121 protein-coding genes, 13 tRNA genes, 1 pseudogene and 6 riboswitches are annotated in these 113273 nt (G+C 35.9%); of the genes and pseudogenes, 95 read left to right on the top strand and 40 right to left on the bottom strand.

Going from position 1 to position 113273, the window contains the following annotated elements; genetic code table 11:
- The first annotated feature begins 77 nt into the window (after positions 1-77).
- From AC1DKZ_RS21720 to AC1DKZ_RS21790, 15 genes are all read left to right on the top strand, one after another.
- Positions 78-151 (top strand) — tRNA-Arg (locus AC1DKZ_RS21720).
- A 10-nt stretch (positions 152-161) separates the two neighbouring features.
- Positions 162-235 (top strand) — tRNA-Pro (locus AC1DKZ_RS21725).
- A 15-nt stretch (positions 236-250) separates the two neighbouring features.
- Positions 251-323 (top strand) — tRNA-Ala (locus tag AC1DKZ_RS21730).
- A gap of 18 nt (positions 324-341) precedes the next feature.
- Positions 342-434: transfer RNA gene (locus AC1DKZ_RS21735), tRNA-Ser, on the top strand.
- A gap of 61 nt (positions 435-495) precedes the next feature.
- Positions 496-588, top strand: a tRNA-Ser gene (locus tag AC1DKZ_RS21740).
- A gap of 24 nt (positions 589-612) precedes the next feature.
- A tRNA-Met gene (locus AC1DKZ_RS21745) sits at positions 613-689 on the top strand.
- A 2-nt stretch (positions 690-691) separates the two neighbouring features.
- Positions 692-767 (top strand) — tRNA-Asp (locus AC1DKZ_RS21750).
- A 9-nt stretch (positions 768-776) separates the two neighbouring features.
- Positions 777-852 (top strand) — tRNA-Phe (locus tag AC1DKZ_RS21755).
- Between the two features lie 19 nt (positions 853-871).
- Positions 872-947, top strand: a tRNA-Thr gene (locus tag AC1DKZ_RS21760).
- Positions 948-950: 3 nt separating this feature from the next.
- Positions 951-1021: transfer RNA gene (locus AC1DKZ_RS21765), tRNA-Trp, on the top strand.
- A gap of 10 nt (positions 1022-1031) precedes the next feature.
- Positions 1032-1108: transfer RNA gene (locus AC1DKZ_RS21770), tRNA-Ile, on the top strand.
- Positions 1109-1115: 7 nt separating this feature from the next.
- Positions 1116-1190: transfer RNA gene (locus AC1DKZ_RS21775), tRNA-Asn, on the top strand.
- Position 1191: 1 nt separating this feature from the next.
- A tRNA-Glu gene (locus AC1DKZ_RS21780) sits at positions 1192-1263 on the top strand.
- A 131-nt stretch (positions 1264-1394) separates the two neighbouring features.
- Positions 1395-1814, top strand: coding sequence for a CBS domain-containing protein (locus AC1DKZ_RS21785; RefSeq protein WP_002010634.1), 420 nt, complete (start codon positions 1395-1397; stop codon positions 1812-1814).
- Between the two features lie 423 nt (positions 1815-2237).
- Positions 2238-3389, top strand: a complete 1152-nt coding sequence (locus AC1DKZ_RS21790) for a DUF3965 domain-containing protein (RefSeq protein ID WP_113936776.1) — start codon at positions 2238-2240, stop codon at positions 3387-3389.
- A gap of 240 nt (positions 3390-3629) precedes the next feature.
- On the opposite strand, the gene AC1DKZ_RS21795 is transcribed toward AC1DKZ_RS21790, so the two are convergent.
- Both AC1DKZ_RS21795 and AC1DKZ_RS21800 read right to left on the bottom strand, forming a co-directional pair.
- The gene (locus AC1DKZ_RS21795; RefSeq protein ID WP_002010638.1) at positions 3630-3962 is read right to left on the bottom strand and encodes a hypothetical protein; all 333 of its coding nucleotides are present in this window, start codon (positions 3960-3962) and stop codon (positions 3630-3632) included.
- Positions 3963-3967: 5 nt separating this feature from the next.
- Complete coding sequence (locus AC1DKZ_RS21800; RefSeq protein ID WP_404445995.1) at positions 3968-5125, bottom strand: SH3 domain-containing protein; 1158 nt, start codon at positions 5123-5125, stop codon at positions 3968-3970.
- 259 nt (positions 5126-5384) lie between these two features.
- Positions 5385-5497: riboswitch (TPP riboswitch) on the top strand.
- Positions 5498-5557: 60 nt separating this feature from the next.
- Positions 5558-5661: riboswitch (TPP riboswitch) on the top strand.
- An 89-nt stretch (positions 5662-5750) separates the two neighbouring features.
- Here AC1DKZ_RS21800 and tenA point away from each other — a divergent pair.
- The 18 genes from tenA to kdpDN all read left to right on the top strand — a co-directional run bounded on the left by tenA (position 5751) and on the right by kdpDN (position 21197).
- The gene (gene tenA, locus AC1DKZ_RS21805; protein WP_002140424.1) at positions 5751-6446 is read left to right on the top strand and encodes a thiaminase II; all 696 of its coding nucleotides are present in this window, start codon (positions 5751-5753) and stop codon (positions 6444-6446) included.
- Positions 6415-7164: an ABC transporter ATP-binding protein gene (locus AC1DKZ_RS21810; protein ID WP_476997017.1), complete on the top strand. Its 750-nt coding sequence runs from the start codon at positions 6415-6417 to the stop codon at positions 7162-7164. The genes tenA and AC1DKZ_RS21810 overlap by 32 nt, the downstream gene beginning before the upstream one ends.
- Entirely contained in the window at positions 7164-7916 is a 753-nt protein-coding gene (locus tag AC1DKZ_RS21815) for an ABC transporter permease (protein ID WP_113936784.1), read from the top strand. Before AC1DKZ_RS21810 ends, AC1DKZ_RS21815 begins: the two co-directional genes overlap by 1 nt.
- Positions 7913-8914 carry an ABC transporter substrate-binding protein gene (locus tag AC1DKZ_RS21820; protein ID WP_404446004.1) on the top strand — a complete coding sequence of 334 codons (1002 nt, stop codon included), beginning with the start codon at positions 7913-7915 and terminating at the stop codon, positions 8912-8914. The genes AC1DKZ_RS21815 and AC1DKZ_RS21820 overlap by 4 nt, the downstream gene beginning before the upstream one ends.
- A 10-nt stretch (positions 8915-8924) precedes the next feature.
- On the top strand, positions 8925-9545 hold the full coding sequence (gene tenI / locus AC1DKZ_RS21825) for a thiazole tautomerase TenI (protein WP_113936771.1): 621 nt from the start codon (positions 8925-8927) through the stop codon (positions 9543-9545).
- Complete coding sequence (gene thiO, locus AC1DKZ_RS21830) at positions 9538-10647, top strand: glycine oxidase ThiO (RefSeq protein WP_476997018.1); 1110 nt, start codon at positions 9538-9540, stop codon at positions 10645-10647. The genes tenI and thiO overlap by 8 nt, the downstream gene beginning before the upstream one ends.
- 15 nt (positions 10648-10662) lie before the next feature.
- Positions 10663-10866: a sulfur carrier protein ThiS gene (thiS, locus tag AC1DKZ_RS21835; RefSeq protein ID WP_001049509.1), complete on the top strand. Its 204-nt coding sequence runs from the start codon at positions 10663-10665 to the stop codon at positions 10864-10866.
- Between the two features lie 2 nt (positions 10867-10868).
- Positions 10869-11639 carry a thiazole synthase gene (thiG, locus tag AC1DKZ_RS21840; RefSeq protein ID WP_476997019.1) on the top strand — a complete coding sequence of 257 codons (771 nt, stop codon included), beginning with the start codon at positions 10869-10871 and terminating at the stop codon, positions 11637-11639.
- Entirely contained in the window at positions 11632-12651 is a 1020-nt protein-coding gene (gene thiF / locus AC1DKZ_RS21845; RefSeq protein WP_431181350.1) for a thiazole biosynthesis adenylyltransferase ThiF, read from the top strand. The genes thiG and thiF overlap by 8 nt, the downstream gene beginning before the upstream one ends.
- A 6-nt stretch (positions 12652-12657) precedes the next feature.
- Entirely contained in the window at positions 12658-13479 is an 822-nt protein-coding gene (gene thiD / locus AC1DKZ_RS21850) for a bifunctional hydroxymethylpyrimidine kinase/phosphomethylpyrimidine kinase (RefSeq protein WP_476997020.1), read from the top strand.
- A 557-nt stretch (positions 13480-14036) separates the two neighbouring features.
- Positions 14037-14184, top strand: a riboswitch (cyclic di-AMP (ydaO/yuaA leader).
- A gap of 93 nt (positions 14185-14277) precedes the next feature.
- Positions 14278-14664: a hypothetical protein gene (locus AC1DKZ_RS21855; RefSeq protein WP_002010661.1), complete on the top strand. Its 387-nt coding sequence runs from the start codon at positions 14278-14280 to the stop codon at positions 14662-14664.
- 16 nt (positions 14665-14680) lie between these two features.
- Entirely contained in the window at positions 14681-14911 is a 231-nt protein-coding gene (locus AC1DKZ_RS21860; RefSeq protein ID WP_016101779.1) for a hypothetical protein, read from the top strand.
- Between the two features lie 262 nt (positions 14912-15173).
- Positions 15174-15319, top strand: a riboswitch (cyclic di-AMP (ydaO/yuaA leader).
- Positions 15320-15414: 95 nt separating this feature from the next.
- A complete protein-coding gene (locus AC1DKZ_RS21865) occupies positions 15415-15519 on the top strand; it encodes a SipW-dependent-type signal peptide-containing protein (protein WP_000887888.1) in 105 nt (34 codons plus the stop codon).
- Complete coding sequence (gene kdpF / locus AC1DKZ_RS21870; RefSeq protein WP_000972378.1) at positions 15516-15596, top strand: K(+)-transporting ATPase subunit F; 81 nt, start codon at positions 15516-15518, stop codon at positions 15594-15596. Before AC1DKZ_RS21865 ends, kdpF begins: the two co-directional genes overlap by 4 nt.
- A 19-nt stretch (positions 15597-15615) precedes the next feature.
- Positions 15616-17283, top strand: a complete 1668-nt coding sequence (gene kdpA, locus AC1DKZ_RS21875; protein ID WP_431181353.1) for a potassium-transporting ATPase subunit KdpA — start codon at positions 15616-15618, stop codon at positions 17281-17283.
- 13 nt (positions 17284-17296) lie between these two features.
- Complete coding sequence (kdpB, locus tag AC1DKZ_RS21880) at positions 17297-19387, top strand: potassium-transporting ATPase subunit KdpB (protein ID WP_219300003.1); 2091 nt, start codon at positions 17297-17299, stop codon at positions 19385-19387.
- 17 nt (positions 19388-19404) lie between these two features.
- Positions 19405-19986 (top strand): K(+)-transporting ATPase subunit C, encoded by a 582-nt coding sequence (gene kdpC, locus AC1DKZ_RS21885; protein ID WP_476997021.1) that lies wholly within the window; start codon positions 19405-19407, stop codon positions 19984-19986.
- 56 nt (positions 19987-20042) lie between these two features.
- Positions 20043-21197 carry a KdpD-like non-kinase potassium sensor gene (kdpDN, locus tag AC1DKZ_RS21890; RefSeq protein WP_476997022.1) on the top strand — a complete coding sequence of 385 codons (1155 nt, stop codon included), beginning with the start codon at positions 20043-20045 and terminating at the stop codon, positions 21195-21197.
- A gap of 18 nt (positions 21198-21215) precedes the next feature.
- Here the strand turns inward: kdpDN and AC1DKZ_RS21895 are convergent, their stop codons facing one another.
- Positions 21216-22397, bottom strand: a complete 1182-nt coding sequence (locus AC1DKZ_RS21895; RefSeq protein ID WP_476997023.1) for an MFS transporter — start codon at positions 22395-22397, stop codon at positions 21216-21218.
- A gap of 161 nt (positions 22398-22558) precedes the next feature.
- On the opposite strand from AC1DKZ_RS21895, the gene AC1DKZ_RS21900 reads away from it, so the two are divergent.
- The 4 genes from AC1DKZ_RS21900 to AC1DKZ_RS21915 all read left to right on the top strand — a co-directional run bounded on the left by AC1DKZ_RS21900 (position 22559) and on the right by AC1DKZ_RS21915 (position 24594).
- The gene (locus AC1DKZ_RS21900) at positions 22559-22999 is read left to right on the top strand and encodes a MarR family transcriptional regulator (protein ID WP_372585447.1); all 441 of its coding nucleotides are present in this window, start codon (positions 22559-22561) and stop codon (positions 22997-22999) included.
- 130 nt (positions 23000-23129) lie between these two features.
- A complete protein-coding gene (locus AC1DKZ_RS21905; RefSeq protein WP_427327650.1) occupies positions 23130-23984 on the top strand; it encodes a patatin-like phospholipase family protein in 855 nt (284 codons plus the stop codon).
- A gap of 69 nt (positions 23985-24053) precedes the next feature.
- Positions 24054-24257 (top strand): hypothetical protein, encoded by a 204-nt coding sequence (locus AC1DKZ_RS21910; RefSeq protein WP_404493393.1) that lies wholly within the window; start codon positions 24054-24056, stop codon positions 24255-24257.
- 64 nt (positions 24258-24321) lie between these two features.
- On the top strand, positions 24322-24594 hold the full coding sequence (locus AC1DKZ_RS21915) for a sugar ABC transporter ATPase (RefSeq protein WP_476997024.1): 273 nt from the start codon (positions 24322-24324) through the stop codon (positions 24592-24594).
- A gap of 26 nt (positions 24595-24620) precedes the next feature.
- Here AC1DKZ_RS21915 and AC1DKZ_RS21920 read toward each other — a convergent pair whose 3' ends face one another.
- From AC1DKZ_RS21920 to AC1DKZ_RS21935, 4 genes are all read right to left on the bottom strand, one after another.
- Positions 24621-25610, bottom strand: coding sequence for an ABC transporter permease (locus AC1DKZ_RS21920; protein ID WP_476997025.1), 990 nt, complete (start codon positions 25608-25610; stop codon positions 24621-24623).
- Positions 25594-27081: a sugar ABC transporter ATP-binding protein gene (locus AC1DKZ_RS21925; RefSeq protein WP_476997026.1), complete on the bottom strand. Its 1488-nt coding sequence runs from the start codon at positions 27079-27081 to the stop codon at positions 25594-25596. The genes AC1DKZ_RS21920 and AC1DKZ_RS21925 overlap by 17 nt, the downstream gene beginning before the upstream one ends.
- Positions 27078-28190 (bottom strand): sugar ABC transporter substrate-binding protein, encoded by a 1113-nt coding sequence (locus AC1DKZ_RS21930; protein WP_002134502.1) that lies wholly within the window; start codon positions 28188-28190, stop codon positions 27078-27080. The genes AC1DKZ_RS21925 and AC1DKZ_RS21930 overlap by 4 nt, the downstream gene beginning before the upstream one ends.
- A gap of 87 nt (positions 28191-28277) precedes the next feature.
- A riboswitch (SAM riboswitch) is annotated at positions 28278-28383 on the bottom strand.
- A 92-nt stretch (positions 28384-28475) separates the two neighbouring features.
- Complete coding sequence (locus AC1DKZ_RS21935; protein WP_476997027.1) at positions 28476-29777, bottom strand: NCS2 family permease; 1302 nt, start codon at positions 29775-29777, stop codon at positions 28476-28478.
- 224 nt (positions 29778-30001) lie between these two features.
- Here AC1DKZ_RS21935 and AC1DKZ_RS21940 point away from each other — a divergent pair, with 224 nt between their 5' ends.
- The 3 genes from AC1DKZ_RS21940 to AC1DKZ_RS21950 all read left to right on the top strand — a co-directional run bounded on the left by AC1DKZ_RS21940 (position 30002) and on the right by AC1DKZ_RS21950 (position 32267).
- Positions 30002-30868 carry an SDR family oxidoreductase gene (locus tag AC1DKZ_RS21940; protein WP_476997071.1) on the top strand — a complete coding sequence of 289 codons (867 nt, stop codon included), beginning with the start codon at positions 30002-30004 and terminating at the stop codon, positions 30866-30868.
- 222 nt (positions 30869-31090) lie between these two features.
- Positions 31091-31852 (top strand): L,D-transpeptidase, encoded by a 762-nt coding sequence (locus tag AC1DKZ_RS21945; protein ID WP_476997028.1) that lies wholly within the window; start codon positions 31091-31093, stop codon positions 31850-31852.
- A 163-nt stretch (positions 31853-32015) separates the two neighbouring features.
- Positions 32016-32267 (top strand): hypothetical protein, encoded by a 252-nt coding sequence (locus AC1DKZ_RS21950; protein WP_002029881.1) that lies wholly within the window; start codon positions 32016-32018, stop codon positions 32265-32267.
- Positions 32268-32299: 32 nt separating this feature from the next.
- On the opposite strand, the gene AC1DKZ_RS21955 is transcribed toward AC1DKZ_RS21950, so the two are convergent.
- From AC1DKZ_RS21955 to AC1DKZ_RS21995, 9 genes are all read right to left on the bottom strand, one after another.
- Positions 32300-32515 carry a DUF1540 domain-containing protein gene (locus AC1DKZ_RS21955; RefSeq protein ID WP_002029883.1) on the bottom strand — a complete coding sequence of 72 codons (216 nt, stop codon included), beginning with the start codon at positions 32513-32515 and terminating at the stop codon, positions 32300-32302.
- Positions 32516-32587: 72 nt separating this feature from the next.
- Positions 32588-33043, bottom strand: coding sequence for a thioredoxin family protein (locus AC1DKZ_RS21960; RefSeq protein WP_016093295.1), 456 nt, complete (start codon positions 33041-33043; stop codon positions 32588-32590).
- Between the two features lie 12 nt (positions 33044-33055).
- A complete protein-coding gene (locus AC1DKZ_RS21965) occupies positions 33056-33475 on the bottom strand; it encodes a disulfide formation protein C (protein ID WP_000532269.1) in 420 nt (139 codons plus the stop codon).
- Between the two features lie 164 nt (positions 33476-33639).
- Positions 33640-33888, bottom strand: coding sequence for a YhdB family protein (locus AC1DKZ_RS21970; RefSeq protein ID WP_001195459.1), 249 nt, complete (start codon positions 33886-33888; stop codon positions 33640-33642).
- A gap of 121 nt (positions 33889-34009) precedes the next feature.
- Positions 34010-34519: a PCYCGC domain-containing protein gene (locus AC1DKZ_RS21975; RefSeq protein ID WP_002134510.1), complete on the bottom strand. Its 510-nt coding sequence runs from the start codon at positions 34517-34519 to the stop codon at positions 34010-34012.
- 45 nt (positions 34520-34564) lie between these two features.
- Positions 34565-35674 (bottom strand): GerAB/ArcD/ProY family transporter, encoded by a 1110-nt coding sequence (locus AC1DKZ_RS21980; protein WP_476997029.1) that lies wholly within the window; start codon positions 35672-35674, stop codon positions 34565-34567.
- A gap of 12 nt (positions 35675-35686) precedes the next feature.
- Positions 35687-36769 carry a spore germination protein GerYC gene (gene gerYC, locus AC1DKZ_RS21985; protein WP_242248996.1) on the bottom strand — a complete coding sequence of 361 codons (1083 nt, stop codon included), beginning with the start codon at positions 36767-36769 and terminating at the stop codon, positions 35687-35689.
- The gene (locus AC1DKZ_RS21990; RefSeq protein WP_242248997.1) at positions 36766-38271 is read right to left on the bottom strand and encodes a spore germination protein; all 1506 of its coding nucleotides are present in this window, start codon (positions 38269-38271) and stop codon (positions 36766-36768) included. The genes gerYC and AC1DKZ_RS21990 overlap by 4 nt, the downstream gene beginning before the upstream one ends.
- A gap of 278 nt (positions 38272-38549) precedes the next feature.
- The gene (locus AC1DKZ_RS21995; RefSeq protein WP_476997030.1) at positions 38550-39173 is read right to left on the bottom strand and encodes a hypothetical protein; all 624 of its coding nucleotides are present in this window, start codon (positions 39171-39173) and stop codon (positions 38550-38552) included.
- A 231-nt stretch (positions 39174-39404) separates the two neighbouring features.
- Here AC1DKZ_RS21995 and AC1DKZ_RS22000 point away from each other — a divergent pair, with 231 nt between their 5' ends.
- From AC1DKZ_RS22000 to AC1DKZ_RS22010, 3 genes are all read left to right on the top strand, one after another.
- Complete coding sequence (locus AC1DKZ_RS22000; protein ID WP_002134515.1) at positions 39405-39965, top strand: nitroreductase family protein; 561 nt, start codon at positions 39405-39407, stop codon at positions 39963-39965.
- A gap of 117 nt (positions 39966-40082) precedes the next feature.
- Positions 40083-41498 carry a stage V sporulation protein SpoVR gene (gene spoVR / locus AC1DKZ_RS22005; protein WP_012260354.1) on the top strand — a complete coding sequence of 472 codons (1416 nt, stop codon included), beginning with the start codon at positions 40083-40085 and terminating at the stop codon, positions 41496-41498.
- Positions 41499-41604: 106 nt separating this feature from the next.
- Positions 41605-42867 (top strand): neutral/alkaline non-lysosomal ceramidase N-terminal domain-containing protein, encoded by a 1263-nt coding sequence (locus tag AC1DKZ_RS22010; protein ID WP_476997031.1) that lies wholly within the window; start codon positions 41605-41607, stop codon positions 42865-42867.
- 128 nt (positions 42868-42995) lie between these two features.
- On the opposite strand, the gene AC1DKZ_RS22015 is transcribed toward AC1DKZ_RS22010, so the two are convergent.
- A complete protein-coding gene (locus tag AC1DKZ_RS22015) occupies positions 42996-43469 on the bottom strand; it encodes a MarR family winged helix-turn-helix transcriptional regulator (RefSeq protein WP_429689722.1) in 474 nt (157 codons plus the stop codon).
- 152 nt (positions 43470-43621) lie between these two features.
- Between AC1DKZ_RS22015 and AC1DKZ_RS22020 the strand changes: the two genes are divergently transcribed.
- The 13 genes from AC1DKZ_RS22020 (at position 43622) to AC1DKZ_RS22080 (ending at position 52086) form a co-directional block, all read left to right on the top strand.
- Positions 43622-44212: a DUF3238 domain-containing protein gene (locus tag AC1DKZ_RS22020; RefSeq protein ID WP_476997032.1), complete on the top strand. Its 591-nt coding sequence runs from the start codon at positions 43622-43624 to the stop codon at positions 44210-44212.
- A gap of 133 nt (positions 44213-44345) precedes the next feature.
- Positions 44346-44930: a DUF3238 domain-containing protein gene (locus AC1DKZ_RS22025; protein WP_476997033.1), complete on the top strand. Its 585-nt coding sequence runs from the start codon at positions 44346-44348 to the stop codon at positions 44928-44930.
- A gap of 265 nt (positions 44931-45195) precedes the next feature.
- Positions 45196-46860: a CoA-disulfide reductase gene (gene cdr / locus AC1DKZ_RS22030; RefSeq protein WP_476997034.1), complete on the top strand. Its 1665-nt coding sequence runs from the start codon at positions 45196-45198 to the stop codon at positions 46858-46860.
- A gap of 185 nt (positions 46861-47045) precedes the next feature.
- On the top strand, positions 47046-47309 hold the full coding sequence (locus AC1DKZ_RS22035) for a metal-sensitive transcriptional regulator (RefSeq protein ID WP_000456201.1): 264 nt from the start codon (positions 47046-47048) through the stop codon (positions 47307-47309).
- An 88-nt stretch (positions 47310-47397) separates the two neighbouring features.
- Entirely contained in the window at positions 47398-47958 is a 561-nt protein-coding gene (locus tag AC1DKZ_RS22040) for a sulfurtransferase TusA family protein (RefSeq protein WP_044444623.1), read from the top strand.
- A gap of 38 nt (positions 47959-47996) precedes the next feature.
- Entirely contained in the window at positions 47997-49127 is a 1131-nt protein-coding gene (locus AC1DKZ_RS22045) for an MBL fold metallo-hydrolase (RefSeq protein ID WP_002087465.1), read from the top strand.
- Between the two features lie 27 nt (positions 49128-49154).
- On the top strand, positions 49155-49385 hold the full coding sequence (locus AC1DKZ_RS22050) for a sulfurtransferase TusA family protein (RefSeq protein ID WP_002087464.1): 231 nt from the start codon (positions 49155-49157) through the stop codon (positions 49383-49385).
- A gap of 24 nt (positions 49386-49409) precedes the next feature.
- A complete protein-coding gene (locus tag AC1DKZ_RS22055) occupies positions 49410-49637 on the top strand; it encodes a sulfurtransferase TusA family protein (RefSeq protein WP_002087463.1) in 228 nt (75 codons plus the stop codon).
- 66 nt (positions 49638-49703) lie between these two features.
- Complete coding sequence (locus AC1DKZ_RS22060; RefSeq protein ID WP_431181362.1) at positions 49704-50042, top strand: sulfurtransferase; 339 nt, start codon at positions 49704-49706, stop codon at positions 50040-50042.
- A gap of 8 nt (positions 50043-50050) precedes the next feature.
- On the top strand, positions 50051-50416 hold the full coding sequence (locus AC1DKZ_RS22065) for a rhodanese-like domain-containing protein (RefSeq protein WP_002087461.1): 366 nt from the start codon (positions 50051-50053) through the stop codon (positions 50414-50416).
- A 14-nt stretch (positions 50417-50430) separates the two neighbouring features.
- Positions 50431-50727 carry a rhodanese-like domain-containing protein gene (locus AC1DKZ_RS22070; RefSeq protein WP_002087460.1) on the top strand — a complete coding sequence of 99 codons (297 nt, stop codon included), beginning with the start codon at positions 50431-50433 and terminating at the stop codon, positions 50725-50727.
- 72 nt (positions 50728-50799) lie between these two features.
- On the top strand, positions 50800-51279 hold the full coding sequence (locus tag AC1DKZ_RS22075) for a DsrE/DsrF/DrsH-like family protein (RefSeq protein WP_002087459.1): 480 nt from the start codon (positions 50800-50802) through the stop codon (positions 51277-51279).
- Positions 51280-51312: 33 nt separating this feature from the next.
- Positions 51313-52086, top strand: a complete 774-nt coding sequence (locus tag AC1DKZ_RS22080) for a sulfite exporter TauE/SafE family protein (RefSeq protein ID WP_431181363.1) — start codon at positions 51313-51315, stop codon at positions 52084-52086.
- Positions 52087-52120: 34 nt separating this feature from the next.
- Here the strand turns inward: AC1DKZ_RS22080 and AC1DKZ_RS22085 are convergent, their stop codons facing one another.
- The gene (locus AC1DKZ_RS22085) at positions 52121-52561 is read right to left on the bottom strand and encodes a hypothetical protein (protein WP_002029912.1); all 441 of its coding nucleotides are present in this window, start codon (positions 52559-52561) and stop codon (positions 52121-52123) included.
- A 148-nt stretch (positions 52562-52709) separates the two neighbouring features.
- Positions 52710-53912, bottom strand: a complete 1203-nt coding sequence (locus AC1DKZ_RS22090; RefSeq protein ID WP_476997035.1) for an LCP family protein — start codon at positions 53910-53912, stop codon at positions 52710-52712.
- Between the two features lie 314 nt (positions 53913-54226).
- On the opposite strand from AC1DKZ_RS22090, the gene AC1DKZ_RS22095 reads away from it, so the two are divergent.
- Positions 54227-55225, top strand: a complete 999-nt coding sequence (locus AC1DKZ_RS22095; RefSeq protein WP_476997036.1) for a YhdH/YhfP family quinone oxidoreductase — start codon at positions 54227-54229, stop codon at positions 55223-55225.
- 34 nt (positions 55226-55259) lie between these two features.
- On the opposite strand, the gene AC1DKZ_RS22100 is transcribed toward AC1DKZ_RS22095, so the two are convergent.
- Positions 55260-56915, bottom strand: coding sequence for a Na/Pi cotransporter family protein (locus tag AC1DKZ_RS22100; RefSeq protein ID WP_016093278.1), 1656 nt, complete (start codon positions 56913-56915; stop codon positions 55260-55262).
- Between the two features lie 455 nt (positions 56916-57370).
- A complete protein-coding gene (locus tag AC1DKZ_RS22105) occupies positions 57371-58573 on the bottom strand; it encodes an MFS transporter (RefSeq protein WP_002029919.1) in 1203 nt (400 codons plus the stop codon).
- Positions 58574-59046: 473 nt separating this feature from the next.
- Here AC1DKZ_RS22105 and AC1DKZ_RS22110 point away from each other — a divergent pair, with 473 nt between their 5' ends.
- The 8 genes from AC1DKZ_RS22110 (at position 59047) to AC1DKZ_RS22145 (ending at position 66641) form a co-directional block, all read left to right on the top strand.
- Positions 59047-60135, top strand: coding sequence for a DUF871 domain-containing protein (locus AC1DKZ_RS22110; RefSeq protein WP_002029923.1), 1089 nt, complete (start codon positions 59047-59049; stop codon positions 60133-60135).
- 78 nt (positions 60136-60213) lie between these two features.
- The gene (locus AC1DKZ_RS22115; RefSeq protein ID WP_476997037.1) at positions 60214-62154 is read left to right on the top strand and encodes a BglG family transcription antiterminator; all 1941 of its coding nucleotides are present in this window, start codon (positions 60214-60216) and stop codon (positions 62152-62154) included.
- A 110-nt stretch (positions 62155-62264) separates the two neighbouring features.
- On the top strand, positions 62265-62585 hold the full coding sequence (locus tag AC1DKZ_RS22120; RefSeq protein ID WP_002087442.1) for a PTS lactose/cellobiose transporter subunit IIA: 321 nt from the start codon (positions 62265-62267) through the stop codon (positions 62583-62585).
- A gap of 1 nt (position 62586) precedes the next feature.
- Positions 62587-62892, top strand: a complete 306-nt coding sequence (locus tag AC1DKZ_RS22125) for a PTS sugar transporter subunit IIB (RefSeq protein ID WP_476997038.1) — start codon at positions 62587-62589, stop codon at positions 62890-62892.
- 77 nt (positions 62893-62969) lie between these two features.
- Positions 62970-64280: a PTS sugar transporter subunit IIC gene (locus tag AC1DKZ_RS22130; RefSeq protein WP_001013048.1), complete on the top strand. Its 1311-nt coding sequence runs from the start codon at positions 62970-62972 to the stop codon at positions 64278-64280.
- Complete coding sequence (locus AC1DKZ_RS22135) at positions 64256-64534, top strand: hypothetical protein (RefSeq protein ID WP_002087437.1); 279 nt, start codon at positions 64256-64258, stop codon at positions 64532-64534. The genes AC1DKZ_RS22130 and AC1DKZ_RS22135 overlap by 25 nt, the downstream gene beginning before the upstream one ends.
- Entirely contained in the window at positions 64524-65609 is a 1086-nt protein-coding gene (locus AC1DKZ_RS22140) for a DUF871 domain-containing protein (RefSeq protein ID WP_476997039.1), read from the top strand. The genes AC1DKZ_RS22135 and AC1DKZ_RS22140 overlap by 11 nt, the downstream gene beginning before the upstream one ends.
- A 108-nt stretch (positions 65610-65717) precedes the next feature.
- A complete protein-coding gene (locus AC1DKZ_RS22145) occupies positions 65718-66641 on the top strand; it encodes a HEAT repeat domain-containing protein (protein WP_476997040.1) in 924 nt (307 codons plus the stop codon).
- A 53-nt stretch (positions 66642-66694) separates the two neighbouring features.
- Here AC1DKZ_RS22145 and entC read toward each other — a convergent pair whose 3' ends face one another.
- The 4 genes from entC to AC1DKZ_RS22165 all read right to left on the bottom strand — a co-directional run bounded on the left by entC (position 66695) and on the right by AC1DKZ_RS22165 (position 71759).
- The gene (entC, locus tag AC1DKZ_RS22150) at positions 66695-68191 is read right to left on the bottom strand and encodes a cell wall-binding protein EntC (protein ID WP_476997041.1); all 1497 of its coding nucleotides are present in this window, start codon (positions 68189-68191) and stop codon (positions 66695-66697) included.
- Positions 68192-68806: 615 nt separating this feature from the next.
- Positions 68807-69958 (bottom strand): ABC transporter permease, encoded by a 1152-nt coding sequence (locus tag AC1DKZ_RS22155; RefSeq protein ID WP_002029935.1) that lies wholly within the window; start codon positions 69956-69958, stop codon positions 68807-68809.
- A gap of 26 nt (positions 69959-69984) precedes the next feature.
- On the bottom strand, positions 69985-70659 hold the full coding sequence (locus AC1DKZ_RS22160) for an ABC transporter ATP-binding protein (RefSeq protein WP_002087431.1): 675 nt from the start codon (positions 70657-70659) through the stop codon (positions 69985-69987).
- Positions 70656-71759 (bottom strand): efflux RND transporter periplasmic adaptor subunit, encoded by a 1104-nt coding sequence (locus tag AC1DKZ_RS22165; RefSeq protein ID WP_088038535.1) that lies wholly within the window; start codon positions 71757-71759, stop codon positions 70656-70658. The genes AC1DKZ_RS22160 and AC1DKZ_RS22165 overlap by 4 nt, the downstream gene beginning before the upstream one ends.
- A gap of 212 nt (positions 71760-71971) precedes the next feature.
- Between AC1DKZ_RS22165 and AC1DKZ_RS22170 the strand changes: the two genes are divergently transcribed.
- The 4 genes and pseudogenes from AC1DKZ_RS22170 to AC1DKZ_RS22185 all read left to right on the top strand — a co-directional run bounded on the left by AC1DKZ_RS22170 (position 71972) and on the right by AC1DKZ_RS22185 (position 76732).
- On the top strand, positions 71972-72706 hold the full coding sequence (locus AC1DKZ_RS22170) for a YwaF family protein (protein ID WP_404446110.1): 735 nt from the start codon (positions 71972-71974) through the stop codon (positions 72704-72706).
- Positions 72707-72798: 92 nt separating this feature from the next.
- A pseudogene (locus AC1DKZ_RS22175) lies at positions 72799-73664 on the top strand (ABC transporter permease subunit).
- 1 nt (position 73665) lies between these two features.
- On the top strand, positions 73666-74670 hold the full coding sequence (locus AC1DKZ_RS22180; protein WP_046956711.1) for an ABC transporter permease: 1005 nt from the start codon (positions 73666-73668) through the stop codon (positions 74668-74670).
- A gap of 139 nt (positions 74671-74809) precedes the next feature.
- Positions 74810-76732: an FtsX-like permease family protein gene (locus tag AC1DKZ_RS22185; RefSeq protein ID WP_476997042.1), complete on the top strand. Its 1923-nt coding sequence runs from the start codon at positions 74810-74812 to the stop codon at positions 76730-76732.
- Positions 76733-76770: 38 nt separating this feature from the next.
- Here AC1DKZ_RS22185 and brnQ2 read toward each other — a convergent pair whose 3' ends face one another.
- The 4 genes from brnQ2 to AC1DKZ_RS22205 form a co-directional block, all read right to left on the bottom strand.
- Positions 76771-78087: a branched-chain amino acid transport system II carrier protein BrnQ2 gene (gene brnQ2, locus AC1DKZ_RS22190; protein ID WP_001260916.1), complete on the bottom strand. Its 1317-nt coding sequence runs from the start codon at positions 78085-78087 to the stop codon at positions 76771-76773.
- A gap of 217 nt (positions 78088-78304) precedes the next feature.
- Positions 78305-78874: a spore coat protein CotJC gene (gene cotJC, locus AC1DKZ_RS22195; protein WP_002010774.1), complete on the bottom strand. Its 570-nt coding sequence runs from the start codon at positions 78872-78874 to the stop codon at positions 78305-78307.
- 61 nt (positions 78875-78935) lie between these two features.
- A complete protein-coding gene (locus AC1DKZ_RS22200; protein ID WP_000194953.1) occupies positions 78936-79199 on the bottom strand; it encodes a spore coat protein CotJB in 264 nt (87 codons plus the stop codon).
- An 8-nt stretch (positions 79200-79207) separates the two neighbouring features.
- Positions 79208-79423, bottom strand: coding sequence for a spore coat associated protein CotJA (locus AC1DKZ_RS22205; RefSeq protein ID WP_377866751.1), 216 nt, complete (start codon positions 79421-79423; stop codon positions 79208-79210).
- A 108-nt stretch (positions 79424-79531) separates the two neighbouring features.
- On the opposite strand from AC1DKZ_RS22205, the gene AC1DKZ_RS22210 reads away from it, so the two are divergent.
- The 5 genes from AC1DKZ_RS22210 to AC1DKZ_RS22230 all read left to right on the top strand — a co-directional run bounded on the left by AC1DKZ_RS22210 (position 79532) and on the right by AC1DKZ_RS22230 (position 81926).
- Positions 79532-79942, top strand: a complete 411-nt coding sequence (locus tag AC1DKZ_RS22210; RefSeq protein ID WP_476997043.1) for a VOC family protein — start codon at positions 79532-79534, stop codon at positions 79940-79942.
- 241 nt (positions 79943-80183) lie between these two features.
- Entirely contained in the window at positions 80184-80465 is a 282-nt protein-coding gene (locus AC1DKZ_RS22215) for a YkvA family protein (RefSeq protein WP_049114280.1), read from the top strand.
- An 11-nt stretch (positions 80466-80476) separates the two neighbouring features.
- Entirely contained in the window at positions 80477-81082 is a 606-nt protein-coding gene (locus tag AC1DKZ_RS22220) for a DedA family protein (protein ID WP_002134575.1), read from the top strand.
- Positions 81083-81192: 110 nt separating this feature from the next.
- Positions 81193-81561, top strand: coding sequence for a DUF3992 domain-containing protein (locus AC1DKZ_RS22225; RefSeq protein ID WP_002087413.1), 369 nt, complete (start codon positions 81193-81195; stop codon positions 81559-81561).
- 20 nt (positions 81562-81581) lie between these two features.
- Positions 81582-81926 (top strand): DUF3992 domain-containing protein, encoded by a 345-nt coding sequence (locus AC1DKZ_RS22230; protein WP_000525803.1) that lies wholly within the window; start codon positions 81582-81584, stop codon positions 81924-81926.
- A gap of 60 nt (positions 81927-81986) precedes the next feature.
- Here the strand turns inward: AC1DKZ_RS22230 and AC1DKZ_RS22235 are convergent, their stop codons facing one another.
- The gene (locus tag AC1DKZ_RS22235; RefSeq protein ID WP_476997044.1) at positions 81987-82412 is read right to left on the bottom strand and encodes an S-Ena type endospore appendage; all 426 of its coding nucleotides are present in this window, start codon (positions 82410-82412) and stop codon (positions 81987-81989) included.
- Between the two features lie 353 nt (positions 82413-82765).
- Here AC1DKZ_RS22235 and AC1DKZ_RS22240 point away from each other — a divergent pair, with 353 nt between their 5' ends.
- Both AC1DKZ_RS22240 and AC1DKZ_RS22245 read left to right on the top strand, forming a co-directional pair.
- Complete coding sequence (locus tag AC1DKZ_RS22240; RefSeq protein WP_476997045.1) at positions 82766-85228, top strand: LamG-like jellyroll fold domain-containing protein; 2463 nt, start codon at positions 82766-82768, stop codon at positions 85226-85228.
- An 80-nt stretch (positions 85229-85308) separates the two neighbouring features.
- The gene (locus AC1DKZ_RS22245; protein WP_000391506.1) at positions 85309-85512 is read left to right on the top strand and encodes a hypothetical protein; all 204 of its coding nucleotides are present in this window, start codon (positions 85309-85311) and stop codon (positions 85510-85512) included.
- A 143-nt stretch (positions 85513-85655) separates the two neighbouring features.
- Here the strand turns inward: AC1DKZ_RS22245 and AC1DKZ_RS22250 are convergent, their stop codons facing one another.
- Entirely contained in the window at positions 85656-87059 is a 1404-nt protein-coding gene (locus AC1DKZ_RS22250; RefSeq protein WP_476997046.1) for an amino acid permease, read from the bottom strand.
- A 288-nt stretch (positions 87060-87347) separates the two neighbouring features.
- On the opposite strand from AC1DKZ_RS22250, the gene AC1DKZ_RS22255 reads away from it, so the two are divergent.
- From AC1DKZ_RS22255 to AC1DKZ_RS22295, 9 genes are all read left to right on the top strand, one after another.
- On the top strand, positions 87348-88475 hold the full coding sequence (locus AC1DKZ_RS22255) for a cation:proton antiporter (protein WP_000899801.1): 1128 nt from the start codon (positions 87348-87350) through the stop codon (positions 88473-88475).
- A 126-nt stretch (positions 88476-88601) separates the two neighbouring features.
- A complete protein-coding gene (locus tag AC1DKZ_RS22260; protein ID WP_476997047.1) occupies positions 88602-88931 on the top strand; it encodes an outer surface protein in 330 nt (109 codons plus the stop codon).
- Between the two features lie 17 nt (positions 88932-88948).
- Positions 88949-89812 (top strand): MurR/RpiR family transcriptional regulator, encoded by an 864-nt coding sequence (locus AC1DKZ_RS22265; RefSeq protein WP_002029960.1) that lies wholly within the window; start codon positions 88949-88951, stop codon positions 89810-89812.
- Between the two features lie 155 nt (positions 89813-89967).
- Positions 89968-90852, top strand: a complete 885-nt coding sequence (gene murQ / locus AC1DKZ_RS22270; protein WP_431181375.1) for an N-acetylmuramic acid 6-phosphate etherase — start codon at positions 89968-89970, stop codon at positions 90850-90852.
- Between the two features lie 23 nt (positions 90853-90875).
- Positions 90876-92240: a PTS transporter subunit EIIC gene (locus AC1DKZ_RS22275; RefSeq protein ID WP_431181376.1), complete on the top strand. Its 1365-nt coding sequence runs from the start codon at positions 90876-90878 to the stop codon at positions 92238-92240.
- 50 nt (positions 92241-92290) lie between these two features.
- Complete coding sequence (locus AC1DKZ_RS22280; RefSeq protein WP_476997048.1) at positions 92291-93364, top strand: DUF871 domain-containing protein; 1074 nt, start codon at positions 92291-92293, stop codon at positions 93362-93364.
- A 153-nt stretch (positions 93365-93517) separates the two neighbouring features.
- Positions 93518-93922, top strand: a complete 405-nt coding sequence (locus AC1DKZ_RS22285; protein WP_001077751.1) for a DoxX family protein — start codon at positions 93518-93520, stop codon at positions 93920-93922.
- A gap of 158 nt (positions 93923-94080) precedes the next feature.
- Positions 94081-94482 (top strand): nuclear transport factor 2 family protein, encoded by a 402-nt coding sequence (locus tag AC1DKZ_RS22290; RefSeq protein WP_476997049.1) that lies wholly within the window; start codon positions 94081-94083, stop codon positions 94480-94482.
- Positions 94483-94569: 87 nt separating this feature from the next.
- The gene (locus tag AC1DKZ_RS22295) at positions 94570-95052 is read left to right on the top strand and encodes a PRK06770 family protein (protein WP_476997050.1); all 483 of its coding nucleotides are present in this window, start codon (positions 94570-94572) and stop codon (positions 95050-95052) included.
- Positions 95053-95085: 33 nt separating this feature from the next.
- Here the strand turns inward: AC1DKZ_RS22295 and AC1DKZ_RS22300 are convergent, their stop codons facing one another.
- Positions 95086-95997, bottom strand: coding sequence for a DMT family transporter (locus AC1DKZ_RS22300; RefSeq protein ID WP_088035224.1), 912 nt, complete (start codon positions 95995-95997; stop codon positions 95086-95088).
- Between the two features lie 205 nt (positions 95998-96202).
- Here AC1DKZ_RS22300 and AC1DKZ_RS22305 point away from each other — a divergent pair, with 205 nt between their 5' ends.
- On the top strand, positions 96203-96697 hold the full coding sequence (locus AC1DKZ_RS22305; RefSeq protein WP_063219320.1) for an Lrp/AsnC family transcriptional regulator: 495 nt from the start codon (positions 96203-96205) through the stop codon (positions 96695-96697).
- A gap of 291 nt (positions 96698-96988) precedes the next feature.
- Positions 96989-97444: an N-acetyltransferase gene (locus AC1DKZ_RS22310; protein ID WP_219299907.1), complete on the top strand. Its 456-nt coding sequence runs from the start codon at positions 96989-96991 to the stop codon at positions 97442-97444.
- A 78-nt stretch (positions 97445-97522) separates the two neighbouring features.
- Here AC1DKZ_RS22310 and AC1DKZ_RS22315 read toward each other — a convergent pair whose 3' ends face one another.
- On the bottom strand, positions 97523-98293 hold the full coding sequence (locus AC1DKZ_RS22315) for an SDR family NAD(P)-dependent oxidoreductase (protein ID WP_431181381.1): 771 nt from the start codon (positions 98291-98293) through the stop codon (positions 97523-97525).
- Between the two features lie 140 nt (positions 98294-98433).
- Between AC1DKZ_RS22315 and AC1DKZ_RS22320 the strand changes: the two genes are divergently transcribed.
- From AC1DKZ_RS22320 to AC1DKZ_RS22340, 5 genes are all read left to right on the top strand, one after another.
- Positions 98434-98793 carry a MerR family transcriptional regulator gene (locus tag AC1DKZ_RS22320; protein WP_002188427.1) on the top strand — a complete coding sequence of 120 codons (360 nt, stop codon included), beginning with the start codon at positions 98434-98436 and terminating at the stop codon, positions 98791-98793.
- A gap of 491 nt (positions 98794-99284) precedes the next feature.
- On the top strand, positions 99285-99641 hold the full coding sequence (locus AC1DKZ_RS22325) for a DMT family transporter (RefSeq protein WP_002134594.1): 357 nt from the start codon (positions 99285-99287) through the stop codon (positions 99639-99641).
- Between the two features lie 2 nt (positions 99642-99643).
- Positions 99644-99958 (top strand): DMT family transporter, encoded by a 315-nt coding sequence (locus AC1DKZ_RS22330; protein WP_000539672.1) that lies wholly within the window; start codon positions 99644-99646, stop codon positions 99956-99958.
- A 138-nt stretch (positions 99959-100096) separates the two neighbouring features.
- Positions 100097-100675: a TetR/AcrR family transcriptional regulator gene (locus tag AC1DKZ_RS22335; protein ID WP_476997051.1), complete on the top strand. Its 579-nt coding sequence runs from the start codon at positions 100097-100099 to the stop codon at positions 100673-100675.
- 210 nt (positions 100676-100885) lie between these two features.
- Positions 100886-102088, top strand: a complete 1203-nt coding sequence (locus AC1DKZ_RS22340; RefSeq protein ID WP_002140503.1) for an MFS transporter — start codon at positions 100886-100888, stop codon at positions 102086-102088.
- Between the two features lie 53 nt (positions 102089-102141).
- Here AC1DKZ_RS22340 and AC1DKZ_RS22345 read toward each other — a convergent pair whose 3' ends face one another.
- Positions 102142-102480, bottom strand: coding sequence for a winged helix-turn-helix transcriptional regulator (locus AC1DKZ_RS22345; RefSeq protein ID WP_476997052.1), 339 nt, complete (start codon positions 102478-102480; stop codon positions 102142-102144).
- Between the two features lie 169 nt (positions 102481-102649).
- Here AC1DKZ_RS22345 and AC1DKZ_RS22350 point away from each other — a divergent pair, with 169 nt between their 5' ends.
- Together AC1DKZ_RS22350 and AC1DKZ_RS22355 are read left to right on the top strand one after the other, a co-directional pair.
- Complete coding sequence (locus tag AC1DKZ_RS22350) at positions 102650-103189, top strand: ester cyclase (protein ID WP_476997053.1); 540 nt, start codon at positions 102650-102652, stop codon at positions 103187-103189.
- 23 nt (positions 103190-103212) lie between these two features.
- Positions 103213-103761 (top strand): NAD(P)H-dependent oxidoreductase, encoded by a 549-nt coding sequence (locus AC1DKZ_RS22355; protein WP_431181384.1) that lies wholly within the window; start codon positions 103213-103215, stop codon positions 103759-103761.
- Positions 103762-103815: 54 nt separating this feature from the next.
- Here AC1DKZ_RS22355 and AC1DKZ_RS22360 read toward each other — a convergent pair whose 3' ends face one another.
- Both AC1DKZ_RS22360 and AC1DKZ_RS22365 read right to left on the bottom strand, forming a co-directional pair.
- On the bottom strand, positions 103816-104334 hold the full coding sequence (locus AC1DKZ_RS22360) for a general stress protein (RefSeq protein ID WP_476997054.1): 519 nt from the start codon (positions 104332-104334) through the stop codon (positions 103816-103818).
- A 181-nt stretch (positions 104335-104515) separates the two neighbouring features.
- Entirely contained in the window at positions 104516-106255 is a 1740-nt protein-coding gene (locus AC1DKZ_RS22365) for an ABC transporter substrate-binding protein (RefSeq protein WP_476997055.1), read from the bottom strand.
- A 249-nt stretch (positions 106256-106504) separates the two neighbouring features.
- Between AC1DKZ_RS22365 and AC1DKZ_RS22370 the strand changes: the two genes are divergently transcribed.
- Positions 106505-107767: an MDR family MFS transporter gene (locus AC1DKZ_RS22370; RefSeq protein WP_256485630.1), complete on the top strand. Its 1263-nt coding sequence runs from the start codon at positions 106505-106507 to the stop codon at positions 107765-107767.
- A gap of 51 nt (positions 107768-107818) precedes the next feature.
- On the opposite strand, the gene AC1DKZ_RS22375 is transcribed toward AC1DKZ_RS22370, so the two are convergent.
- The 4 genes from AC1DKZ_RS22375 to gapN form a co-directional block, all read right to left on the bottom strand.
- Positions 107819-108022, bottom strand: coding sequence for a hypothetical protein (locus AC1DKZ_RS22375; protein WP_002010828.1), 204 nt, complete (start codon positions 108020-108022; stop codon positions 107819-107821).
- A gap of 158 nt (positions 108023-108180) precedes the next feature.
- Positions 108181-109380 carry an ABC transporter permease gene (locus tag AC1DKZ_RS22380; RefSeq protein WP_476997056.1) on the bottom strand — a complete coding sequence of 400 codons (1200 nt, stop codon included), beginning with the start codon at positions 109378-109380 and terminating at the stop codon, positions 108181-108183.
- Positions 109381-109440: 60 nt separating this feature from the next.
- The gene (locus AC1DKZ_RS22385; RefSeq protein ID WP_219301324.1) at positions 109441-110865 is read right to left on the bottom strand and encodes an amino acid permease; all 1425 of its coding nucleotides are present in this window, start codon (positions 110863-110865) and stop codon (positions 109441-109443) included.
- 146 nt (positions 110866-111011) lie between these two features.
- Positions 111012-111193: riboswitch (Lysine riboswitch) on the bottom strand.
- A 177-nt stretch (positions 111194-111370) separates the two neighbouring features.
- Positions 111371-112810, bottom strand: a complete 1440-nt coding sequence (gapN, locus tag AC1DKZ_RS22390; protein ID WP_002010835.1) for an NADP-dependent glyceraldehyde-3-phosphate dehydrogenase — start codon at positions 112808-112810, stop codon at positions 111371-111373.
- Positions 112811-113273: the final 463 nt, after the last annotated feature.

Genomic DNA, 113273 nt, shown 5'->3' on the forward strand with positions numbered 1-113273 from the left:
GGGGCAGACGCACAGGACTTAAAATCCTGCGGTGGGTGACCACCGTGCGGGTTCGACCCCCGCCCTCGGCACCATATGCGCCCGTAGCTCAATTGGATAGAGCGTTTGACTACGGATCAAGAGGTTAGGGGTTCGACTCCTCTCGGGCGCGCTTTTATTAACGGGAAGTGGCTCAGCTTGGTAGAGCACCTGGTTTGGGACCAGGGGGTCGCAGGTTCAAATCCTGTCTTCCCGATTTTCCCAAAAACATGGGGCCTTAGCTCAGCTGGGAGAGCGCCTGCCTTGCACGCAGGAGGTCAGCGGTTCGATCCCGCTAGGCTCCACTTTATTTTTTATATGTCGGAGGTATACCCAAGTTCGGCTGAAGGGATCGGTCTTGAAAACCGACAGGCGGCGAGAGTCGCGCGGGGGTTCGAATCCCTCTACCTCCTCCATTTTTTAAAAAAGTGGTTTAGTTACATATAAAAATGAATAAGATATTAATTTTTCCTTCATGGAGGTATACCCAAGTTCGGCTGAAGGGATCGGTCTTGAAAACCGACAGGCGGCGAGAGTCGCGCGGGGGTTCGAATCCCTCTACCTCCTCCATTTATTTTTAAAACATAATATCGTCGCGGGGTGGAGCAGTACGGTAGCTCGTCGGGCTCATAATCCGAAGGTCGCAGGTTCAAATCCTGTCCCCGCAACCAATGGTCCCGTGGTGTAGTGGTTAACATGCCTGCCTGTCACGCAGGAGATCGCCGGTTCGACCCCGGTCGGGACCGCCATTTTATGTTGGCTCGGTAGCTCAGTCGGTAGAGCAGAGGACTGAAAATCCTCGTGTCGGCGGTTCGATTCCGTCCCGAGCCACCATTTTTTTGTTTTTTTTTATGCCGGCTTAGCTCAATTGGTAGAGCAACTGACTTGTAATCAGTAGGTTGGGGGTTCAAGTCCTCTAGCCGGCACCATTTAGGGGCATAGTTTAAAGGTAGAACTGAGGTCTCCAAAACCTCCAGTGTGGGTTCAATTCCTACTGCCCCTGTAAAGTATATGGGCCTATAGCTCAGCTGGTTAGAGCGCACGCCTGATAAGCGTGAGGTCGATGGTTCGAGTCCATTTAGGCCCACCATATATATTCCGCAGTAGCTCAGTGGTAGAGCTATCGGCTGTTAACCGATCGGTCGTAGGTTCGAGTCCTACCTGCGGAGCCATGGCCCGTTGGTCAAGTGGTTAAGACACCGCCCTTTCACGGCGGTAACACGGGTTCGAATCCCGTACGGGTCATAAAAAAAGAGTCAGCATATTGCTGACTCTTTTTTATTATGTATAAGCCTCTTTTTATCACCTTATTTTCCCGAAATAAATAAAGGGATTTAGGAAAAGCTATGGTATGTATTAAAAGGAGGAGATGAAAAATGACGCAAGTTAGAGAACTTATGAGTACTCATATCGTACATTGTACACCATTAGACAATGTATATGAGGCAGCTGTAAAAATGAAGGAAGAATCGGTTGGATTGATTCCTGTTATTGAAAATAAACAAGTTGTTGGGCTTGTTACTGATCGAGACTTAGTTGTTCGTGGGATTGCTGAAAAACATCCTGGATCTAATCAAATTACAAATGTAATGACAACAAACATTGTTTCAGTTTCTCCAGATGATTCTATTGAAAAAGCTACAGAATTAATGGCACAATATCAAATTAGACGGTTACCGGTAGTTGAGAGCGGTCAACTTGTTGGGATGCTAGCACTAGGTGATTTAGCTATAAGAAAATCAGCAGATGATCAAGCAGGGTTTGCTTTAAGTGAAATCTCAGAGCATATGGAATAAATTATGTATAAAAATCAGATACATTATTCTAGTATATGCGGATTAAACTAATATGTTAGCGTGATGTATCTGAGACATTATATAATAAGTATAGAGTCAATATTTTTGACAGTTTTTTTAAATTTGTCATTCCTAATTTTTAATAAGAGAAAAAATGATATACTGAGAGATATAAGTATTATGATAGATTTTGAATATAACAATATTTATTGTTAATGATGTAATAATGAATTAATATTTCCTACGTAGATAAAGTGAAACTTTAATTATTGGGGGGTGTCCATCCCCCAATAATTATTAGTTGAACCAATCGGGCTTTTATAGGCAGTTTTATCTCCCACCTAACTTCCTCGTATTCGCAGAATTTTGAGGTGGGAGTCTTACTGCCCGCAAATAGCGGGATAAAAAGGGAAGGGGAATTATATGAGGGCTGTACAGGGCGATCCAAATTGGAATTTGGTTACAGATACATATATAGAACCAAATAATTTCGCTGAGTTATTTTCTTTGCTTGTACCTTGTCATCCAAAAGGTGAAGGGAAAGAGCGAACTATATTAGTATGGAAAGAAAAAGAATTTTATAAAGAAGAGAATTTAGCGCCATTTATCGTATATGGCATGAATAAAGTAAAGAATTTACCGCAGTTTCATAAAGATGAAATTCCAACTCTAGTACGTATTCTTCGTTTATGTCAAGAGATTGGTTGGTATGAAGAGGCAAATGCTTTTATGATAACCCAAGGGCTAGATGAATTTGTCCGAACTTCATTGGAGTATGAAACATGGGATCTTTTGACGAAAGCAGTTGCTTTAAACTATTTAATTATTAAATATCGTATTGGTGAATTAACAGCTGAGGATGTAGAAATTTGGGAGCGAGTTAAATTTAATGAGAAATGTATAACAGATTGCAAACATCTATTATCTCATAAAGAAGTATTGGAATTTACATTCTTTTATATGTGTAAGCGAGCTAAGCTACTGTCAAAAGAGCAATTAAATAGTGATATGATGAGTCTGGCAATGTATTGTAATACTTTTGTGTATGATTTATATACACATGACTTATTACGAAAGTATCGTAAGTGTACAGACTTCCTATCATATTATGGACCTAGTCAAGCAGTTTTAGCTTGTCAAAGAGCTGTACTTTCACAAATTTCCGATCGATTAGACCCTTTAAAGACAACTCATGTAGATGATTATTTATATGTGATGAAAGAAATGATGGAGCATATGACGATAGGGGTAATGGATCGGTATGGTCATTTTATTGGAAAGCTACTATCATATGTACCATTTTTCGAAATGATCCAAGTTCCACAGCATGCATATTATTGTGAAGAATTACTGTATATTTGTAAGGGAATTGAATACAAAGAAGAAATACTACGCAATTATATATTTATACAATTACATGATTGTTTACCATCATTCTTTAAACTATTTCTTAAAAATAAGCGTTATGCAACGATTCATGATATTCTTTTCTATTGGTGCGACGATGAACAAAGAATGAGCTTAGAGAAAAAATATAATCTTAGTTTTATTTATGAAAAATATGCTTGCGGATAAACCTTATTTTACATATTAAAAATTAATATAAATTAAAAAGGATCTCAAGTTTATGTGAGATCCTTTTTTGTTAGTAAAGCAAGGAGAAAGTAACTAAGATAAGAAATAACATTCCATAAAGGAGAAATTGTGCAGTATAACTTCTTTGTATACCAAAAAAAGTATTCATTTTTTCATATAAATTCAATATATATTTCATTGGATTATCTTTGAAAGATTGGTACACAGTGTCTCCTCTTTCTAAGCTTCTTGTTCATGTTTTTGGTTATTAGGAACATGAACGTATCTAGCTATGAATAATAAAACACCTATAAAGAATACAGGAAGTACGGTAGATAAATAAAAACCATTACTAATTATATTTGTTATAAGAGCACTTAAAAGAAAAATCACATTATAAATATGGGCAATTTTTTGTTTTAGCCGCATTTGTAATGCTTCCATAATGATTTCTAAAGCAACAAAAGCAATAATAATAGATAAAAATACAGTGTTCGTATTATAAATGATTAAGCAACAGATTAAACCTAAAAAGGCCAGGTATTCAATAAAGAGAGGTATATTGCGTGGCATATAATTTACCTAACTAAATATGGCAGTGGGTTTACTGCATTTGTTTTTTCAAAATTCCATTCCCCATTATGTAATTCAAAATGGAGATGTTGCCCGTATGAATGACCTGTGTTTCCCATATGACCTACTAATTGTCCAGTTTGTACTTGATCACCAGCTTGTACAGTGCGATCCTTCATATGAGCATAAACTGTTGTATATAATTTCCCATTTATTTGATGGGCGATGAACACGACATTGCCGTAGCTAGCCGAATAATAAGATTTCACAACCTTACCTGCAGCAGCAGCTTGGATAGAGACATTTCCTTGTGCTGCTATATCTATACCATAATGCATTTGCTCCCAGCGCATATCAAAAGTGGAGCTGATTTTCCCTTGAGTAGGGAATTTGAAAACTGCTGGAATTGATGCAGGTGGAGCTGTTTCAGCGTGTGCTTGATTTTGATTTTGCACTACATAGTGTTTTGCTACATATCCGTATCCTGTGCCAAAACGAATTTTATACCAAGTACCTACCGTTTCTACTACTTGTACTTGTGTACCATTTTGTAATGAGCCAAGTAGAGTGCCACTTGTGCTAGCATTGCTACGTACATTTAATTTTGGTGTTGCAACAGTATACGAAGGAGAACCTTGTACTGTTACACCTTTTACTAGAGGTGTGGATCCATTAGATACAAATGTTTTTTGTACGTAACCAATTTGACCGTTATGTAATATTTTGTACCAATCCCCTTGTTCACCTTGAATGGTAATGAATTGACCATTTGGTAATATATCTAGAATAGAAGACTCTGTATTAGGTTCAGAACGAACGTTTAATGCGTTTGCATTTACGATATATTGAGACTTTGGTTGAACATTTTTTTTGAATAGAATTGCATCTTTTTTCATATAGCCTGTTTTGTTGTTAACAGATACTTTATACCAATCTTGAGTTGTCTCAAGAATAGTAACCGGGCTATTAAATCGAATGTTATCAATTATTGCACTGTCTGTATGGCTATTTTGATGTAGTGCAACGTTGTCAATTTTTACATATCCAGTTTTTACTGTAGATGGTTGCTTAGCAGCCGCTGTTTGTATATCGGATTCTCCCATAGAAGGAAGTAAAGAAGCAATTGCGATAGTAGTTGCTGTTAAAGCTGTAGCTTTATTCATGTAATAAAGACCTCCTCTAGTTGTATAGTTGTAATTTTATTATAGTATAAAGATATAATATATTGGTCGTATTCACATAAATGTAATATGAAATCAATAAAAATAATGTCAGAAGAGAGATTCGTATATAAATATTGTATATATCATTTGTGAGGTCGCATTTATATTTGTTTAACACGTTAAGAATTAATTCTTAATTAAGAAAATTAAAACAGTTGATGATGTCTTATGGCGGTGTTATACTGACAGTGATAATTTTATAGTTTGCTAGGAGGGCTGGTGTTGCCAGCTGAGAGTAGGGCCGTAAGCCTTTGATCCTTTTTATTACCTGATCTAGATTATGCTAGCGTAGGGAAGCAATTCGGACATTAACAATGAGTCCCCGTTTCTTTGCGTATAGAAACGGGGCTTTTTTATTTGAAAATTTCATATTAACACCACTAGGGGTGCTTTTCGTGCTGAGAGAGGAATAATCCTTAACCCTTACAACACCTGATCTAGATAATACTAGCGAAGGGAAGTGGAACAACGAATAAATTATAATTTTATTTGCTGTAACCACTTCTTATATACAGAAGTGGTTTTTTTATTGAGATAAATAGATATACAGGAAGGGGAATTATTAATGAAATTTTGTGAAAGATTATTTGATACGGTGCAGCCTGTTTGGGAGAAAAGTCATAATCATCCGTTTGTAGTAGGTATGGGGGATGGTACGTTGGAAAAAGACAAATTCCAGTACTATATTATTCAAGATTATTTATATTTGTTAGATTATGCAAAGCTATATGCAATTGGAGTTGTAAAGGCAACGAATCCACAAGTTATGGCAAAATTTGCAGAGCAAATTGATGGGATTTTAAATGGAGAAATGACGATCCATAAACAGTATGCAAACAAACTTGGCATTACTGTAGAGGAGATAGAATCTGCGAAACCATCTGCTAAAAATTTAGCCTATACAAATTACATGATGTCTGTATCTCAAAATGGCACACTTGCAGAATTAATATCAGCTTTACTTCCATGTATGTGGAGTTATTGGGAGATTGGAAAGCGTTTAAATGATATTCCTGGAGCAAGAGATCATGAGTTCTTTGGAGAGTGGATTCAAGGATATAGTTCTGAAGAATACGGTAACCTTTGTATTTGGTTAATAGATTTATTAAATGAAATGGCAGTTGGAAAGTCAGAGAAAGAGCTAGACCGATTAGAGGAGATTTTCTTATATTCCAGCCGATTTGAATATTTATTCTGGGATATGGCTTATCGTAAGGAGATGTGGGGTTTTGAGGAGCAAGAACATACTACAGTTTCATAATGTTTCCTTTCATTATGATGAGAAACCAATCATCGATGAATTAAATGCTTCTATACAAGATAAAGAGTTTGTAAGTATTATCGGACCGAGTGGATGCGGGAAAAGTACTTTATTTCGCCTTATTACAGGCTTAGAAGAGGCAAGTACTGGACAGATAGAGCTGACAAAAACAAAGAGTCATCCTGTAGGGTATATGCCCCAAAAAGATATGCTCTTGCCGTGGAGGACGATTATTGAGAATGCGGCCCTGCCGCTAGAGTGCCAAGGTGTGCAGAAGAAAGAAGCGCAAGTAAAAGCGAAAGAACTGTTACATAAATTTGGTTTACAAGGGTACGAGAAAAAATATCCGAAAGATTTATCTGGTGGTATGAGGCAACGCGTATCTTTTATCCGAACTTTATTAACAGGCGGGGAGATATTATTGTTAGATGAACCTTTTAGTGCATTGGACGCTTTAACGAAGGCATCTTTGCAAGAATGGTTGTTTGAACAATGGAAAGAGTGGGAAAAAACAATTTTATTTATCACTCATGATGTTGAAGAAGCATTGTTTCTTTCTAATCGAATTTTGGTTGTAGAAAATCAACCGATAGCAACTTTAACTGAGCGAATTGTGCCGCTTGATCGTAACCGAACAAGAAAAGATTTATATAAGCCTGAAGTGTTAGCGCTTAAAGAAGAGCTCCTTAGTATGTTACAAAGGCAGGTACTTATATGATGAATCGCTTGAAGGAGTTATTACCTGCCCTTATATTAAGTGGAATTCTACTTGCTCTATGGGAAGTAGGAGCAAGAATTGTAGATGAGATGTACATTTTGCCATCACCTTCTGCAATTGTAATGAAGATATGGGTGCTGAAAGATATATTATTCACGGTTCATTTACCTGCAACGTTGTACGTCGTTTTAATAGGCATTGTTATTTCTATCGTACTGGGCGTAGGGCTAGCAATGTTAATGAATGCGAGTACGTGGATGGAAAGAGCATTTTATCCGTTATTAGTTGCTTCACAAACAATCCCGATTACTGCGCTTGCGCCGCTCTTCGTTTTATGGTTTGGATATACCATCTGGAGCAAGGTTGTTGTTACCGTTTTAATTACGTTTTTCCCAATTGCGGTCAATACGTATGATGGACTGCGTAGTACGAAAAAAGAATGGGAGGAGCTCTTAGTCACGTATGGTGCAACAAAAAAAGATATTTTTCTAAAGCTAAAGTTGCCATCTGCTCTTCCTTACTTTTTCTCAGCGTTAAAAATTGCAGTTCCGCTTAGTGTGATCGGGGCAGCAATTGGAGAATGGCTCGGTGCACAAGCTGGGCTTGGATATTTCAGTAAAAGAATGATGACACAGTTAGACGGAGCTGGTGTATTTGCACCAATTGTATTGTTATCATTATTAGCTATTTTCTTCGTCATACTTATTTCCACATTAGAAAAGAAATTCATTAGTTGGAGGAAACATTCATGAAATTATTAAAACGCATCTTTGTGTTTACATTATTAGTTGCAATGATTGCAGGATGTTCGAGTAACTCGGCATCAGATAAGAATAAATCAGAAAAAGAAATAACAGTAATGCTTGATTGGTACCCGAATGCGGTACATAGCTTTATTTATACGGCAATTGAAAAAGGATACTTTAAAGAAGAAGGAGTCAAGGTGAATATTAAATTCCCTTCTAATCCGACTGATCCATTAACGCTAGCGGCAGCAGGGAAAGTGACCGTTGGCTTGTATTATCAACCAGATGTTGTCATGGCAAAAGCAAATGAACAAATTCCAGTGAAATCAATTGGAGCTGTCGTACGTTCGCCGTTAAATCATGTTGTATCGCTGAAATCAGCAGGTATTAAGTCACCTAAAGACTTAGAAGGAAAAACAGTTGGATATTCTGGGACCCCTTTAAGTGAAGCATATTTAAAAACGATGGTAAAAGAAGATGGTGGTAATCCAGATACAGTAAAAGTAGTCGATGTTGGATTTGATTTAGTACCAGCGTTAATTACGAAAAAAGTGGATGCTGTAACAGGAGCATACATTAACCATGAAGTACCTGTTATGCGTCATGAGGGCCATGAACCAGCGTACTTTAATCCAGCTGATTACGGTGTGCCGAATTATCATGAGCTTGTGTTTGTAACAGGTGATAAAACTTTGAAAAAGGATAAAGAAGCATTACAGGCCTTTTTACGTGGTGCGAAAAAGGGATATGATTTCATGAAGAAAAATCCGGATGAAGCATTAAATATTTTATTAGATCATCAAGAAAAAGAAAACTTCCCACTTGTACCAGAAGTTGAAAAAGAAAGTATGAAAATTTTATTAGAGAAGATGGAAACGAAAGATGAGCCATTCTTATCGGATTCAAAAGAGTCATGGGAGAAACAAAATAAATGGTTGAAAGACAAAGGAATGGCGAAAGAAATTGTTCCAGCCGATGAATTATTCGAAAACATTTTAAAGTAGGCGAATGAATATGAAAAATGAGCTTCATGTAATCTCAAATGGCCATATGCCATTTGAAGAATTAGTGAATGTAGCGATGCAAATTGAGAGTGAGATTGATTATTTGCATATTCGTGAGCGTGAGAAGAGCACGAAGGAATTGTATGAAGGTGTGGAAAGTCTTTTGGGGAAAGGCTTTCCGGCATCGAAGATAGTGATAAATGATCGAATTGATATTGCTATTCTATTAAATATTCCGCGTGTGCAGCTAGGATATCGAAGCGCAGATGTAAGGTCGGTGAAAGAAAAGTTTTCTTATTTGCATGTTGGCTATTCAGTACATTCTTTAGATGAAGCGATAGTGGCATTTAAAAATGGAGCGGATTCACTCGTTTACGGTCATGTATTTCCAACGGCTTGTAAAAAGGATGTGCCAGCAAGAGGATTAGAAGAAATTGCTCATATGGCAAGATGCTTATCCATACCAATAACTGCAATTGGTGGGATTACCCCTGAAAATACAGGTGATGTTCTTGCAAATGGTGTAAGTGGCATTGCTGTTATGTCTGGGATTATAAGCAGTAGTAATCCGTATAGCAGGGCGAAATCTTATAAGGAATCAATAAGAAAGTGGGCGGAAAAACATGTGTAAGAAGTATGATGTAGCGATTATTGGCGGAGGTGTAATTGGTAGCTCAGTTGCACACTTTCTAGCAGAAAGAGGGCATAAAGTAGCGATTATAGAGAAACAAAGAATCGCATCTGAAGCTTCGAAAGCAGCTGCTGGTTTGCTCGGTGTTCAGGCAGAATGGGATGCATATGATCCGCTGTTTGAGCTTGCTAGAGAAAGCCGTGCTATATTTCTACAACTTGCAGCAGTTTTACGTGAAAAAACAGGCATCGATATTGGGTATGAAGAAAAGGGCATTTATCGCATCGCTCAAAATGAAGATGAGAAGGAAAGAATTCTTCATATTATGGATTGGCAACAGAAAACAGGTGAAGATTCCTATTTTCTAACGGGGGACCATTTACGGGAAAAAGAGCCATTTCTATCCGAGTCAATTATAGGAGCGGTATATTATCCGAAAGATGGTCACGTTATTGCGCCAGAGCTTACGAAAGCATTCGCACATTCTGCAGCAATTTCCGGAGCTGATATATATGAACAAACAGAAGTGTTTGATATTCGTATTGAAAATAATAAAGTGACTGGAATTGTGACAAGCGAAGGTGTAATCACATGTGAAAAGGTCGTTATCGCCGGAGGATCATGGAGTACGAAATTGCTACATTATTTTCAGAGTGATTGGGGTACATATCCTGTTAAGGGGGAGGTTGTTGCAGTAAGAAGCAGGAAACCTCTGTTGAAAGCTCCTATTTTCCAGGAGAGGTTTTATATTACGCCGAAGCGCGGTGGCCGTTATGTGATTGGGGCAACGATGAAGCCTCATACATTTAATAAATCTGTACAACCAGAAAGTATTACTTCCATATTAGAGCGTGCCTACACAATATTGCCTGCTTTAAAAGAAGCAGAATGGGAAAGTACGTGGGCTGGGTTAAGACCGCAGTCTAATCATGAAGCTCCTTATATGGGAGAGCATGAAGAAATAAAAGGTTTATATGCTTGTACGGGCCATTATCGAAACGGCATTTTATTAAGTCCTGTTTCTGGTCAGTATATGGCTGATTTAATAGAAGGAAAGCAGGAGAATCACTTGCTAGATTTATTGCTTTCTAAAATGGTTTAGAAAGGGGATGGAAGTTTGAATTTAAAAATTAATGGTAACCAAATTGAAGTACCAGAGAGTGTAAAAACAGTAGCTGGGCTACTTACACATTTAGAGTTAGATAACAGAATTGTTGTAGTAGAACGTAATAAAGATATTTTACAAAAAGATGATCATAACGATACATCTGTTTTTGATGGGGACCAAATTGAGATTGTAACTTTCGTAGGAGGCGGTTGATTATGTTAAACATTGGACAATTTTCATTTCATTCTAGACTTTTATTAGGAACAGGGAAATTCCCTGATTTTGATGTGCAGCAAAAGGCAATTGATGTTTCTGAGGCTGAGATTTTAACATTCGCAGTACGTCGTATGGATATATTTGATGCGAAGCAGCCTAATTTATTAGAGAAACTTGATGTAAAAAAATATACGTTATTACCGAATACAGCAGGAGCAAAAAATGCTGAAGAAGCTGTTCGTATTGCAAAATTAGCAAAAGCTTCTGGACTTTGTGACATGATAAAAGTAGAAGTTATTGGTGATGATAGAACGTTATTACCTGATCCAGTAGAAACGTTAAAGGCATCTGAAGTGTTACTAGAAGAAGGATTTATCGTTCTTCCTTACACATCTGATGATGTTGTATTAGCACGCAAACTACAAGAACTTGGTGTACACGCGATTATGCCAGGAGCATCACCGATTGGCTCAGGGCTTGGTATTGTAAATCCATTAAATTTAAGTTTCATTATTGAACAAGCGACAGTACCAGTTATCGTTGACGCTGGTATTGGTAGTCCAGCTGATGCAGCATTTGCAATGGAATTAGGAGCAGATGGTGTGTTATTAAATACTGCAGTATCTGGAGCGAACGATCCTATTAAAATGGCATACGCAATGAAATTAAGTATTGAGGCAGGACGATTAGGGTTTGAAGCAGGTCGTATTGCACGCAAGCGCTGTGCGACAGCAAGTAGTCCTTTAGAAGGAATGAGCGTAGTTGAATAATCGATATTCTCGCCAAGAACTATTTTCTCCAATTGGGGAAGAAGGGCAACAAAAGCTAGGGGAAAAGCATGTACTTATTATCGGTGCGGGTGCATTAGGTAGTGCAAATGCAGAGATGTTTGTAAGGGCAGGCGTTGGTAAGGTAACAATTGTTGACCGCGATTATGTAGATTGGAGTAATTTACAAAGGCAGCAATTGTATGCAGAGCGTGATGTAGAGAATAACCTTCCGAAGGCTGTGGCGGCAAAAAAACGTCTAGAAGAGATTAATAGTGAAGTAAGAGTAGAAGCTCTCGTTCAAGATGTAACGGCTGAAGAATTAGAAGAACACGTTACAAATGTTGATGTAATCATCGATGCGACTGATAATTTCGAAACGCGTTTCATTGTGAATGATGTAGCGCAAAAATATTCTATTCCATGGGTTTACGGGGCATGTGTAGGAAGTTACGGTCTTTCTTATACTATTCTTCCAGGCAAAACGCCATGTTTATCTTGTTTATTACAATCGATTCCACTTGGCGGAGCGACATGTGACACAGCGGGGATTATATCACCTGCTGTATCTCTCGTCGTTTCTCATCAAGTAACGGAAACACTTAAACTGCTAGTAGAAGATTATGACTCGCTTCGAGATGGGCTGGTGTCATTTGATGTATGGAAAAATGAATATTCATGTATGAATGTGCAAAAGATTCGTAAACATAATTGTCTATCGTGTGGTGAACGGGCAGTATATCCATATTTAAATAAGGAAAACACTTCAAAAACAGCAGTGTTATGCGGGAGAAATACAGTTCAAATTAGACCACCTCATAAAGAGGAAATGGATTTTGAACAATATAAAAAATTGCTGAATGATCGTGTGAATGATTTAAATGTAAATCCATATTTATTATCATTTTCGGTTGAAGAAAAGAGATTAGTTGCTTTTAAAGATGGCCGTGTACTTGTACATGGAACGAAAGATATAAGCGAAGCGAAAACAATTTATCATCGCTATTTTGGGTAGAAAAGGATGAGTGGAATGAAAGTGAATAAAGCTTTAACAATTGCAGGGTCTGATAGCGGAGGCGGCGCTGGGATTCAGGCGGATTTAAAAACATTCCAAGAGCTTGGTGTGTATGGAATGACGGCTATTACAGCAATTACTGCTCAAAATACGCTTGGCGTTCAAGGGGTATATCCTGTTTCTTTAGAAGGAATTACGGAACAGCTGAATTCAATTGGTACGGATTTAACGCCAGATGCTGTAAAACTAGGAATGTTATTTAGCAGTGAAATTATTCAAATTGTTGCAGAACATATTAAAAAATTCGGCTGGAATAATATTGTGCTAGATCCTGTTATGATTGCAAAAGGCGGGGCATCATTATTACAACAAGAAGCAGTACAAGCATTAAAAGAATATTTATTGCCAGTAGCAACTGTTGTAACACCGAATGTTCCTGAAGCAGAAGTGTTAACTGGAATGGAGATTCATAATGTAGAAGATAGTAAGGAAGCTGCAAAAGTATTGCATGAATTAGGAGCTAAATATGTTCTTATGAAGGGCGGACATGCAGAATATCAAGGTAATGAAGTAATTGATTTACTCTTTGATGGAGAAGAGTTTATTGAATTTAGAAGCGAGCGAATTCCTTCGAAGCAAACGCACGGAAGCGGGTGTACATTTGCTTCAGCGGTTACAGCAGGACTTGCGAAAGGCTACTTGATGGAAGATGCGGTTCAAGAAGCAAAACGATTTATTAGTATAGCGATTGAAGAGCCGTTGAATATTGGAAGTGGTCATGGGCCGACGAATCATTTTGCGTATAAATTGAATAAAGCGCGTGCATAAGTGAAAATTCAACCAGTGGGGCTATATCCTCACTGGTTATTAAGGTTAATGATTAATAGAAGTTTAATATATGGTAGTGAATTTGATTTAGTTATCTTGTTTAAATGCGTCCTTTTAGATAAATAAAATATATAAAAGGTGTGATGATATTAATATGAAAAATATAAGGTATGGAATCATAGCTTTCTTATTATTACTTAAGTATTTACTATAAATTAATAACAAACAAGAAATTAAAAAAATGATTTCTAGTGTAGTACGGAATTCAGTATAACTAGTAATAGTAACTAAAATCGCTAGAATTAAAAGTAACGAATTACCTAGAATGTTTATTATTTTAATAAAATTATTCTTTTTATCCTCGGTCATATAGCATCCTCGTTTCACGTTTAATTTTTAATCATTTCTTTATTTAGTATTATTACAATACGACTCATGAAAATTCCTATTGAATATAAATATTTATAATGTCTAGCAACAATGAAAAATCCACCTTAAGGATTTTTCATTGTTTACTTTTTCCAAATACAGGAGTAATATATCAGCCAGAATACATTTTTTGTAATACGCTGAGTCCAAATGTATGGAGCGGAGGAACCAATTTGTGCGTCGTCACTAGGGGTGAATCTTTCAATGTTGAAAGTAGGGCTACTCTCAAAGTCCGAATCCGACAGCTAACTTCGTAAGCGTCTTGAGAGAGGGCGGTGCCATGATGGATATATCACTTCGTCGGTCTGATTAGTATAGGAGAATATCAATCTATGTTTGAGTTCTTTTATGCTAAGGAGGATGAGGTACATGGAATTAACGCTTATTTGCGTTGGAGAAAAAAACAAGGTAAAGAGTTTAAGAGAGCTAGTAGCATTTCAGCATGAGTTAATTATTTTTACAGCCAATGAAGAGATAGCGGCTGAAGTTAGAGAGTATGGGTTTGAATCAGCTTATAGCTGTAATAAGGAGAAGGATTTTACTAGTATTTGCACACGTATTAAGAAGGTGATTTTACTAGGGGATGAGCTTCCGATAGTTAGTTTCTTCACAGAACACATTCGTTTTTCTTTTCAAGCGCCTATTACTGTTGTTACAAAGAATAAACGATATCCGGCCAGGCTCTATGAAACAATTGGAGCTAAATTTGTAGTGTTTACGAACTGTGATAATATTTCTTTTTTATTTTTTGAATAAGGTGGGGGAAATGAAGATGAAAGTGTTGTTACTAGGAGATATAGCGAATCGTTGGGCGATATCGGTAGAGCGAGTTCACGAATTGGTAGTGCTCGATCCTCTTTTTCCAGGGCCATATATTATATTACCATCAAAAGATGTTTTGTATTTAGAGGCGGATATTACCGAATATGAGCAGTTACATGCAGAATTATCACAAGTTTATATTCGAGGGAGAAATTTGCGTGCTTTTTTGCGTGGAGAATAAAGGTTGAATGAAAAAAGAGCGAATGCTGAGTGCAACAAGCTATGCACTTCACGTCATTCGCTCTTTTTATTTCATATTTAAAAGATCATTTCTATGAAAAAAAAAGAAAACACAAGAAAATAGATGAAAGAATATTAATAATAAGCAATGTAAGCGTTTAAATGGCGGAATTTTTTCTTATTTTAAGTAATTTGCCTCTTTACAAGTTAAATTTAGAGGAGTATATTTACTCTCATAAATCATTCATGAAATTTCCAAAAAAAACCTAAAATCGCTGAGTTCCAGAAATGGAGCGGGGGAACCAATTTTGTGCATCGTCACTTGGGGTGAATCTTTCAGTTTTGAAAGTAGGGCTACTCTTTAGGCCCGAATCCGACAGCTAACCTCGTAAGCGTTTAGAGAGGAGGTTTACTTTGTGTTGTTCGTTTCGAACACTAAGTAGAGCTTAGTGTTCTTTTTTTGATAACTATATGGTAAAATTTAACAAAAAGTGAGGGGTAGTTATGTTAGATGTCGTAATGATCGGTATTTTTGTTGGGTTAGTCGCATCGATGGCAAGTCTTGCAAGTTGGTCAGATAAAGTTGTGAAAGAAGGGAAGCAATCATGATGATTGCCTTATCGGTTATTGTTGCAGCGATTACGGTGTACTTAGTGTACGCATTATTAAATCCAGAAAAGTTTTAATTAGGGGGAATCATTCATTATGATTTGGGTTGCAGTCGTTATTACAATGCTCTTGTTTATTCTAGTAGCAAAGCCAACGGGGATTTATTTAGAAAAAGCTTTTCAAGGTAGCAAAACGCTAGATAAAGTATTTGGGCCTTTTGAAAAACTTATTTTTAAAATTACGGGTGTAAAAGCATACAATCAAACGTGGAAACAGTACGCATTATCATTAGTTTTACTCAATGGATTTATGATTGTTGTCGTATATTTCATTTTCAGATTACAAGGTGTGCTGCCGCTAAATCCAGCGCATATTGAAGGAATGGAGCCTACACTCGCTTTTAATACGGCAATTAGTTTTATGGCTGATACAAACTTACAGCATTATAGCGGTGAAAATGGTTTATCTTATTTATCACAATTAGTCGGAATTACATTTTTAATGTTTGCGGCACCAGCAACGACGTTAGCGCTCGTTATGGCTTTTATAAGAGGACTCGCTGGAAAAGAACTCGGTAACTTTTTCGTTGATTTTACGAGAGCATTAACGAGAGTTTTTCTTCCTATCGCATTTATTGCGGCGTTAGTCTTTGTCGCACTTGGTGTACCACAAACGTTAGATGGAGCAGTTACAGCACAAACAATTGATGGTGCGAAGCAAAGTATTTTACGTGGTCCAGTTGCATCATTCGTTTCAATTAAGGAACTTGGAAATAACGGCGGTGGATTTTTCGGGGCAAACTCTACACATCCTTTTGAAAATCCAGGGCAAATGAGTAATATTTTGCAAATGATGCTTATGATGTTATTGCCAACAGCACTTCCATTTACGTACGGACGAATGGTAGGAAATAAAAAACAAGGTCGTATCCTTTTCGTTTCACTATTCATGGTATTTTTACTAGGATTTATAACGATTACAACATCTGAATTACATGGAAATCCAGTATTGAACCAAACGGGTATCCAGCATGTGCAAGGAAGCACAGAAGGAAAAGAAGTACGATTTGGAACAGTATTTTCTTCACTATACGCAACAGTAACGACAGCCGCTGAAACAGGGGCCGTGAATACGATGCATGATACGTTAACACCGATTGGCGGGCTAGTACCACTCGTAAATATGATGTTAAATACAGTATACGGCGGTGTTGGAGCAGGCTTTGTTAACATTATCATGTATGCAATTATTGCAGTCTTTATATCTGGGTTAATGGTTGGACGGACACCAGAGTTTTTAGGTAAGAAAATTGAAGGGAAGGAAATGAAATTAATTGCGGTAACGATATTATTTCATCCATTGCTTATTTTAGGATTTTCGGCATTAGCTCTTTCAACAAGTTTAGGAACGGATGCAATTTCTCATTCCGGTTTCCACGGTTTAACGCAAGTTGTTTATGAGTATACATCATCAGCTGCGAATAACGGATCTGGATTTGAAGGATTGAGGGATAATACACCGTTTTGGAATATTACGACTGGTTTAGTTATGTTTTTAGGACGCTATTTCAGTTTAATTACGATGCTAGCTGTTGCAGCTTCACTGAAAGAGAAGACGGTAGTACCAGAAACAGTCGGAACGTTCCGTACAGATAATGGTTTATTTGGAGGGATATTTATCGGAACAATTGTAATTGTTGGTGCGTTAACATTCTTCCCGATGTTAGTACTCGGCCCAATTGCAGAATTTCTTACATTGAAGTAATGGAGGGTAAATGATGAGACCGGTAGTAGTAAAAGAAAAACAAGTAGATCAGTCACAAATACATGCTGTAGAAGATGAGGTTAGACAAGCGAAAACGATGGATCGTGATATCGTGACACATGCGATGAAACAATCCTTTGCGAAATTGAATCCGAAAGTAATGATAAAGAATCCGATTATGTTCGTTGTGGAAATTGGATTTATCATTACGTTAATTTTATCCTTTCTTCCAAGTAGTTCTAGTAGTGTACCAGGGTGGTTTAATATAACAGTTTCTCTCATTCTATTATTTACAGTTTTATTTGCTAACTTTGCAGAAGCTTTAGCTGAAGGGCGTGGTAAAGCGCAAGCTGATTCTTTAAAACAATCGAAGAAAGATGTGTTTGCAAATGTTGTAAAAGAAAATGGAGACATTGTTCAAGTTTCAGCAACTGAGCTGAGAAAAGGTGACGTTGTTATTGTAAAACAAGGGGAAATGATTCCGAATGATGGTGAAGTAATTAAAGGATTAGCGTCTGTAGATGAATCAGCAATTACAGGGGAATCAGCTCCTGTTATAAAAGAAGCAGGTGGCGATTTTTGTTCAGTAACAGGCGGAACGATGGTCGTAAGTGATGAGATTACGATTGTGATTACGAGTAATCCTGGTGAATCATTTATTGATAAAATGATTTCTTTAGTAGAAGGAGCTGCTCGTCAAAAAACGCCGAATGAGATTGCTTTAAATACAGTATTAACGAGCTTAACTCTTATTTTCTTAATCGTTGTTGTGACGTTGCCGATTTTTACAAATTATTTAGGGTTTCAAATTGATACAGCTGTACTTGTTGCATTGTTAGTTTGTCTAATTCCAACGACAATTGGTGGGTTATTATCGGCAATTGGTATTGCTGGGATGGACCGCGTAACAAAGTTCAATGTATTAGCAATGTCAGGGAAAGCAGTAGAAGCTGCGGGTGATATTAATACAATTATTTTAGATAAAACAGGTACGATCACTTTCGGGAACCGGATGGCACATACACTACTCCCTGTAGGAAATGAAACGATTGAGCAAGTAGGAAAATGGGCTGCGATTAGCTCAGTTTTAGACGAAACACCAGAAGGTCGATCAGTTATAGAATATGTACAAACGAAATCTATATCATATAATAGAGAACTTGCAGAACAAGGTGAATTTGTTCCGTTTAAAGCAGAAACGAGAATGAGTGGTGTTGATTTACAGGATGGAACGAAAGTAAGAAAAGGTGCTGTTGGTGCCGTTATTGAATGGGTACAATCAAAAGGCGGAACGATTCCGAAAGATGTGAATCAAAAAGCAGATTTAATTTCAAAAGAGGGCGGAACACCACTTGTAGTTGCGGTGGATGATCGTATTTACGGTTTAATTTATTTAAAGGATACAGTAAAACCTGGTATGCGTGAGCGTTTTGAACAATTGCGCCAAATGGGAATTAAAACGGTTATGTGTACAGGGGATAACCCATTAACAGCAGCAACAATTGCAAAAGAAGCAGGGGTAGATGAATTCGTTGCCGAGTGTAAACCAGAAGATAAAATTGCAGTTATTAAAGCAGAGCAAGATAAAGGTAAACTTGTAGCGATGACAGGTGATGGTACAAATGATGCCCCGGCATTAGCGCAAGCTGACGTTGGGTTAGCGATGAATAGTGGTACGACAGCTGCGAAAGAAGCAGCAAATATGATCGATTTAGATTCGAATCCAACTAAAATTATTGAGGTTGTAGGAATCGGTAAGCAATTGTTAATGACACGAGGTGCGTTAACGACGTTTAGTATTGCGAATGATATTGCAAAATATTTTGCAATCATTCCAGCAATGTTTACACTTGCGATTCCGCAAATGGAAGCATTAAACATTATGAAATTAACATCACCGCTTTCAGCAATCTTATCAGCATTAATATTTAATGCGGTTATTATTCCGTTACTTATTCCGCTAGCGATGAAAGGTATCGCATATAAACCAATGAGTTCTAATGCATTGCTTAGCAGAAACTTACTCATTTACGGGCTTGGCGGAGTGATCGTTCCATTCATTGGAATTAAAGTAATTGATATGATTGTCGGCTTGTTCATATAAGGAAGAGGGGAAAAAAGATGGCGGAAAAACAAAGTATACTTTCACCAATTATTCGTATTACTTTTACGTTCTTAGTCTTGTGCGGCCTTGTATACCCGCTTATTGTAACTGGTATTGCGCAAGCGGTAATGAAGGATAATGCGGATGGAAGTCTTATATATAATGATAAGGATGAAGTAGTTGGTTCAAAATTAATCGGTCAAAATTTCACAGATCCACGTTATTTTCATGGACGTGTTTCTAGTATAGAATATAAAGCAGAAGCATCTGGCTCAAATAACTATGCGCCGTCTGATCCAGATTTAGCAAAACGAGTTGAGAAAAGTATTGAAGACTGGAAGAAACAAAACCGGGCCATTCCAGTTACAGAAGTACCGATAGATTTAGTGACGAATTCGGGTTCAGGGCTTGATCCTGACATTAGTCCAAAAGCGGCTTCTGTGCAGGTAGATCGCATCTCGAAATTAACGAATATTCCGAAAGAAAAGCTAGATCAACTGATTAAGGATCAAACGGAAGGTGCTGCACTCGGCTTGTTTGGAGAAGATCGCGTGAACGTCTTAAAGTTAAATTTAGAATTACAGAAATTAATGAAATAGTAACAGTGCTACCTCAATCTAACGGATTGGGGTAGTGTTGTTTCGAAAGAAAGGTTGTGAGTGTTTTGTATGCGGATGACTATAAACCGACGTTTCAAAGGCGAACACCAGAAGAGTATTTAGAATATATTCGTCAACAAAATCGAGGGAAGTTAAAGCTATATGTAGGAGCGGCTCCAGGAGTAGGGAAAAGTTATAAAATGCTCTATGATGCTAGGGAAATGAAAAAAGACGGTATTGATATTGTAGTTGGTTTAATTGAAACACACGGTAGAAAAGAGACGGAAGAAGCAATTGCTGATTTAGAAAAAGTTCCTTTAAAAGAAATAGATTATAAAGGGAAAGTATTTTATGAACTTGATGTAGAAGGAATTATAAAGCGGGCACCACAAATTGTTGTTGTGGATGAACTTGCGCATAGTAATATTCCCGGGTCGAAAAATAAGAAACGTTACATGGATGTGCAGGAATTGTTAGATGCCGGTATATCTGTATTATCAGCATTTAATATTCAACATTTAGAAAGCGTTCATGATATTGTAGCTCAAATTACGAATGTCAAAGTACGAGAGCGTATTCCAGACTTTATTTTACAAAAAGCAAATGAAATTCAGCTTGTTGATGCAACACCTGAGGTACTCCGGAAGAGATTAATAGATGGAAAGATATATAAGGAAGAAAAAATTCAACAAAGCTTACAAAACTTCTTTACGATAAATAATTTAGGGGCATTAAGAGAGTTATCACTTCGAGAAGTTGCAGATGATATGGATGAGAAAATTAGCCAAACAGTAATAGAACCGATCGGTGTGAAAGAAAAAATTCTCGTTTGTGTACAATACAGTTCAACAGCAGAGAAATTAATACGGAGAGGTTGGCGCATGGCTGATCGGCTAAATGCTGAATTGTATGTGTTAAACGTTGAAAGAGAAAATATAGATTCTATTTCAGCTGGCAAAAAGCAAACGATTGAAGAATGGAAATCGCTAACGAATCAATTTGATGCGAGCTTTGTATTAGAAGAAGCAAAGGGAAGAAAGCCCGCTGATGTTATTATTGAAGTTGCAAAAAGACTACAGGTGACACAAGTTTTACTCGGGCAATCGGCGAGAACACGGTGGGAAGAAATACGAAAAGGTTCTATTGTAAATGAAATTATGAGACAAACGAAGTATATTGATATTCATATCGTTGCTGATCAAAGAGCTTAAGAGACCATCTATAGGTCTCTATTTTGCTTTTTGTGCAGCATGGGAATGTAACATTTTCATTGCGTATAAAACTATAAGTAGAAATGTAACTGCTCCTATAAAGAAAATCCAAAAGTAATTTTGATTAAATAAAAGAAACCCAGCTACAATAGGTCCTGTACCCATGCCAAAATAGCGAATGAAGTTGTACATACCGATAGCTGTTGCGCGTTCTTGTACGAATTCTTCCGTTAATAAAGTAGTGTGAGTTGGCATAGAGAGTCCCATGCTAAAACCGTATAAAGAGGTAACGATAATGATGATTGGGATATTGATGCTATATGTGAAAGAGAATAAAGTGATACATATAATATTGAAGAAGCTAGTGATGAATAAAGCTTGCTTTGTTGTGAACCGTTCTTGCAAAAATTTGTAGCAATAACTTCCTAACATAATAGAAAGGGACATTGGTACAAACATAAGACCAATTTCACTTGCGTGTAGATGATATATATTTGTTAATATGCTAGGCAAAAAAACGAGGAAACAGAAATACATACAAAATTGAATAAAGCCAATAAGTGTAATAGAAAATCCAGTTTTATTTTTTAAGATAAGCCAGTAATTCTTTTTTGCTTTAGGTTGCTCAATTACATTTGGTTTTGTTTCTGGAAGTAGTGAAATGTTTATAATTAATAAGATGATGCCAATTGTAGATAAAAACAGAAATACAGATAAGTGGCCATTTATACTGCCGAGATAACCACCTATGAGAGGGCCGATCGCAGGTGCGAGAGCAAGTAACATTTGATAAAGGCTCATCGCTTCTCCGCGTTCTTTTCCTTCAAATAAATCACCGATAATAGTTGCTGCAACTATAGGTATAGCCGCTATTCCTAAAGCTTGAACAGCTCTAAAGAATAGAAATAAGTAAATGTTAGGTGAGAAAGCACAACCAATTGAGCCGATTGTACTAATAATTAAACTAGGGATAAGGACAGATTTTCTGCCCTTTGTATCAATTAAAGGTCCGTATATGAGCTGCATAACCGCAAGAACGAATGTGAAAAGTGAAACGGTTAAATTTACAAGATAAAGAGAAGTATGAAACGAATTTTGAATCATCGGCAAGATAGGTGTATAAATATTTTGAGCGAAGGAACCGAGTAAGGCACTCATACAGACAACATATAAAATGAAATTCAGTTTGGTTTTTTCCATAATGTTAACCTCCTTGTCATTTAGTTTCCTTGGAAACTAAATTAATTTTAACATGATTTTCTAACTTGTAAAGATGGAGAAATGATTTTAAAATGGTATATAGTTAAATTGTTTCTTTGGAAACTTAGGAGGCGAACGGATTGGAACGTACAGCGAAACAAATGGAAATACTTTCGGATATTCGTACACTTTTTCATAAAAAAGAAGAGCAGTTGAAAGGAAATAATGAGAAGTTTCTTCGTGAGACAGGTGTAAGCGGTATGTCTTTATCTGAGTTACATGTTATCGAGTGTATCGGAAAAAAGGGTCTTATGAATGTAACGGCTATTACGACAGAAATGGGAATGACGAAGGGTGCAATCTCTAAAATTTGTACAAAGTTGTTTCAAAAGCAATTCGTTGAGAAAATGCAAATGTTAGATAATCAAAAAGAAATTTTCTTCCGCTTAACGGAAAGAGGAAATGAAATATATAAAGCTCATGAAAAATTGCATAAACAAGCTGAAGAAAAGTGGCTGTTACTTTTAGATGGATATACGAAAGAAGAGCAAGATTTTATTCAAAGGTTTATAAAGGATGTCTCTGGTCATTTGGAAATATAATTGGAGGAAAAAATCCCTCCATTTCAAGCCTTTTAAATATAATTTCTGAAAGAACTCATATATAATAGAAAAAGATACTTAACATAGTGAATAATTAAAGAGTCAATATATATAAAGAGGAGAGAATAACATGCTTGAAAATACGGGATTAGTATTAGAAGGCGGCGGTATGCGTGGTGTATATACGGGCGGGATACTAGAATACTTTATGGAACAAGATGTATATTTTCCATATGTAATCGGTGTATCAGCTGGTGCTTGTCATGCAGCGTCGTATCTTTCCAGACAAAGAAATAGAAATAAAACGGTCAATATTGATTATGTATCACACCCACAATATTTATCTTATAAAAACTTATGGAGAAAACGTCAGTTATTTGATATGGATTTCATTTTTCATGAAATACCAGAAAAGCATGTGCCGTTTGATTTTGAAACATACTTTAATAGTCCCGAACGCTTCCTTGTAGGAACGACGGATTGTGAAACAGGGCAGTCTGTTTATTTTGAAAAAGAGGGAACGAATGATGATGCGCTAAATTTATTACAAGCGTCTAGTTCATTACCTTTTATTGCACCAGTAGTAAATTACCGTGGTAAGCAATTGTTAGATGGCGGGATTTCTGATCCGATTCCAGTCCGTAAAGCACAGGAGGATGGATTTAAAAAATCAGTCGTTATTTTGACGAGAAATCATGGTTACGCAAAGAAAAAATCAAAGTTTGGATGGGTTGCAGCGAAAGCTTATAAAAAGTATCCAAACCTTGTTAATACGATGCTAACTCGTTATGAAGTGTATAATGAAACACTTCACTACATTGAAAAAGAAGAGCAAGCGGGTAATTTATTTGTTATTCGCCCGGAAGTGCCTCTTCAAGTAGATCGTATGGAAAAAGATGCGGCAAAACTACAAAGTTTATATGAGCAAGGCTATGAAGATGCAAAGAGACAATTTGCAGATTTACAGGCGTTTTTGCAAAGTTAAAAACCTCTATATAGAGGTTTTTTTATTTATGGTATAATATGGATAAAAATATGTGGAGAGGTGATACATATGGAAAATGTATATAAAGGGGTTAGACATACTGGATTTACTGCAATGCTTATTTTTGGTGGTGTATTTCTACTTCGTTGGTTCATCCATGATGAAATGCTACTGGATCAGCTTATTGGGTTTAGTGTAGGAATGATGATGGTTATTTCATCAGTTTTCATTCAAAAGTATAGTAAAGAATTACAGGTAAACGAAAAATATTAAAGGTTTCTAACCTCTTTTATATTTTTTCATAGTTAAGTAGTTTCGTCTTAGAGGAGGCTTTCATATGATTTTTTTATTTGCGGTATATTTTGTTTTTATTATGACATTGTTAATGACGTTTTTTCTTTCTAAAAGATCATATGAGAAGCCGTTTATTAAATATATACCAGCGTTCATATTGCTTATTTTGGCTTTCATTTCTTCTATTACGTTTGTATTTAATAACGGAATGGGAGAACTTATGATAGCAATCTTCTTAGGCGTTACAGTAATAGCGAACTTTCTCTTACTTCTTGCATTGAAAGTAGTTCGTGTAATTGTTACAAAAGGAAAGTAGCGCATCGGAATTCGACGCGCTACTTTTTATCTACGCTTCTTTTTAATAAATGAAAAGGCTAAAGCTGTAATTAAAATACTGCCTTTAATGATATCTTGTGCATAATAAGGAACGTTCATCATTGTGAGGCCATTTAATATGATCCCAATTAATACGGAACCAAGAAATGTTCCGATGACATTTGGTTTCTTGGCACCGAACATTGCGTAACCGATATAGGCAGCTGCAACTGCATCCATTAACAATGGGGCGCCAGCTGAAACTTGTCCTGTTCCAACACGGCTACATAAAATAATACCACCAATAGAGGCAAGTAAACCGCTAATCATATAAGCATATACACGGTAACGATCAGTAGGGATACCGGCTAGTCTAGCAGCTTCTCGATTCCCACCTGTCATATAAAAGAAACGACCGTACGTTGTTTTTTCTAAAAATAAATATGCAATCAAAACGACGCTAAGCATGATAATGACAGGGACTGGGATTCCTAAAACAGAGCCCTGACCGATAAATAAAAAGGATGGAATAAAATGTCCTGTGGCACCAGACATTCCTTCATAAATAGAAGATCCTTTTGAGAATGTTAAGTGTAGTCCATTCACGATATACATGATACTTAATGTAGCTAGTAAATCTGGTAGCTTAATTCGGATAACGAGTAGTGCATTTAATAATCCAACTAATAGTCCACAAAGAATAGGAATAAGGAGTGTGACTATTAGTTCTTGTCGATATAAAACGAGACAAGAAGCCGCGGTAATTGTGGCTAAACTAGCGGTAGAGCCGACTGATAAATCAAATCCATCTACAATTAATGTAAAGGTAACGCCAATTGCGAGTAACGTTACAATAGAAATAGAACGTAAAATATCACTAATATTGTTGTAGGTTAAAAAAGAATCGTTGGCGATAGAGAAAAAAATTGTAACACCTATAATGATAGCAATCGTGCTAAATTGATAAAAAAGATGGGTAGGTAAATATAACTTCTTAGTTTTATGAATGAGATTCAATGGAAAAGCTCCCTTCAGATAAATGTAAAAGCTGTTCAGGAGATAGGTCATTCGGCAAGTACTCACCTACAAATTCGCCGTTTGCTAGTATGAGAATACGATCGGCGATATGTAGCGCTTCATCTTGTTCTCCTGTGAAATAAATTACGGAATTTCCGCCATCTGTAATGTTGCGAATGGATTGAAAAATGTCTTGTTTCGCAGCGACGTCTACACCTTTAGTTGGCTCGTCCAAAAGAAATAGATTAGGTTTGAATCCATTCCACTTTGCAATCGAGACTTTTTGCTGGTTTCCACCGCTAAGTGAATGAATAAAGGCTTTTGGATCATTTGGTGAGATGCCGAAAGTAGTAATTGCCGCAGTAGCATTATTTAATTCGGTTTGTTTTCGTCTCCAACCTGATTGGTGTAAATTTGTGTGACTTATAATGTCTTCCGAAAGAAATACGCCTTGTTTTCTTCTTTCTTCTGGTACAAGTGCAATTTTCGCTTTAATCGCATCCCGCGGTGTTTTAATCGCTATATTTTGACCGTCGATTTCTGCTTGATAAGTATGACGGGCACCAAATAAAGTTTCAGCAAGTGTTGTTTTTCCGCTTCCAATTAATCCGTATATCACAACAGTTTCTCCTTTTCGTACTGTAAGAGAAAGCGGAGGATGGTCTTTATGTAATTGAAGTTCTTGTACTTTCAATATTTCTTCGCTCCCGAGTTTTGGTGTTGTATTAATAGGAAGTGTAAGTTGTTTTCCAGTCATTGCTTCAACAATTTGTTGATCCGTAATCGTTGTAATGGCTTTAGAAAGTGCAACTTTACCTTTATATAAAACAGTTACTTCATCCGCAAATTTTCGAATCTCTGATAAACGATGAGAAATCAGGATGATGCCAATTCCTTTTGATGTTAAATCTTTTAATAGTTTCCCAAAGGTTTCGACTTCTTTTGGTCCAAGAGAAGAAGTTGGCTCATCTAATAAAAGATAATTTGTATTGTTAGATAGAGCTCTTGCGATGAGAAGTAATTGTTTTTCATGTAATGAGCAGTTTGAAACATCTTCAAGAATATTTAAGTCGGCCTGTACAGCTTGCAAGTATTGTTTAGCGAGTGCCACTAATTTTGATTTTGAAAATAGTGCTTTATTTTGCATTGCTAAATGATCGATTAGTACATTTTCTAATACAGATAATCCAGGAATAAGTCCGTGATCCACTTCTTGTGTTACGAAAGAAATACCATGCTTTTTTGCATCGCGTGGTGAAGTAAAGGAAATAGACTGATTATCAATTTTTATATTCCCAGCAACTGGTTGAATTTCACCAGTTGCTATTTTTAGTAAAGTACTTTTTCCTGCACCATTCATTCCTAGTAAAGCGTGAACTTTTCCTTTTTGTATGTTAATAGAAACATTTTCTAGTACAGGGGTAGAGATGTGATAAGAATATGTAATGTTTTGAAGAGAGAATGTCATCATTTTTTCTCCTTCTCTAATTTTTTCATCCAAGGTGAATATGCATCTTTCGAGTCTCCCCAACCGTTTATATGTTTTGATAATTGATCCATCGTTATATTTTCTTGTGGCAAACTATTTTTCTTTACTAAATAAGGTTCTAGTGAATAAATATCGGGCGTTTGTTCACCAGCGATTTTCTTGTATAAGAAACGCACTTGAACTTTACCGACTTCAGCTGGATCGGTTGCAGCCGTAGCAGTCCAAGGTGAATTTTCTTTTTGCATGAGTTGTAAATCTTCATTACTTAAGTCAATGCTGTATACTTTTATATCTGTACGACCAGCTTGTTCGAGTGCTTTGACGGCCCCCTTAGCAAACTCATCCCACGAAGCGAAAATAGCTTGTAAATCACCTTTTTTCGGATATTTTTTTAGTAAAGCCTCTACTTGTGTTTGCGTATCAAGTGGTGTGTTATTACTAGCGGTACCAAAGCGTGCAACTTCTTTTATATTTGGATAACGTTTATAAAAAGCATCAATGATAACATTGCGACGTTCCATTGGAGCAAATCCGCCAACCCATACGACGGCGATATTCCCTTGTCCATTCAGATCTTCCGCTAACGTTTTTAATGATTTCCATGCAAGACTATAGTCATCTTGATCAATAATCGTTACGCCTGGTAAGCGTAGGTCGTTATCAAATGCAACTACAGGAATATTCGCTTGTAATGCTTTTTCTACTCCGGGTTTTAGTGCTTCAGAGCGACCGTGATCAATTAAAATACCATCAACTTTTGAATTAATAGCAGTATCTAGATTTGCTGCCATTTTTGCTAAATCATTATCAGAATTGTAGACTTGCACACTGCCGCCGAATAGCTCGACTTGTTTTTTGACACCCTCAATATATTGAGAGGAAAAAGTTCCGATGGACATTTGCATAATTAATGCGATTTTTAATGGGTTTTTTACTTGGCTTGGAATTTCTGTTTGTAAATGATTTGCTGCTGTAGTAGCTTCTTTCTTCACCGTTTGTTGCTTTTGTGAAGAGATAGCATCTTGTTCATTTGTGCAAGCTGTTAATGCGAGTAAGAGAATAATGAGTACGGTGGAACATAATTTTTTCATAAAAAAATCCCTCCTAAATTAAGAAAAGAGAGGAGGGAGTGAAAATAAAAACGTCTTTTCATATAGAAAAGACGTCTTATCATATTACTCTTATCTTTCAACACAATGTGTTGTAAGAATTAGCACCGTGCCCATAAATGGGTCGGTTGCCGGGCTTCGTAGGGCTCATCCCTCCACCTGCTCTTGATAAGACATCGAATATTTAACTATTTCGAATTATTCCATAAGTGTATGCTGTTGTCAAATGTTTTTTTGTAAATAAAAAATCCCTCACAACGAGGGATTTTAATGTGGTAAGAAAACTAATTGATAAGCGAACAAGATCCCGAATAAATACACAAGTGGGTGAACAGCACGGAATTGTCCTTTTGCCACTTTCATAAGTGGGTATGAAATAAATCCAAGTGCAATACCTGTTGAGATACTTGATGTAAGTGGCATGCTTAAGATTACTAAAAATGCTGGGAATGCTTCATCGAATGTATCCCAATCGATGTGGCGAACTGAGCCCATCATAAGACTACCAACGATAATTAGTGATGGTGCTGTAATAGCTGAAACGCCAGAAACAGCGCTCACTAACGGTCCGAAGAATGCTGCTAATGCAAATAGAACAGCTACTGTAACAGTTGTTAAACCAGTACGGCCACCAGCTGCAACACCAGCAGATGATTCAATGTAAGCTGTTGATGGTGTTGTTCCGAACATAGCTCCAATTGTTGCTGAGAATGAGTCAGATAGAAGAGCTCGTCCTGCTTTTGGAAGCTTTCCATCTTTCATAAATCCACCTTGTTGTGCAACGCCAAGTAGTGTACCTGTTGTATCGAATAGTGTAACAAGGAAGAATGAGAACACAACGCCGTATAATCCGTAGTTAATTACATCAGATACAGCAGTAATTGGATTTGAAACGATAATTCCTTCTGGTAATCCAGGCATTGATGTAACGCCGCTTGAAAATATTAATTGACCTGTGAAGTAAGCAATAATACCAGTTAATAACATTCCGATAAATAGTGCCCCGTTTATATTTAAAGACATAAGGATAATTGTAATTCCAAGGCCAGCTAATGCTAGTAGAACTGGAGCAGAGTGAAGATCGCCAAGCCCAACTAAGTTTGCATCATTTTTTGTAACAATTCCCGTTAAGCGCAAACCGATAAAAGCAATAAAAAGACCGATACCAGCAGTAAGTGCATGTTTTAAGTTCTCAGGAATTACTTCCATTAATTTCGTACGGAAAGATGTGAATGATAACAAAATTAAAATCATACCTGCTACGAATACAGCAGAAAATGCAATTGCGAAAGTCATGCCTTCATGGGCTTTTACAACAGAATAAGAGAAGTAAGCATTTAATCCCATACCTGGTGCAATTGCGATTGGTAAATTAGTAAAGATCGCCATAAATAATGTTCCGACAACAGCAGCGATAATTGTAGCTGTAAATGCTTGTTCAAACGGAACACCTGCATCCCCAAGGATGACAGGGTTTACGACAATGATATATGCCATTGTTAAAAAGGTAATAATACCTGCCATAATTTCAGTTTTAATAGAAGTTTTATGTTTTGAAAGGTTAAACATATAAACATCCTTTCTTTTTACGAATAATTTTCACAACAGTTATATATAATATTCGTTTTTTAACTATTTTGCAATAGTTTTGCATAAAAACTTTAGAACAACTCATATTTTATGTCGTAAATTCGAATATTAATCGTAAAACTGTGTGTGAATTGCGGTTCTTTAATGTGTAAGTAGTTTTTTTTATTGTGCGCATTATAAGGAGAAAGGAGTTGAAGGAAGTTATGCCGCAGCAAAAAAACTTTTTAACAATGCCAGCACAACATCAAAATAAACAACCTGGTATTGAATCGTTAATGAATCCTCTTCCAAAGTTCGAAGATCCAAGTTATAAAGGAAGTGAAAAGTTAAAAGGAAAGAATGTATTAATTACAGGAGGAGATAGCGGGATTGGAAGAGCTGTTTCTATCGCTTTTGCAAAAGAGGGAGCAAATATTGCGATTGCTTATTTAGATGAGGACGAAGATGCAACTGAGACGAAACAACTTGTGGAAAAAGAAGGCGTGAATTGTGTATTATTGCCGGGAGATTTGAGTAATGAACAACATTGTAAAGAGATTGTAGAAGAGACCGCCCGGCAGCTAGGGGGGCTAAATGTTCTTGTGAATAACGTCGCACAGCAATATCCGCAGCAAGGACTAGAGTATATTACAGCGGAACAGCTAGAAAAAACGTTCCGTATTAATATTTTTTCTTATTTTCATGTTGCAAAAGCAGCCCTCTCTCATTTAAAGCAAGGGGATGTAATTATAAACACGGCATCTATCGTTGCGTATGAAGGAAATGAAACGTTGATCGACTATTCTGCAACGAAAGGAGCAATTGTCGCTTTTACAAGATCGTTATCTCAGTCGTTAGTACAAAAAGGAATTCGTGTAAATGGTGTTGCACCAGGCCCAATTTGGACACCGCTTATTCCATCCAGTTTTGATGAGAAAAAAGTATCACAGTTTGGGAGCAATGTTCCTATGCAAAGGCCTGGTCAGCCGTATGAATTAGCGCCTGCATATGTATATTTAGCGTCTAGTGATTCGGCATATGTAACGGGACAGATGATGCATGTAAATGGTGGAGTAATTGTGAATGGATAGTTTTCATTTATAAGAGCAAAGTAAAGCTAATTGCATTTATCCCGCTATTTGCGGGCAGTAAGATTCCTACCTCAAAATTCGGCGAATGCAAGGAAGTTAGGTGGGAGATACCTGCCCGTAAATGCCCGATTGGTGAAGGCTAATATTCAGTAGGGGATGGACAAACCCTCCCACCGAGTAAAGTTTCACTTTATTATGATGTTAGTGCTAGGGAGGATTTAGATGAAGAAAGTATGGTTTATCGTAATCCTATTTTTCTGCCTGCCAGCTAGCGTTTTTGCTAATACAGATCATTTAATATTAGTTAACCTTACGACGAATCAGCTGTCTTTTTTTGAAGATGGAAACTATACTAGAACATTTCCGATAACGACAGGAAGAGATAGCACCCCGACGCCTGAAGGGAATTTTTGTATTATAACTAAATATAAAAATAAAGAATACCATCGTAAAAAAATAGCTGGAGGTGCTCCGAATAACCCTCTCGGTACGAGGTGGCTAGGTCTAGATAAAAAGGAATATGCAATTCACGGGACAAATCGGGAAGGAACGATTGGAAGCCGGGAGTCGAATGGTTGTATTCGCATGCACGATCGGGACATACAATGGTTATACGACCGGGTACAATTACAGACGAAAGTAATTATTTCTCGTTTTCATACGAGTCCCGAATATGAAGCATATAAGCTAGGTTATCGTGTTGTGAGCTGGAATGGTCGTAAAGTAGAAGAAGAACAAATTGGAATGCTTACGTTAGTAGATCGTGTAAATATATATTGGCAAGAACCAAATGGACAATTGACGAAAGTAAAAACAGTATTGCCAAATGAAAGATACACAGTGTATTCCAAACGAAAAGATGGAACCTATTATATAGGAAACAATTTGTATATTGTAGATGAAACAGGAGAAAAAATTCGTTATGAACAATTACCTTATTCGATTTTAAGTAACCTATATAAACGGAAATATAATGTCCCGTAATAGCTACCGTAAATAGACGGTAGCTTATTTGTGATGAAGTTTAGTTGGTTTTAATGATTTCATACCAATTGCGCGCCTGTAAATAGTGAGATGAAAAAATTGAAACAGCAACTATTATGTTTTGCTGAATATAATACAGTACAGACTGGGGGGCGGTCACATTATGAAAAGTGAATTTGCATTTAAAATTTTCTTAATCACGACTTGTTTATTTATCGTGTATTTATATGCGTTACTCGTCTTTTCCTTTTATGTTCCATATATTGATTTAATATTGTTCGTCGGATTTATTTGGGCATTTGTTAAAGCGAGGGAAGGGGAGAAGAGTGTATATCGACGCATTACTTTATGCGGGACGGTCCTTCTCGTTATTTTGTACTTTTTTATGATGCATGATGTTTGGAGAGGAATGTAAAAAAGCATACGACTAATCGTATGCTTTTACGTTTAATATTTCGGTTTAAATGTATGACAACACGTTTCTACACTCGTTGTTACAGAACTTTCAAGCGTCTCGTTTGTTAAAGTAGCGTTTGTATATGAACTGTTTTCAATTTGACCTGCTTCTTGTGCATCAGGTTGAACAACGATTGCACTTGCTTGACAAAGGTTACCTTGTCCCCAAAATGAGCAATTGGAAACAGAGCATTTCACTTCTGGCATAAAACCCCCTCCTTATACATTAGTGTGGGAGTTTACACGCATTTCATGTATAGAAGGAGTTTCCTTTTCTTATTATTTTTTCGTTTGCTCAAGCCACTCTTTTAATTTGTCTTCCGGTTGTTCGCCGCTAATACGGCTCACTTCTTTACCATCTTTAAAATGAATGATTGTTGGAGTTCCTTTAATTTTATATTCATCCCAAGGAGCATCTAATTTTTCAATATCCATAACTTTCATATCAACATTCAAGTCTTTAGCCATTGGTACTACGATAGGAGATAGCTTTTGACAATGAACGCAAGATGTTTGATAAAAGTATACTGTTTCTTCTTTTTTCTCTTTTAAATTCTTTTGGAGATCTGAAAGAGAGATTTTATTTGTATAGTAGTCAGGGCCATTTGTCTTACTATCAGTAGCATTATCAATTTTTTGGCTTGTTGAAGCATTTTTTTCTTCCATTTGTGTTACAGCGAAAATTGCTGCAAACAAGGCGATAATAATACCGCCAAATATAAGCATTTTTTTCATTCTTTCATCTCCTTATTTGTTTTTAATTACGATGAAGCTACAAACAGCGATTGTGATAAAGCCGATAAGTGCTAAAAACGGGATTGTCACAAAGCCGAACCAGTTTATGTATTCTCCCGTACAAGGTACGCGGCCGCAAGCTGCCCCAGCAGCTGAAAATGCTGCGATTTTTTGAATTGCATAGTGATATAAAGAAATACAAGCACCAATACTTGCGATTGGTAAAGAATAACTTGCAATGCGATAGTCTTTCTTTACTACAGCGATACCGAGCCATAAAACAAATGGATACATAAAAATACGTTGATACCAACAAAGGACACAAGGCTCAAATTTCATAATTTCGGAAAAGTATAGACTTCCTAATGTAGCAATAAACGAAGCTCCCCATGCAGTAAGTAAAGCATATTCTTGCTTTTTTTCTCGTCCCATATTTTATACCTCACTTATAATAGTTACATACTAAATTATAGTATGAAGTAGTAGGGAAAAGAAAGAAAAAATATGTTTATCAATAAAAGTTTTATGAGGAGAAACATTTATTGATATGAACATTTTAAAAAGCGCCATTCTCATAAAGAGAATAGCGCTATATTTTACATTTGAATTTGCTCTACTTCTTCTACATGTGACTTTTGGGATGCGTGGTCAATATATTGAAATAGGAGCTGCAATTGTTTATCAACTTCTGGTAGTTCTTTACTGTATTGATAAGCGTGTAAAAAATGCTCAATACGCTTAGAAAATAATTGATCGTTCGTTTGAACCATGAGAACGAGTAATTTATCCCAATTACAGCAATACGTGTAATAGAGAGCTTTATCATAGTCGTTATATGTTTGCACTGTGTACCCTCCTTACCGAGGAGTTATATATAGTGTGTGACAAGTAAGGAGAAATACACTTGAAAGAATTTGTTAAGAAAAAAGGTGAATGAAAAGAGAAAAATGAGGGATTTCCTCGTTTTTATGCTTTTGGCATTGGCGTAGGTGTTGGCTTGCCATAGCCTTCTTTGTATTTATTGTCGATATAGTTACGAATTTCGAGCGTTGATTTTCCTTTTTGTTTCATAGAAGCCGATTCAACCGCGATTTCTAGGCAGTTGACACAAGTTGTTGCGTGGGAATCCCAAACAACTTCACCATTCTTTTTAATTTCACGAATAAAGCAGTTTTTATTGTTTTTATGTCCTACACTCTCACCGCAACCGCAGTAACATGGAATCCAATCTAATAGCTCTGCATTTTGTCCAGCGACAGTGTAGATATCTTTCATTTGCGGATCAAGCTTGTCTAGAAAGGTAGGGAGTGTGTCGACTCCTTTTGTTTTTTCTTGAATATCAGCTTGCTGAGTGTGCGTGGCATGATCATGTTCTTCTTTTGATTCAGAAGATTTTTTGTCATTTGTACTAGTACTCCCGCATCCAGCAAGAATTAGGCTCAGTACTGCAAGTAAAGAAAATACATACTTTTTCATTCGCTTGTCCCCTTTACAAATGTATTAACCAAATTGTATCAAATATCATGGTGTGTCGGGTGAAGATTTTTTCGACTGATATTTGAAGCGCCATCGTAGTGAATGGAATAGAAATAAAATTGGGATATAAGCGTATACAATATATAAACCAGCTTGAGACAGTACTGTATTTAATGTATTAATACTTTCACGGTTTGTGAAAAATAAGGATGAAATAAATATAGCTGCAATAAAAAATGGAAGTGTAATTTTAAATGGTACATGAAAAGACCTTTTACTAATGCAACAAGAAGACCAAATTGTTAAACAAAGATTAGGTAAAATAATAAGATACCATATGAAAATAATGATGTACTCAAACCTTTGGATAAAAGGAATCTTTATAATTTTTAGCATTGTTAATGTTGGCCAAATTGTATGATGTAGTTGTCCTTGGCTATAGTACATAAGGGAAACGATGGCTAGTATTACGTATAGAATTGTTGTAAAAGCAATACCACCATGCGCCCATTTATTTAATGATTTTTCTTTTTTTATAAATGGATAAAAAACAAGAATTGCTTCAAATCCAAGAAATTCTAATGCAGATGATTTCGCTGCAGTTAGAATTTCTAAAGGTGAATGAGTTAGAATTGGGAGAATGTTACGGACATGCGCGTATTTCATTGGGAAAACTAAGAAAAATAGGACGAAAATCGGTATTACGACGCCCCAAAAACACATTCCTGTTACAGAGCGAAAACCACCTTTAATTACGTAGTAAGTCACAAGTAAAAATAATAAAGTTAATTTCCACGGTTTAATTGTAGGGAAGACCCAAACTTGAATGACTTCAATATATGTACGAAGGACAGTAAGGCAAAATAATAGAAGGTATGCAGCAAAGCATACGGACAAAAATGTTCCAGTCCACTTTCCGAAACATGTCGTATGAATATTCATTAAATCATTATCTTTTTCTAACATTTTAAGCATGCAAAATAGCACGATATGAGTTGCAATGCCCGCAACAATAAGAGAAATCCAAGAATCATAACCGGCATATTGTGCAATAATCCTTTGGTAACCTAACACACCTACTCCAATTTGAAGGGAGTGTAATAGAAGAAATGTGAAATAAGGGGAAACAGTATGTGTTTTATCTTGTCCAGCCATTACAGCACCTCACTATTCTCCGATACCAGATTGTACGACATTAATTTTCACATTAACTGCAACGTCTACGCTAGGATACATTTCTTGAATTTGTTTCATGCTCCATTTTCTTGAGTGACTACGAATTTCTTCACGTATACCGATTGGATCGATTTCTTTTTCTTGGAATTGTTTTATTAATTCGTTTAAATGTTTTTCAAGTGTCTTTTCTACATGTTTTTTTACGTAAGTTACATTTTCGCTCTTTGATAAATCAAGCCAGTCAGGGGCATTTTTTATAAGTCCATTTAATTTCAGTCGAATGTGAACTTTCGGAATGTCACCGGCTTCGGAAAGGGAACAAACACTATTTCCAGATAAGTTTTGGGTTGCGATTAAGCCTTTATGTTTACCTTGACGTATCGGAACTTCGTAACGTCCATTGTTAGTTGGATTAATGAGTAATTTAAATAAAAAAGATCCTGTTTTATCTGTATACATAGCTACTTTATCCTTTTTTAAAAAAGCGAGTCCTTTAATGGAAGCAGACTTGTCTTCTGCAACTTGAATGTAAGGAAGAAATGGATCGCAGCCAGATGAATAAAAATCATATAGAAAAATATTTAAGGCCATCCGAGGGATTGTCTCCGTTTCTATATTTTGCTCCAATAAATCAGATAGATATAGCGATCCATTTGTTTTGACATGTTTAAGTAATTCTTCTGTTGAACCGTCTACAAGCGCTAGCTGCACATCTCGGCCAATGTTAGGGTCACGTTGTAAGTTGTTAATAATATCTCCGATTCCACGTTCACCGAATGATTTTCCAAATAGGACAACGCGCATTTGACCTACAGCAATCGTATGTGGTGATTTTGCGTTTAGAAGTGAAGAGATTGTTTCAATGGTACCAGCGGTAGTGGATTGAGTTTCTGGTTTTGATTGCACTCCTTTTGTGTAATCTGGATAGAGAATCGTCCCACGAAATTTCTTCTCTTTCGTTATATCGAATCCACCCACATGAATAATCCGCTGTGTATCTACTATGTTAGATTGTGTACAGCCGGATAGAAAAATTAAAATGATAATGGAAGAGCGTAATAAAATATTTTTCATTTTTCCTCACCGTCGCGTTTTTCTTTCGCTTGGTTTGGATCATAGCGCCATTTCTTCTTTGGTCTTAGAAAAGAAGCCCGTCCTGCAGTTTGACTAAATGGAAGACGAAGGAGCCCTTCAGCTGTACCTAACCCGCGAAATGGATATAAAGGTAATAAATAAGGTGATCCAAGTGATTTTAAGCGAATTAAATGAGCTAATATGAATACAAATCCGACGATTAGCCCTACACCTCCAAATGCTCCAGCTAAAATGATGAGGGGAAATCGTAATATCCGGATAGTGGAAGACATTTTTACTGTTGGTGTTGTAAAAGAAGCAAGCGCAGATAACGCAACCGCAATTAATAAAATAGTACTCGTTAAAGCAGCCTCAACAGATGCTTGGCCAATGACAATCCCCCCAACAATACCAATCGTTTGACCAACTTTAGTCGGTAAACGAGCTCCAGCCTCGCGCAGTAATTCGATTGTAATTTCTAAAAAAAGTGCCTCTAAAACAGGTGGGAATGGTACATTGGCTCGGGAATAAATAATTGGTCCAAGTAAATCTGCGGGAATCATTTGATAGTGATACGTTAATACAGCTGTATAAATAGCTGATGAAAATAGAGAGAATGCTGCTCCGAAAAAACGAACCAATCTAAGAAATGAGCCTGCTATCCATGGTAAATAATAATCTTCTGGAGATACGAAAAAATCGAGTAATGTCGCCGGTCCAGCTAATGCATAGGGTGAACCATCTGTTAAAATGACAACACCACCATTAATGAGTGCATAAACAGAACGATCTAAGCGCTCTGTAGGTAGTAAAACAGGGAAGGGAGAGTTACTATTATCGCTAATAAATTGTTCGATCATAGTCGCATCGAAAGGAACATCAAAGTCAATGCCTTGTAGGCGCTGCATCGCAGTATTGACGTGCTGATCATTTGTAATGCCTTCGATGTAAGCAACTATGACCTTTGTTTTTGATATAGAGCCAACTACAACTTCTTTGAAAACTAATTGCTCCGTTACAATACTTCGGCGAAGTAAGTGTGTATTTGTATCAATATTTTCAACGAATCCGACTTTGGGACCGATTACACTATATTCATTTTCTGTATCGTTATATAATCTTGTACCTAAAGCTAAACTTTCAGCGCGAAGAAGTGCATATTCGGCTGCTTTGGAATTAACTTTTAGCTGCAAAAGTACATATCCACCTAACAGTTTTTCACGGATATCATCAATAGAAGGATTGGTGATAATCTCCTCAAGTGTGACGATATTTGCTATGTCACTTATATTTTGAATGTGATCTAATTCTTTTTTGATAGGTGTTAAAATGAATCGATTAATAATAAGTGATTCTACTGTAGATTTATAATAAAACAAACATAATGTCCCATCGTCTACTACGTTATAAGAAACGAAATCACTAGATTCTTTCATCGTGTGGATAAACTCGGGAATGGAACAGATTGTTTTTTTATTCTTTTTAGATGTTGAACGAAACATTTTCTCACCCCTGACATGCACCATTTACTTGTGTTAGTTTTTGGGAAAGACGGGAATTTATACTTGAAAACTGAAAGTTCATAAAGTGAAACTTTAATCAGTGGGATTTTGTTCATTCCCCACTGATTATTAGCCCGCACCAATCGGGCTTTTACGGGCAGCCCGACTCCCACCTAACCTCTTTGCTCCAGCAGAATTTTGAGGTGGGAGTTTTACTGCCCAGAAATAGCGGGATAAAGAAAAGGAAGAGTAATGAATATCTCTTCCTTTTTGGCAGGCTAATTTGTTTTCTTTTCTTTAATAGATTGTACTAATTTAATCATCTCTGCTCGTATATCTTCTTTTTTAACATTTAATTTTTCCGCAATTTGTTTAATATCCATGCCATCTTTTTTCATTTTTAGTACATCATCGAGAGGGGTATTACTTTTTTGAGCGATGATTGTTAACACCGCGAGCTGACGTAAGCCGATGTTATACTCTTTCATTTTTTGTTTTAGCTGATCAGGTGTAGATTTGTGCATGTTTGCTAATTCTTGCAGTAGTGCTTTTTTCGTTTCTTTATTCATATGATGTTTTTTCAATTTACTTGGGTCTACACCGAAATGCTCGGCTGTTTTCTCCCAAGATTTATTTTGCTTATAGTAAGCTAAAACGTCCTTAATTTCTTTTTTACTTATTCTTGCAATGTGGGCAGCTTTCCAAATTTCATGTTTATTATAGCCGAGTTTTTCGAGCGACTGCATTTCTTCTGAAATAGGCTTATGATGGTGCATTGTTACTTCTTTTGGCGTGGCAGCGGAAGCAGAAGCAGAAGCAGAAGCAGAAGCAGAAGCAGGAAAGGCAGATATCCCGCACAATAATGCTGCCATAGTCATACTTACTGCGATTTTCTTATACATGTAAACTCCTCCTAGATGGGTAATGTGGAAAACTTACACATATCATTTCCATAAAATGTGAAAAACTTGTGAACAAGTTAAGTTTTTTTATTCACAGTATAAAAAGAAGTTTTTCATGGTTTTCCAACATAAAACATTGATTAATAGTGAAAAACTAGGTTATAATCGAAATTGAAAATCAATATCAATGACGGATTTATACATATAGATAAAAATAAGGGAGAGAAAAATATGACTACATATACTTCCATCGCAAATGTTATTAAAGAAAGACGTTCTGTTCGTACATTTACAAATAAAGCAGTAGAAAAAGAGCTATTAATTGAACTATTAAACGACGCAACATGGGCACCGAATCATAAACATCGTGAGCCATGGAATTGTAAATTATATATTGGAGAAGGCCGTCAGAAATTAGTAGACGCAGTATTAAACTCTTTCACAGAAGAAGAAAGAGCAAAACGCGGCAAAATTTTATCTGATCGTTTCTTAAGCACACCTGCACAAATCGTTGTTTACATTAATGAAGATCCGCGTCAAATTCCACGTGACGAAGATTACGCTGCAACATGTGCATTTATGCAAAACTTCCAATTACTTGCTTGGGAACGCGGCTTAGGCTGTGTTTGGAAATCAGGTGGATTAAACTACAATCCACTATTTATAGAAGGAATCGGTTTAACAAGAGGTCAACGCATCATTGGAATTCTTCATATCGGCTATTTCGATAAAGCACCAGAAGGAAAAGCTCGTACACCGATTACGGAGAAGATGGAGATCATTGAAGGTTAATTAGAAAGAGGCATTCTCGTTTTTTAAGAGGGTGTCTTTTTATTATGCAATCAATCCTCATGAAAGCTTGTTCCTCATCATACACTTTCTTAAGGGAAAGTGTAAGGAGGGAAAATAATGAGAGCAAGTGATGATAAAGCACTACAATATGCGATTGCTGAAATTACGGAAATTGCGACTGGATTTGGTCTTGATTTTTATCCGATGCGCTATGAAGTATGTCCAGCGGAAATTATCTATACATTTGGTGCATATGGGATGCCGACGAGGTTTTCGCATTGGAGTTTTGGAAAGCAATTTTTCAGAATGAAATTACAATACGATTTAGGACTTAGTAAAATTTATGAACTCGTTATTAACTCTAATCCATGTTACGCCTTTTTATTAGATACGAATTCTTTAATTCAAAATAAATTAATCGTGGCGCACGTTTTAGCACATTGTGATTTCTTCAAAAATAATATTCGTTTTTCTAATACGAAACGCGATATGGTGGAGAGTATGGCAGCGACAGCAGATCGTGTGAAGGCGTATGAACATAAGTATGGAAGAGAAGAGGTAGAAACATTTTTAGATGCCGTACTTGCCATTCAAGAACATATTGATCCATCGCTTATGCGTCCGAAACTTGCATGGAGTATTGAAGATTTAGAAGAGGATGTAGAAAAGAAAAAGATATCACAGTACGATGATTTATGGAATTTAGATGATCGAAACAAAAAGAGAGAACGACCTAATATGCATAAAAAGAAGAAAATCCCACCGCAGCCAGAAAAAGATTTACTCCTCTTTATTGAAGAATATAGCCGTGAGCTAGAAGAGTGGCAGCGCGACATATTAACGATGATGCGTGAAGAAATGTTATACTTCTGGCCACAGCTTGAAACGAAGATTATGAATGAAGGTTGGGCTTCCTTCTGGCATCAACGCATACTTCGTGAAATGGACTTAACATCTGGTGAAGCAATTGAATTTGCGAAATTAAATGCAGGTGTCGTACAGCCATCAAAAACAAGTATTAATCCATACTACCTCGGTATTAAAATGTTCGAAGATATTGAAGAGCGCTATAACAACCCGACAGAAGAAATGAAACGACGCGGTGTGAAACCTGGTTCTGGTCGTGACAAAATCTTTGAAGTACGGGAAATTGAATGGGATGTATCGTTCCTAAGAAACTATTTAAATAAAAAACTTGTAATGAGAGAAGATATGTACTTATTCCAGCGCCAAGGAAAAGAATATAAAGTAATTGATAAAGAATGGGAGCATGTACGCGATCAACTTGTAAATATGCGTACTAATGGAGGTTTCCCATACTTAGTAGTAGAAGATGGAGACTACTTAAAGAATGGGGAATTGTACATTAAACATAGCTATGAAGGAATTGAGTTAGATTTAAAATACTTAGAAAAAGTATTACCGTATCTTCATCAGCTATGGGGAAGAACAGTGCATATGGAGTCGATGGTGGAGAGTAAGGGTGTTGTATTTTCTTATGATGGGAAGATGGTGCATCGGAAGTATGTGTGATGAAAAGAACGGACATAGAATTTCTTGTCCGTTCTTTTTATTTTGAAAATGGTAAATATGCTATTCTTGAAGAAAGGGAGTTACATATAGAAATGGAGCGATTCAAGTGAGCAAAGTAGGGGTATGTCAGGTGGATATTACGCCGCCTTTAGGTATTGATTTTATTGGATACCATAGAGATACAGGAATTAATAATATTGAAGAGCACATTTACGGGACAATCTTTGTATTTGAAAAAGATGAAGTGAAGACTGTATTTATAAGTATTGATAACATTGGAATGTTAGTAGAAGATACGAATATTATTCGTGAACGAGTAGCTAGTGAGCTTCATGTACCATTTGAGCAAATAACTGTCGTTTATACACATACTCATTCTGGTCCGGAAACAGTCGGTGATCATCCTTTAATAAAGTCGTATAAAACGATTTTACTAAATAATGTAGTGCAGGGTGCTATTACTGCGAATAATAATATGCGGTCATGTGAAGTTGGGTGGGATGTTACGACAGGTGATATTGGAGTAAACCGAAGAGAGAGGACACCTGATGGAAAAGCAAAGATGGGCATAAATATAGAGGGTATTGTAGATAAAAGAATTGGTGTTTTAGCAATGAGAAATGCTGAGTCAAAGGAGTTAGCTGGGGTCATTGTATTTTGTACTGCTCATCCGAATGTTTTAAAAGGGGATAGCGATGTATTATCAGCAGATTATCCTGGAATGACGCGAGAGATTCTGGAGAAAATAGTAAACTGTCCTGTTATTATTGTTCAAGGTGCCACTGGAAATGTGAATGCGAAGTATCGTGGTTCACAGGAAGCATTAAAACAAATGGCTTACGTACTCAGTGGACATGTGTTAACGATATTACCAACAGTTACATATAGACCAATTGTAAATCTAAGAACTATTTCGAGTACGATGCAAATGAAATTAAAGGATATTCCAGAAATTGAAGAGATAAAAAGAATGGCCCAATTAGCTGAGAAGCAGTGGGGTGTGAATACTGAAGAATGGCTTACTATCGTTTTAGAAAAGCATAGGAGAAACATTCAGCAAGTAAGTATTGATTTAGAAATTCAATTGTTTCAAATTAATGATGGGATATTCTCTGGAATACCGATGGAACCTTTTTCAGAAACCGCTTTAGAAATGAAAGAGAGTGTTCAAAATGAATTAGCTTTCTTTGGTGGCTATACGAATGGATATATTGGTTACTTACCGACAAAAGAGGAGTATGCATATGGTGGATATGAAGTGGAATTAAATCCTGTTGTGTATGGGCCGGTTACAAAGTTGTTGATGCCGCCAGAGGAGAATACGGCAGAGCTGATCGTGCAGAGAGTTACGGAATTATATAATGTATAAAATATGGGTATCCCATATATTTAAAACAAAATTTAAAGGAATCAATGATTTTAATAAAGCTGTAAAAAACGAATCCATTTTGAAAAAGAATAATCAAAGTGGATTCGTTTTTTATATGGAGTTTTTGTTTACCAAACAGGTCGTATGCTCGATGATAATTTTCCTGTATTTTCTTTAGTAACGAATGTTGTTAAATCCTCTTTAAGCATTTGCATTCGTTCTGCACCTATGTTTGCAATCCATCGTTGTTCTATTTCAGCTACTATTTCTTCTTTTGCTTTCATTACTGCTAAACCACGCTCGGTTAAAACAATAATTTTACCTCTTTTATCAGTAGGATGCGTTTGGCGCGTGACATAACCACTGTTCTCAAGAGAATCTACCATTTTACTTATGGCTTGTTTTGAAACCCCTAAAGATTCAGCTAGTTCTATACCGGTTGCTCCATTAGGAAGGATGCGTTTGAACATAAAACCGTGCGCTGGCCTAATATCTTCAAATCCTAATTCACTTAATTTGTCATGTAGTTCAGTAATTAATGTGCTGAAAGATAGTGATAAAAGTGATGTAAGATCTAGTTCGTTAAGTGTTTGATAAGTCATGTATATAACCTCCTTACTTATAGTCAATTTAATTGACTATAAGTAGAATCTATTGTACTATACAGGATATAGTCAATCAAATTGACTATATAATAGTAATAGAACAAATAATGATTTATCTAAATAATATCAATGAATTATGGGGGTTTCACATGGTTAATATCGTTAAAATTAGAGGGAGTGTATTTGCACCGTATGCTTTGCTGAAACCTATTCAGGATCCTGCGACGGGAAGAGTGTTTGAATATGCCGGAGATGCACGTGAATTTACACCATACGCTGTGAACACAAAGCGTTCAAGATTAGAACAAGAAGTGGTTGTTGATTTTTATAAAAGAGAAATTTTTACATATGCAGATGCTTGTATCGTTACTGTGAAAATTACAAATCCAGATGGCTCAATTGAGTATCAAAAAGGAGAAACAAGTACAGAAAACATTGCATGTACAAATATTGTATGGAGTGAAGATGAAGTTTCATTTGAAATGAGAGCAAGTGCAAGTGCAAGTAATCCGTTAAACGCGGCAGCACCTGCAGCTGATTATTTTTTGACTATACGAGTTAATGAAAGTGGTACTGTGCATGTTGAAGGTTTACATGATGGTTTTCCTTGCTATGAATTTTATAAACAAATAGACTTTGGTTCATTTGAATTAATATACACACATGATTTCAGAGAAACGGATGATACCCCAGCAGCACTAGCTGGAGAAATGGAATATAGTTTTAAAGCGACAATCTAATAAATATAGCGCTATTTTTCAGAAGGAAGTAGCAAACGTAAAAGAGAAAGCTATTGGTTCTAGGATTGAAATTGTGGTCTATTTTATTCAATAGTATGCAGTATATAAAATTAGAATTATAGGGGTGTTTCTTATGACGAATATCGTTAAAATTAGAGCCAGTGTATTTATTCCAATGTCTTGGACAGAACCGCGGAAGGATGTACAAACAGGGAAAGTAATCCAGTTTGAAGGTGATTCACGTGAATTTACACCACATGCGGTAAATACTATGCGCTCTAGAGTTGAGCAAGAGGTAGTAGTGGACTTTTATAAAGAAGAAGTGTTTTCATATGCAAACACGGGTGTTACGACAGAGAAGGTCACAAATCCAGATGGTTCTGTGAATAAAAGAACAGGAAAAGCGAGTACTGAAAATATTGTGTGTACGGATATTTCATGGAATTCTGATGGTGTGCAATTCAAAATGAGTGCAAGCGCTAGTAATCCGTTAAATGTGTATGCCCCTCCTGTGGACTATTTATTAACTGTATGTGTGAACAAGGATGGTAGTATCGATATTCAAGGAGAACATGATGGATTCCCTTGTTTCGAATTTTATAAGCAAGTAGATTTCGGTTCATTTGAACAAATTTATACACATGATTTTAGAGAAACTGGTGATACACCTGAAGCGTTAGGTGGAGAAATGGATTATAGTTTTACAAAGAGCTTATAGGAAGTATGACAAATTACTTCATTCGTAAATGAATTCAGCCGTCAAAAATAAGTATTACTCTATAACGCCGCCTTTAGGCATGGATTTAATCATACAGAAAGGAACCTGGAGATATCTAGGTTCTTTTTTGTTTCGAATTTGTGAACAAAAGATATATATATTGAAAATGATTTTTGTATATTTTATTATATACCCATACGGGTATGAGTTTTTTGTTTGTAATACATGGAGAAATTAAATAATAAACAACATGGAGGTTTAAAATATGTCTAGAAAAATTGTTGTAGTAGGTGGAGTTGCTGGTGGAGCATCAGTAGCTGCAAGGCTTCGTCGCTTAAGTGAAGAAGATGAAATTATTATGGTTGAACGCGGTGAATATATTTCATTTGCAAACTGTGGATTACCATACTATATTGGCGGTGTAATTACAGAAAGACAAAAACTATTAGTGCAGACAGTTGAAAAGATGTCAAAGCGCTTTAATTTAGATATACGTGTATTGAGTGAAGTAGTAAAAATTAATAAAGAAGAGAAAACAATTATTATAAAGAATGTAACTACAAATGAAACATATAACGAGGAATATGATGTTTTAATTCTTTCACCAGGGGCGAAACCAATTGTTCCACCTATTCCGGGTATTGAAGAAGCGAAGGCGTTGTTTACTTTACGAAATGTACCTGATACAGATCGTATTAAAGCGTACATTGATGAGAAGAAACCACATCATGCGACGGTTATTGGTGGTGGATTTATTGGAGTAGAAATGGTTGAAAACTTAAGAGAACGAGGAATTGATGTTACTCTCGTAGAGATGGCCAATCAAGTGATGCCACCGATTGATTATGAAATGGCGGCATATGTACACGAGCATATGAAAAAGCACAATGTTGAGCTTATTTTTGAAGACGGTGTAGATGCATTAGAGGAGAATGGGAGTATTGTACGTCTAAAGAGTGGGTCAATTATAAAGACAGATATGCTTATTTTAGCAATTGGTGTACAACCAGAGAGTAGTTTAGCGAAGGGTGCAGGATTAGAGCTAGGAGTTAGAGGAACGATAAAAGTAAATGAGAAATTTCAAACATCGGACCAACATATATATGCAATTGGTGATGCGATTGAGGTGAAAGATTTTGTTACAGAAACAGAAACAATGATTCCTTTAGCGTGGCCGGCTAATCGTCAAGGCCGCATGTTAGCAGATATTATTCATGGTCATACGGATTCTTTATATAAAGGTACGATGGGAACTTCAGTGGCTAAAGTTTTTGATTTAACAGTTGCTTCGACTGGAGTAAATGAAAAAATATTAAAACGATTAAATATACCCTATGAGCTAGTACATGTACAGGCCAATTCTCATGCTGGATACTATCCAAATGCTACGCCAGTACTAATAAAATTAATTTTTAATAAAGAGAGTGGAAAAATTTATGGGGCACAGGCTTTAGGACGTGACGGGGTAGAGAAGCGTATCGATGTTATTGCAACGGCAATGAAGGCGAATTTAACTGTAATTGATTTACCGGATTTAGAATTATCATATGCACCACCGTATTCTTCCGCAAAAGATCCAGTAAACATGGTAGGGTATGCGGCAAGTAATATAGTAGATGGTTTTGTTGATACAGTACAATGGCATGAAATTGATCGTATTGTTGAAAATGATGGATATCTGATTGATGTTCGAGATCCTAATGAATTAAAGCAAGGAATGATCAAAGGTTCTATTAATATTCCATTAGATGAATTACGTGATCGCTTGGATGAAGTGCCATTAGATAAAGAAATATATATTACTTGTCAGCTTGGTATGAGGGGATATGTTGCAGCACGTATGTTAATGGAAAAAGGATATAGGGTAAAAAATGTAGATGGTGGCTTTAAATTATACGGAACAGTATTACCAGACCGGATTGTATATTGATATTTGTTCATCTTTCACTTCAAAATTTGGTGGAGGATGAACCCCCATGGATTAAGGTTTCACTTTTTGTTTTGCGAACATGTAAGATGAAAAATAAAAATAGGGGTTTACAATATACCCTGCAGGGTATATTATATTGTCATAAGTTATAAATGGTGACATAATGGTAATGAGGTGATTATAGAATGGAATATAATCAAGATATGAAAAATAGATTGAAACGTATTGAAGGTCAAGTTCGTGGTGTGCTTCGCATGATGGAAGAGGGAAAAGATTGCCGAGATGTTATTACACAGTTAACTGCATCCCGTTCTGCACTTGATCGTACAATTGGACTCGTTGTTGGAACAAATTTAGAGCAATGTTTGCGCGAGCAGTTTGAGACAGGTAATGGCTCAAATGAGGAGTTAATTAAAGAAGCTGTTCAATTACTTGTAAAAAGCCGATAATCTGTCAAACGTATGTGTTGACAGATTTTTAAAAACATTTTATCATACCCCTACAGGTATATGTATAATGATTAGGGAGGAAATGATTATGAGTATAAAAGTGGATATGAGTTTAGATTGTAAAGGTTTGGCCTGTCCGATGCCGATTGTGAAGACGAAGAAGGCGATGGAAAGTCTCGCATCAGGGCAAGTGATTGAAGTTCAGGCAACAGATAAAGGGTCTACTGTAGATATACAAAGTTGGGCGAGTAAAGTAGGTCATCAATATATCGGTACGAAACACGAAGGCGATTTATTGATGCATTACGTTAGAAAAGCACATGAACATGAAATGAATGAAATAGTGAAATATCCTCATACAATTACGAATTCGGAATTGGAAGAGATATTATTAAGTGGTGAAGAGTGTATTATATTAGATGTTCGTGAAGCGGCGGAATTCGCTTTTGGTCATATTCCATCGGCTATTTCAGTTCCATTAGGCGAACTGGGCAGTGCAGCGTTAGATCAGACGAAGCAAATTTATGTTGTTTGTCGAACTGGTAACCGTAGTGATGTAGCTTGCCACATGTTGAAAGAGAAAGGTTATGCAAATGTGAAAAATGTCATTCCAGGCATGTTAGAGTGGCAAGGGAATGTGGAAAAATAAAATTTTTTAAACAAAAACATACCTATGGGGGTAATAAGATGAATGTTAAACCGTTACAAGCAAAAGATGTTGCAGAGAAAGTTTTATTCGGAGAGTTATTTATTTTAGATGTTCGTAATGAGGCGGATTATGAAGATTGGAAAATTGAAGGAAAAGAAGTTACTTCAATGAATGTGCCGTACTTTGATTTATTAGAGGGTGTAGATCATATTGTTAGCGAACTACCTAAAGATAAAGATGTTTTAGTAGTATGTGCAAAAGAAGGGTCTTCTATATTTGTGGCAGAGCAATTAACAGAGGCTGGATTAGAAAATATTTATTATTTATCTGGTGGTATGAAGGCTTGGAGTGAATATGTAAAGCCTATAAAGGTTGGAGATTTAAAAGATGGCGGAAGTATGTATCAGTTTAACCGTCTTGGAAAAGGTTGCTTATCATATATGGTCATTTCTAAAGGACAAGCTGCTGTTATTGATGCAGTACGAACAGTTGAGGCATATGAGGAATTTGCAAAAGAACAAGGTGCTGTAATTACAAATGTAATGGATACACACTTACATGCGGATCATATTTCAGGAGGTCGTAAGCTAGCTGAGAAAGTAAACGGGACGTATTGGTTACCGCCGAAAGATGCGGAAGAAGTTGTATTTTCTTATGAGCCACTTGTAGAGGGTGCTGTAATTACTGTTGGACAAACAAAGATTGATATTGAGGCAATCTATTCGCCTGGACATACAATTGGTAGTACTTCATTTATTGTAGATGATGAGTATTTATTATCAGGCGATATTTTATTTGTGGATTCAATTGGGCGTCCAGATCTTGCTGGAAAGGCTGAAGATTGGGTAAGTGATTTACGTAATACTTTATATAGCCGATATAAAGAGCTATCTCAAAGTTTAATTGTGTTACCGGCTCATTATTCAAAAATAAGTGAAATGGATGAAAATGGTGTTGTGAGCGCAAAGTTAAAAGATTTATTTGCGTATAATGCAGGGCTAAATATTGAGGATAAGGAAGAGTTTCGTAAAGTTGTAACGGAGAATTTACCACCTCAGCCAAATGCTTACGAAGAAATTCGTCAAACGAATATGGGTAAAATTCATCCGAGTGCAGATGAAGAGCGTGAAATGGAGATTGGTCCAAATCGTTGTGCAGTTCATGAATAATAAAATAAATGAAACATGGAGGAATAGATGATGAATGTAAAACAAGTATTAGATGCGAAAGGATTAGCATGTCCAATGCCGATTGTAAGAACGAAGAAGGCAATGGAAGCATTACAATCAGGGGAAGTGTTAGAAGTACACTTAACAGATAAAGGTGCGATTAAAGATATTCCAGCATGGTCACAAACAAGCGGTCATGAAGTGTTAAAGCATACAGAAGAAGACGGCGAATTAAAGTTCTGGATTAAGAAAGCTTAATTATAAAAATAGGAGGCATATAAGATGAAAGTGAAAGAAGTATTAGATGTAAAAGGATTAGCATGTCCAATGCCAATTGTAAAAACAAAGAAGGCAATGGAAGTATTACAATCAGGAGAAGTATTAGAAGTACACTTAACAGATAAAGGTGCGATTAAAGATATTCCAGCATGGTCACAAACAGGCGGTCATGAAGTGTTAAAACACACGGAAGAAGCTGGTGAATTAAAGTTCTGGATCAAGAAAGCATAGCAGTTCAATAATAAGTGGAAGATTACATCCTCTGCTTATTATTGAAAGTAAAGAGGATAATCATATATGTCTTATATAGTTATATCTCTAATAGTATTGATGCTGGGAAGTTTAGTAAAACGTTACATTCCGGTTTTAAACGTTGCATATATTTCGTTAGAACAAGTAAGGGAAATTGAAAGTGTTGTTGTAGATGTACGCAATTATACAGAGAGTCACAGTGATAACAATTCTAGAATTATGTGTATACCGTATGCGTATTTAAAACGGTATTATCATGAAATACCAAATAAGCCTTTGCATCTTATTGTTCATAATAAAGTGGATCGGAATTTAAGCGTTCGTTTTTTAAGAAAGAAAGGGTTCTATATATTTGGACGGGAAAAAAGCACAGAAGGAGTTTAAATAGCTTTATGGATGTAAAGACAATATTGAATGTAATCTTAATTGTACTTGTATCGTGGTTTATTATTTCTCGCTTCTTACCAGTTAGAGGAGTGAAAAATATTACAGGGAAAGAATTAAAACGTATGATGGAGCAAAAGAATAAACAATTTATCGATGTTCGTACAGTAGGTGAGTATAGAGGGAATCATATGAAAGGATTTCAAAATATCCCGTTAAATGAGTTAGCGAGTAAAGCAAATCAGTTAGATAAAAATAAGGAAGTAATCGTTATTTGCCAGAGCGGGATGAGAAGTAAGCAGGCTGCAAAAGTATTAAAAAAATTAGGATTTCAGCACGTTATCAATGTTTCAGGCGGTATGAATGGTTTGTGAGGAGGGAATTTAAAATGAAAGAAATGAAAGCAAAAGAATTAGAAGAAAAATTGTTACGTAAAGAAGCAGTAAATATTGTGGACGTACGTGAAGTAGAAGAAGTAGCTGAAGGGAAAATTCCAGAAGCGTGTAATATTCCACTAGGACTATTAGAGTTTCGTATGCATGAGTTGGATAAAAAGAAAGAGTATATTATCGTTTGTCGTTCTGGCGGAAGAAGTGCACGAGCAGTTCAATTTTTAGAGAGCTACGGTTTTCAAGCAATCAATATGGTAGGCGGTATGTTAGCGTGGGAAGGTAAAGTCGTATAGTACAGAGATAAATGATTTGAGCCTTTTTATAAATGATAAAATACCCCTATAGGTAATTAGGAGGAGAACAACATGGAACAACAGAAGAAAACAACAATCGTTTTATTTAGCGGAGATTATGATAAAGCAATGGCTGCTTATATTATTGCAAATGGTTCAGCGGCGTACGATCATGAAGTGACTATTTTTCATACTTTCTGGGGTTTAAATGCTCTTAGGAAAGATGAGCATGTGAAAGTAAAGAAAACATTTATAGAGAAAGTGTTTGGAAAAATGATGCCGCGCGGCGCTGATAAGATGGGATTATCAAAAATGAATTTTGCCGGTATGGGACCAAAGATGATTAAAGGTATTATGAAAAAACATAATGCGATGCCTTTACCAGATTTAATCGATTTGGCGAAAGAACAGGGAATTAAACTTGTAGCTTGTCAAATGACAGTAGATTTATTAGGGTTAAAAGAGGAAGAGATTATGGATGGGGTAGAGTTTGCAGGAGTAGGAGCTTATTTAGCAGATGCTTCGGATGGGAATGTAAACTTATTCATTTAATTCACCTTCTTTTTAGAAGGGAGGGGATGTAAGATGAGCTTAGTCGTATTACTTTTTATAATTGGGTTTATAGGATCGTTTATATCAGGAATGGTTGGAATTGGCGGTGCAATTATTAATTATCCGATGATCTTATACATTCCGGTATTGCTAGGATTTGCTGGATATACATCACATGAAGTGAGTGGTATTACAGCGATTCAAGTATTCTTTGCAACTTTTGCAGGCGCGTGGGCGTATAGGAAAAGTAACGATATGGATAAAACTTTAGTTGTGTATATGGGAGCTAGTATATTAATAGGAAGCTTTGTAGGTAGCTTTAGTGCGAATCTATTAAATGAGCATGCTGTAAACGTTGTTTACACATTACTAGCTACTATTGCGGCTATTATGATGTTTATACCGAAGCGAAGCAATCGTAAGAGGACAGAAGGAATTACGTACAATAAGTGGCTCGCTAGTTTGCTAGCGTTTATTGTAGGAAGTGTTTCCGGCATTATTGGGGCTGGTGGTGCATTTCTTTTAGTACCGATTATGCTAGTTGTTCTAAAACTACCGATACGTACAACAATAGCAACATCTATCGCTATTACTTTTATTTCCTCGATAGGAATTACTACTGGGAAAGTGATTACTGGACAAATAGTTGTTATTCCGGCTCTTATCGTTGCGATAGCAAGTTTATTTGCCGCTCCTCTTGGAGTGAGAGTAGGGAAGAGAGTGAATCAAAAAGTTTTGCAGTATGTATTATCTATTTTAATTGTAGGAACTGCGATAAAGATGTGGATTGATATGATATTGAAGTAAAAGGATGGTGCTGCTTGCAGCCCATCCTTTTATTTTATGCCCAAATAACTTTCATTAAGTTCTTATATTCATCGTTTGCCAGTTTATATAGCATTCTCGTATGTTCAAAGACAAGTGCGGGATTAAAGTTTGGTTCTGAGAATGCAAGAGATGTTGAAATATCAATTGCGTTTTGTTTGTTTAGCGTGAATTTTGCAAATCGATAAGATGTGTTTAATTCATTGATGACATGTAAAATATCATTTGTTGATGTTGAATCAGGTACAAGAGCAACATTGAAGCAGTATATATCCACAGCAGGATGTTCGCTTTGGAAAGCAGCGATAAGTTGAATTTTTGCGCCAGCTTCTGTTTCTAATCCTACTGAAAAATGTACCGAACCATCATTTTCATCTATATTTTCTTCCATGTATATATCGTTTGATTTTAAGTACTCTTTAAAATCTGAAATGTTATGTTTTACTGCAGCTTTCATATGTGTGAGCCCCCTGATAATTGGAATAGATTACTATTATTTATTATAATTTAAAAATATTAAAAAAGATAGTTGGAAAGTTCTGATTTTTTGTTTTGAAAGCATTAAAAAGAAGCAGTGCTCTACCTCCATAGAGTACTGCTTCACTTTATTCATTGTTATTAGACGATGTTTCTGTATCTTCACTGTTATTCTTATTTTGAGTTTCATCGTTACTTGATTCGCGTTCACTCGTATTTTCAGACGTAGATTCTTTTGTTTTCTCTGAGCTTGTTTTTTTCGAATCAGAATCAGATTTTGTATAGGCAGGTAGTCCAAGGTGACTACGAAGTTCGTTTGTAACATTAGCTAATTCTTTTTTATCTGGATTGTAGTAGTAAGTTCGGCCACCACCAGCTGACTTACTACATGTATCATCACCTTTTGCCATGTAACAATCTTCACCTTGAAGTTGTAATTTCTCAATTTCCGAATCCGATCCATATTTATAGAATGAAAGCATGTCATCGAATGTTAAGTTTGTAACGAATTGTCCGTTAATATCATCAATGATGTTTCCAACTTTTGTTACAGACCCAGCGCTTGTTAGTTTCTTTAAAATTGCTTCAATAACAAGTTGCTGACGTTGTCCACGCATTGCATCACTATCAATGTGCCTTGTTCTGGCAAGAGCAAGAGCTTCTTCACTATTTAACTTTTGAACACCTTTTTTCAGGTGAATTGCATCGGCGTTATCATTACTATCTTGTTCAGTAAACTCAACTGGTACGTCAACTTCAATGCCGCCTAAATCATCAACGATTTTCATGAATGATTTAAAGTTGAATTTTACAAAGTAATCGACGGGAACATTCATTAATTTTTCAACTGCATCAATACTAGCTTGTGGTCCACCATCTTTTCCGTTTTTGGTAGCACCGAATGCATGAGCGTGTGTAATTTTATCTTTTTTCTTTTCTACTGGAATATAAGTATATGTGTCACGTGGAATACTTAATAGCTTTACAGTTTTGCTATCTTTATTAAACGTTGCAAGTAATAGTGCATCCGTTCTTATAGCTTCACCATATTCTTTTCCGCGGACATCGCTTTCATCAACGCCCATTATTAAGACAGAGACGTTATTTGTAATAGGTTTTACAGCTTTAGCGCGTAAATCAGACTTATCACCGCGTGCTAAATCGTGAGCGGCGTTTCGAACAGCAGAAGATGCTTTATTTACTAAAAACCATGTATAACCGCCACCTATTATTAAAACTAATAGAATAACGCTTATAATAATTTTTGTTTTTTTCTTACTATTTTTCGGTTTAGTTCGTGTATTTTCTTGTAAAGATGGGTTTTGCTCCATTTCTTGTACTCCTTCATTTGGATTGAAATACGACACTCATATCCACTTATTATAATGAAATTTAGCGAAAAAAAACATTACAAATCATTTACATTTCGTAAAAATTCAATTTATTTATAAAAAGTTAGATTTTCTATATTTTATTTTAAAGATGTAGAACAAGTATAATGTGTTTTAGTAGAAATGAAAATATGTATTGTGAGAAAGTGATAGAGAAGTAAGATTTGTTGAAATATAGCCAATAAGATGTGATTAGCTGTATGTGTATTTCTTATATAATAAAGAATGATTTTACGGATGAAGGAGAGAGCATAATGAATCATACATCATTCCGAGCAATTGTCGTGAAAGAAAAAGAAAATAATCAATTTGAAAGAAAGCTTGTTGAGAGAGAAGTCAATAGTTTACCTGAAGGAGACGTATTAATACGTGTTTATTATTCTTCATTAAATTATAAAGATGCCCTTTCAGCTACTGGTAATAAAGGTGTAACGAGAACATATCCTCATACACCAGGTATCGATGCAGCGGGAGAGGTAGTTAGTAGTGAAAATAACGCCTTTCAGGAAGGCGATCAAGTTATTGTAACTGGATATGATTTAGGTATGAATACTTCTGGTGGTTTCGGAGAATATATTCGCGTGCCATCATCTTGGGTTGTTCCTTTACCGAAAGGAATGTCTTTGAAGGAAAGTATGATGTACGGGACAGCCGGTTTTACAGCTGCCTTATCGGTATATAAGCTCATTAGAGCGGGAATTACGCCTAGTATGGAAGATGTTTTAGTAACGGGTGCTACGGGCGGAGTAGGCAGTGTAGCAGTTAGTATTTTAGGAAAGCTAGGATATAGCGTAGTAGGGGCAACAGGGAAAATGGAAGAGAAAGAGATGCTACTACGTTTAGGTGCAAAAAAGATGATTCATCGCGCGGAGTTGAGTGATGAATCAGGAAGACCGATGCTTAAAGGAATATACGCTGGGGTTGTCGATACTGTAGGCGGAAGCATGTTAGAAAGTTCTTTAAAGGTAGTTAAGTATGGAGGCTGTGTAACAACGTGTGGTAATGTAGCAGGGCATGAATTAAATACAACTGTATACCCATTCATATTACGAGGGATTAGCCTTTTAGGAATAGATTCAGTTCAATGTCCAGTAGATGTGAGAAGAGACGTGTGGGCATTGCTAGCAGGTGAGTGGAAAAATTCAGAGCTATTATCTTATACAGAAGAATGTACATTAAAAGAATTAGATGAGAAGTTTGCACTTATACTGCAAGGAAAGTTAAAAGGAAGAACGGTTGTAAAGATGAAATGAAAAAAGAGACGCTTAAATTAGCGTCTCTTTCCTATTATAATGATTGTTTTAAATTTACTTTTCCTTGTTCACCTAAAACACCATCAGCGATATTTACAGCGTGATCACCGATACGCTCTAAGTTACTTACCATATCAACGTAGATGATGCTTGCATCACCTGAACAGCTACGTTCGTTCAGACGTAACACATGGCGTTTACGTAAAACACGTTCCATTTGGTCAATTTTACGTTCTTTTGCAATAACAGTTTGAGCTAGTTCAGTGTCAAAGTTTGTTAAAGCATTGATTGCATCTTGTAATGTTGAAATTGTTAATTCAAGCATTTCATTTAATTCAGCTAGTGCTTCATCTGATAGTGAAACGCGGTTTGAAATTTGGAAATCTACAAGTTCTACAAGGTTTTCTACATGATCACCGACACGTTCAATATCTCCAACAACACCTGCTAAAACTGAATGTTTCTCAGAGTCTGTTGGTGAAAGTGGTTTTTCTGATAGTAAAACTAAATACTCAATAATTTTTTTATCTAAATTATTAATAGCTCCTTCTAATTGAGTAGCCATGTCAGCATGTTTTTTATCTTGTGTATTTAAAAATTGGTTTGCTTCTTTTAATCCATGTAATGAAAACTCAGCCATACGAATGATTTCTTTTTGAGCTTCTGTTAAAGCGATAGCTGGAGATTGCTCAATAAAGATTGGATTTAAATGTTGCGGTTTGAAGTTAATAGATGCATCTTCACCACGAATAATTTTTGTTACAATCCAGGCTAATAATGCAATGAATGGGAACTGAATGATTGTATTCGTTACGTTAAATGTTCCATGTGCAAATGCAATTGTCATTTCTGGATTTAAATTTAATGACGTTTGGAAATATTGAATTAAACTTGTAAATGGTATTAATATAATCGTAAAGATAATGGTACCGATAATATTAAAGATAACGTGAACTAATGCTGCACGTCTTGCTGCAATTGAAGTACCGATTGCTGCTAATACGGCTGTAATTGTTGTACCGATGTTATCACCGAATAATACAGGAAGAGCAGCTTGTAAATCAATAGCACCCTGGCCGAATAGTTCTTGTAAAATACCGATTGTTGCGCTTGAGCTTTGTACAATTAAAGTGAACACTGTACCGACAATAATTCCTAAAATTGGATTATCACTCATGCTAACCATTAACTCTTGGAATGACTCTAAAGAACGAAGAGGTTTCATACCTGCGCTCATTAATTCTAAACCGAAGAATAACATACCAAAACCGAATACAACTTGACCTACAGAATGTACTTTTTTATTTTTAAAGAAGAATAGTAAAATCGCTCCAACTGCCATAATTGGGAGAGCGTATTCTCCGATTTTAATCCCGATAATAAATGCAGTAACTGTCGTACCGATGTTCGCACCCATAATAACACCAATTGCTTGTCTTAATGTCATAAATCCGGCACTTACAAGTCCGACTGTTAAAGCGGTTGTTCCTGAACTTGATTGAATTAATACTGTAACTAACATACCTGCTAGTACACCCATAAGAGGGTTTGTTGTAAAACGATCTAGAATATCGCGAAGACGATCTCCAGCTGCTTGTTGCAGTCCATCGCCCATGTATTTAATCCCGAATAAGAAAATACCTAATCCACCAATGAACTGGAAGATCATATCTTGAATATTGTATTCCACGCATTCCACTCCTTAAATTTCATGTACGATGTAATTATTAACTAAACCTTGAGGCACTGTAAACGGTTTATCAGTAAAATTTACACTAAATTTACAAAGGGATAAAAAGTTTACAAATTTTTAAAGAAACACCTGGATTTAATTGGTTTTTTAGATGATATATCTGATCGGTTTGTAAAGAAGTCACATTTATCACACTATTTGCGGATAGTAAAAATAGGAGAGGTAAACTATCCAAATTGGATGCGCTAAGTAAAGTGTCACCTTATTTATAATAATGGTTCTTTGTATATTTTTTGATTAAAGTTAGAAAAATATGTAGGGGAAATGGGGAGGTTTGAAATGAATGTATTAAATGAAAAAAGCAGTGTGAATTTTTTTAGGAATCCACTACTTTTTTCAATGTGTATACATGATTTTTTGGTCTAAGTACTTCGAAAAAGAACCAATTAGCATTACCCAACGGCTTTTTCTTTTGTTTTATCCCCCTGTTTTTGCTTCCGTAAGCTTGTGATGTAAATGAAAAGAAAAGCGATAAGTAATAGAGAGGAATATCGATATACAGTTGCATAGTTGGTAAAGTGTGCAATGAATCCAAAAATAATCGCTCCAGCACCAATTCCAAGATCAAATGCTGAGAAGAATGTTGCTGTTGCTACTCCTCTCCGGTGCGGTGCTACTCGGTCAATCATCCATGCTTGTAGTGCCGGTTGAATTGCTCCGAAACCACTGCCGTAGCACGCTGCGGCAATAATTAAACTCGGAATTGTAGTTGTATACGACAGCAAGATAATACCTGTAAACGTAATAATAACTCCTGGAATGATGACGAATGTATGGCCTTTCGTATCATATAATCTTCCAGAAAACGGACGAGTTACAGCGATTGCAAGTGCGTTAAATAAAAAGAAGAGACTAATATCAGCAATCCCGACTTCTGTAGCAAATAATGTAATAAAGCTCCCAATTCCCCCGTACATTAATGTAATACATAATATTAATAGTGAAGGAAGTAAAGCTTTACGCTCAATAAACCCATCGAGAAAGGTACCAGATGTTTGCTGTGGTGGTTGCGGCGATTTTTTGATTTGAAGTAGTTTCGTTAATATTAATGAAACTATTGTGCATGAAAGTGCACATAAAAAAAGAATCGTGAAGTTATATGCTTGCATAAGCCAAAGTCCAATAAGCGGACCGAGCGCCATGGCAATAGTTCCAGAAAGACCGAAGTATCCCATGCCTTCTCCGCGGCGAGCTTGCGGAATTAAATCTGAAACGACAGTTCCGTATGTAGTCGTTGTAATACCAAAACCAGCTCCGTGTAAAATTCGAACGGCAAGCAATAGGAAAACGGTTGAAGCGAAAAGGTAACTGCCCATAGCGAGTAAACAAATAGCGGTACCGATCATTAAAATGATTTTTTTGTTGAATTTCTGCAAGGCATTTCCAGTTAGCGGCCTAATAAAAAGTGCTGCAACGGTAAACATGCCGACAACGAATCCGATATTTGAACTTGTGCCCCCAATTTCTTTCACATAAACAGGTAAAGTTGGAATTAACATTTGAAATCCTAAAAACATACATAAATTTGCTAGAATTAGCGCAATAAACTCTTTTGTCCATAACGGTTCTCGTTTTACGAGTACTGCCTCTCCCATATATTCATCCCCTATATAAAAGTTTTCCCGCGTTAACGGGCAGTAAGACTCTCACCTCAAAATTTGGTTGGAGCAAAGAAGGTAGGTGGGAGATTAACTGCCCGTAAAAGCCCGATTGGTGAAGGCTAATAATCAGTGGGGGATGAACAAAACCCCACACTGATTAAAGTTTCACTTTATCTCTGTTCTTTCGAGTATATGTATTGGTCAACATAACAGTCAAGGAAGGTGTCTTGAAAGCGGATAACAATTTTTCAGGTGAAAAACTGACAAATTTGTGTAAAAGCTACACAACTATGAAAAAAAGATGTAAAGTATAGATGTATAGACTAGTAGTTGTTATGAATGATAGAAATTGTTTTTTCTTTAAAGAAAGCGGATTCAAATTGTAGTAGAAGAAAAGGGGATACATACTTTTTCGCTACATATATTTGAAAAGGTTTACAATATGATGAAGAAAGAGGCGTGTACATATGAGACGATTAGGTATTTCTATTTATCCAGAACATTCGACAGTAGAGAAAGATAAAGAGTATGTAACATTAGCGAGTAAATACGGATTTACACGTGTATTCACATGTTTATTATCTGTAGATGGCGAAAAAGAGAAAATTATAGAAGAGTTTAAAGAAACGATCTCTCATGCAAATGCATTAGGGTTCCAAGTATTAGTTGATATTAGTCCGTCTGTCTTTACACAATTAGGTATTTCATATAATGATTTATCGTTCTTCCATGAGTTAGGAGCGTACGGTATCCGTTTAGATGTTGGATTCTCTGGTTTAGAAGAATCGATTATGACTTACAATCCATACGGCTTAAAAATTGAAATTAATATGAGTAACGGTACGAAATATGTAGATAACATTATGAGCCATAGACCAAATCGTGAAAATTTAATTGGTTGCCATAATTTTTATCCACATCGTTATTCAGGATTATCATACGATCATTTCATTAAATGCTCGAAACAATTTAAAGATTACGGTATGAGAACGGCTGCTTTTATTTCATCATTTGATGCAACATACGGACCTTGGCCAGTAACAGAAGGGTTATGTACGTTAGAGCAGCATCGCGAATTACCGATGACAACACAGGCGAAGCATTTGTTTGCAACAGAATTAATTGATGATGTTATTATTGCGAATGCTTATGCTTCAGAAGAAGAATTACAAGCACTAGGTGCGTTAAATAAAGAGAAACAAACATTTGATATAGAACTATACGATACAACAACAGATTTAGAAAGAATTATCGTATTAGAAGAACCTCATTTTTATCGCGGGGATGTATCTGAATATATGATTCGTTCTACACAAAGTCGTGTGAAATATAAAAAGGAAGAGTTTAAACCGCATAATACGCGTGAAATTAAGCGTGGCGATCTTTTAATTGATAATGAGCAATATGGCCAATATAAGGGTGAATTGCAAATTGCTTTAAAAGATATGGTGAATACAGGAAAAACAAATGTAGTCGGCCGAATTATAGAGGAAGAAATCTTCTTATTAGATTATTTACAAGCTTGGGATAAGTTTGGATTTACGCTAAAGAAATAATGAACGCGGGATAAAAGGGAAAAAACTACTGATTTCAGTGGCTTTTTCCCTTTTATATAAAGAGCGAGAGGAAGAGCTATGACAAAAGTGCATCAGCGATTAATTTCCATTTTAGAGGAGTTTTTAGAAGAGAAATCGATGCTAAATCGAGCTTTTTTAGCGAGGCGTTTACACGTATCAACGAAGACGATTCAAAAGGATATAAAATTATTAAATGATATATTGGAAGAACACGGAGCGAAAATTGAATCACAAAGAGGGAATGGGTACGAACTAGAAATTATACAAACTAAGAAGTTTGAAGATTTTTGCGTAAATGTATTTCAGAAACAGACAGAAAAGATTCCAACTTCTTATGAAGAAAGAGTAGCTTATATTTTACACCGTATTTTAACGACAGATGGGTATGTGAAGCTTTCACAGCTAGCGGAAGAGATTTATGTGAGTAAATCTACTGTAAACTTAATTATGAAAGATGTTACGGATATTTGTAGTCGATATGAGTTACAAATTGAAAAAAGACCATATTATGGTATACGTATTGTAGGAGAAGAATTTAATATTCGTTCTTGTTTATCACAATATGGTTTGCCGCGTTATGACCATACTCCGTTTCATGAGAACTATGAGCAGACGGACACATATTTATCGTTACCCCATATTTCTCTCATTCGCTCAGTTATATTAAAGTATATCGAGGGAGGAACGATATATTTATCAGATATAGAAATTGATAATTTATCAATTCATATTGCGATTGCTTTAAAGAGATGCAGGGATGATCATTACATTCAAGCACTGCATGTAGAGGAATCTGAACTTATAATAAAGAAAGAATATAAAATTGCGAAACAGATTTTAGGGAATTTAGGGGAAGAGCTAAAACTTCAATTTCCAGAAGAAGAAATTTTATATGTGACGATGCATTTATTAAGTACTGCTGTTACAGCAAGAGATCGCTATGAAAATGTGGAAGAGCTATTAGGGAAAGACGTATATGCATTCATGCAGCATATTCTTTTCAAAGTAGCGGAAGAACGGAATCTTACTTTTTATTATGATGAAGAATTATTATTTGGTTTTGGTGTTCATTTAAAAACGTTATTAAATCGTTTGAGATATAAGTTAAATACGAGAAATCCTCTTTTGGCAGAAGTGAAAAAAAATTATCCATATGCTTTTGAAATTGCAGTTCTCGTTGGAGATATAATTGGTGAATATACGGGTGAATCCATTCCAGAGAGTGAGATTGGTTATATTGCCATTCACTTCGGCGGAGCGATGAGTCGTTTGCAAGAAAAGAATCAAAAGAAAAGATGTTTATTAGTTTGTGCGACTGGTCAAGGGAGTGCACAGCTACTGAAATATAAAATTCTATCACAGTTTCGAGATAAATTAGAGATTGTAGGGATTACAGGCTATTATCAATTGAAGATAGAAGAACTTTATAAGGATAAAATAGATTGTATTATTAGTACGATTCATATACCGAGTGGTTTGCCTGTGCCAGTTATAAAGGTAAACTCAATATTTGATGATAAAGAGATTAAATCGATTGGTCAGCAGTTATTTACGCATGTAAATAGTAGTGTGCAGCAATATATTAAGGAAGATTTGATCTTCTTAAATCGTAGTGCTTCTACGAAAGAAGAGGTTATTCAGTTTTTATGTGAGAAAGCTGCTGAGAAAAACTATGTACCCGCAAACTTTTATGCTTCTGTTATGGAGAGAGAGAACACATCTCCTACAGCGGTTGGAAATTTAGTGGCAATTCCGCATCCGATGCAGTTATTAAGTGAGAAAACATTTTTGATGTTTTGTACACTCGATAAGGCGATTGACTGGGGAGATAAAAAAGTACAAGTTATTATTTTATTTAGTGTGAAGCGCAATAATAATGAAGATTTACAAAAGCTTTATGATTTTTTATATGATATTATGTCTAATCAAACTATAATAGAAAAATTGCATCAGGCTCAAGCTGTTGATGATTTTCAAGAAATCTTACTATCATTATGAAAAAGTATATTAAAACTTCCGTTACACAACGGAAGTTTTTTATGTTTAATTGTATGCGTTTTCATAATAAGATAAAAATATAGAAAAAACATAACTTGGGGGAATTTTAAATGACTGATATGCAAACTCCATTTGCGTTAATTTTACATGGTGGCAACGCGAGAAGCGCGGCGCTTGAAGCAATTGCTTTTGCAAGACAAGGAGATTTTGAGAATGCGAGTGAAAAGATGACACTTGCTAGTGAGGAAATATCATCCGCTCATCGTATTCAAACGGATTTAATTCAAGAAGAAGCAAGAGGAAATCATGCAGAAATAAGTTTATTATTAGTGCATGCACAAGATCATTTAATGAATGCCATTACAGTGAAAGAACTTGCTGAAGAATTTATTACTCTTCATAAACGAGTGGAAGAGAAAGTGACAGTATAAGATGTACATTTTATTATGTTGCGCGGCAGGTATGTCAACGAGTATGGTTGTAAGAAAAATGCAAGAAGAGGCAAAGAAACAAGGGAAGGATTATAAAATTAAAGCAGTTGATTCAGAACTTGTGAAACTGGAAATAAAAAATGCTGATGTTGTTTTAATTGGACCACAGGTGAAGTATTTGTTTACAGCAGTAGAGTTTCTTGCGAAATCATACGATATACCAGTTGCAATTATAGAACAACGAGATTATGGTATGTGTGATGGTTTGAAAGTACTTAAGCAAGCTGAACAATTAGTTTTAGCGTAATTATATTTTTTTAAATATAAACATTATAATGTTATAACTTTTGAATTTCGCCACATTGAACATAGGGAGGGTTATCGATGAATGGTTTTATGAGTTTTATGGAACAGAAGATTATGCCGACAACGCAAAAGATTGCGGGGCAACGACATTTATTAGCAATTCGAAATGGAGTTATTTCTACATTACCGTTAACGATTGTCGGGTCATTTTTCGTTATCTTTTTAAACTTACCAATTGATGCATATATGGAGTGGATTGCACCGTTTCGCCATATTTTAGATATTCCATTCCGATTTACAGTAGGATTAATGGCATTATACGCAGCGTTTGGGGTAGGGGCTTCACTCGCGAACTTTTATCAGCTCAATCAATTAAGTGCAGGATTATTATCTGTACTCGCCTTTTTACTAGCATCAGTTGAACCAATTCAAATAACAAAAGCTGTACCAGGTGTTATTGATGCAGGTAGATATATTTCAGTAGGAACATTAAGTGCAACTTCTTTATTCGGAGCAATTGTTACAGCATTAATTGCAGTAGAAATTTATCACTTTATGATTAAGCATAATATTTCGATTAAATTACCAGATAGTGTACCACCAGCAGTTGCAAACTCGTTTGCAGCATTAATTCCAACTTTAGTAGTTATTCTTTTATTCTGGGGTATTCGTTACGGTTTGAAATTTGATGTAAACACAACAATCACATATTTAATCGCACCATTAAAATCAGTATTAGTAGGAAATAATTTATTCGGTGGTTTATTAACAGTATTCCTAATTGTATTCTTCTGGTCGTTCGGTATACATGGCCCAGCGATTTTAGGACCAATCATTCGTCCGATGTGGGATTCAGCAATTCTTGAAAATATGGAAGTATTTACGGCTACAGGAAATGCACATCAGTTACCAAACTTATTTACAGAGCAATTTATTCAATGGTTCGTATGGATCGGTGGATCAGGCTCAACGTTAGCTTTAGTTATTATGTTTATGTTCTCTAAATCTAAGTTCTTAAAAGAGTTAGGTAGATTATCATTCGTACCAGGATTATTCAATATTAACGAGCCAATTATTTTCGGGGCACCAATTGTAATGAATCCAATCTTAATTATTCCGTTCGTTATTACACCGTTAGTTACAACGACGGTATCATATTTCGCAGTTGTTTCAGGTATGATTCCGCTCATGATGGCGAAGCTGCCATTTACGATGTTAGCGCCAATTGCAGCGATTATTAGTACGGACTGGACAATTATGGCCGGTGTACTTGTACTTGTTAACTTTGTTATCTCATTCGTTATTTACTATCCATTCTTCAAAATGTATGAGAAACAACAATTAGCAGGAGAGGAGAAAACAGAATGCTCGGAGCAATTATCATCTTAATTACATTCGTGGCGGGGCAGTGTATTGCACATTATTCAAAGTGGGTACAAAGTAAATCGCTATTAGTTTTACTACTTGTGTCGATATTATTTATTGGATGTTCAATGGGAGCTTATGTGGCATTTAGTTTAGAATCACCGTACTTTATCATCGTACCAACGATTTTATGTGCAACATGTTTATCTGCAAAATATAGATTTACGAGTATGGCATTAATACAACGTGTGAAGGAGATGCAAAAGCATGGAGCGTAAATTAGGAATTTCACTTTATCCAGAGCATTCAACGAAAGAACAAGATATGGCATACATTTCGGCAGCGGCACGCCACGGTTTTTCAAGAATATTCACATGTTTACTGTCTGTTAATCGTCCAAAAGAGGAAATTGTAGCTGAATTTAAAGAAATTATTAATCATGCAAAAGATAACAATATGGAAGTTATTTTAGATGTAGCTCCGGCTGTATTCGATCAACTTGGTATTAGTTATAGTGATCTATCATTCTTTGCAGAGTTAGGTGCAGATGGTATTCGTTTAGATTTAGGTTTTGACGGATTAACAGAAGCGAAAATGACGAATAATCCGTACGACTTAAAAATTGAGCTAAACGTAAGTAATGATATTGCATACTTAGAAAATATTCTTTCACATCAGGCGAATAAATCAGCTTTAATTGGTTGTCATAACTTCTATCCGCAAAAATTTACTGGTCTTCCGTATGATTATTTCATTCGCTGTAGTGAACGCTTTAAAAAGCATGGTATTCGCACGGCAGCCTTTATTACATCACATGCAGCTGAAATCGGTCCATGGGATATTAATGACGGATTATGTACGTTAGAACAACATCGTAACTTATCGATTGAAGTACAAGCGAAACATCTATGGGCAACAGGGCTTATTGATGATGTTATTATCGGAAATGCTTATGCAAGTGAAGAAGAGTTAGAGAGACTCGGAAACTTAAATCGTTACATGTTACAGCTGAAAGTACAATTTGTAGACGAAGCGACTGAAGTAGAGAAGAGAGCGACACTGCAAGAATTACACGTAAGACGCGGCGACATAACAGAATATATGGTACGTTCTACAGAAGTACGTAAAAAGTACAAAGACTATGATTTCCCAGTGCGCGAAAGTGTACGACAGGAAAGAGGGCAAGTTGTAATTGGTAATAACCTATTCGGAAAGTATAAAGGTGAACTACAAATTATTCTGAAAGAAATGCCGATAGATGAACGGAAAAATATTGTCGGTACAATTGCAGAAGAAGAGTTATTCTTACTAGATTATGTAGGAGCTTGGACACAGTTTACTTGTGTGGAATAGGGCAGGAGAGGAGAGGATGCTATGGCATCCTCTTTTTTCTGTTGAAATAGTAATCTATCGTATATAGAGTGCAAAGAGATAGATTTAATTTGGACGGGAGAGAAGGAGATGGAAGAGTATATAGATGATTTATTAAGGAGGATGGCGGATGAAGAAACAGAGATTTGGCATCGTGCGTATGATGAAGCAAAAGAGCTAACTGACCTATTAGCTTTTCCTTATTTACAGCAGAAGATAATCAAAACCAAGAAGGTATCTATGAGGAAAAATATTTATTATTTAATGACGAAACGCGCTATAAATACGAAAGAAATCTGTATTGCTGATTACCTTATAGATCGTTTGGAATGTGAAGAAAGTCCGACTCTGTTAAGTGAAATGCTTAGTAATATTTATCAGTTACCAGAAGTAAGTAATACCAATAAAATTATTCCTTATATTTATCATAAAAACGATGGAGCTCGTTCTTGGGCTATTTCTTCCTTAAAGTTATATAAATCATTAGAAGCGGAAAGTGCTTTACTAAAGTTACTAGCTACTGAAGAAAATAAGGGTGAGATTACAAATATTTGTTATACTTTGCTTGAGATTGGAACAAATCAATCGATTCTTCCATTAACAAAGCTTTTATATAGGGATAGTGCTTATGTTCGTTCAACCGTTATTGAAGTGTTAGCAAAAATAGGGGGAGTGGACTTACAAATAGTTTATATTGAAGCTTTAAAGGATAGAAATATTATGGTGAAATACGAGGCCATTCGAGCTATTTATGCATATGGAGATGAGATGGCGATTAAGCCAATTTGTGAACGTGTGAATAAGATTGTTTCTAGAAGGCGTAAAAATGAAGTAGTACCTACCGATGAATCAGAGATTGTTATTGCTCTTCGTTTCTTACATAAGTTTGCTGATCATGAAGAAGTTTTAAAGACGTTTGATAAAGTATATAAAAAACGAGGGAACTTATTTATGTCAGAGCGAAAGTGGCTTCGGGATCATATTAGTTACTTTCAAGAGAAAGAAAGAATGTAAGAATCATAAAAAAAGAGTTAGCCTCAATAATGAGACTAACTCTTTTTTTATAATTAGTTTAAAATTTTCACTGTAACTGTTTGGCGTCCCCAGTTACTTGATGTACCTTTATCTGGCATTAAAACGTCAATTTTATTTCCTTTAATAGCTCCACCAGTATCACCAGCGATTGCTACTCCGTAACCTTCAACCCATACTTTTGAACCTAATGGAATTACACTTGGATCAACTGCAATTAGTTTCATGTTTGGATTAGCTGTTAAGTTATGGCCCATAGCTGATTTTACTTGATCTCCGGCTTTGTAACCATTTTCAAGTGGATCTGCTGTGTAAGCTGTTGCTACAACTCTTAATTCACGAGAAGAAGATGGTGCACTTGTTTCAGTTTCTTTCGCAACAGGTTGTTGTGTAGCTGGTTTTTGAGCTTTAGCCGCTTCACGAGCTTTAGCTGCCTCTTGAGCCTTAGCTGCTTCACGAGCTTCAGCTGCCTCTTGAGCCTTAGCTGCTTCACGAGCTTCAGCCGCCTCTTGAGCCTTAGCTGCTTCACGAGCTTCAGCCGCCTCTTGAGCCTTAGCTGCTTCACGAGCTTCAGCCGCCTCTTGAGCCTTAGCTGCTTGAGCTTCAGCTGCTTCACGAGCTTTAGCTGCCTCTTGAGCTTTAGCTGCTGCTTGAGCTTCAGCCGCTTCTTGAGCCTTAGCTGCTTCACGAGCTTTAGCCACTTCTTGAGCTTTAGCTGCTGCTTGAGCTTCAGCCGCTTCTTGAGCTTTAGCTGCCTCTTGAGCTTTAGCTACTTCCCCGGCTTTAGCTGTTGCTTGAGCTTCAGCTGCCTCTTGAGCTTTAACTACTTCACGAGCTTTAGCCGCTTCTTGAGCTTTAGTTTTTGCTTGAGCTTCAGCTGCCTCTTGAGCTTTAACTGCTTCACGAACTTTAGCTGTATCTTGAACGTTAGTTACTTTTTCAGCTTTAACTACTGGCTGAACTTTAACTGGTGCTTTTCCTGTTAAGTAAGGAATGTGTACATAAGCTGTTTGGCCGTTATATTCAAATTGGATCCAATCATTTTGTACTTGGTGTGTTGTTTCGATTACATCATCTTTTTTCAATTTACCAAGAATCGCTGAATCTGTATTCGCTCCAGCACGTACGTTTAATACGTTTGCTGTTACGTAGTAAGTATCTTTTGTGTAGTCAGCGCTTATGAAAGCCTCTTTACCACTATTTAATTTAACTTTTGACCAGCCGTTTTCTGTATGTAAAACGTTAACTTTATATCCATCTAATAACTTTCCGACAACTTGTGATTCAGTAGTTGGGTTTTCTCGTACATTTAGTACATCAGTCGTTACGATTGTTTCTGCTTTAGCAGATGTTGTGAAAATCCCAAGACCAAAAACCGCTGCTGTTGCTATACCCATAAATTTTTTCATAATAGCCTCCATTGCATTTGTTTTCGTTGACCTCATTATAGCAACCATTATTTTCTTATTTGCGGAAAACACAAAACTACAAAGCATTCGTAACGAGGCATTAATATTCTGTAATAATTCCATTAATATCCTGATAGCGTTTTCTTTGCGTTTTTTAGGGGATTAGAACATAAGAATCATAAAATCAATACAATTTTAATTGCTAATAGATTAATAATGTATCGGTGGTGTTACGCTAATATTTCTGTAACGTTACAAAAAAGGGATATTTAACTATTTGAATCGTAATGTAGTTATGAAAATATAATCTTCTTGTGTGTGAAGTCGTATATATAGGGGTGATTTTAATGAAATAGAGATATAATTGTTACAAAGTAAATTGTAGTATGGAAAAAATTACGCCTTGAATTTGTGTTATTACATATTATTTTTGCAATAATAGGATTGCTTGATAGCTTTCGCGAGAAATGAAAGTTTAAATGATAAAAAGATATTCGTAACATGAAACATATATAATAGAAGAAACATGATTTAGAGGGACGATATCGTTATGAATTGGTTCACGAATTGCAGTAGAATTATCCCGCTATTTGTGGGCAGTAAAACCCCCACTGATTATAGTTTCACTTTATATAATAGAAGTTAGAGGTTCTTATTTTTATTAAAACGTCGATGAAATTACATTTGGCTTCAACAAAATAAAAAAACGTAGGAGTGTAAACTCCTACGTTTTTTTATTTACTCATATCGTAAACATTCAATTGGATCAAGTTTAGCAGCTTTGTTTGCTGGTAGTAAACCGAATGCAATACCGATTAGCATTGAGATACCTACTGAAAGAAGTCCAAGTTCTTTTGAGATAACGAGTGGCCATCCGGCAAAGATTGAGACGATCCAAGCGAAGAAAATACCGAGCATGAATCCGATGAAACCACCGAGTCCTGTTAAAATACAAGATTCAATTAAGAATTGTGTTAATACTTTACCGCGCGTTGCACCAAGTGCTTTACGAATACCGATCTCACGTGTACGTTCTGTTACAGATACAAGCATGATGTTCATTACACCGATACCACCAACAAGTAAGGAGATAGCGGCAATGCCACCGAATACCATTTTCATCATACCGATGGATTCGTCTAATTGCTTCGTAAATTCACCTAAGTCCTGTGCTTCGAATTTGTGCTCGAATTTAGGAGCTTTCATGTCGTTTAAAACAGAAACAGCTTGTTTTTCTACACTTTTGCGTTCTGTTGGAGAGGTCATTGTTAATTTTACAGAGTCATACTCATTTACTCCTGAAATGACAGGCGCGTTTTCAAGAGATGTATAACCTTCAGGCATAGCCATTCCAAATTCGTTTTTCGTTTCGTATACACCGACTATTTTATACGGCTTTCCTTTTACATCTGTGTATAGATTTGATTCCCAACCACTAAATAATTTGTTGAAAGCTTCTTCATTTAATATAACAGCAGGAATTGCTTGGTTTAATTCGCTGTCGTTTAATTCACGACCGTGAACTAATTTTATTTTCGAATCTGTCATAAAGGCGCCTGTTCCACCTTTTAAATCAAGAGAGACATCTTTTGAACCAGAAGATGCTTTTACTTTCATACTTACATCTGGATAAACATCTTTAACGCCTGGTACAGTTTGAAGACGTTTTAGCATATCGGGTGTGATTTTGGCACTATCAGTTCCATAATCAGGGTTGTTGTAGTAAATCGTTACTTCAGTATCTTTTCCTTGGCCTAACTCTTTTTTAAACTTTGCATTTGTACCATCACCCATTGAAATGATAGTAATAATGGCGCTAATACCGATAATAATACCTAGCATTGTTAATATAGAACGCATTTTATGAGCAAAGATAGAGGAAAGGGCCATGCGTATATTTTCACTCGTGTTCAAAATTAACCTCTCCAATCTTGGACGATATTTCCGTCACGAATTACAATTTGACGTGCGGCCGCTTCCCCAATTTCACGATCGTGGGTAATCATAATGATTGTTGAGCCTTGTTTGTTTAATTCGTAAAAGAGATCCATAATTTGTGTACTTGTTTTCGTATCAAGTGCACCCGTCGGTTCATCTGCTAAGAGAAATTTCGGGTTATTTACGATTGCACGTGCGACTGCGACACGCTGCTTTTGTCCACCTGACAATTCATTTGGTAAGTGAGTAGCACGATCAGCTAAACTGACTTTTGTTAAAGCTGCTAATGAGCGCTCACGTCTTTCTTTTTTATCGACTCCAGCGTAAATAAGAGGTAGTTCTACATTTTGAAGTGCTGTAAGTCTCGGTAATAACATAAAGTTTTGGAATATGAATCCGATCTCTTTATTACGAACATGTGCAAGTTCTGTTTCAGACATGTTTGAAATGTTTTGACCAGCTAGTTCGTACGCACCTGTCGTTGGCTTATCTAAGCAACCGATAATGTTCATTAATGTTGATTTACCAGAACCAGATGGTCCCATAATAGAAGTGAATTCTCCTTGGTTTAGTGTTACATCAATTCCGTGTAATATTTGAACGGACTCTGCACCATTTTGGAAAGATTTCGTGATGCCTTTTAAGTTAATCATTGAGTGACAACCTCCATACCGTCTTTTAAGTCTTTTTCAGGTTTAGAGATAATTTCCTCTCCTTTTTTCACTCCAGAAACTTTTGCTTCGCTATCTGTCTCGAATTCAACAGTAACTGCTTGTTCTTTCGCTTTACCGTCTTTTACAACGAAGACAACATTTTTGTCACCTTTTTTCACAATGCTGCTTTTCGGAACAATCGTACCAGTTGCTTCGCCAGATTTACTCGTTACGTAAACATGGAAGCCGTTTTGTAATTCTTCACTATTATCTAATGTGACAGTGAATTGATAATTAGAAACAGTTTTGTTTTCGTCCATGCTCTTTAATGGTGTAGAACCGATTTCTGTTACTTTTCCTGTCCAAGTCTTACCAGCGACAGTTTTTGATGAAACAGTTACTTCTTGCCCAACTTTCATACTAGCAAGTTCATATTCAGAAAGTTGACCTTTTACTTTAAATTGACCAGCGTGACGAAGTGTAATGCCACTCATACCTGTTTTTTCATCAGCAGTTTTTACGATATCATCAATTACACCGTCGGCTGGACTCGTTACAGAAAGTGTGTTTACTTTCTCTTTTGCTACTTTAATCATTTCATCAGCTTTTTCTACTTCAAACTTCTTCATTTCAAGTTGTGATTCTAATTGCCCAACTTCAATTTCTGATGCTTTTAATGCTTCAGCGGGAAGGCCTGCATTTTTATCTTTTTGTAATTTTTGTTTCGCTGCATCAATTTGTTTTTGGAACAATGTTACTTCTTTTTGTGCGATTTTCTTTTGCATTTCTGCTTCCGTTACACCTTGTTTAGCAGTAGGGTCATTATATTTAAACAGAAGCTGACCTTTTTTCACTTCATCACCTTTTTTAACAGCTAATTCATACGTACCTTTTGTTGGATCGAATGAAATTGTTTCAATACCATTTGGAATAACTTCGCCGCCAAATTTTTGTGCATTTTCAATTTGTTTTTCCGTAATTTTATAACCGCTATATGCCATTGCTACTTCTGAACCACCGCCAGCAAATGCAAAATATGATCCAGCTGCAATTCCGATCGCTACTACACTAGTAATTAACACTTTATTTTTCTTCTTCATCTATTTATCACCTTTTCGTTCGTTTTAGTATCTACATTAAGTATAGAAGAGGTGAAGAATCTGACAAATCGTTTTAGCTTACAATAACCTTACAGTTTTGTAAGGTATCGATATGTAAATGTAATGTAGAGGTTGTACATGGTTTAAGCAGATGAATTGACTCGTTGTTTCTTTCTAACAATAATATTGTATGAAGGAGAGGAGGAAGGAAGATGGAAGCTTATTTTAGTGCGCATCCATTAAAACCATTTATTCCATACTCAAGGCAACACGTCCTTATATTATTTATTATGTTGGTGGGGATATTTTTTCTGTATCAATACCAAGATATATTACGGCAAAGTGAGTGGAATATAGCGGTTCGATATGCGATTGCATTTTTATTTATTGGGAGTGAAATTGGGCTCCATATGTGGGAATGGAAATCGGGGATTTTTGAACTAGGCACTTCATTACCATTCGAGTTATGTACGATTAGTTTATTGTTAGCATCGATTATGATTGTAACGAAAAGTTATCGCATATATGAGATTGTATTTTTTACAGGAATTATCGGTGCATCACAAGCTATTTTAACGCCGAACGTGCAATATGCTTTTCCGCATTTTCGCTTTATAGAATTCTTCGTTGCACATGTATTACTCATTTGGGCACCACTCTTTATGACGTGGGTAGAAGGATATAGACCGACCTTGCAATCAATTAAGCGTACGATGATATTTTTAAACATAATAATTCCAATCGTTTCTTTTGTGAACTACAAAACAGGTGGCAATTATATGTTTTTAGCTCGTAAGCCAGAAACTGCTTCATTACTCGATATGTTAGGGCCACACCCTTACTATATTATTTCATTAGAAATAGCTGCACTTATTGGATGTTTTATTTTGTATATGCCGTTTGCGAAAAGAGAAGGGCATGCGCATAAAGAATCACTAGAATCATAACCTAGTGATTTTTTTTTATGTATAAATATTTATAATTCAGAAAATTAAGAATAAAATTAAAGGGGAAATTATATAGAGAGAGAAGGGAAAACGTGGTCAAAAAAGTTTTTCTGAATGGGATGGAAGTGACGGTTCAATTTATTATTTCGATTTTGGGTATTATTTGTTTAGGGGCATTACCGAAATTATTTTACGGATTTGAGTTGCATGCATCAAAGTACATACAGAGTTTAAAAGAAGTGTTTGTGAACTTAATGGATATCTCCAATTTTCAATATGTGAGAGGTAAATTTTTATTTCCGCAGTTGTTCGTCCATTATAAAGAAACGATTGTGATTTTTTTGGCGGCTTTTTTCATTTCATTATTTGTAGCATTTTGTATTGTTTATGTGATTATGAGTAGTTCACCGCGTATACAACATCGCATTAAATCATTTCTCATCTTCCTAGAATCTATTCCAGACATTCTACTTATTTTAGTATCACAAATTTTAGTTATATGGTTTTTTAAAAGAACAGGCTTTTTACCTTTTCAAATTGCGTCAATTGGAGGCGAGTCGATTAGAGGATTGCCGATATTTTGTTTGAGTATACCGACTACGATTCTGTTTGTAAAAATGTTAGTGCTTCGTTTTGAAAATGAGCTAGAAAAAGATTATGTACTATTTGCTAAGGCGAAAGGGCTGAATCGTTTTCATATTTTAAATCGTCATGTTTTACGAAATGTGTTGCTTAGTACACTTTTCTTTGCGAAAACGAATATCTTTTTATGTTATCTAATTTATATATTATAGAATGGATTTTTAATACGGGTGGTATTTTTATGTTTTTGAAATCGTATGTGAGTATTAGGGTTGAGGTTTTCATCGTTAGTGTGCTGCTTATTTATATTCCGATTTTTATTTTGTTTAAATTGTTTCATTATCTCATTCCAGCTGCGATGAAGGAGAGACTATAATATGTGGACGTATATAAAACGCGATAAAAGATTTTGGATAAGCATTGGGTTTCTTCTCATATTAGTTCTTTTGAGCATCGGAAATACGATATGGAATGATGGACATATTAGACAAGTTACATTGCAATATGATGCGGATGAAAATCCACAAGTGCCACCGTTTTCACCTTCATTACAATTTTTACTTGGGACAGACCGGAAAGGATACGACCTGTTACATTTAGTCATTGAAGGTGCGAAGTGGACGATTGGTATATCTATTTTAATTGCGGCACTTAGAATGGTAATAGGTGTGTTTTTTGGTGTTGTGCTTGGAACATATGTAAAAAGAGGGTTTTCAAAAATCGAGGCTTTTTTTGATAGTTTTACAGTTATTCCAACAGTTATGATTGCGTATTTTTTTCTTCACCTTGCAAATGCATTTGGGAGTGGGGAGGAAACAACAACCTTTTTTGAAAGAGCTTCGTTTCAAGTTTTATTACTTGTAATGCTTGTGATGCCAGTTATTGCACTGTATGTTGCGAAGGAAGTACGTAAATTGAGAACCGAAGAATTTATTGAAGCTGCGTGCATATTGGGTGGATCGAGAAGGCACATTGTTATAAAGCATATTTTCCCGCATCTCTATATGACGTTTATACTTGTATTTTTTCAGCAGTTTACGCAAACTCTTACTATTTTACTGCACTTAGGATTACTGGAAATATTCTTTGGTGGAACAGTTCAGTTTTTAGGACCGATAGAAGAAATAGAATCTTACACGCATGAATGGTCAGGTTTAATTGGAGTCTATTTTAGATCATTAACAGTGAATCCGTGGATTCCGCTCGTTCCCATCACATTTTTTGGACTTACTATTTTTTCAGGAAATATGATTGTAAAAAGTATAGAAGAGGCGATGATGAAAGTAAGGTTAGGAGGAGAGATAAAGAAGGACGTTGCAGAAGAGGAACAATCTGCTGTGCAGTCAAAAGAAGAGTTATTTACTTTTAAACATACGATGTGAAGAACCTAGGAAACTAGGTTCTTTTATTTTGTTATATTACAATATCGTAAGAGAGATGTAATGAAAATCGATAGGGAAGAAATACAATTTTGTGTACACTTCATGTATAGAGAAATGTGAGAGCAGGTGAAGGTATACGATGGATTTTTTAGAAGTATCAAAACGTAGTATAAAACGAAATATGAAAGATTATTTTCTATACTTTATTTCATTAGTAGGCAGCATTATTATTTATTTTACATTCGTATCGATTAAACGAAATGAAAGTGTAGTAGCTCTTTTAAAAGAATCGGATAAAGTGGAAACGACATTTACGTTTGCACAAATATTGTTGATTATCTTTTTAACGATTTTTATTTTTTATTGTAATAGCTTCTTTTTGCGAAAGAAGAAGAAAGAAATTGCATTGTATAGTTTATTAGGAATTCGTAAAGAAGAAATTGCTAAGTTACTCTTTTATGAAACACTATTAGTTGGTGCTGCGGCAAGTGTATTAGGTATTATTTCTGGTTTATTTATAGCGAATATATGTGCAGGGCTTCTTGTGAAGTTAATGGGAAGTGCGTTTACGTTCACATTTACGATTTCATTTTTATCTATAGTAGAAGTCCTTATAACGATAGGTGCGATTTTCTTTATTGCATCATGGAAAAGTAAAAAGTTAATTTATGAGCATCGTTTAGTTGAATTACTATATGGTGAAAATCAGAAAGAAGAGGCACCTACGTATTCAAGTAAGAAGGCAAAACGAGCGATTGTTTTATTAATTACAGGTTATATAATTGCGTTACTCACACAAGTTTTTGGGTTTGGAGCAATTTTTATTACAGGTCTACTTATTTTTGGGTGTATTGTAAAAGGTACGTTTTTACTATTTGAGCAATATACAGTGAAATCACTCCATAAAATAAAGGGAGATAAAACGAAATATTGGAATGGAACGAACATTTTATCCATTTCTTCATTGTTCTTTAGAATAAAAGGGAACGTAAAGATGCTTGCGCTATTATCTTTATTAAGTGCAGTGACGCTATGTACAATTGGAATTAGTTCTAGTATGTATTATGGGGCGCAGAAAACGGCGACATTAATGAATCCAGTTAGTTATGAGTATGTAACAACTGGAAAGGAATTAGATAAGAAAGTTAGAGAAGAAATTCAAAAACATGAGTTAGGAATAAAAAATGAAACGTCCATAGCATTACTTTCTATGCAAGGGAAGATAGATGGAGAACAAATATTAACTGGGTATTTAATAGGTAATGGTAATGTACAAGTTATAAAAGAGTCGGATTTTAATAAATCAGCTTCTATGTTAGGTAATAAAAAAGCTGTGCTTCATTCGGAAAAGGAAGCAATTTTATTAGATCCGTATAAATCATATAACATTGAAAAGAATTCGCTTGAAGGAAACAACGTGTCTTTTGAAGGTATGAAGAATGGTATAACAATTGTTGATCATCGTGAGGAAACAATTGTTAGTGCGAAACTGGCACCGGTTGGACTTGTTGTTCAAGATTCGTTATTTAATAAGTTGCAGCAAGGAAATGCTGTTTCAAAGGTAAGTGGATTTATCGTTGAAGGAAACGGTAGTAGAGAGCTAACGAAAGAGCTAGGGACTATCCTTTCTAAGGAAGCGAAATTCCAATCATTTGAACAGGCGAGCCAATCTGAGTTGCAAGATGGTGCAGTGTTGTTATTTGCAAGTGTATTTTTAGGGATTGTTTTTATTCTTGCTACTGGCTGTATTTTATACTTTAAACAAATAACAGAAGCGCTGGCAGAGCGACCAGCATACGGAATGTTAAAGAAAATCGGACTAACGAAAAGGGAAGCAACAGAGTCTGTAAGAAAACAAGTAGGAGCGATTTTTGTAGTACCATTACTGCTTGCGATTTGTCATACATTCTTTGCATTTTTAAGTTTGATGGGCTTTACAGGAATGTTCGAATATAGTCTTCCGTTACTAGGTAGTATAGGAGTGTATGTCATGATTTACTTTAGTTACTATATGTTAACGGTTCGATCGTACACAAATACAGTATTCAGCGATAGAAAATAAAAAAGAAGCGAGCAATTTTTCATGCTCGCTTCTTTTCGTTATTTCGTAGAAACTTCACCTTCAGTTTCTGTTTGCGGAATAAAGTATCCGACTATACCACCAATTATTGCTGGAACAATCCAGCCAATACCTAATTCATAAAAAGGAATTGCGTGTACGATATTAGCGATAAAACTTGGTATCATTCCCACATTATCAAGTGCATGAATACAGCTAATAAGGAATGCTGCGATCATCGCTCCGATATAGACAGAAGGTTTACGTTTCGTATATTTATCGATAAATGATACGAAAATTAAAATGATTGTAATTGGATATAAAATAATCAATACGGGTAATGTAATTTTGATTAATAAACTTAATCCTAAGTTTGAAATAACGAAGCTAAAAATACAAACGTATAGTACAAGCTTCTTATATGAAACATTGGTTAATACTGTTGTGAAATAGTTGGCGAATGCACTTACAACACCGATTGCAGTCGTTAAACAAGCAGCTATAATTGCGATACTTAATAAAACATTGCCACTTGTCCCAAAGAATTGATACATAACAGTAGCTAATAGTTGACCACCGTTTTCGAATTGTCCTAAGTTCCCGTTTGAAGCGCCGATATAGCCGAGTAAGAAGTAAACAATTGTTAGGAACAGGGCCGCAATGCTTCCGCAAATAATTGTATATTTCGCAATGGATTTCTTATCTTGTATACCGTTTTGACGAATTGCATTTACAACAATCGTTGATAATACGAGTGCTCCGATTGCATCTAACGTTAAAAATCCTTCAAGAAATCCTTTGAAAAATGGAATTTCTTTATAGTCACCGATAGGTTCTGCAAATGATCCTGGTGAAAGAATCGCTTTTGTTGCCATAATTGCAATAATTCCAAGTAAAATTGGCGTTAATATTTTACCGATATGATCTACTAATTTGGATGGATTTAATGATAAGAAGTAGACGACTGTAAAGAAAATCGCACTAAAGATTAACATAGAGTACCATTGATCTGGGAAAAGTGGTGCGATTCCAATTTCATAAGATACAGATCCAGTTCGTGGAATAACAAATAGTGGGCCGATTGAAAGATAAATAATGATGGCGAATATTGCTGCGAATTTTGGATGAACACGGCTCGCTAAAGTATTAAAGCTACCGCCTGCAAGGGCAACAGCGACGATAGCAAGTAAAGATAAACCGACGTCTGTAATAATAAATCCTGTAATGGAAACCCACATGTTTTCTCCGGAAGAAAGACCAAGAAGGGGCGGGAAAATCATATTACCAGCACCGAAGAAAACTGCGAATAGCAATAAACTAATCGAAAGTATTTGCGCTGGTTTTAAAGTTGTACGCATATAAAGAAAATCCTCCTAATGAGTGTTTTTGTCGAAAATTCAAATAATTTGTCGAGTAACTGTTATTATTTTAAAGGTCTGATGACTAGAAAGCAAGAGGGAATTTTAAAAATATTTTAAAATAATGCGTAAAATTGAATAAATATACTATTTATATGTTAATGAGGAAGGATTTTACTTTTAACGTAAAAAAACACATATCGCTAGGATATGTGTTTTAAAAATAAATTTGCCTATCACGTTCTTCTTTTAAAATTTCTACAGCCTCTCGGAAACGTTGAGAATGGACAATTTCTCGTTCACGTAAAAAGCGTAAGCTATCATTTATATCGGGATCGTCTGATAAATCAATTAGCCATTGATAAGTCGCTCGTGCTTTTTCTTCAGCTGCAATATCCTCGTATAAATCTGCGATAGGATCTCCTTTCGCTTGAATGTAAGTGGCAGTAAAAGGAACACCACCTGCATTATGATAAAACAAGGCGCTGTCATGATTCGCATAATGCGCGTCTAATCCGGCAGCTTTCATTTGTTCAGGTGTTGCATCTTTTGTTAATTTATAAATCATTGTAGCAATCATTTCTAAATGGGCGAACTCTTCTGTACCGATATCGGTTAGTAAGCCAACGACTTTGTCAGGAATTGTATAACGTTGATTTAAGTAGCGAAGAGCAGCAGCCAGTTCGCCGTCCGCACCGCCATATTGTTCAACTAATAATTTGGCGAGTGCTGGATTACAAGTACTCACTTTAACTGGATATTGTAATTTTTTTTCATAAATCCACATAGTTTCTCTCCTTTATCCCGCTATTTGCTGCCCGTAAACTCCACTTGATTAAAGTTTCATTTTATATTTGCCATGGCCACGGTCCTTGGCTCCATTGCCATGGAGCGTTAGAATAACTATTTCCGAACTGCTGAAGTGGTCCGTATTTTTCTTCAATTTTTTGTTGTAATACTCTTCGTTTATAGGAGAAATCGTTGAATTGATTTATAGCTGCAGTATCGTCGGGGTGCGTATCTAAATAGAGGGTAAGTTCAACTAATACAAAGTCTAGTTCTTGTAGTTCTTCAATCCATTTGTAATATTCATCAGGCAATGTTTGTGTCACGTTTTTATTCACCGTCCTTTTTTGTGAGGATTTTCATAAAAATCATAAAAAGCAGGCCATAAAGTCCCTTTTCTTAAAGCTTCTTTTGGTGGGAATTGGGGTAAGTTAGGTGGTTGAAAGCCTATAAATAGGTGTGGGGGAGTTGAGTAATATTTCTTTCCAATTGGAGGGCAAGGGTCGTTTGGGCCATGAAAAGGTATGTAGGATTTCATAAATTCATCCATGTTACACGCCTCCTTTATAAATGAAATATTCGTCACTACGTATTGTATTCGTACATAATTGCAAATTATGACTCATATAGAAAACTAAAAGGGGCAGGGGGAGTGCGGATGGAAAGTGTTACAACATGTATTGTCTTAGAATCTAAAAACTTAAAGGAAACATTATATTTTTATGAAGGAATTCTAGGGTTTAAACCGAGCAAGGAGAGGCCACAAATACGTGTAACAGGTGTGTGGTATGATATCGGTTCAACGAGAATTTGTTTTGTTGTAAACAGGGGGCTGGGAGAACATAGAGAGGCTGTTATATCATCAGTGAAGGACCTATTGTTAAAAACTACAAATATCGAGCGGTTAAAGAAAAAGTTAGCGTGTTATCAAATATCATTTGTAGAAGAGCGTCGCGGTGAAGAAGTTAGAATAATATTTCATGATCCAGATGGTTATACACTCCAATTCCTTTCAATAGAGAACAGGGAAGAGAGTCTTTTACAATGTAATAATCTGAATGGCGAATGAAAAAAATATTGACAAGCCCCTCCAAATATTTTAATGTGATTGTATAAAATTGTGTATATAAAGGGGAGTAACTTATTACAGTAAAGTCGTCATTACAGGGAGAAACCCTCGGCTTTATTGGCAACGTTCCGTTGTTAGTGAGACCTTTACCAGCAATGGTAAAGGCCCCTTCTTGTCTTTTTTAGGACCCTTACCATATTTGGTAGGGTCCTTTTTGTATACAAAGAGAGGAGAAATAAAAATGAAAAAACTTATAAGTAGATTAAGAGTTGTATTTCATGTCCGCCGTTTTGTTCCATTTCTATTTGACTTTTTTACTTCAAAAGAGGTTTCCATAAAGAAGAAAATCTTATCTATTACTTTTTTAGTTGGTTATGTAGCGATGCCGCTCGATTTAATTCCAGACTTCTTACCGTTTATCGGTATTTTAGATGATATTGGAATTGTGTTATTTATTTTAAATCGAATTGTAAAAATGGCGCCAGTGCAATTGCAAGAAAAGCATAACGTAAACGTAGGATAGGAGTTGAAAATATGGAGCAAATTATTTTAGATATAATCGAGTTTTTAAAGCAGTTTTCTTATTTTGGAGTTGTGTTAGCTTTAACTTTTGAGTTTATTCCTGCAGAGGTAGTTTTGCCTATGGTTGGATATTGGGTATACGAGGGTGATATGAATTTTTGGCTAGCTGTATTAGCTGGAACACTAGGGGGAACGACAGGACCATTAACGTTATACGCACTAGGTTATTACGGTGGTCGTCCTCTATTAATAAAATACGGGAAATACTTCTTCATTAAAGAAGAACAAATTCAAAAAGCAGATGATTTCTTTGAGAAATATGGGCCGGTTGTAGCATTTTTAGGACGCTTCATCCCGGGAGTTCGAACGCTTATTTCCGTTCCATGTGGTATGGCAAAAATGAACATATGGAAATTTAGCATATATACATTTGTAGCAATGTTCCCATTAACGACTTTGTATATTTATTTTGGAATGAAATTAGGTCCGCATTGGGAAAAAGCAGCGGGTGTTGTTGGACAATATATGCTACCGATATTAGCCGTCGTTCTTATTATTGTAGGTGGTATTTTAATCTATAAATTTATGAAAAAACGAAACAGATCGGAATCTATCTAGTCATTGGTAATGGAATTTGCATATTTTTTGAAAATAGATGAATAGTACAGGCAAAAGACTCTGAGGGACATACACATATAGGGAATATAAAAGAGAGAGGGGAAACAACTATGTCTTGTGAGTGCTCAGGGTCAGCATTAACTTGCTGTCCAGATAAAAATTATGTGCAAGATAAAGTGTGTAGTCCGTGGTCTGCTACTGTAGTTGCAACAGCAATTGATAATGTTCTTTATACAAATAATATTAACCAAAATGTAGTTGGTACTGGTTTTGTTAAATATGATGTTGGTCCAGGTCCAATTACTGTAGAAGCGCTTGATTCTGCTGGGGCTACAATTGATACACAAACATTAAACCCAGGAACGAGTATCGCTTTTACGTATCGCCGCTTTGCTAGTATACAAGTTGTGTTACCTGCAACACCTGGTGGAACGTATCAGGGAGAATTTTGTATTACAACACGTTATCCACTTTCATAGTAGAATAGGAGAGGATCGAAATGGGAATGAGAAGTTCCGGTTTGTCTTGTTGTTCTAATAAAACACTTGTGCAAGATCAAGTATGTACAGACTGGTCTATTACAGGTGCTGGTACTCAAATTGTATATACGAATAATATTACACAAGAAGTATATGGTTCAGGTTATGTGAAATATGATGTAGGCGCGAATCCCATTACAGTTGATTTTTTAGTCGGTGCTACAGTAGTTGATACAATTACTGTACAACCACAAAGTAGTGGTACTTTCACTGTACGATATTTTACTACTGTCCGAATTACTACGACAGGAACAACTGTTAATCAAGGCGAGTTTTGTATTACAGTACGTTATCCAATTTCATAAAAAAAGCATACCGTAAATGGTATGCTTTTTTAAAATTGAGGAAGTAATAAAATTGGTATTCTATAAGCAACATGTAAATTGGCAACAGTACTTGCCTTCTAAATATAGTGAAGGATTATTTTGTATATTAATAATACTAACGGATTTTAAATCTTTACCTGTGTAAGATATTGTATTGCCAGGAAACACAGTGAAAATATTGGTTACTGCTCCAATGATTTGAATTGTAATTGCTTCAGTGCTGCTAGTACTATTGTAAACCGAGACAGTACCTGATATAGGCAGTATCCCATCACTTTGCCACAGTATCATTGATTGTAGTGCATCTTTGGTAGAGGGAATGGTGTTGTTAGTTATGAGGAAATTCCCTGCAAATTCATTTGTTACTCGCTCACAACTTGGATTTGGAGGAGGGGGCGGTGGACAAGGGTCTGGACAAATGATAGATAAAGGAGCGAAACAGCCAATATTTTTTTTGTTCTTCAATACAACCCCTCCTTTTTAAGTTATCTTTTACTACTATTAAATGTAGAAGCATGGCCGATGTGTTAAGAAAAGAAGAAAATTTTTAAAATTAAGATTGTCTAATAGGCTTACAGCTTAACTTATCATTAATGTTATAGAAAAGATTATATGTGAATAGACATGGGAAAAGAATGATCAGACTCTTTTAGACAAAAGGTGGTTGTATACAATAGTACGAGTAATGTTGGACTTAACACTTAATTAACTGTATATTTACAAAAATCTAATAAAATTCATTTGTTATTTAAACGATATTAATATGTTTAAGATAAAATAGCCCTTGTAATGAATCAATTATTATGAGGAGGATTCACGTGGAAAGAACTGCTTTACGAAAAGTAAAAGGTCTTATTGGATTATTAATGGTGTTTGTATTGGCATTTGTATCATTACCGTGGAGTACGTCGGTTAAAGCGGAAGAGAAAAAGCAAGAAAAGGCACCAAGTGAGAAGAAAATCGTTTTCCCAGTTGTAAGTGATGTGCATATTAAAGATAGTGGAACAGATGATACGTTCCGCTGGAAAAGAGCGATTGAGCAATTTAATACGCTTGCACCAAAGCAAGATGCGTTTGTCATTGTAGGTGATTTTACTGATTCGGGTTCAGTAAAGCAATATGATCGTTTCATGCAAGTGTATAACGAAAATGCAAATAAAGATGCGGTACGAATGAATTCTCTAGGTAATCATGATTATTGGAACGGCTTATCTGTAGAGGGAGCACAGAAGCGTTTCTTAGAAAAGACAGGAATGGAATCGGTTTATTATCATAAGGTGGTAAAAGGGTATCATTTCCTTGTTATGTCTCCAGAGGATGGGACAACACATGGCTATTATTCGGACAAGCAAATTAATTGGTTAAAAGAAGAAATGGCAAAGGCACAAAAAGATGATCCAGAAAAACCGATTTTTGTGTTTTTACATCAACATATTAAAGATACAGTGTACGGTAGCCAAGAATGGGGAACGAAAGATAGTGCGAAAATTAATGCGGTATTAAAAGAATACCCACAAGTAATTACGTTTTCAGGTCATTCACATTATCCGTTAGATGATCCAAGATCGATTCATCAAAAAGATTTTACGTCTGTTGGAACATCTTCTGTAAGCTATATGGAAGTTGAAGGCGGTAAAGTACAAGGGAATATCCCGCCAGGAGCTAGTACATTAAGCCAAGGTTTATTGGTAGAGGTAGATGACAAAGAGGTAACAATTAATCGCCGTGATTTCCATACAAACTCTTGGACAGGTGAGCCTTGGAAAATTAAATTACCAACGAAAAAAGAAGGATTCAACTATGGAGAAGATCGTGATAAAGAAAAGCCATACTTTGCGAAGGATGCAAAGCTTGCTGTATCAAATGTAACGGAAAATGCGGCAACAGTAACATTCCCGCAAGCATTGGACAACCTTCTTGTTCATTCTTATCGCTTGCAAGCAAAGGATAAACAAACAGGTGAGATTAAAAATAAGCTATTAGCATTCTCAGAGTTTTATCGAGATCCAGTGCCGAAAGAACTGATATTTACACTTGCAGGACTAGATGGCGGGAAAACATATACACTTGAAGTTGTTGCGATTGATTCATTCGGCAATGAAAGTGTACAACCATTAACGGCAGAAATTACTACGAAAAAAGATAATATTGACCCGAATGTGAAAGTACCAAAGGCAGATGTTTTTGATGTAAACTTTGCAGATGGTACATTTAAAGACAGTTCATCATTTGGTACAAAAGGTGATGTTAAGGGCAATGTGACTATTGAATATGATAAAGCATTGAAAAAGAATGTTATGAAGTTAAACGGAAAAGCAAATACATTTGGATACCTTCCATTTTCAGCAGCACAAAAAGAAAAAGTAGCAAATTCATTTACGTTAGAAACTGTATTTTCAATGAATGAAATTCGTGGACAAGGTATTTTGCAAAATACAGAGAGCGGTGGAATTGGTTTTGAGTCTACAGGAAGTGGCTATGTAGAATTATGGGCTCATATTGGTGGAAGCTATAAACGTGTGGGTGTTCAATTAGAAGCAAACAAAACGTATCATTTAACAGGAACATATAACGGCAGTGAAGTAGCAATTTATGTAGATGGTAAAAAAGTAAATAGTCAGCCGGCTCAAGGGAAAGTATATCACCCGAACGTACCATTCGCACTTGGTGCAGATCCTGATAGCAACGGAAATGGCGGTATTCCGTTAAATGGACAAATTGCATTAGCAAAATTATATAGTAAAGCATTAAGTTCTTCAGAAATAGTAGCGGCATATAACGAGTTTTCTACTCGTACAAAATTAGAGCAAGTAAATAAGTTATATGAAGAAATCGGAAAAGTGAAAGAAGTATTGGCAGGTACTTATGAATTTGGTGAAAAGCCAGGTCAGTATTCACAAGCAGCTTTTAACGAATTACAAAGAAGCTATGACAATGCAAAGAAAGTGTTTGAGAATATAGCGAGTACAGGAGAACAAATTGTTCAAACGTATAATGAATTAAAAACAGCAAACCAAACATTTGTCCAATCAAAGGTAGCAGAAGAACAGCCAAAAACACCGAAAGAAAAATTACAAGTGAATATTGAATCTGCAAAAGCTTTAGTAAAGAAAGCGCAAGGTGGAAATGTAACAGACGGTTCTGTTAAATCATTAAGTCAAAAAATCACAGTTGCAGAAGCTGTGTTAAAAGATAAAAATGTAAAAGATGAGTATGTGGAATCAATGAATCGTACGCTAGAGCACGCTATTTCACTTGTTGAAAAAAGCATCAACAAATAAGGTATAAGAAAAAGAAGCTTATCATGATAGGCTTTTTTTTTGTTATACTAAAAGTAGTATAGAAAAAGGGAGCGAATAATTTGGAAGAGAAAAAGCTAAAAAGAATTCTTGAATATGTATGGATCGCCGTTGTGCTCCTTGTAGGATATTATTTATTAAAAGATAAAAGTATATGGATTCTATTTTTAATGACATTTTTATTAGCAGGATTAGGAACGCTATTTATTAACTTTTTCTTTGATAGTGTAAACGCGTGGAGAAAGAAAAAGAAAGAGACGAAGTAAGGGAGAATAAAGTGAAACTTTAATCAGTGGAGTCTTACTGCCCGGCAAATAGCGGGATAAGTATACAAAAGTTGATCGGTATATTTTTCGTTTTACAATCGTTAATGAAAATAGCTCGCCTTTATGATAGGCGAGCTATTTTTTTATACTTCTTTTTTCTCATCATTTGTTTTTTTAGTAGCTAAATGACTATGTTTTCTAGAGTAGAAGAAGTATACGCATAAACCGACTATAAGCCAAAATGAAAAGCTGATCCATGTCGTTTTGGACAAATTAGTCATTAAATATAAACAACAAAGAATAGCGACAACCGGTAGTGCAGGTACGAGTGGTGTGCGGAAGCCTCGTTTTAAATCAGGATGAGTTTTCCGTAAAATAAGTACAGCAAAGCAAACGAATGTGAAGGCTGTTAACGTACCGATGTTTACTAAATTTGCTAGTAAATGTAGGTCTAAAAGTCCTGCTAATAAAGCTGCAAATACTCCAGTAATCCATGTGTTTAATAAAGGGATTTTTACTTTTTTATTTACGCGTGATAAAGCTTTTGGGAGTAAGCCGTCTCGGCTCATTGCATAAGAAACACGAACTTGTCCATACATAACGACTAAAAGAACGGTTGTCATTCCTGTCATCGCACCAACTGCAAGTAGCCCCGCAATAGTATCTTCACCAACGAAATGTAGTGCAAATGCAACTGGATCAGAAACGTCTAATTGCGTATAAGGAACCATGCCTGTTAAAACGAAAGATACGATCATGTATAAAACTGTACAAATAAGAAGGGAACCGATAATGCCAATTGGTAAATCACGCTGCGGTTTTTTCGTTTCTTCTGCCGCGGTTGCGATTGCATCAAAACCTAAAAAGGCGAAGAAGACAGTGGCAGCTCCGGTAATAATACCGTCGTACCCGAATGGAATGAACGGTGTCCAATTTTCAGGCTTTACATATTTTGCGCCTGCTACGATAAAGGCGATAATAACTGCTAATTTTATAAGGACCATAATATTATTAATGCGTGCGCTTTCGCGTATACCAAAACTTAAAAGACCAGTAATGAGAAGTAAAATACAAACAGCGGGTAAATCAATGAGACCACCTTTTCCCGTTCCGGAGGCCGAGGAAATAATGGTGGGAAGGTGTATATTGAACCCTTGAAGCAATGATTGTAAATATCCAGACCAGCCAACAGCTACCGCTGCAACAGCGAGTAAATATTCGAGCATTAAACACCAACCAACGATGAAGGCGACAACTTCTCCGACGGTCATGTATGCATAAGTATAAACACTTCCGGAGACTGGTATAGAAGAAGCGAATTCGGCATAACAAAAGGCCACACAAGCACAAGTAAATGCAGCAATAAGGAATGATAGCATAATACCGGGACCAGAATGTTTCGCCGCTACAATACCTGTTAATACAAAAATCCCTGTCCCAATTACGGCGCCGATTCCTAAAAACGTTAAATCGAGTGCCGTTAATGTTCGATCTAGCTGCCTTGGTGATTCAGTACTAAGCGCTTTTTTTCTTAATAATGACTTCACTGTGAACTCTCCTCCTTTAGTTTTCATCTCCATAACTGCGAATATAGTACGAGCCCATTGGAAAAGAGTATGTAAGTGAATGAAAATACAGTTATGGTATGTAGTTTTTTGAAATTTCTGGGTTAATCTTATTATAATTCAGAATATTTTGTCAAATAAATTTTAACAAATAAAAAGCCGGTTGTAAGGAGAAACTATGTGCAGAAATAGATGCAGGTTAACAATCAGTAGAGATGAAGAATAATCCACTGATTAAAGTTTTACTTTATTATAGTAGGAGAAGATGTTATGTTATTTTATTTTGAACTTGTCGTCATTTTACTTTGTACGAAATTAGCTGGTGATATTAGCGTTAGACTTGGCCAGCCTTCTGTACTCGGTAAATTAATCGTTGGTATTATTATCGGTCCAGCTTTGCTAGGTATTATTAATAGTTCAGAACTTATTGATGAGCTTAGCGAAATTGGTGTTTTGCTACTTATGTTTATGGCAGGACTCGAAACTGATTTAGAAGAGTTAAATCGTAATTTAAAATCTGCATTCGCAGTAGCGATGGGAGGAATTATTTTCCCATTCCTTGGTGGGTATTTAGCAGGACTTGCGTTTGGAATGTTACAGTCGCATGCGATCTTTTTAGGGTTATTACTTTGTGCCACTTCGGTTAGTATTTCTGTTCAAACACTAAGAGATTTAGGGAAAATGAATACGAGAGAAAGTACGACGATTTTAGGTGCAGCTGTATTTGATGATGTAATTGTCGTTATTTTATTAGCATTTGTGATGAGTTTTTTAGGTACACAAGATGTAAATGTAACGCTAGTCATTGCAAAGAAAATTATCTTTTTTGTAAGTATTGTTTTCATCTCTTGGAAAGTTGTTCCATGGATTATGAAAATGCTCGTACCACTTCGCGTAACAGAAGCATTAATTAGTGCAGCTCTTATTATTTGTTTCTCTTTTTCGTATTACAGTGAAATGATGGGGATTGCAGGTATTATTGGAGCATTCGCAGCTGGAATTGCCATTTCTCAAACAGAGTATAAGCATGAAGTGGAACATAAAATTGAACCAATTGCTTATGCAATATTTGTTCCAGTGTTCTTCGTAAGTATCGGAATGGAAATTACATTTCAAGGTATAGGAAGCCAGCTTTGGTTCATTATCATCATGACTCTTATTGCGATATTCACAAAGTTAATCGGATCAGGTTTAGGCGCAAGACTGACAGGATTCAACCTTCAATCTTCTATTAGTATCGGTGCGGGAATGGTTTCGCGCGGAGAAGTGGCGCTTATCATCGCAGCAAATGGACTTGCGGCGAATTTGTTAGCGAAAGAAAATTTCACAGCGATTGTCATTGTTGTTATATTGACGACGATTATTACGCCGCCGCTTTTGAAGAAGTATTTTGTATAGAGAGGAAGGGCTTATCTGATGTAGGGGTAAGCTCTTTTTTTATTGCAAAATGCAGTGGTCATGTAGCATGAAAGGTTTGGAATTATGGTAAAATCTATGTATGTGATATGACAAGGAGAGGGAAGTGTGAAGATTACAAAGGGGAAAGTTATAGGTGTAATCATACTTATTGCACTATGTATCCCATTTACCGCATGGAAAGAATCAAAAGTGAAAGATTTTCCAGTTTCTATTTTTTCTTCCTATGTAGAAGACGAAAACCCGAAAGACTATAAGTACACTGCTTTTGTACCTGACTTTGCAATTTGGATACATGGATGGGAAAAACAGCGATCTGAAGGTGAAATAACGTCATATAAAAAAGGGGATCGAACTGTAATTGTTCACCATCCACCTGGTAATGATGGTTTTTATCTATATGATACAAATGATATTGGAGAATATACGCAACCGTAAGAAGTGGAGGTTAAATAGTGAAAGCTTCAACATTACTATTTAAAATTGAAAGTAATATGGATCAATTTTCACCAGCTGAAAAGAAGGTTGCCATGTACATAATGGAGAATGCAGAGATTGTTCCGAATTTAACGACGAAAGAAGTGTCAACGAATGCAGGTGCAAGTGAGGCGAGTGTTGTTCGCTTTTGTAAATCGATTGGAATCGGAAGCTTTAAAGCATTTAAGATAGCGCTCGTTCGTGAATTAACGATTGCTGATTATAATATTAATGATTTTTCAGTGATGAATACGGAAGATGGACCGTACGATTTGTTTAATAAAGTTACATATGTGAATAAAGCTGCAATTGAGGCGAGCGTTACTGCGATAGATAAAAAGGAACTTGAGAAAGCTGCAGATCGTATTGTAAATGCAGATAAAATTATATTTTATGGAGTAGGCGGATCAGCTACTCCGGCGATGGACGGAGCGTATAAATTTACGCGGCTCGGATTTACAGCGATGATGCTATCTGATTTTCATATGATGTTGCCACTCGTCACGAATTTAAAAGAGGGAGATATATTTGTGGCGATTTCAACTTCTGGGCGGACGAAAGATGTGCTCGAAATGGCGCAATATGCGAAGAAGCGAGGAGCTACAGTTATTGCGATTACAAAGCTAGATCAATCATCTCCTTTATATAAAGCGGCAGATATTCGCCTTTGTATGCCAGATGTAGAGCAAGACCATCGCATTGCGAGTATTGCGTCGAGAATGACGCAACTGAATATGATTGATGCTTTATATGTGATTACTTTCAATCGAATTGGTAATAAAGTATTAGATCAATTTATGGAGACGAGAGAAGAAGCATTACGGTTACGGAAATTGAAGTAGAAGAAAAGATGGGGAGACTCATCTTTTTTATTATCTTTGACACAAATATGTCATGTTGTGAAATTTTATTTCATAAAATAAGAAAGAGTTATTGATTTTTAGTTTCTTGAAGTTATAATAAAAGTGTGAAATATAATTTCGAAGAGGGTGGCAATATGTTAGAGAATTTATCGACAGAACACCGTAATGAGAAAACGATGAATCTAGATGAGATGAGTATAAAAGAAGTGTTACAAAGTATGAATGAAGAAGATCGAACTGTTGCGTTAGCAGTTGAAAATGAAATAGAAGAAATTGAAAAGGTTGTACAAATTGTTACTAAGTCTTTTGAAGAAGAAGGCCGTTTAATTTATATTGGGGCTGGTACGAGTGGCCGTTTAGGCATTTTAGATGCGGTTGAATGTCCACCGACATTTGGAACAGATGATAAAATGGTGCAAGGATTTATAGCAGGTGGATTGAAAGCGTTTACCAAGGCGGTGGAAGGTGCCGAAGATCGTGAAGAGTTAGCAGAAGAAGATTTAAAAAGTATTGGATTAAATGAGAAAGATACAGTTATCGGAATTGCAGCAAGTGGCAGAACTCCTTATGTAATTGGCGGCTTGAAGTACGCAGGCAGCGTGGGAGCGAGTACAGCTAGTATCTCTTGTAATAAAAATGCTGAAATAAGTAAATATGCAAAACTAAATGTGGAAGTAGAAACAGGCGCAGAAATTTTAACAGGCTCAACGCGTTTGAAGGCAGGTACTGCGCAAAAATTAGTGCTTAATATGATTTCAACTGCTTCTATGATTGGTGTAGGGAAAGTGTATAAAAACTTAATGGTAGATGTTCAATCAACAAATGAGAAATTAGTCGAACGCTCAAAACGAATTATTGTTGAAGCGACAAGTGCTAGTTATGAAGTAGCTACAGAGTATTACGAAAAGGCAGGTCGAGATGTGAAAGCTGCAATCGTTATGATATTACTACAGTGTGAATATGGGGAAGCACTAGAAAAATTAAACGAAGCGAAAGGATTTGTGAAGAAGGCACTATAACATATAGGGAGGGGAAATCTGTTATGAAGAAAGAAGTGAGAATGGCAAGTGAGATTACAGAGCAACTTGGGGGAGTAAAGAATATTCGCGGCATTGCTCATTGTATGACGAGGCTGCGATTAACGCTTCATGATGAAAGTAAAGTGAACATGGACCTTTTGAAAAAGGTTGAAGGGGTTATGGGTGTTATTGAAGATGAGACGCTTCAAGTTGTTGTTGGACCAGGGACAGTAAATAAAGTAGCAGCTGAAATGGAAGTTTTAACAGGACTCAGAATTGGTGAAGTTGCAGATCATCACCTTGAAGATATCGGCCGGGAGATAAAGTCAGGGATTAAGAAGAAAAACAATACACCAATGAAAAACTTTTTAAGAAAAATAGGAAGTATTTTCATTCCGTTAATTCCTGGCCTTGTTGCATCGGGAATTATAAACGGGGTCGCTAACTTTGCGAAAAATGCAGGTGCCGATCCGAATGCAACATGGCTACAAATGTTACTTTTAATTGGTGGGGGTATCTTTACATTCCTAGGAATTTTAGTCGGCTGGAATACAGCGAAAGAGTTTGGCGGGACACCAGTTCTTGGGGCAATTGCTGGTATTTTAATTTTCAATCCGGCGATGGCAAATGTAAAATTATTCGGTGAAGCGCTAGTACCCGGACGGGGCGGATTATTTGCAGTTATTTTTGCAGCGTGGCTTATGGTTGTAGTTGAAAGACAAGTTCGAAAAGCAGTGCCAAATGCAGTTGATATTATCGTAACACCACTTATTACTGTTTTAGCTGTTAGTATAGTCACGATGTTAGCGATTCAGCCAGTAGCGGGATTCTTATCTGATGGTATTACGAGCGGTATTAATGCAATTTTAAATGTTGGTGGAGCATTTGCTGGAGCTGTGCTTGCCGGAACATTTTTACCTCTCGTTATGGTCGGATTGCATCACGGTTTAACACCGATTCATATGGAATTTATTAATCAAACTCACGTAACACCTTTATTACCAGTACTCGCAATGGCTGGCGCGGGGCAAGTAGGAGCGGCAATTGCAATTTATGTAAAAACAAAGAATAAACGACTTCGTAATGTGATTAAAGGTGGATTACCAGTTGGATTTTTAGGAATTGGCGAACCGTTATTATACGGGGTTACATTACCACTTGGGAAACCGTTTCTTACTGCTTGTTTAGGAGCGGCTGTCGGTGGTGCATTCCAGGCAGTAATGAAAACGGCTTCACTCGGAATCGGTGTATCAGGATTATCTTTAATTCCATTAATTGCTGATAATAAATATTTACTATATTTCTTAGGGTTAGTAATTGCATATACTTTCGGTTTCATCTTTACGTACTTCTTTGGCTTTAAAGAAGAAATGGCAGAAAACATATAGAGAAAGGGCTTCCTTTCTCTTTTTTTATATTAATAGAAGGAGAGATTTATATGATAGGAGTTTCAATTTATCTTTCAAAAGAGCGAGTAGAGAAACAAGAAGCATGGTTAAAATTAGCGAAAGAAAACGGATTTTCATCTGTTTTTACATCTCTTCACATTCCAGAAGATGATCCGAATACGTATAAGGAGTTAATTCAAATACTTGGGAAACAAGCTCTCGAAAATGAAATGGAATTAATGGTCGATGTCTCTCCAAAATCGTTAAACCATTTAGGCATAACGTATGAAAATGTGGAAGAATTATTAGAGTGGGGCATTACTGGTTTACGAATGGATTACGGAATTATGTCAAAAGAAATTGCGAGTGTATCGCGTAAGATGAAGGTAGCGTTAAACGCGAGTACGATTACAGAATCATTTTGGAAAGAGTTACTTGCGGAAAATATACGAGTAGATCGTGTAGAAGCGTGGCATAATTTTTATCCGCGTCCAGAAACAGGACTAGCAAAGTCGTTTTTACAAAAACAAAATAAGTATTTACATGAGTGCGGAATAAAAACGATGGCATTTATTCCGGGAGATGGTGAAAAACGAGGTCCGTTATATGAAGGTTTACCAACGTTAGAAAAGCACCGCTATATGCGTCCGCTTGAATCGTATTTAGAGCTTGTTCAAGAGTGTGACGTCGATAAAGTGCTAATTGGAGATATAAGCGCGAATCTAGAAAGTGTACAAGAAATCGCGAGTGCGAGTAATGGGATTATTCCAGTGCGATATCAATCATTTATAGATGATAGCGACACTGTACAATTGATAGAACGAATACATACGAACCGGCTTGATCCAGCTCGTGATGTCATTCGCTCTGTAGAATCGCGCGAAGAAAATAAAGTTGTGTTACAGCCGATGCATACAATTGCAAGAAAGAAAGGTAGTATTACAATTGATAATGAATTGTACGGTAGATATGCTGGGGAGATGCAGGTTGTTGTAAATGATTTACCTGTAGATGAGAAAGTGAATTTTGTCGGAATGGTCGTAGAAGAGGACCTGCCTTTATTGCCTTATATTGGTGCTGGAAAAAAGTTTCAATTTTTTCTGTGTGATAGAGTAAAAGCTTGAATTAGCGCTATTTTATAAAAGACATTATTCGTAAAACGGATAATGTTTTTTGTTTTCTTTAAAAAAAGCATTTGACGAATGAAAAGAAATACCGTATTGTTTTGTCTTGTGAATAAATGTTCATCATAACAAAACAAAAAAGGAGAGTTCAAAATGAATCAATATATTGGGAATTTAATTATTCGTATCGTGTTAGGAGTTACGTTCTTTGCACACGGTTTAGCAAAGTTTCAATCAGGTATAGATAACGTAGCAGGATGGTTTACAAGCATCGGTTTACCAGGTGGTCTTGCATATGGCGTAGCGACAGTTGAATTAGTAGGTGGTATATTATTAATTATCGGTTTAGGTGTCCGATATGTAGGATTGTTATTCGCTCTTATTTTAGCTGGAGCTATCGTAAAGGTAAATGGAGCAGCAGGATTATTAGGAGATGGAAAGAACCCAGGGTATGAATTAGATCTTGCGTTATTATCAATGGGTGCGTATTTATTCGTTGTAAAAGCAGAAGGATATGTAGATCGTTTCTTAAAAGAGAAAGTAATGAAAACGAAGTAAATTTTATTTATAAATTGTTGACTTAAAGAGTTGGTGTAACTATAATTGTTACAATAACTAAGTTAAGAATAAAATTAATTAGAATATTTTTTTACACAAGATGTAACTATAGTTGTTACATCTTGTGTAAAGAATAAATAAACGGGGGAGGAAGTACCATGCCTAAATCAAATTTAGAAATTATTCAAAGCACGTATGAAGGATCAGCTTCTTCGAATGCAAAACATTTAGCAGAAGCATTTTCTGAAAAAGTGGAATGGACAGAGGCAGAAGGTTTTCCGTACGGCGGAACGTATATAGGTACAGAAGCTATAATGGAAAATGTATTTAGTCGTTTAGGATCAGAATGGGATGATTATAAAGCGAGTGTAAAGACGTACCATGAAGTAAACGAAAAAGATGTGATTATTGCTGAAGGTGTTTATTCAGGAGTTTATAAAGAGACGGGAAAATCATTTGAGGCGGAATTTGTTCATGTATGGCAGCTTGAAAATGGAAAAATCGTGAAATTTAAGCAATATGTGGACAGTTACATTGTACGAGAAGCGATGAAGGTTTAAAATGAAATAAGGAAACAAATGGAATCGGCTGTGCGCAGGCGATTCCATTTGTTTATGTGATTATTAGGGGAATGGGGAATACATAATATGAAAAAATGGATTATAGGGACAATTACAATGATTGTAATTGCGATAGGAGCTGTATTCTGTGTTACGAAACTTCTTAATTATATAGAAGAAGAGGAGAAGAGTCTGAAAGCACAAAATGTAATGGGGCAACAAGGGAAGAAAGCAAAGGAAGAAAAGCAACAAGCTAGTGAAGATGAAATTATTTCTACAATGCATAGGATGGTACATCAAAAAGTGAAATCCTCTGAAAAATGGGGATTTATTGAAATGACAAATAAGGAAATTCGTAGTGCGAAGAACGCAGTAGAAAGCAGTACTAATTTTAAATATAAATCAAAGCTACTTTCTACTTTAGAGCGCTGGGAGAAAGGGGATTTTTCACAGACGGTTGAGGAGCATAACTTTTTGTGGGAAATTCAAGGTGGTGATACCGGAAAGGCAACAGAACGTTTATCGCCAGAAGAAGAAAAACAGTATGTGAAAGAAATGAAAGGTAAATAAAAACATCGCCACTCTGGTGGCGATGCTTTTTCATTAAGAATGCTTTCGTACTAAAGCTCTAGTCGTCTGAGGAGAAACAGTTTTAAAATGAGAGAATAAATAGCACCCTGTAACGACGATAATTGTCCCGAAAATTTGAATCCATGTTAGTTCTTCTCCAAGGAAAATAAATGCTAAAATAGCTGTGAAAATTGGATTGAAATTTAGAAAAATCCCCGATGTAGTAGCGCCTAATTTCTGTACACCAATATTCCAAAACACCATACAAAGTACTGTTGAAATGAGTCCTGTATATAAAAGTGATGTTATGAAGGAAGAGTTGATATTGGAAACAGTGAAGCTTCCTATGTTAAATGGTAGTAATAAAATAACGCCGAAAATACCAGAATATAATGTTGCCATGAGTGGTGTAGTTGTTTTTGTAGCCCATTTACTACAAACAGAATAGATTCCCCAAATACAAACAGCCGCAATCATCCATAAATCTCCGCTATTAAAATGTAGTGAAAATAAAAGAGCAAAATTTCCTTTTAAAAGGACGAGCATAACCCCGAAAAATGAAAGAATCATAGAAAGAATTTGAAGTGTATTTACTTTTTCTTTTAGAAATAGCACAGAAAATAATGCAATTGAAATAGCGTTCAATGTAGAAATAAGACCTACATTCGTTGCGGATGTTTTTTCTAGTGCTAAAAATTGAAAAATGTTAAAAAGAACGACTCCTGAAATTCCCATAAGTATTAACGGAAGTATTGCAGAGCGTGGTGGAATGATTTTCTTCTCTTTAAACCATACCATTGGTAATAAACAAATGATCGCAATTAGCCATCTTAAACTTGTCAGTGTCATCGGAGATGCATGATCGACGAGTGATTTCCCAACGACGAAATTTCCTCCCCATAATAAGCTTGTTAATAATAGTAAAAAGACATAAAAATAAGGCATGCTAAAAACCCCTTTGTTGAAATAAGAATGAACTGTAAATAATTTTAGCATTTTTCTTTATTATCTAATATATTCTTTTGTATAATGGTAAAAACTCGATAAAATGTTTCGTTAGAAATCTTATTTACAGAAAAACATTCAGTTTTATATAAGTTATGAGATGTTTCTTCGAATAATCGTCGGTAAGAAAAAAGGGGGAATTTTGATGGAGTCATCTGTTATTAAAGTGCTTGATGATTTGGATGTGAAAATTTTAGATATATTGCAGAAAGAATCACAAGTAAGTAATGCAGAGCTTGCACGCCGTGTTAATTTATCTCCAGCTGCGATGCATGCACGAATAAAAAGGTTAGATGGGGAAGGTTTTATTGATAAGCAAGTAGCAATTTTAAATCAAGAAAAGCTTGGATTTGATTTATTATGTTTCATTTTTATGAGCACGAATATTCATCAGTATGAAAAGCTTGAAGTGTTAGAACGAGAATTAGAATCTATGCCTGAAGTGTTAGAATGTCACTGTTTAACAGGAGAGTATGATTATTTATTAAAAGTTGCAAATCGTGATCGTAAGGAACTGGAGCATTTTATTAGAAAGCTGAATAAGCTTGGTATTACACGTATACAGACGAGTTTAGCACTTCGTGAAATTAAATATTCGACGGTATTGCCGATACGAAATGAGGAACCGAGCATCGATTAAGTTGCTTGGTTTTTTGTTTGTGTAAAGTGAAACTTTAATTAGTGGGGGTTTTGTTCATCCACCACTGATTATTAGCCTTCACCAATCGGGCGTTTAGGGGCAGCCCGACTCCCACCTACCTTCTTTGCTTCAGCCGAATTTTGAGGTGGGAGTCTTACTGCCCGTTAATGCGGGATAAAATTCAGAAAAGTGATTGACGGAGAGAAAAGAGAGATGTATTATTATATAAAATTATGAATTAAAATTCATTCATTGTTATAAATATTAATGCTGGGGGCAAGGGGATATAATATGAAAATCTTTAATGCGGTTACAAGTGATGTGAAAGAAATTTATAATCTCATTGAAATGTATGCAAAAGAAGGAGTTGTTTTACCGCGTTCTCTTTTGTCCCTCTATCAATATTTACAATGTTTATATGTTATGAAAGAAGGGGAGGAAGTCGTTGGAGTTGCTGGTTTGCATGTGTTAGGAGAGGATATCGCAGAAGTACGATCGTTAGTAGTTTCGCATACATATGCAGGAAAAGGGATAGGGCGTAAGTTAGTGAATCATGTAATGAATGAGGCGGCGAAGATAAAAGTGAACAGGGTAATTTCTTTAACATATGAAACAGAATTTTTTCAAAAGTGCGGGTTTGATTTTATGAATAGAGAAGCATTGCCAGAAAAAGTGTGGATTGATTGTAGACATTGTCCAAAAGTTGATTATTGTGATGAGGTGGCGATGATACGGTATGTGGGGTGAAATTTTTAGAGAGAAAAAAGGCCCACTATTATTTAAGAAATAGTGGGTATCTATATTTTGATCAGAAATGAGATGTTGTTAAGAATTTGAATTCGTTTGTCTCACTGCAAAATTAAAAATGGGATTTTTAAGCTCATAGTTATAAGTAGAACCATCGACCAGCCCTACAACTTTATCGCTATCATAAAGGTCGAGCATAAATTGTGCCATTTGTTTTGCAGTGTGGAATTTCGGTACAACATTATCGTATTGGAACTCATCAATATCAAATGAACGTTTTGCGAATTCTGTTTCAGTTGCACCAGGAGCTAAAACTTTTGCTTTTAGTTTTGCACCTTGTTCTTTCAGTTCGTGAGATAGTCCTTCTGTAAATGCACTTACATAAAATTTCGTAGCGCAATACGTAACAGCATTGGCAACAATCGTATATCCACCGCCTGATGAAACGTTAATAAGCTGTGTTCCTTCGGTCATTGAATAATCTCGAACGAAAAGGGAAGATAGTATTGTTAGTGCTTCTATATTTACATGCAACATCGTTTCTATTTTGTTTAAATTTTGTTCAGCAATTGAGGCGAAATTACCAAAACCTGCGTTGTTAATCCACGTTTCAATTTGAAAACTTTGTAGACTTTCATAAAATTTATAAACTTCTTCAGTGACTGATAAATCAGTTCTTCGAATGACAACATCCAATTCCGGATGCATTTCGTTAATTTTCAATTTTAATTCTTTTAATTCTGCTTGTCTTCGAGCTACAAGTATTAAGTTTTTTCCGCGAGATGCAAAGGCTAAAGCGGATTCATAGCCAATTCCTGAACTAGCACCAGTAATAACAGTATATTTCATATAAAAGCCTCCTAAATTCAAATTAATTTATCATGGTTAGATTGTATTTGTTAGAGTATACTCTAAGTCAAATGTTTTTTATAATTTGGATAAGGCAGTAAAATATATGAGAGTAAATGGCGTGCGGAGGGAGAATGGTTATGTACACAATTAGCGAGGTAGCTAAATTATTAGGAGTGAGCACACATACATTACGTTATTATGAAAAGGAGAACATATTAATTGCAAATCGCGATGCAAATGGGAATAGATTGTATGAAGAGTCACATATAAAGTGGTTGCAGTTTGTAATGAAATTAAAACAAACACAAATGCCGATAGCGAAAATAAGAGAATATGCTAGATTATATTTAGAAGGGGAGCATACAACCGAAGCTCGTTTACAGCTCTTAGAAGATCATAGGAAATCTATTCAGATTCAAAGAGAAAATTTAGAAGTTACAGAGAAGATGCTCGAAAATAAAATTATTGCATACAAAGACTCGTTGAAAAGTAAATAGCGTACAAAATATTTCGTTCTTTGTTGCATGTTGAAAAGGGAGTACAGGTCTTTGTTTTGGAATTTATCTATGAGTATTTAATTATAATGTGCCGATAAATTAAAAAAGAGCAGTTAGCTAAAAGCAACTGCTCGATTCAAAGGGATCTCCAAGGGGGGAATGGAGAAAATATTATGTTACTACCATTATTCACAGATTATTAAGAAATATTCATGTGGATTTAAGAAATTTAAAATATTTTTGGTTAATAGAATCCGGGTATTGACACTTTATCAATTGGTCATGTAGAATGTTTATGAATGACATTCAGTCATTTTTTCTGTGGAAGGGTGTAGATAAGCAACTTTTATGTGTAGTTAGCTTAATAACGGAACAAATATAAGGATAAATGAGGATGATATTGGTTTTTTAAATAGTAGTTAGAGTGAGATTATATTTTTAAAATTAAAAATGACTGACGGTCAGTCAGTAAATAATAGAAGGTGAGAGATATGAAAAATAAAGCCTGGTTATATGTCATATTAACATGTATTTTTGAAATTTTTTGGGTGTTTGGTTTTAATACAGCTCATACTTGGTGGCATTGGGTCATTATTGTAGGAGTTATCGCTGTTGATTTTTACTTCCTATCGAAAGCGTGCGAACATCTTGCAACAGGGACTGTATATGCTGTGTTTGCCGGAGCTGGTACGGTAGGTACTTTCCTAATGGATGTATTCCTTTTCGGCGGCAGTTTCAGTGTAGGAAAACTATTCTTTATCGTGATGGTTGTAGCGGGCGTTATCGGTTTAAAACTGGCTGATAATAAAGAAGAAACCGCGGAAGAAATTGTGAAAGGAGCTGCTTAAAAATGGGTTGGTTTTTCGTATTTTGTGCTGCAATTAGTGAAATAGTCGGTGTGATAGGCCTTAAAATGTATAGTAAAGATAAGACGTTAGCAAATGGAGCGATTTATATAGGTGGATTTGCAACTTCCTTTGCATTCTTATACACATCTTTCTTGTTCTTACAAGTAAGTGTAGCTTATGCGGTTTGGATTGGCATTGGAACAGCAGGAGCTGTTTTATTAAATATGTTTCTGTTTGGCGAATCGAAAAGTAAGGCACGTTTGATTAGTGTAGCTCTTATCGTATGTGGAGTTACGGGGTTAAAAGCTCTTTCATAAGAAAAGGATATTAAAGCTAAATCTCCTAACGATTTGTTGGGAGATTTTTATTATGAAAAGTGCACGATGATTGACAGTACAGCTAGTTATTTTATAAAATGAGTGACAGTCATTCAATACGCGTGTGAAAGGGTTTAGATGATGAATAAAAAAGAAAAAATTGTCTATGCATCTATTGAAGTGTTTCAGGAAAAGGGCGTTGAAAAAACGAAGATTTCTGATATCGTGAAATTGGCTGGCATTGCACAAGGAACTTTCTATTTATATTTTCCTTCTAAGTTATCTGTTATGCCTGCAATAGCAGAAGTGATGGTTGAGAAGATGATACTTGCAGTGAAAGAAAAAGTACAGAACGATTCACCTTTTTCAAGTAAAGTTGAGCAAGTAATAGATGCAGTATTTACCTTTATAGCTGAATATCGTGAAATACAAGCATTAATGTATGCGGGCCTTGCATCAACTGAACATATAAAAGAATGGGAAGCTGTATATGAGCCTCTTTATATATGGCTAAGTGACTTTTTAAGTGAGGCAAAAGAATCAGGTGAAATTCGTGATTCGGTTCACGCAGAGCGAACAGCGAAGTTATTTATCGCTCTTGTTGAATCAGCAGCGGAACAAGTTTATTTATATGATCATAAAGATGATGAGCAAGTCGAGCTACAAAAGGCAGAAGTACTAGATTTTTTAACACATGCACTACATATAAAGAAGTAGTAAGATGAACCTGTCTGAAAAGGTAGGTTCATTTCTGCGGGAAACTGAATGATAGTCATTCACCCTGTGTTTATGTATGTGTGGAAGGATAGAGTGAAATTCTAATGAGTGGGGACATCTTTACTCAGTATGAGCCCACAAATAGCAGGATAAAGAAAAAGCTTCTTGGGCATTATTTTTGAGAGGAACTACGGGAAGAGGTGTTAAAAATTGAAGAAACCGATAAAAGAACAAAAGATGGTATTGATCATTCTTTTGAGTAATATATTTATCGCTTTTTTAGGGATTGGATTAATCATTCCGGTTATGCCGTCCTTTATGAATGATATGAATTTAACAGGAAAGACGATGGGTTATCTCGTTGCAGTGTTTGCGATGGCGCAGCTTATTACTTCACCTATTACGGGTCGTTGGGTCGACATTTACGGTAGGAAGAAAATGATAATCATTGGATTATTTATTTTTGGTGTTTCAGAGCTCCTTTTTGGATTAGGTACAGATGTGTGGATGCTTTATGCAGCGAGGGTGTTAGGCGGAATTAGTGCCGCGTTTATTATGCCGGGTGTTACGGCATATGTTGCTGATATTACTTCTATTCAAGAACGTCCAAAGGCGATGGGCTATCTTTCAGCCGCTATTAGTACCGGATTTATTATAGGGCCTGGAATTGGAGGGTTTATTGCAGAATACGGTATACGTGTGCCGTTCTTTGTGGCAGCAGTGATTGCCTTTGTTGCATGCGTGATTTCTATATTTATTTTGAAAGAGCCGTTAACGAAAGAAGAACTTGCAGAGATTGCAGCTAATACGAAAGAATCCAGCTTTATCGGAGATTTAAAGAAATCATTAAATCCAATGTATGCAATCGCATTTATTATTGTATTTGTACTCGCATTCGGTTTATCAGCATATGAAACTGTTTTTAGTTTGTTTTCTGATCATAAATTTGGTTTTACACCGAAAGATATTGCTGCAATTATTACGATTAGCTCCATCTTTGGGGTAGTTGTGCAAGTATTTATGTTTGGCAAATTGGTTGACATGTTCGGTGAGAAAGTATTAATTCAAATATGTTTAATTGTAGGTGCAGTATTAGCATTCGTCTCAACTGTAGTCTTTAATTATTGGATTGTACTTCTCGTTACTTGCTTTATTTTCCTAGCATTTGATTTGCTTCGTCCAGCTTTAACGACGTTTTTATCAAAAGCAGCTGGAAAAGAGCAAGGATTCGTTGCTGGTATGAACTCAACGTATACGAGTTTAGGAAATATCGCAGGACCAGCGATGGGCGGAATATTATTTGATATAAACATTAATTATCCATATGCATTTTCAGGTGTTGTTTTAATCGTTGGTCTCGGCATTACATTTATGTGGAGAGAGAAACAGCTAGCTCAAAGTTTTGCGAAGTAATGTAGTGAATAACGAAAAGCCTCTTACTATTTTTATGGTAAGGGGCTTTTCGTTTATAAACTTAATCCAAACCGCTTTAGTTCAATAAATATCCCCTCTAATTGCTTTCCTTTATCCGTTAATGTGTACTCTACACGAGGCGGAACTTCTGGGTATACTTTTCGCGTTATAATTCCTTGCGTTTCCAATTCTTTTAGGCGAAGCGATAAAGTTTTCGGACTAATCCCATCCATTGATTTTTGTAAATTACTAAAGCGTAAAGTTCCTTCGATAAGAAGGTCACGAATGATTAAAAACGTCCATTTTGTACTAATTACGTCAAGCGTTTTAGCGATAGGACAAGGTATACCAGATAAACCTTTCGTTAATACAACTGGATCTATATTGCTCATGGAAATAGCCTCCATAAAAATTTTTTGAATGAATTTGCCTTATCGTATCACAAAACTATCTTTTTAGTAACTATATGAAAAAAATATCACTACTTCCATAAAGGAAGTTATTGCATATACAATAGCAATACGAAATACAAAGGGTTTGTATGAGGAGGAGGTGATTTCCATGGGTATGAAAAAGTTGTTTATGCTTCTTAGTTTTTTTGTCATTTGTATTGTGCTTGTAGCATGTAGTGGTGAGAAAAAAACTGAAATTCAGTTAGTAAAGGAAATGCCGAAGCCAAAAGCAATGACAATTGATTCTTCATTAAGTAAAAAGGAAGCGACAGAAATCGTGCATGCAGCTCAGCGTTTTTATGCATTTTGGGATACAGGTAAAGAGGAGCTTATTCCGCAGACTGTTACTGAAAATTTTTTCGATAATACACTGCCGAAAGGCCGCCCACAAGGCACTGAAGGATTAAAATTTGCGGCACAAAATTTTCGGAAAGTCGTTCCAAATATACATTGTGAGATTGAAGAATTACTAGTTGCTGGTGATAAAGTAACGGCTCGTCTTTCTTTTACAGGAACTCATAATGATAAGGAAATCAATTTTTTTGCAATTGATATTTTACATGTGAAAGACGGAAAGGTAACGGAAGATTGGCATTTAGAAGATAATCTTACGCTGAAGCAGCAACTCGGCTTAATAGCTGAAGAGTAGATCATATAGGGGAGAGAAAAGTGATGAAAAATATATTGATTATAAATGGACATGAAAAATATGGTACGAAAGAAGGACGATTAAATAGAACGTTAGTAGATTATATGGTAACTGTATTAAGCGAGAATCATCATGTGAAAACAACAACGATTCAAGATGGCTATAGTATTAAGGACGAACAAGAGAGGTTTTTATGGGCTGATGTTGTAATTTATCAAACACCTATTTACTGGTTTAGTGTACCGGGATTATTTAAAACATATATGGATGAAGTGTATGAATACGGTTTGTTCTTTAAAGGTGCAGATGAATACGGAACAGGTGGTTTATTAAAAGAGAAGCAGTATATGTTTTCTACAACTTGGAACGCACCTGAAAAAGCATTCGGAGATAAGACGAAGTTCTTTGAAGGAGAAAGTTTAGAATCAGCACTTAGTCATTTACATCGTGTGCAGAAGTTTCTTGGTATGAGTCCGTTAAAGAGTTTTGCTTGTTATGATGTGGTGAAAAATCCGGATATTGAGCAATATTTATTGAACTTGAGAGATCACTTAGATAGAGTAATTAAATAATAGTTTGTATCTGTATGTGAAGAAGGTACTACTAAGGATGTAGTACCTTCTCTTTCATGAAATACGTTGAAAATCTTTACTCATACAGGACGGTTTTAGTTTTTTTGATTTGATTAAATGTTTAATATCAGAGATGTTATCGTATGAAAGTTGAGTATGATAATAGTTAATGTACTCAAGTAATGCAAAAATATAAATAAATAGAGTGAATGATACCCCGCCTAAAGGTAAGTGGGGATACCAAATTACAAAATCAATAGTAAACGTAATAAATCCCGTGACAATCAATGCTATATTTATCTTTTTAAGTACTTTTAAATATTGAATCATCCTAATAGGTGTAGTAGATGTTTTCTCTTTTTTTAGTCGTTTCCGCTTTACGTACCAGTAAATTGCTCCTTGTAATAAGATAAACTCTAAAAGAAGAAATGAGATCCAAAAAGAAAATAGGGAATATAAATGTAACGTAGGATAAGCATAATTAAGTAAGTAACTTGTGAAAATAAAAGTAATGACTGAAAATAACTCACCTGTGTATAGATAGGAAAGTCTTTTTTCTAGGTTGCTTTTCATGGTTCTTCTCCTTTTATCCCGCATTAACGGGCAGTAAGACCCCCACCTCAAAATTCAGCGGAAGCAAAGAAGTTAGGTGGGGGATCAACTGCCCGTAAAAGCCCGATTGGTTCAACTAATAATCAGTGGGGATGAACAAAACCCCCACTGATTAAAGTTTCACTTTATAAAAACTCATATTTTAATACGTGGATGGCTGTATCCATAACTTCGCAAAATTCGCCCAACCGAATGAATCAATTGTTACGTTTTTTAAAGAAGAAGGGTATGTTTTTCTTTTTAAAACGTGATAGTTAAATAAAATGATGTTTTCAGCTTGTAAAAACTCTTCAATCTCATACATGAGCTTATACCGTTTTTCTTTATTGTCTTCTAATAAAAAGGTATCAAGTAAACAATTAATTTTTTTTGCATAGTGTGGGTCCATGAATCGATTTACGAAGCAACTTTTATTTTTAAATACATTTAAAAATGCAATTTCATGATCGGTAGCAAATACTTCCCCCATGAAAATAATATCCGCATGTTTATCAATAGAACGATCCATATAATCTGAAACGAGAAATGGGTGAAGTTCTACGTGTACTCCTAATTGTTCGCAGCGTTCTTTTAGGAAATGTGCATCATTTGCACTATCTTTAAATGCGAAGAAATAAATATGTATCGTTTCGCCATTATAGGTGCTCTTTTTTAAATAATCTTTCGCTTTTTCTAAAGAGTAGGACCTGTTAGGAACTTGGCGGCTTCTTTCAGGAAAAAAGCTTGATGCAGCAATGGTTCGTCGCCCCTCTATATTACGAAGTATCGTTTTAACGTCATATATTTCTCTCCAAGCTTTACGAAAATAAATGTCGTGGTGGGGACCAGGTTTTGTAAAGTTGAAGCTAGCATAAATACAACCTATTTCTTCTATTTGTATATCATGCCTTTCATTTTCCTCTTCATTTGGTAGTTCATAATCAGCATCTATTTGCAAATGATCAGGAATACCCCAAAATTCAATACGGTCTAATAACGCACGCTCTTTAAAATAATGGGTGAACGCTTCGAGTACGATATTGTCTTCAGAGTAATGAGTAAGTTTAAAAGGTCCAGTACCTATGTAGTGATGATTTTGAATAACTGCATCATGCGGTAAAATTGCGAGTTGCATGGAACTCACATAACGTAAGAAAAAAACGTTAGGTTTTGCTAAATGAAATCGTATTTGCAGTGGTGATGGTGTTTCAATTTGAACAATTTCTTCTGTTAACCATTCGAAAGGGGAGTGGATTTGTTTTAATCTTTCAAATGAAAATTGTACATCTTTAGAAGTTAAAACTGTTTCGTTATGAAAATGTATATCCTTTCGTAAATAAAAGGTCCACGTAAGCCCGTCTGCACTTAATTCCCACGTATGTGCAATGTGTGGTTCCATTTTTTCAGTAACATCATTATAAACGACTAACGTATCAAAAATTTGACTCGTAAGATGGCTCTCCGTAGTTACAGCCACAAAAGCCGGATCTAATGGGAATATCTTTCTTGATATAGGAATCTTCAATATGTCGTACATATCATTTGAAGGTTTGTATCCAAAATGATGATGTAGTTTATTTTCTATCTTTTTTTGAAGTGCAAGGGGTAGAGGTTCTTTTAAAAGAAGAAAAACATCCTTTAATTTTTCTTGCGCTAACAGTTCATCTGTATAGGATTCAATTGCTTCTAGGAAACTATGTGCAAATAAGATTTCTGTTTTATTCCCGCGGCCTCGTCCTGGAGTCCAGTGAATTAATTGCTCCTCGTTCATTTTCTTTAATAAAATCTTTACGTTTTTCGTACTGCAATATAAAACATCCGCTAATTCTTGTAAGCTATTTCGTATATGTTGTTGATCTTGTGCATGTAGCCTTAGTCTAATGTAATAGTCCATAATTTTCATATGTACACTTCCTTCTATAATAAAGTGAAACTTTAATCAGTGGGGCATCCCCCACTGATTATTAGCCTTCACCAATCGGGCTTTTACGGGCAGTTGATCCCCGCCTAACTTCTTTGCTTTCGCTGAATTTTGAGGTGGGGGTCTTACTGCCCGTTAATGTTTGATAAAAGGGGAAACTCTTTAGAATATTCTAACCTTTTTCTTCCTCTTTTTCAAAGTAAAATGAATAAGCATAAGGAGGGGGAAACAATGGGATTTTGGAGTATGCACCGAAATATAAAAATTAGAATTATAACTTCGTTTTTAACACGCACTGTATCCACAATGATTTTTCCATTTATGGCAATTTACTTTTCAATAAAATTAGGTAGTGCGATTGCTGGTGCTTTATTACTGATCAATGTGCTAGCAGCATTAATTATCGGTTTATATGGTGGGTATGTTGGAGATCGGCTCGGTCGTAAAAAAGTAATGATTATCGGCCAAAGTATACAAGTCGTTTCCATTGCTTGTATGGGAATTGCAAACTCAGATTATGTAGATTCACCGTGGCTAACATTTGTGTTTATGTTAGTGAATAGTTTAGGATCTGGACTTATGAATCCAGCGACGGAAGCGATGTTGATAGATGTGAGTACACCTGAAAATCGAAAAGTGATGTACAGTATTAACTACTGGGCTATTAACTTATCAATTGCGATTGGAGCAATATTTGGCGGATTACTATTTGAGAACTATAGATTGCAATTGTTTATAGGATTAACAGTTATTGCAGTTATTACTTTATATGTGATGGCTGTATATATGGAAGAAGTGTATGTGGCACGAAAAACGGTGGAGAAGAAAAATGTATTAAAAGATATGGCAGATAGTTATAAAGTCGTGATGAAAGATAGAGCGTTTTTAATTTTTTGTGCAGCAAGTATATGTACACTATCGTTAGAGTTTCAAATTAATAATTATTTAGGGATACGTTTACAGAAGGAATTTGAAACGGTGCACTTTTTCTTCGGGAATGGTTTTACATTCGATTTAACAGGTATTCGAATGCTCAGCTGGATATCGGCAGAGAATACAATTTTAGTTGTGTTATGTACAGCGCTTCTTATTAAAATGCTGAAAAGCTTCAACGATTTGAAAATTTTATATGTTGGTTTATTCATTTACACGATTGGATTTACAATACTCGGAACGAGCAATAGTTTATGGATCTTATTAATCGCAGGGCTTTTCCAAACTGTAGGAGAGATGATGTATGTGCCGGTTCGTCAATCTATAATGGCGGATATGGTGCCAAATGAGGCAAGAGGTTCATATATGGCGATTAACGGAATGGTCTTTCAAGTGGCAAAAATGAATGGGGCATTAGGTGTTATGCTAGGTTCATTTATTGCATCTTGGGGCATGAGCGCTCTATATTTCATCGTTGGTATGAGCAGTATTTTATTATTTATGAAGGCGATAGGGAAAGAGAAGTATCAGAATGAAGGAAATGTTTCTCAGATTGGATGAAACTATATAAAAGCGAACCAGTTATACTGGGACCCGCTTTTTATATAATTTTTAAAACGGATCAACTTCAGCTAAATCAGGATTGGCGTTAGGGTTTGTTAATAAGGTTTTCAGCTCACCTACTTCTGAGAGAGCGACGAGGATATAACCACTAATAAGGACGATGAGTCCGATGACTCGTAATGTTTGCAATTTAATGTCACGGCTATTTTCTTCTGAGTTGTTCTGGGGCGTTGCAGGCGGATTGTTGTTCATAATAGAGCTCCTATCTTTTTTATTTATATGTGCGAAATCATTATTAACGTATGGATAGGAATTGTATAGTCATTTTCACTATATGAGAAATGCCTATGAAAAGTGATTATAAATTTTAGGACGAGAAAAGAGGCTGTTATGTACAGCCTCTTTTCTCGTTAAAATGAAGAAATTCGTTTCTTCGTTTTTGGTACAATAATAAACTTTATCCAAAGTACGCCGATTAGAATAATAATCAAAGCATGTAGTAATTGTCCTGTAGCAATGAGTATAACACTTGAAAATGCAATGAGTTGAATACTTAGCAATATGAAAATTAAGCTGAGAAATTGACTCATTCGTTCTTCAGTATCAATTGGATATAATGCTACAATAATATTTCCCGAAAAATATTTCCACAGAGAACGAAGCTGCATAGAAATCATATATAGGATGATATAAACGATAGCACCTTTTACGTATATATTCGGAACAAAATATAGGATGAAAGCACCGATTACCCCCAAGCGAATATATATACCGAAATAATCATTACCACGTAAAAATGCAAGTGTATGTAAATAGAAGAAAGTAGCTTGTTTTTTATGTAGTAAAGGTTCAATCCAATTTGTAAGCCATTTTCTTTTATTTACTTGCTTATTCAGTTGCGGAACATCGGTGAAAATGCTAGCAAATTGATAGAAACGAACGTCCATTTTTTCTTCTTGTTCGATTATGTAATCCCACGGTATTCGTTTTGTAGGTTGTTTCTTCGTGTATAGAAGCAGGAAAGCAAGAAGTAAGAGTAGTCCGCCTAATACGATCATATTTGCAGTATAAAACAGCATGTAAATGATCAGGGCGTTACAAGCAATGCGAATGATAAACCATATGCTTTTTTCATAACTATCACGCCACATCCAATGTATGTATATGTTCCAGCCCTTTAGAATCATTAAAATTATAAAGATTGTACATAAAAAAGGTACGGTTAATTGTAATGATTGCATGGCAAGCGGTACGATAACAAGGAACATAAATATAAGCGGGAAAAGCTGAATGATGTAATTATATAGAAGAGATTTTTTAAAATAAGATGTTAATTTCTCTTCTAGTGCTAGTAAATAGACAGCATCGGGCTTTTGAATAAATGTACGTATTGGGCATCTCGTTATAATCGCTGTTAAGACGATTGTAATAAGCAATAGAGATATTCCTTTAGAAGGATCCGTTTTAAGAAACTTAGCGTAATAATATGCACCTACACATGAGACGAAGATGAAGCTATATAGTAAACCGTTAATCATACGTGCAAAGTATGTGATGGCATTTTGAATATGTTGTTGAAAGCGAGAGCTCCATAGTGATTCGATTGACATGTTTTTCACCTCTTTTTTCTATTATATATGTTTTGTAAAGTAAAAAACGAGCAAATTGCGTTACGCAACTTGCTCGTTTTTCTTTTCTTTATTTTTTTTCTGATCACGATTCATTAATGGATAGAAGGCAAAGCCAATCCCGAATAAACCAATTCCGAGAAGAAATGTTTTTATATCGGATGCTCCTGTTTTAATAACCCATAGTGCATAGCAAATTGCAATAACTGCGACCACACCATCTATAATTCTTGCCCGTAACTCATTTTTATAAGTTTCACCAGTTGCGACCAGTTTTAACTGGAAGATTGGTGAAACGAGATATGGAATGAGGTAGGCTAAAGTTGATACTGTAATAACGAATGTATAAGCTTCCGCAATGGTTCCAGATAGTGTTGAGAATAAGAACACTTGCGACATAATGTTTGTTAATCGTAATGAGTAAATTGGACTTCCTTTTTTATTTGTTTTTGTAAAGAAGGAAGGGAAGAAACCTTCTTTGGCTGCTTGATAAGGTACTTCAGAGCTTAATAAAATCCAGCCTAATATTGAACCGAATAGGGAAGTAAGAGCAAGTAATGCCATAAGTTTCCCGCCACCATGACCCATTGCAGCGTTTAATGCATCTGCTAATGGACGTTCAGAAGCTTGTAATTTATCAACGTGAAGTACACCCATTGTTAAAATTGTAATTCCTAAGTAAATTGCAACTGTGATAAGTAATCCTGCAACAGTTGCGCGTTTTACCGTTTTTGGAGAGGTAGCTCGGTTTGATAAAAGAACGGCTGATTCAATCCCGATAAATGCCCAAAGCGTTGTAAGAGCCGCTAAATTTACTTGTGAAAGGAGGCCATGTGATACGCCTTCTTTATCGATCATTGGTGTGTACCATTGTCCAAATTTTGAAGCTTCGAACGCAAATAACGTAACAATGATGAATAGAAGGAATCCAGTTACTTTCGTTGTCGTTGCTAGGAAGTTGAGCTTCCCAGCTCCGCTTACACCGTTTGTTAAAATTAAATGTGTGCCCCATAGTAAGACGGAACAAATAGTAAATGTAATGAGCTTTCCAACTTCTATATCGAACGAGCCGATTGAAAATAATAGTCGCGTATCTTTCATAATCGGGAAGAAGAGTGATAAATATCCCGCGAAAGATGTAATGATGGCAACGTTACTTGCCCAGTTTGCAACCCAATATCCCCACACCATGCTGAAACCAGCCATTTTCTTTCTTTTTGGTGTTGAGAATAAAGCATATGCATGACTTTGTGGTCCTGTCGTTAAATCAGGACGACGAATTGCTAAATTACCGAAAACAAGAGCTAGCATTAAAACACCAAATCCTGTTGTTAACCAAGCTAAAGTGACACCGAGTGGGCTTGCTGTTTGTGCCAACGTACTTGGCACCATGAAAATACCAGCGCCAACCATGTTACCGACAACGAAAGCTGTTAGTACCCAAAAGCCCCATTTTTTTTGTTGCATAGAAAATACCTCCAAAGTTAGTATAACCAAGTCAAGCGAGGAGATATGTATGTCTTCCTGATAAGGAAGAGAAGGTCCAAACAAAACAAAAAAAGCACGTAATTTGCCGCTACATGCTTTCTATCTTATAAGAAACCCACGACATACCTCTCGATAGCTCTCCACAAACGAAACGTTTGTGACAGTTCTGCACTTATTAAATGCAGACCCAGCAAGCGTGCATGGTGGACACGACTTACTTCGGCAATCATTCCTTTCTCATTTCTTCATCAATGCCACTACATCTCCTGAAATGATACTTTTAATGATTGCAACCTCTACCTCACCGAGATACGAATGAGGATTTATGTATTAAATTAACATGTTTAAGAGTAACAAATGTATTTTTATACGTCAATGGATATAGTAATAATCAGATTATAGAGAAGAATTTGTTATTAGGTCCTGGAGGATTTTAACTAAAAAACAGCTGACCTAAATATTAGATCAGCTGCTACATATAAGATTATACTAAGTTTAATACAGTTACTTTTTGACGAGTCATAGACTCAAGGCTCTTACGAATACCTTGTGCGCCCATACCTGAACCTTTTACACCGATGAATGGGAAGTGGTCAGGGCCGCGCTCTGTGCGTCCGTTAATTTGAACAGAACCAGTGTCGATTTTGTTAGCAATTGCAAATGCTTTGTTAATGTCTTTTGTGAAGACACTTGCTTGCAGACCGAACTCTGATTTGTTAGCAATTTCAATCGCTTGTTCGTCAGAAGAAACACGGATGATTGGAAGGATTGGGCCAAATGGCTCTTCCCAAGCAACTTTCATTTCTTCTGTTACGTTGTCGATTAATGTTGGGTAAATTAGGTTGCGCTCACGTTTGTTACCGATAACGATTGTTGCACCTTTTTCAGCAGCATCGTCAATTAAACCTTGAACGAAGTCAGCAGATTTGTCGTCGATTAATGGAACGATTGTGCTGTTTTGTTCTGGAGATCCAACTGATAGTTCAGCTACTTGCTCTTTTAATAAGCCAGCTAGTTCGTCTGCTACATTTTCATGTACAAGTACACGCTTAATAGCTGTACAACGTTGACCTGAGTAAGAGAATGCACCGCTTACGATATGCTTTGCAGCTTCTTGTAAGTCTGCATCTTCACAAACGATACCAGGATCTTTACCACCAAGTTCTAATACAAGTGGAATCATCGCAGCTTTTTTCGCTAAATGTTTACCTGTATTTGTACCACCTGTGAACGATACCATATTTACGCCAGGATGTTCTACTAAGTAGTCACCAATTACAGAACCGCGTCCTGTAGCTACATTTACAAGACCTTTTGGAAGGCCAGCTTTATGAAGTGCTTCAACCATTTTAACACCGCTAATTGCACCTTGAGTTGCTGGTTTGAAGATAACAGCGTTACCCATAATAAGTGCTGGTGCAAGTTTTGCAGCAGATAAGTTTACTGGGTAGTTAAATGGTGCAATTGCTAATACAACACCAAGTGGTGCGCGCTGAATAATCGCAAGTTTAGATTTAGATCCACCAGGGAAGCTATCACCCATCATGCTTTCACCGTGCATGTGAAGTGCTTCGTCAACTGTGTAACGAATTAAGTCAGCTGTACGAACGACTTCTTTTTGCGCATCTTTATAGCCTTTACCGACTTCTTTCATAATGATATCGGCAATTTCATCTTGCATATTTACGAGCTCATCAGCCCATTTATATAAATATTTTGCGCGATCTTGTAGAGAAGCTTCAGCCCATGATTTTTGAGCTTCTTTTGCAGATGCAATTGCTTCATCTACTTCTCCTTGAGTAATTGCTTGTACTTGCCCAATTACTTCGTGTAAGTATGGAGATGGAATGTCGATTGTTTGACCTGAAGAGCTTTCTCTCCATTCTCCGTTTAAATAAAATTTGTACGTATTGCTAGTTGTCATGATTAGTCCTCCTAAAATAGCAACTTGTAAGAGTGAGTATAAGGTGATTGTAGGTGGTTTGATAATATTTTTCAAATGAAATGTTTGTGAAAACGATTTCTTACTATTTTTTTATTTTGTATGCCCTTTCTTACAGAAGATTCTCTTATTTCAAGCTGAATTATAAGCAGAATGCATCACTTTTATTTTTTGTGATAAAAAATTATTTTATTCTAAAGCGAAAAAAATAATTGACAGAATACTCAATAAAGTTGTAAGATTATAAATGGAAAATAAATGAAGGGGGTGTGCGTAATGATTGTAATCGTAAATGTAATGGGCTTAGCTCTGTTAAATGGCGGAAAACATTCATATCATTACGCAACCCGTGCGGATATATAGGACCTTTTTGTCTTATGAGAAGCGTACGTTGCGTATATCGTAACGTACGCTTTTATGCATTCTATTGCATATCGTCAAAGCG

It is taken from the genome of Bacillus sp. 05T21, assembly GCF_056396785.1.

What these genes read in the sequence shown, in the direction of transcription:
- AC1DKZ_RS21785 (WP_002010634.1), top strand. Translation starts at nt 1,395, where the DNA reads ATGACGCAAGTTAGAGAACTTATGAGTACTCATATCGTACATTGTACA.
- AC1DKZ_RS21790 (WP_113936776.1), top strand. Translation starts at nt 2,238, where the DNA reads ATGAGGGCTGTACAGGGCGATCCAAATTGGAATTTGGTTACAGATACA.
- AC1DKZ_RS21795 (WP_002010638.1), bottom strand. Translation starts at nt 3,962, where the DNA reads ATGCCACGCAATATACCTCTCTTTATTGAATACCTGGCCTTTTTAGGT.
- AC1DKZ_RS21800 (WP_404445995.1), bottom strand. Translation starts at nt 5,125, where the DNA reads ATGAATAAAGCTACAGCTTTAACAGCAACTACTATCGCAATTGCTTCT.
- tenA (WP_002140424.1), top strand. Translation starts at nt 5,751, where the DNA reads ATGAAATTTTGTGAAAGATTATTTGATACGGTGCAGCCTGTTTGGGAG.
- AC1DKZ_RS21815 (WP_113936784.1), top strand. Translation starts at nt 7,164, where the DNA reads ATGAATCGCTTGAAGGAGTTATTACCTGCCCTTATATTAAGTGGAATT.
- AC1DKZ_RS21820 (WP_404446004.1), top strand. Translation starts at nt 7,913, where the DNA reads ATGAAATTATTAAAACGCATCTTTGTGTTTACATTATTAGTTGCAATG.
- tenI (WP_113936771.1), top strand. Translation starts at nt 8,925, where the DNA reads ATGAAAAATGAGCTTCATGTAATCTCAAATGGCCATATGCCATTTGAA.
- thiO (WP_476997018.1), top strand. Translation starts at nt 9,538, where the DNA reads ATGTGTAAGAAGTATGATGTAGCGATTATTGGCGGAGGTGTAATTGGT.
- thiG (WP_476997019.1), top strand. Translation starts at nt 10,869, where the DNA reads ATGTTAAACATTGGACAATTTTCATTTCATTCTAGACTTTTATTAGGA.
- thiD (WP_476997020.1), top strand. Translation starts at nt 12,658, where the DNA reads ATGAGTGGAATGAAAGTGAATAAAGCTTTAACAATTGCAGGGTCTGAT.
- AC1DKZ_RS21855 (WP_002010661.1), top strand. Translation starts at nt 14,278, where the DNA reads ATGGAATTAACGCTTATTTGCGTTGGAGAAAAAAACAAGGTAAAGAGT.
- AC1DKZ_RS21860 (WP_016101779.1), top strand. Translation starts at nt 14,681, where the DNA reads ATGAAAGTGTTGTTACTAGGAGATATAGCGAATCGTTGGGCGATATCG.
- AC1DKZ_RS21865 (WP_000887888.1), top strand. Translation starts at nt 15,415, where the DNA reads ATGTTAGATGTCGTAATGATCGGTATTTTTGTTGGGTTAGTCGCATCG.
- kdpF (WP_000972378.1), top strand. Translation starts at nt 15,516, where the DNA reads ATGATGATTGCCTTATCGGTTATTGTTGCAGCGATTACGGTGTACTTA.
- kdpA (WP_431181353.1), top strand. Translation starts at nt 15,616, where the DNA reads ATGATTTGGGTTGCAGTCGTTATTACAATGCTCTTGTTTATTCTAGTA.
- kdpB (WP_219300003.1), top strand. Translation starts at nt 17,297, where the DNA reads ATGAGACCGGTAGTAGTAAAAGAAAAACAAGTAGATCAGTCACAAATA.
- kdpC (WP_476997021.1), top strand. Translation starts at nt 19,405, where the DNA reads ATGGCGGAAAAACAAAGTATACTTTCACCAATTATTCGTATTACTTTT.
- AC1DKZ_RS21895 (WP_476997023.1), bottom strand. Translation starts at nt 22,397, where the DNA reads ATGGAAAAAACCAAACTGAATTTCATTTTATATGTTGTCTGTATGAGT.
- AC1DKZ_RS21900 (WP_372585447.1), top strand. Translation starts at nt 22,559, where the DNA reads ATGGAAATACTTTCGGATATTCGTACACTTTTTCATAAAAAAGAAGAG.
- AC1DKZ_RS21905 (WP_427327650.1), top strand. Translation starts at nt 23,130, where the DNA reads ATGCTTGAAAATACGGGATTAGTATTAGAAGGCGGCGGTATGCGTGGT.
- AC1DKZ_RS21910 (WP_404493393.1), top strand. Translation starts at nt 24,054, where the DNA reads ATGGAAAATGTATATAAAGGGGTTAGACATACTGGATTTACTGCAATG.
- AC1DKZ_RS21915 (WP_476997024.1), top strand. Translation starts at nt 24,322, where the DNA reads ATGATTTTTTTATTTGCGGTATATTTTGTTTTTATTATGACATTGTTA.
- AC1DKZ_RS21925 (WP_476997026.1), bottom strand. Translation starts at nt 27,081, where the DNA reads ATGATGACATTCTCTCTTCAAAACATTACATATTCTTATCACATCTCT.
- AC1DKZ_RS21930 (WP_002134502.1), bottom strand. Translation starts at nt 28,190, where the DNA reads ATGAAAAAATTATGTTCCACCGTACTCATTATTCTCTTACTCGCATTA.
- AC1DKZ_RS21935 (WP_476997027.1), bottom strand. Translation starts at nt 29,777, where the DNA reads ATGTTTAACCTTTCAAAACATAAAACTTCTATTAAAACTGAAATTATG.
- AC1DKZ_RS21940 (WP_476997071.1), top strand. Translation starts at nt 30,002, where the DNA reads ATGCCGCAGCAAAAAAACTTTTTAACAATGCCAGCACAACATCAAAAT.
- AC1DKZ_RS21945 (WP_476997028.1), top strand. Translation starts at nt 31,091, where the DNA reads ATGAAGAAAGTATGGTTTATCGTAATCCTATTTTTCTGCCTGCCAGCT.
- AC1DKZ_RS21950 (WP_002029881.1), top strand. Translation starts at nt 32,016, where the DNA reads ATGAAAAGTGAATTTGCATTTAAAATTTTCTTAATCACGACTTGTTTA.
- AC1DKZ_RS21955 (WP_002029883.1), bottom strand. Translation starts at nt 32,515, where the DNA reads ATGCCAGAAGTGAAATGCTCTGTTTCCAATTGCTCATTTTGGGGACAA.
- AC1DKZ_RS21960 (WP_016093295.1), bottom strand. Translation starts at nt 33,043, where the DNA reads ATGAAAAAAATGCTTATATTTGGCGGTATTATTATCGCCTTGTTTGCA.
- AC1DKZ_RS21965 (WP_000532269.1), bottom strand. Translation starts at nt 33,475, where the DNA reads ATGGGACGAGAAAAAAAGCAAGAATATGCTTTACTTACTGCATGGGGA.
- AC1DKZ_RS21975 (WP_002134510.1), bottom strand. Translation starts at nt 34,519, where the DNA reads ATGAAAAAGTATGTATTTTCTTTACTTGCAGTACTGAGCCTAATTCTT.
- AC1DKZ_RS21980 (WP_476997029.1), bottom strand. Translation starts at nt 35,674, where the DNA reads ATGGCTGGACAAGATAAAACACATACTGTTTCCCCTTATTTCACATTT.
- gerYC (WP_242248996.1), bottom strand. Translation starts at nt 36,769, where the DNA reads ATGAAAAATATTTTATTACGCTCTTCCATTATCATTTTAATTTTTCTA.
- AC1DKZ_RS21990 (WP_242248997.1), bottom strand. Translation starts at nt 38,271, where the DNA reads ATGTTTCGTTCAACATCTAAAAAGAATAAAAAAACAATCTGTTCCATT.
- AC1DKZ_RS21995 (WP_476997030.1), bottom strand. Translation starts at nt 39,173, where the DNA reads ATGTATAAGAAAATCGCAGTAAGTATGACTATGGCAGCATTATTGTGC.
- AC1DKZ_RS22000 (WP_002134515.1), top strand. Translation starts at nt 39,405, where the DNA reads ATGACTACATATACTTCCATCGCAAATGTTATTAAAGAAAGACGTTCT.
- spoVR (WP_012260354.1), top strand. Translation starts at nt 40,083, where the DNA reads ATGAGAGCAAGTGATGATAAAGCACTACAATATGCGATTGCTGAAATT.
- AC1DKZ_RS22015 (WP_429689722.1), bottom strand. Translation starts at nt 43,469, where the DNA reads ATGACTTATCAAACACTTAACGAACTAGATCTTACATCACTTTTATCA.
- AC1DKZ_RS22020 (WP_476997032.1), top strand. Translation starts at nt 43,622, where the DNA reads ATGGTTAATATCGTTAAAATTAGAGGGAGTGTATTTGCACCGTATGCT.
- AC1DKZ_RS22025 (WP_476997033.1), top strand. Translation starts at nt 44,346, where the DNA reads ATGACGAATATCGTTAAAATTAGAGCCAGTGTATTTATTCCAATGTCT.
- cdr (WP_476997034.1), top strand. Translation starts at nt 45,196, where the DNA reads ATGTCTAGAAAAATTGTTGTAGTAGGTGGAGTTGCTGGTGGAGCATCA.
- AC1DKZ_RS22035 (WP_000456201.1), top strand. Translation starts at nt 47,046, where the DNA reads ATGGAATATAATCAAGATATGAAAAATAGATTGAAACGTATTGAAGGT.
- AC1DKZ_RS22040 (WP_044444623.1), top strand. Translation starts at nt 47,398, where the DNA reads ATGAGTATAAAAGTGGATATGAGTTTAGATTGTAAAGGTTTGGCCTGT.
- AC1DKZ_RS22045 (WP_002087465.1), top strand. Translation starts at nt 47,997, where the DNA reads ATGAATGTTAAACCGTTACAAGCAAAAGATGTTGCAGAGAAAGTTTTA.
- AC1DKZ_RS22050 (WP_002087464.1), top strand. Translation starts at nt 49,155, where the DNA reads ATGATGAATGTAAAACAAGTATTAGATGCGAAAGGATTAGCATGTCCA.
- AC1DKZ_RS22055 (WP_002087463.1), top strand. Translation starts at nt 49,410, where the DNA reads ATGAAAGTGAAAGAAGTATTAGATGTAAAAGGATTAGCATGTCCAATG.
- AC1DKZ_RS22060 (WP_431181362.1), top strand. Translation starts at nt 49,704, where the DNA reads ATGTCTTATATAGTTATATCTCTAATAGTATTGATGCTGGGAAGTTTA.
- AC1DKZ_RS22065 (WP_002087461.1), top strand. Translation starts at nt 50,051, where the DNA reads ATGGATGTAAAGACAATATTGAATGTAATCTTAATTGTACTTGTATCG.
- AC1DKZ_RS22070 (WP_002087460.1), top strand. Translation starts at nt 50,431, where the DNA reads ATGAAAGAAATGAAAGCAAAAGAATTAGAAGAAAAATTGTTACGTAAA.
- AC1DKZ_RS22075 (WP_002087459.1), top strand. Translation starts at nt 50,800, where the DNA reads ATGGAACAACAGAAGAAAACAACAATCGTTTTATTTAGCGGAGATTAT.
- AC1DKZ_RS22080 (WP_431181363.1), top strand. Translation starts at nt 51,313, where the DNA reads ATGAGCTTAGTCGTATTACTTTTTATAATTGGGTTTATAGGATCGTTT.
- AC1DKZ_RS22085 (WP_002029912.1), bottom strand. Translation starts at nt 52,561, where the DNA reads ATGAAAGCTGCAGTAAAACATAACATTTCAGATTTTAAAGAGTACTTA.
- AC1DKZ_RS22090 (WP_476997035.1), bottom strand. Translation starts at nt 53,912, where the DNA reads ATGGAGCAAAACCCATCTTTACAAGAAAATACACGAACTAAACCGAAA.
- AC1DKZ_RS22095 (WP_476997036.1), top strand. Translation starts at nt 54,227, where the DNA reads ATGAATCATACATCATTCCGAGCAATTGTCGTGAAAGAAAAAGAAAAT.
- AC1DKZ_RS22105 (WP_002029919.1), bottom strand. Translation starts at nt 58,573, where the DNA reads ATGGGAGAGGCAGTACTCGTAAAACGAGAACCGTTATGGACAAAAGAG.
- AC1DKZ_RS22110 (WP_002029923.1), top strand. Translation starts at nt 59,047, where the DNA reads ATGAGACGATTAGGTATTTCTATTTATCCAGAACATTCGACAGTAGAG.
- AC1DKZ_RS22115 (WP_476997037.1), top strand. Translation starts at nt 60,214, where the DNA reads ATGACAAAAGTGCATCAGCGATTAATTTCCATTTTAGAGGAGTTTTTA.
- AC1DKZ_RS22120 (WP_002087442.1), top strand. Translation starts at nt 62,265, where the DNA reads ATGACTGATATGCAAACTCCATTTGCGTTAATTTTACATGGTGGCAAC.
- AC1DKZ_RS22125 (WP_476997038.1), top strand. Translation starts at nt 62,587, where the DNA reads ATGTACATTTTATTATGTTGCGCGGCAGGTATGTCAACGAGTATGGTT.
- AC1DKZ_RS22130 (WP_001013048.1), top strand. Translation starts at nt 62,970, where the DNA reads ATGAATGGTTTTATGAGTTTTATGGAACAGAAGATTATGCCGACAACG.
- AC1DKZ_RS22135 (WP_002087437.1), top strand. Translation starts at nt 64,256, where the DNA reads ATGCTCGGAGCAATTATCATCTTAATTACATTCGTGGCGGGGCAGTGT.
- AC1DKZ_RS22140 (WP_476997039.1), top strand. Translation starts at nt 64,524, where the DNA reads ATGGAGCGTAAATTAGGAATTTCACTTTATCCAGAGCATTCAACGAAA.
- AC1DKZ_RS22145 (WP_476997040.1), top strand. Translation starts at nt 65,718, where the DNA reads ATGGAAGAGTATATAGATGATTTATTAAGGAGGATGGCGGATGAAGAA.
- entC (WP_476997041.1), bottom strand. Translation starts at nt 68,191, where the DNA reads ATGGAATTATTACAGAATATTAATGCCTCGTTACGAATGCTTTGTAGT.
- AC1DKZ_RS22155 (WP_002029935.1), bottom strand. Translation starts at nt 69,958, where the DNA reads ATGGCCCTTTCCTCTATCTTTGCTCATAAAATGCGTTCTATATTAACA.
- AC1DKZ_RS22160 (WP_002087431.1), bottom strand. Translation starts at nt 70,659, where the DNA reads ATGATTAACTTAAAAGGCATCACGAAATCTTTCCAAAATGGTGCAGAG.
- AC1DKZ_RS22165 (WP_088038535.1), bottom strand. Translation starts at nt 71,759, where the DNA reads ATGAAGAAGAAAAATAAAGTGTTAATTACTAGTGTAGTAGCGATCGGA.
- AC1DKZ_RS22170 (WP_404446110.1), top strand. Translation starts at nt 71,972, where the DNA reads ATGGAAGCTTATTTTAGTGCGCATCCATTAAAACCATTTATTCCATAC.
- AC1DKZ_RS22180 (WP_046956711.1), top strand. Translation starts at nt 73,666, where the DNA reads ATGTGGACGTATATAAAACGCGATAAAAGATTTTGGATAAGCATTGGG.
- AC1DKZ_RS22185 (WP_476997042.1), top strand. Translation starts at nt 74,810, where the DNA reads ATGGATTTTTTAGAAGTATCAAAACGTAGTATAAAACGAAATATGAAA.
- brnQ2 (WP_001260916.1), bottom strand. Translation starts at nt 78,087, where the DNA reads ATGCGTACAACTTTAAAACCAGCGCAAATACTTTCGATTAGTTTATTG.
- cotJC (WP_002010774.1), bottom strand. Translation starts at nt 78,874, where the DNA reads ATGTGGATTTATGAAAAAAAATTACAATATCCAGTTAAAGTGAGTACT.
- AC1DKZ_RS22205 (WP_377866751.1), bottom strand. Translation starts at nt 79,423, where the DNA reads ATGGATGAATTTATGAAATCCTACATACCTTTTCATGGCCCAAACGAC.
- AC1DKZ_RS22210 (WP_476997043.1), top strand. Translation starts at nt 79,532, where the DNA reads ATGGAAAGTGTTACAACATGTATTGTCTTAGAATCTAAAAACTTAAAG.
- AC1DKZ_RS22215 (WP_049114280.1), top strand. Translation starts at nt 80,184, where the DNA reads ATGAAAAAACTTATAAGTAGATTAAGAGTTGTATTTCATGTCCGCCGT.
- AC1DKZ_RS22220 (WP_002134575.1), top strand. Translation starts at nt 80,477, where the DNA reads ATGGAGCAAATTATTTTAGATATAATCGAGTTTTTAAAGCAGTTTTCT.
- AC1DKZ_RS22225 (WP_002087413.1), top strand. Translation starts at nt 81,193, where the DNA reads ATGTCTTGTGAGTGCTCAGGGTCAGCATTAACTTGCTGTCCAGATAAA.
- AC1DKZ_RS22230 (WP_000525803.1), top strand. Translation starts at nt 81,582, where the DNA reads ATGGGAATGAGAAGTTCCGGTTTGTCTTGTTGTTCTAATAAAACACTT.
- AC1DKZ_RS22255 (WP_000899801.1), top strand. Translation starts at nt 87,348, where the DNA reads ATGTTATTTTATTTTGAACTTGTCGTCATTTTACTTTGTACGAAATTA.
- murQ (WP_431181375.1), top strand. Translation starts at nt 89,968, where the DNA reads ATGTTAGAGAATTTATCGACAGAACACCGTAATGAGAAAACGATGAAT.
- AC1DKZ_RS22275 (WP_431181376.1), top strand. Translation starts at nt 90,876, where the DNA reads ATGAAGAAAGAAGTGAGAATGGCAAGTGAGATTACAGAGCAACTTGGG.
- AC1DKZ_RS22280 (WP_476997048.1), top strand. Translation starts at nt 92,291, where the DNA reads ATGATAGGAGTTTCAATTTATCTTTCAAAAGAGCGAGTAGAGAAACAA.
- AC1DKZ_RS22285 (WP_001077751.1), top strand. Translation starts at nt 93,518, where the DNA reads ATGAATCAATATATTGGGAATTTAATTATTCGTATCGTGTTAGGAGTT.
- AC1DKZ_RS22290 (WP_476997049.1), top strand. Translation starts at nt 94,081, where the DNA reads ATGCCTAAATCAAATTTAGAAATTATTCAAAGCACGTATGAAGGATCA.
- AC1DKZ_RS22295 (WP_476997050.1), top strand. Translation starts at nt 94,570, where the DNA reads ATGAAAAAATGGATTATAGGGACAATTACAATGATTGTAATTGCGATA.
- AC1DKZ_RS22300 (WP_088035224.1), bottom strand. Translation starts at nt 95,997, where the DNA reads ATGCCTTATTTTTATGTCTTTTTACTATTATTAACAAGCTTATTATGG.
- AC1DKZ_RS22305 (WP_063219320.1), top strand. Translation starts at nt 96,203, where the DNA reads ATGGAGTCATCTGTTATTAAAGTGCTTGATGATTTGGATGTGAAAATT.
- AC1DKZ_RS22310 (WP_219299907.1), top strand. Translation starts at nt 96,989, where the DNA reads ATGAAAATCTTTAATGCGGTTACAAGTGATGTGAAAGAAATTTATAAT.
- AC1DKZ_RS22315 (WP_431181381.1), bottom strand. Translation starts at nt 98,293, where the DNA reads ATGAAATATACTGTTATTACTGGTGCTAGTTCAGGAATTGGCTATGAA.
- AC1DKZ_RS22320 (WP_002188427.1), top strand. Translation starts at nt 98,434, where the DNA reads ATGTACACAATTAGCGAGGTAGCTAAATTATTAGGAGTGAGCACACAT.
- AC1DKZ_RS22325 (WP_002134594.1), top strand. Translation starts at nt 99,285, where the DNA reads ATGAAAAATAAAGCCTGGTTATATGTCATATTAACATGTATTTTTGAA.
- AC1DKZ_RS22330 (WP_000539672.1), top strand. Translation starts at nt 99,644, where the DNA reads ATGGGTTGGTTTTTCGTATTTTGTGCTGCAATTAGTGAAATAGTCGGT.
- AC1DKZ_RS22335 (WP_476997051.1), top strand. Translation starts at nt 100,097, where the DNA reads ATGATGAATAAAAAAGAAAAAATTGTCTATGCATCTATTGAAGTGTTT.
- AC1DKZ_RS22345 (WP_476997052.1), bottom strand. Translation starts at nt 102,480, where the DNA reads ATGAGCAATATAGATCCAGTTGTATTAACGAAAGGTTTATCTGGTATA.
- AC1DKZ_RS22350 (WP_476997053.1), top strand. Translation starts at nt 102,650, where the DNA reads ATGGGTATGAAAAAGTTGTTTATGCTTCTTAGTTTTTTTGTCATTTGT.
- AC1DKZ_RS22355 (WP_431181384.1), top strand. Translation starts at nt 103,213, where the DNA reads ATGAAAAATATATTGATTATAAATGGACATGAAAAATATGGTACGAAA.
- AC1DKZ_RS22360 (WP_476997054.1), bottom strand. Translation starts at nt 104,334, where the DNA reads ATGAAAAGCAACCTAGAAAAAAGACTTTCCTATCTATACACAGGTGAG.
- AC1DKZ_RS22365 (WP_476997055.1), bottom strand. Translation starts at nt 106,255, where the DNA reads ATGAAAATTATGGACTATTACATTAGACTAAGGCTACATGCACAAGAT.
- AC1DKZ_RS22370 (WP_256485630.1), top strand. Translation starts at nt 106,505, where the DNA reads ATGGGATTTTGGAGTATGCACCGAAATATAAAAATTAGAATTATAACT.
- AC1DKZ_RS22375 (WP_002010828.1), bottom strand. Translation starts at nt 108,022, where the DNA reads ATGAACAACAATCCGCCTGCAACGCCCCAGAACAACTCAGAAGAAAAT.
- AC1DKZ_RS22380 (WP_476997056.1), bottom strand. Translation starts at nt 109,380, where the DNA reads ATGTCAATCGAATCACTATGGAGCTCTCGCTTTCAACAACATATTCAA.
- AC1DKZ_RS22385 (WP_219301324.1), bottom strand. Translation starts at nt 110,865, where the DNA reads ATGCAACAAAAAAAATGGGGCTTTTGGGTACTAACAGCTTTCGTTGTC.
- gapN (WP_002010835.1), bottom strand. Translation starts at nt 112,810, where the DNA reads ATGACAACTAGCAATACGTACAAATTTTATTTAAACGGAGAATGGAGA.